The 114888-nt window shown below is 53.1% G+C and carries 108 protein-coding genes, 1 other RNA gene, 4 pseudogenes and 1 other annotated feature (2 of these 114 running past the window's edge); of the genes and pseudogenes, 61 read left to right on the top strand and 52 right to left on the bottom strand.

Annotated features, from left to right (window positions below; all coding sequences use genetic code 11):
* Positions 1-35: the final stretch of an HNH nuclease YajD gene (yajD, locus tag ACLJNW_RS12800; RefSeq protein WP_024154478.1), read on the top strand. Its footprint begins 313 nt before the window's first position; the window shows 35 of its 348 coding nt (coding positions 314-348); its start codon lies beyond the left edge, outside the window; it ends in the stop codon at positions 33-35.
* Positions 36-472: 437 nt separating this feature from the next.
* Entirely contained in the window at positions 473-580 is a 108-nt protein-coding gene (locus ACLJNW_RS12795) for a type I toxin-antitoxin system toxin Ldr family protein (protein ID WP_000176312.1), read from the top strand.
* An 83-nt stretch (positions 581-663) separates the two neighbouring features.
* Here ACLJNW_RS12795 and ACLJNW_RS12790 read toward each other — a convergent pair whose 3' ends face one another.
* Positions 664-1527 carry a nucleoside-specific channel-forming protein Tsx gene (locus ACLJNW_RS12790; protein WP_000752021.1) on the bottom strand — a complete coding sequence of 288 codons (864 nt, stop codon included), beginning with the start codon at positions 1525-1527 and terminating at the stop codon, positions 664-666.
* A gap of 299 nt (positions 1528-1826) precedes the next feature.
* The gene (locus ACLJNW_RS12785) at positions 1827-2366 is read right to left on the bottom strand and encodes a DUF3251 domain-containing protein (protein ID WP_000198484.1); all 540 of its coding nucleotides are present in this window, start codon (positions 2364-2366) and stop codon (positions 1827-1829) included.
* A gap of 151 nt (positions 2367-2517) precedes the next feature.
* On the opposite strand from ACLJNW_RS12785, the gene nrdR reads away from it, so the two are divergent.
* The 6 genes from nrdR to pgpA all read left to right on the top strand — a co-directional run bounded on the left by nrdR (position 2518) and on the right by pgpA (position 6625).
* On the top strand, positions 2518-2967 hold the full coding sequence (nrdR, locus tag ACLJNW_RS12780) for a transcriptional regulator NrdR (protein WP_000543533.1): 450 nt from the start codon (positions 2518-2520) through the stop codon (positions 2965-2967).
* A gap of 3 nt (positions 2968-2970) precedes the next feature.
* The gene (gene ribD / locus ACLJNW_RS12775; protein ID WP_001150216.1) at positions 2971-4074 is read left to right on the top strand and encodes a bifunctional diaminohydroxyphosphoribosylaminopyrimidine deaminase/5-amino-6-(5-phosphoribosylamino)uracil reductase RibD; all 1104 of its coding nucleotides are present in this window, start codon (positions 2971-2973) and stop codon (positions 4072-4074) included.
* An 88-nt stretch (positions 4075-4162) separates the two neighbouring features.
* Positions 4163-4633: a 6,7-dimethyl-8-ribityllumazine synthase gene (ribE, locus tag ACLJNW_RS12770; protein ID WP_001021372.1), complete on the top strand. Its 471-nt coding sequence runs from the start codon at positions 4163-4165 to the stop codon at positions 4631-4633.
* Between the two features lie 20 nt (positions 4634-4653).
* The gene (gene nusB, locus ACLJNW_RS12765; protein WP_000801129.1) at positions 4654-5073 is read left to right on the top strand and encodes a transcription antitermination factor NusB; all 420 of its coding nucleotides are present in this window, start codon (positions 4654-4656) and stop codon (positions 5071-5073) included.
* Positions 5074-5151: 78 nt separating this feature from the next.
* Positions 5152-6132: a thiamine-phosphate kinase gene (gene thiL / locus ACLJNW_RS12760; RefSeq protein ID WP_000752137.1), complete on the top strand. Its 981-nt coding sequence runs from the start codon at positions 5152-5154 to the stop codon at positions 6130-6132.
* Positions 6110-6625, top strand: a complete 516-nt coding sequence (gene pgpA / locus ACLJNW_RS12755) for a phosphatidylglycerophosphatase A (RefSeq protein WP_000154063.1) — start codon at positions 6110-6112, stop codon at positions 6623-6625. Before thiL ends, pgpA begins: the two co-directional genes overlap by 23 nt.
* Before the next feature lie 4 nt (positions 6626-6629).
* On the opposite strand, the pseudogene ACLJNW_RS12750 reads toward pgpA, so the two are convergent.
* The 5 genes and pseudogenes from ACLJNW_RS12750 to xseB all read right to left on the bottom strand — a co-directional run.
* A pseudogene (locus ACLJNW_RS12750) lies at positions 6630-6721 on the bottom strand (hypothetical protein); the annotation flags it as partial.
* Between the two features lie 7 nt (positions 6722-6728).
* Positions 6729-7703, bottom strand: coding sequence for an aldo/keto reductase (locus tag ACLJNW_RS12745; protein ID WP_001199870.1), 975 nt, complete (start codon positions 7701-7703; stop codon positions 6729-6731).
* Positions 7704-7759: 56 nt separating this feature from the next.
* Positions 7760-9622, bottom strand: a complete 1863-nt coding sequence (gene dxs / locus ACLJNW_RS12740; protein ID WP_000006777.1) for a 1-deoxy-D-xylulose-5-phosphate synthase — start codon at positions 9620-9622, stop codon at positions 7760-7762.
* Positions 9623-9645: 23 nt separating this feature from the next.
* Positions 9646-10545 carry a (2E,6E)-farnesyl diphosphate synthase gene (gene ispA, locus ACLJNW_RS12735; protein ID WP_000348076.1) on the bottom strand — a complete coding sequence of 300 codons (900 nt, stop codon included), beginning with the start codon at positions 10543-10545 and terminating at the stop codon, positions 9646-9648.
* Positions 10546-10788 (bottom strand): exodeoxyribonuclease VII small subunit, encoded by a 243-nt coding sequence (xseB, locus tag ACLJNW_RS12730; RefSeq protein ID WP_001124944.1) that lies wholly within the window; start codon positions 10786-10788, stop codon positions 10546-10548.
* A gap of 209 nt (positions 10789-10997) precedes the next feature.
* Between xseB and thiI the strand changes: the two genes are divergently transcribed.
* On the top strand, positions 10998-12446 hold the full coding sequence (gene thiI / locus ACLJNW_RS12725) for a tRNA uracil 4-sulfurtransferase ThiI (RefSeq protein WP_000668650.1): 1449 nt from the start codon (positions 10998-11000) through the stop codon (positions 12444-12446).
* Positions 12447-12489: 43 nt separating this feature from the next.
* On the opposite strand, the gene phnV is transcribed toward thiI, so the two are convergent.
* From phnV to phnR, 5 genes are all read right to left on the bottom strand, one after another.
* Positions 12490-13287: a 2-aminoethylphosphonate ABC transport system, membrane component PhnV gene (gene phnV / locus ACLJNW_RS12720; protein WP_000909793.1), complete on the bottom strand. Its 798-nt coding sequence runs from the start codon at positions 13285-13287 to the stop codon at positions 12490-12492.
* Positions 13281-14150 (bottom strand): 2-aminoethylphosphonate ABC transporter permease subunit, encoded by an 870-nt coding sequence (phnU, locus tag ACLJNW_RS12715; RefSeq protein WP_000052714.1) that lies wholly within the window; start codon positions 14148-14150, stop codon positions 13281-13283. The genes phnV and phnU overlap by 7 nt, the downstream gene beginning before the upstream one ends.
* Positions 14151-14152: 2 nt before the next feature.
* Positions 14153-15262, bottom strand: a complete 1110-nt coding sequence (gene phnT / locus ACLJNW_RS12710) for a 2-aminoethylphosphonate ABC transport system ATP-binding subunit PhnT (RefSeq protein WP_000928799.1) — start codon at positions 15260-15262, stop codon at positions 14153-14155.
* A gap of 5 nt (positions 15263-15267) precedes the next feature.
* Positions 15268-16281 carry a 2-aminoethylphosphonate ABC transporter substrate-binding protein gene (gene phnS / locus ACLJNW_RS12705; protein ID WP_000778011.1) on the bottom strand — a complete coding sequence of 338 codons (1014 nt, stop codon included), beginning with the start codon at positions 16279-16281 and terminating at the stop codon, positions 15268-15270.
* A 197-nt stretch (positions 16282-16478) separates the two neighbouring features.
* Positions 16479-17198: a phosphonate utilization transcriptional regulator PhnR gene (gene phnR, locus ACLJNW_RS12700; protein ID WP_000836268.1), complete on the bottom strand. Its 720-nt coding sequence runs from the start codon at positions 17196-17198 to the stop codon at positions 16479-16481.
* Positions 17199-17337: 139 nt separating this feature from the next.
* Here phnR and phnW point away from each other — a divergent pair, with 139 nt between their 5' ends.
* From phnW to ACLJNW_RS12685, 3 genes and pseudogenes are all read left to right on the top strand, one after another.
* Positions 17338-18441 carry a 2-aminoethylphosphonate--pyruvate transaminase gene (phnW, locus tag ACLJNW_RS12695; RefSeq protein ID WP_000203968.1) on the top strand — a complete coding sequence of 368 codons (1104 nt, stop codon included), beginning with the start codon at positions 17338-17340 and terminating at the stop codon, positions 18439-18441.
* A gap of 9 nt (positions 18442-18450) precedes the next feature.
* On the top strand, positions 18451-19260 hold the full coding sequence (gene phnX, locus ACLJNW_RS12690) for a phosphonoacetaldehyde hydrolase (protein ID WP_001530701.1): 810 nt from the start codon (positions 18451-18453) through the stop codon (positions 19258-19260).
* A gap of 5 nt (positions 19261-19265) precedes the next feature.
* Positions 19266-19348, top strand: a pseudogene (locus ACLJNW_RS12685) (hypothetical protein); the annotation flags it as partial.
* A gap of 8 nt (positions 19349-19356) precedes the next feature.
* On the opposite strand, the gene yajL reads toward ACLJNW_RS12685, so the two are convergent.
* Together yajL and panE are read right to left on the bottom strand one after the other, a co-directional pair.
* Entirely contained in the window at positions 19357-19947 is a 591-nt protein-coding gene (yajL, locus tag ACLJNW_RS12680; RefSeq protein ID WP_001275807.1) for a protein deglycase YajL, read from the bottom strand.
* Complete coding sequence (gene panE, locus ACLJNW_RS12675) at positions 19910-20821, bottom strand: 2-dehydropantoate 2-reductase (protein WP_000705816.1); 912 nt, start codon at positions 20819-20821, stop codon at positions 19910-19912. Before panE ends, yajL begins: the two co-directional genes overlap by 38 nt.
* Positions 20822-20946: 125 nt before the next feature.
* Between panE and ACLJNW_RS12670 the strand changes: the two genes are divergently transcribed.
* On the top strand, positions 20947-21438 hold the full coding sequence (locus ACLJNW_RS12670) for a YajQ family cyclic di-GMP-binding protein (RefSeq protein WP_001138913.1): 492 nt from the start codon (positions 20947-20949) through the stop codon (positions 21436-21438).
* Between the two features lie 46 nt (positions 21439-21484).
* On the opposite strand, the gene ACLJNW_RS12665 is transcribed toward ACLJNW_RS12670, so the two are convergent.
* Positions 21485-22849, bottom strand: a complete 1365-nt coding sequence (locus ACLJNW_RS12665) for an MFS transporter (protein WP_001000938.1) — start codon at positions 22847-22849, stop codon at positions 21485-21487.
* Between the two features lie 524 nt (positions 22850-23373).
* On the opposite strand from ACLJNW_RS12665, the pseudogene ACLJNW_RS12660 reads away from it, so the two are divergent.
* Both ACLJNW_RS12660 and ACLJNW_RS12655 read left to right on the top strand, forming a co-directional pair.
* A pseudogene (locus ACLJNW_RS12660) lies at positions 23374-24885 on the top strand (tetratricopeptide repeat protein).
* A gap of 11 nt (positions 24886-24896) precedes the next feature.
* Positions 24897-26390, top strand: a complete 1494-nt coding sequence (locus ACLJNW_RS12655) for a tetratricopeptide repeat protein (protein ID WP_000595930.1) — start codon at positions 24897-24899, stop codon at positions 26388-26390.
* 81 nt (positions 26391-26471) lie between these two features.
* Here ACLJNW_RS12655 and cyoE read toward each other — a convergent pair whose 3' ends face one another.
* The 7 genes from cyoE to ACLJNW_RS12620 form a co-directional block, all read right to left on the bottom strand.
* Positions 26472-27362 (bottom strand): heme o synthase, encoded by an 891-nt coding sequence (gene cyoE / locus ACLJNW_RS12650; protein WP_000971352.1) that lies wholly within the window; start codon positions 27360-27362, stop codon positions 26472-26474.
* 11 nt (positions 27363-27373) lie between these two features.
* Positions 27374-27703: a cytochrome o ubiquinol oxidase subunit IV gene (locus ACLJNW_RS12645; protein ID WP_000019878.1), complete on the bottom strand. Its 330-nt coding sequence runs from the start codon at positions 27701-27703 to the stop codon at positions 27374-27376.
* Positions 27703-28317 (bottom strand): cytochrome o ubiquinol oxidase subunit III, encoded by a 615-nt coding sequence (locus ACLJNW_RS12640; protein WP_000179833.1) that lies wholly within the window; start codon positions 28315-28317, stop codon positions 27703-27705. Before ACLJNW_RS12640 ends, ACLJNW_RS12645 begins: the two co-directional genes overlap by 1 nt.
* Entirely contained in the window at positions 28307-30298 is a 1992-nt protein-coding gene (gene cyoB / locus ACLJNW_RS12635) for a cytochrome o ubiquinol oxidase subunit I (protein ID WP_000467158.1), read from the bottom strand. Before cyoB ends, ACLJNW_RS12640 begins: the two co-directional genes overlap by 11 nt.
* A 10-nt stretch (positions 30299-30308) precedes the next feature.
* The gene (gene cyoA / locus ACLJNW_RS12630; RefSeq protein ID WP_001239448.1) at positions 30309-31265 is read right to left on the bottom strand and encodes a cytochrome o ubiquinol oxidase subunit II; all 957 of its coding nucleotides are present in this window, start codon (positions 31263-31265) and stop codon (positions 30309-30311) included.
* A gap of 452 nt (positions 31266-31717) precedes the next feature.
* A complete protein-coding gene (ampG, locus tag ACLJNW_RS12625; RefSeq protein ID WP_000098481.1) occupies positions 31718-33193 on the bottom strand; it encodes a muropeptide MFS transporter AmpG in 1476 nt (491 codons plus the stop codon).
* Between the two features lie 43 nt (positions 33194-33236).
* Complete coding sequence (locus ACLJNW_RS12620) at positions 33237-33815, bottom strand: lipoprotein (protein WP_024154479.1); 579 nt, start codon at positions 33813-33815, stop codon at positions 33237-33239.
* A 303-nt stretch (positions 33816-34118) separates the two neighbouring features.
* On the opposite strand from ACLJNW_RS12620, the gene bolA reads away from it, so the two are divergent.
* The 9 genes from bolA (at position 34119) to fadM (ending at position 44683) form a co-directional block, all read left to right on the top strand.
* Positions 34119-34436 carry a transcriptional regulator BolA gene (gene bolA / locus ACLJNW_RS12615; RefSeq protein ID WP_000973433.1) on the top strand — a complete coding sequence of 106 codons (318 nt, stop codon included), beginning with the start codon at positions 34119-34121 and terminating at the stop codon, positions 34434-34436.
* A 346-nt stretch (positions 34437-34782) separates the two neighbouring features.
* Positions 34783-36081: a trigger factor gene (gene tig, locus ACLJNW_RS12610; RefSeq protein ID WP_001198403.1), complete on the top strand. Its 1299-nt coding sequence runs from the start codon at positions 34783-34785 to the stop codon at positions 36079-36081.
* A 246-nt stretch (positions 36082-36327) separates the two neighbouring features.
* A complete protein-coding gene (gene clpP, locus ACLJNW_RS12605; protein ID WP_023203868.1) occupies positions 36328-36951 on the top strand; it encodes an ATP-dependent Clp endopeptidase proteolytic subunit ClpP in 624 nt (207 codons plus the stop codon).
* Positions 36952-37202: 251 nt separating this feature from the next.
* Positions 37203-38474 (top strand): ATP-dependent protease ATP-binding subunit ClpX, encoded by a 1272-nt coding sequence (clpX, locus tag ACLJNW_RS12600; RefSeq protein ID WP_000130314.1) that lies wholly within the window; start codon positions 37203-37205, stop codon positions 38472-38474.
* A 185-nt stretch (positions 38475-38659) separates the two neighbouring features.
* Positions 38660-41014: an endopeptidase La gene (gene lon, locus ACLJNW_RS12595; RefSeq protein WP_001067723.1), complete on the top strand. Its 2355-nt coding sequence runs from the start codon at positions 38660-38662 to the stop codon at positions 41012-41014.
* Positions 41015-41204: 190 nt separating this feature from the next.
* A complete protein-coding gene (gene hupB / locus ACLJNW_RS12590) occupies positions 41205-41495 on the top strand; it encodes a nucleoid-associated protein HU-beta (RefSeq protein WP_254888479.1) in 291 nt (96 codons plus the stop codon).
* A 290-nt stretch (positions 41496-41785) separates the two neighbouring features.
* On the top strand, positions 41786-43657 hold the full coding sequence (gene ppiD / locus ACLJNW_RS12585; RefSeq protein WP_023203865.1) for a peptidylprolyl isomerase: 1872 nt from the start codon (positions 41786-41788) through the stop codon (positions 43655-43657).
* Between the two features lie 149 nt (positions 43658-43806).
* On the top strand, positions 43807-44181 hold the full coding sequence (locus tag ACLJNW_RS12580) for a helix-hairpin-helix domain-containing protein (protein ID WP_000680322.1): 375 nt from the start codon (positions 43807-43809) through the stop codon (positions 44179-44181).
* Between the two features lie 103 nt (positions 44182-44284).
* Positions 44285-44683 carry a long-chain acyl-CoA thioesterase FadM gene (fadM, locus tag ACLJNW_RS12575; protein WP_001194543.1) on the top strand — a complete coding sequence of 133 codons (399 nt, stop codon included), beginning with the start codon at positions 44285-44287 and terminating at the stop codon, positions 44681-44683.
* Positions 44684-44788: 105 nt separating this feature from the next.
* On the opposite strand, the gene queC is transcribed toward fadM, so the two are convergent.
* Both queC and ACLJNW_RS12565 read right to left on the bottom strand, forming a co-directional pair.
* Positions 44789-45484 (bottom strand): 7-cyano-7-deazaguanine synthase QueC, encoded by a 696-nt coding sequence (gene queC, locus ACLJNW_RS12570; protein ID WP_000817201.1) that lies wholly within the window; start codon positions 45482-45484, stop codon positions 44789-44791.
* A gap of 64 nt (positions 45485-45548) precedes the next feature.
* Positions 45549-47249, bottom strand: a complete 1701-nt coding sequence (locus tag ACLJNW_RS12565; protein ID WP_024154480.1) for an SgrR family transcriptional regulator — start codon at positions 47247-47249, stop codon at positions 45549-45551.
* A 100-nt stretch (positions 47250-47349) separates the two neighbouring features.
* On the opposite strand from ACLJNW_RS12565, the gene cof reads away from it, so the two are divergent.
* Positions 47350-48168, top strand: coding sequence for an HMP-PP phosphatase (gene cof, locus ACLJNW_RS12560; protein WP_000113030.1), 819 nt, complete (start codon positions 47350-47352; stop codon positions 48166-48168).
* 49 nt (positions 48169-48217) lie between these two features.
* Here the strand turns inward: cof and cdsH are convergent, their stop codons facing one another.
* Positions 48218-49273 (bottom strand): cysteine desulfhydrase, encoded by a 1056-nt coding sequence (gene cdsH, locus ACLJNW_RS12555; protein ID WP_072209479.1) that lies wholly within the window; start codon positions 49271-49273, stop codon positions 48218-48220.
* A 112-nt stretch (positions 49274-49385) separates the two neighbouring features.
* On the opposite strand from cdsH, the gene decR reads away from it, so the two are divergent.
* The 3 genes from decR to ACLJNW_RS12540 are packed head-to-tail and all read left to right on the top strand — an operon-like array spanning position 49386 to position 53431.
* Positions 49386-49844, top strand: coding sequence for a DNA-binding transcriptional regulator DecR (gene decR / locus ACLJNW_RS12550; protein WP_000884593.1), 459 nt, complete (start codon positions 49386-49388; stop codon positions 49842-49844).
* 40 nt (positions 49845-49884) lie between these two features.
* Positions 49885-51657 (top strand): SmdA family multidrug ABC transporter permease/ATP-binding protein, encoded by a 1773-nt coding sequence (locus ACLJNW_RS12545; protein WP_024154481.1) that lies wholly within the window; start codon positions 49885-49887, stop codon positions 51655-51657.
* Positions 51650-53431 carry a SmdB family multidrug efflux ABC transporter permease/ATP-binding protein gene (locus ACLJNW_RS12540; RefSeq protein ID WP_001256076.1) on the top strand — a complete coding sequence of 594 codons (1782 nt, stop codon included), beginning with the start codon at positions 51650-51652 and terminating at the stop codon, positions 53429-53431. The genes ACLJNW_RS12545 and ACLJNW_RS12540 overlap by 8 nt, the downstream gene beginning before the upstream one ends.
* A 31-nt stretch (positions 53432-53462) precedes the next feature.
* Here ACLJNW_RS12540 and ACLJNW_RS12535 read toward each other — a convergent pair whose 3' ends face one another.
* Positions 53463-53588, bottom strand: a complete 126-nt coding sequence (locus ACLJNW_RS12535; RefSeq protein WP_016712120.1) for a hypothetical protein — start codon at positions 53586-53588, stop codon at positions 53463-53465.
* A 55-nt stretch (positions 53589-53643) separates the two neighbouring features.
* Here ACLJNW_RS12535 and glnK point away from each other — a divergent pair, with 55 nt between their 5' ends.
* Positions 53644-53982, top strand: coding sequence for a P-II family nitrogen regulator (gene glnK, locus ACLJNW_RS12530; protein ID WP_000780341.1), 339 nt, complete (start codon positions 53644-53646; stop codon positions 53980-53982).
* A gap of 31 nt (positions 53983-54013) precedes the next feature.
* Positions 54014-55300: an ammonium transporter AmtB gene (amtB, locus tag ACLJNW_RS12525; protein WP_023203862.1), complete on the top strand. Its 1287-nt coding sequence runs from the start codon at positions 54014-54016 to the stop codon at positions 55298-55300.
* Between the two features lie 99 nt (positions 55301-55399).
* On the opposite strand, the gene tesB is transcribed toward amtB, so the two are convergent.
* Complete coding sequence (gene tesB / locus ACLJNW_RS12520; protein ID WP_000084176.1) at positions 55400-56260, bottom strand: acyl-CoA thioesterase II; 861 nt, start codon at positions 56258-56260, stop codon at positions 55400-55402.
* A 214-nt stretch (positions 56261-56474) separates the two neighbouring features.
* Between tesB and ACLJNW_RS12515 the strand changes: the two genes are divergently transcribed.
* Complete coding sequence (locus ACLJNW_RS12515; RefSeq protein WP_000779802.1) at positions 56475-57044, top strand: YbaY family lipoprotein; 570 nt, start codon at positions 56475-56477, stop codon at positions 57042-57044.
* A gap of 32 nt (positions 57045-57076) precedes the next feature.
* Here the strand turns inward: ACLJNW_RS12515 and ACLJNW_RS12510 are convergent, their stop codons facing one another.
* Complete coding sequence (locus ACLJNW_RS12510) at positions 57077-57466, bottom strand: MGMT family protein (RefSeq protein WP_000961285.1); 390 nt, start codon at positions 57464-57466, stop codon at positions 57077-57079.
* 84 nt (positions 57467-57550) lie between these two features.
* On the opposite strand from ACLJNW_RS12510, the gene ffs reads away from it, so the two are divergent.
* Positions 57551-57647, top strand: an RNA gene (ffs, locus tag ACLJNW_RS12505) — signal recognition particle sRNA small type.
* Positions 57648-57696: 49 nt separating this feature from the next.
* Here the strand turns inward: ffs and ACLJNW_RS12500 are convergent.
* Entirely contained in the window at positions 57697-59247 is a 1551-nt protein-coding gene (locus ACLJNW_RS12500) for an EAL domain-containing protein (protein WP_023182328.1), read from the bottom strand.
* Positions 59248-59471: 224 nt separating this feature from the next.
* Between ACLJNW_RS12500 and ACLJNW_RS12495 the strand changes: the two genes are divergently transcribed.
* Both ACLJNW_RS12495 and ykgO read left to right on the top strand, forming a co-directional pair.
* Positions 59472-59732, top strand: a complete 261-nt coding sequence (locus ACLJNW_RS12495; protein WP_000801415.1) for a type B 50S ribosomal protein L31 — start codon at positions 59472-59474, stop codon at positions 59730-59732.
* A gap of 5 nt (positions 59733-59737) precedes the next feature.
* Entirely contained in the window at positions 59738-59878 is a 141-nt protein-coding gene (ykgO, locus tag ACLJNW_RS12490; RefSeq protein WP_001197749.1) for a type B 50S ribosomal protein L36, read from the top strand.
* Between the two features lie 55 nt (positions 59879-59933).
* On the opposite strand, the gene ACLJNW_RS12485 is transcribed toward ykgO, so the two are convergent.
* From ACLJNW_RS12485 to acrA, 6 genes are all read right to left on the bottom strand, one after another.
* Positions 59934-60404 carry a YlaC family protein gene (locus tag ACLJNW_RS12485; RefSeq protein ID WP_000136183.1) on the bottom strand — a complete coding sequence of 157 codons (471 nt, stop codon included), beginning with the start codon at positions 60402-60404 and terminating at the stop codon, positions 59934-59936.
* 117 nt (positions 60405-60521) lie between these two features.
* On the bottom strand, positions 60522-61073 hold the full coding sequence (maa, locus tag ACLJNW_RS12480; protein ID WP_001278791.1) for a maltose O-acetyltransferase: 552 nt from the start codon (positions 61071-61073) through the stop codon (positions 60522-60524).
* A gap of 178 nt (positions 61074-61251) precedes the next feature.
* A complete protein-coding gene (locus tag ACLJNW_RS12475; protein ID WP_001280991.1) occupies positions 61252-61470 on the bottom strand; it encodes an HHA domain-containing protein in 219 nt (72 codons plus the stop codon).
* A gap of 27 nt (positions 61471-61497) precedes the next feature.
* Positions 61498-61872 (bottom strand): Hha toxicity modulator TomB, encoded by a 375-nt coding sequence (gene tomB, locus ACLJNW_RS12470; RefSeq protein WP_000344807.1) that lies wholly within the window; start codon positions 61870-61872, stop codon positions 61498-61500.
* Between the two features lie 495 nt (positions 61873-62367).
* Positions 62368-65517, bottom strand: a complete 3150-nt coding sequence (acrB, locus tag ACLJNW_RS12465) for an efflux RND transporter permease AcrB (protein WP_001132508.1) — start codon at positions 65515-65517, stop codon at positions 62368-62370.
* Between the two features lie 22 nt (positions 65518-65539).
* A complete protein-coding gene (gene acrA / locus ACLJNW_RS12460; protein WP_024154482.1) occupies positions 65540-66733 on the bottom strand; it encodes a multidrug efflux RND transporter periplasmic adaptor subunit AcrA in 1194 nt (397 codons plus the stop codon).
* A gap of 141 nt (positions 66734-66874) precedes the next feature.
* Between acrA and acrR the strand changes: the two genes are divergently transcribed.
* On the top strand, positions 66875-67528 hold the full coding sequence (acrR, locus tag ACLJNW_RS12455) for a multidrug efflux transporter transcriptional repressor AcrR (protein ID WP_000101755.1): 654 nt from the start codon (positions 66875-66877) through the stop codon (positions 67526-67528).
* A gap of 118 nt (positions 67529-67646) precedes the next feature.
* Positions 67647-71009: a mechanosensitive channel MscK gene (mscK, locus tag ACLJNW_RS12450; protein WP_000178231.1), complete on the top strand. Its 3363-nt coding sequence runs from the start codon at positions 67647-67649 to the stop codon at positions 71007-71009.
* A 41-nt stretch (positions 71010-71050) separates the two neighbouring features.
* On the opposite strand, the gene ACLJNW_RS12445 is transcribed toward mscK, so the two are convergent.
* The 3 genes from ACLJNW_RS12445 to priC all read right to left on the bottom strand — a co-directional run bounded on the left by ACLJNW_RS12445 (position 71051) and on the right by priC (position 72764).
* Positions 71051-71986: an Rpn family recombination-promoting nuclease/putative transposase gene (locus tag ACLJNW_RS12445; protein WP_000440507.1), complete on the bottom strand. Its 936-nt coding sequence runs from the start codon at positions 71984-71986 to the stop codon at positions 71051-71053.
* Between the two features lie 69 nt (positions 71987-72055).
* On the bottom strand, positions 72056-72223 hold the full coding sequence (rsmS, locus tag ACLJNW_RS12440) for a pleiotropic regulatory protein RsmS (RefSeq protein ID WP_000051161.1): 168 nt from the start codon (positions 72221-72223) through the stop codon (positions 72056-72058).
* 13 nt (positions 72224-72236) lie between these two features.
* Complete coding sequence (gene priC / locus ACLJNW_RS12435; protein WP_001519637.1) at positions 72237-72764, bottom strand: primosomal replication protein N''; 528 nt, start codon at positions 72762-72764, stop codon at positions 72237-72239.
* Positions 72765-72832: 68 nt separating this feature from the next.
* Between priC and ACLJNW_RS12430 the strand changes: the two genes are divergently transcribed.
* The 8 genes from ACLJNW_RS12430 (at position 72833) to hemH (ending at position 80998) form a co-directional block, all read left to right on the top strand.
* Positions 72833-73210: a DUF454 family protein gene (locus tag ACLJNW_RS12430; RefSeq protein WP_001189860.1), complete on the top strand. Its 378-nt coding sequence runs from the start codon at positions 72833-72835 to the stop codon at positions 73208-73210.
* 152 nt (positions 73211-73362) lie between these two features.
* A complete protein-coding gene (gene apt / locus ACLJNW_RS12425; protein WP_000127350.1) occupies positions 73363-73914 on the top strand; it encodes an adenine phosphoribosyltransferase in 552 nt (183 codons plus the stop codon).
* A gap of 113 nt (positions 73915-74027) precedes the next feature.
* On the top strand, positions 74028-75956 hold the full coding sequence (dnaX, locus tag ACLJNW_RS12420) for a DNA polymerase III subunit gamma/tau (RefSeq protein ID WP_000121967.1): 1929 nt from the start codon (positions 74028-74030) through the stop codon (positions 75954-75956).
* Positions 75289-75353 (top strand) — a sequence feature (DnaX frameshifting element). (Overlaps the previous gene by 65 nt.)
* Positions 75957-76001: 45 nt before the next feature.
* Positions 76002-76331, top strand: a complete 330-nt coding sequence (locus tag ACLJNW_RS12415) for a YbaB/EbfC family nucleoid-associated protein (RefSeq protein ID WP_000467098.1) — start codon at positions 76002-76004, stop codon at positions 76329-76331.
* On the top strand, positions 76331-76936 hold the full coding sequence (gene recR, locus ACLJNW_RS12410; RefSeq protein ID WP_001195023.1) for a recombination mediator RecR: 606 nt from the start codon (positions 76331-76333) through the stop codon (positions 76934-76936). Before ACLJNW_RS12415 ends, recR begins: the two co-directional genes overlap by 1 nt.
* A 110-nt stretch (positions 76937-77046) precedes the next feature.
* The gene (gene htpG, locus ACLJNW_RS12405; RefSeq protein ID WP_023204354.1) at positions 77047-78921 is read left to right on the top strand and encodes a molecular chaperone HtpG; all 1875 of its coding nucleotides are present in this window, start codon (positions 77047-77049) and stop codon (positions 78919-78921) included.
* A gap of 241 nt (positions 78922-79162) precedes the next feature.
* Positions 79163-79807: an adenylate kinase gene (adk, locus tag ACLJNW_RS12400; protein ID WP_001220237.1), complete on the top strand. Its 645-nt coding sequence runs from the start codon at positions 79163-79165 to the stop codon at positions 79805-79807.
* A gap of 228 nt (positions 79808-80035) precedes the next feature.
* A complete protein-coding gene (gene hemH / locus ACLJNW_RS12395) occupies positions 80036-80998 on the top strand; it encodes a ferrochelatase (RefSeq protein ID WP_020839523.1) in 963 nt (320 codons plus the stop codon).
* Here hemH and aes read toward each other — a convergent pair.
* Positions 80995-81965: pseudogene (gene aes, locus ACLJNW_RS12390) on the bottom strand (acetyl esterase). The gene hemH and the pseudogene aes overlap by 4 nt on opposite strands.
* A gap of 152 nt (positions 81966-82117) precedes the next feature.
* On the opposite strand from aes, the gene gsk reads away from it, so the two are divergent.
* Entirely contained in the window at positions 82118-83422 is a 1305-nt protein-coding gene (gsk, locus tag ACLJNW_RS12385; protein WP_000671592.1) for an inosine/guanosine kinase, read from the top strand.
* Positions 83423-83470: 48 nt separating this feature from the next.
* Here the strand turns inward: gsk and ybaL are convergent, their stop codons facing one another.
* Complete coding sequence (gene ybaL, locus ACLJNW_RS12380) at positions 83471-85147, bottom strand: YbaL family putative K(+) efflux transporter (RefSeq protein WP_000546209.1); 1677 nt, start codon at positions 85145-85147, stop codon at positions 83471-83473.
* Between the two features lie 214 nt (positions 85148-85361).
* Positions 85362-86582: an MFS transporter gene (locus ACLJNW_RS12375; RefSeq protein WP_001251593.1), complete on the bottom strand. Its 1221-nt coding sequence runs from the start codon at positions 86580-86582 to the stop codon at positions 85362-85364.
* Positions 86583-86754: 172 nt separating this feature from the next.
* Between ACLJNW_RS12375 and ushA the strand changes: the two genes are divergently transcribed.
* A complete protein-coding gene (gene ushA / locus ACLJNW_RS12370) occupies positions 86755-88407 on the top strand; it encodes a bifunctional UDP-sugar hydrolase/5'-nucleotidase UshA (RefSeq protein ID WP_000670399.1) in 1653 nt (550 codons plus the stop codon).
* Between the two features lie 117 nt (positions 88408-88524).
* Here ushA and ybaK read toward each other — a convergent pair whose 3' ends face one another.
* The 4 genes from ybaK to copA all read right to left on the bottom strand — a co-directional run bounded on the left by ybaK (position 88525) and on the right by copA (position 93568).
* Positions 88525-89004 (bottom strand): Cys-tRNA(Pro)/Cys-tRNA(Cys) deacylase YbaK, encoded by a 480-nt coding sequence (gene ybaK / locus ACLJNW_RS12365; RefSeq protein WP_000186618.1) that lies wholly within the window; start codon positions 89002-89004, stop codon positions 88525-88527.
* A gap of 201 nt (positions 89005-89205) precedes the next feature.
* Complete coding sequence (locus ACLJNW_RS12360) at positions 89206-90000, bottom strand: TraB/GumN family protein (protein WP_000421864.1); 795 nt, start codon at positions 89998-90000, stop codon at positions 89206-89208.
* A gap of 85 nt (positions 90001-90085) precedes the next feature.
* Positions 90086-90913 carry a lysozyme inhibitor LprI family protein gene (locus ACLJNW_RS12355; RefSeq protein WP_000488552.1) on the bottom strand — a complete coding sequence of 276 codons (828 nt, stop codon included), beginning with the start codon at positions 90911-90913 and terminating at the stop codon, positions 90086-90088.
* A 153-nt stretch (positions 90914-91066) separates the two neighbouring features.
* Entirely contained in the window at positions 91067-93568 is a 2502-nt protein-coding gene (copA, locus tag ACLJNW_RS12350; protein WP_023203773.1) for a copper-exporting P-type ATPase CopA, read from the bottom strand.
* A gap of 109 nt (positions 93569-93677) precedes the next feature.
* On the opposite strand from copA, the gene cueR reads away from it, so the two are divergent.
* The gene (gene cueR, locus ACLJNW_RS12345; protein WP_001026760.1) at positions 93678-94094 is read left to right on the top strand and encodes a Cu(I)-responsive transcriptional regulator; all 417 of its coding nucleotides are present in this window, start codon (positions 93678-93680) and stop codon (positions 94092-94094) included.
* On the opposite strand, the gene ACLJNW_RS12340 is transcribed toward cueR, so the two are convergent.
* Together ACLJNW_RS12340 and ACLJNW_RS12335 are read right to left on the bottom strand one after the other, a co-directional pair.
* Positions 94095-94547 carry an NfeD family protein gene (locus tag ACLJNW_RS12340; protein WP_000561177.1) on the bottom strand — a complete coding sequence of 151 codons (453 nt, stop codon included), beginning with the start codon at positions 94545-94547 and terminating at the stop codon, positions 94095-94097. It lies immediately after the preceding gene.
* A complete protein-coding gene (locus ACLJNW_RS12335; RefSeq protein WP_000906146.1) occupies positions 94544-95461 on the bottom strand; it encodes an SPFH domain-containing protein in 918 nt (305 codons plus the stop codon). The genes ACLJNW_RS12340 and ACLJNW_RS12335 overlap by 4 nt, the downstream gene beginning before the upstream one ends.
* Positions 95462-95607: 146 nt before the next feature.
* Between ACLJNW_RS12335 and fetA the strand changes: the two genes are divergently transcribed.
* Together fetA and fetB are read left to right on the top strand one after the other, a co-directional pair.
* Positions 95608-96285 (top strand): iron efflux ABC transporter ATP-binding subunit FetA, encoded by a 678-nt coding sequence (gene fetA, locus ACLJNW_RS12330; RefSeq protein WP_000140186.1) that lies wholly within the window; start codon positions 95608-95610, stop codon positions 96283-96285.
* Positions 96272-97051 (top strand): iron efflux ABC transporter permease subunit FetB, encoded by a 780-nt coding sequence (gene fetB, locus ACLJNW_RS12325; protein WP_023203772.1) that lies wholly within the window; start codon positions 96272-96274, stop codon positions 97049-97051. Before fetA ends, fetB begins: the two co-directional genes overlap by 14 nt.
* 85 nt (positions 97052-97136) lie before the next feature.
* Here the strand turns inward: fetB and cnoX are convergent, their stop codons facing one another.
* From cnoX to tesA, 3 genes are all read right to left on the bottom strand, one after another.
* Complete coding sequence (gene cnoX, locus ACLJNW_RS12320; RefSeq protein ID WP_000116060.1) at positions 97137-97991, bottom strand: chaperedoxin; 855 nt, start codon at positions 97989-97991, stop codon at positions 97137-97139.
* Positions 97992-98050: 59 nt separating this feature from the next.
* The gene (locus tag ACLJNW_RS12315; RefSeq protein ID WP_001172804.1) at positions 98051-98821 is read right to left on the bottom strand and encodes an SDR family oxidoreductase; all 771 of its coding nucleotides are present in this window, start codon (positions 98819-98821) and stop codon (positions 98051-98053) included.
* A gap of 154 nt (positions 98822-98975) precedes the next feature.
* Positions 98976-99590, bottom strand: coding sequence for a multifunctional acyl-CoA thioesterase I/protease I/lysophospholipase L1 (gene tesA / locus ACLJNW_RS12310; protein WP_001010574.1), 615 nt, complete (start codon positions 99588-99590; stop codon positions 98976-98978).
* On the opposite strand from tesA, the gene ybbA reads away from it, so the two are divergent.
* From ybbA to ACLJNW_RS12280, 6 genes are all read left to right on the top strand, one after another.
* Positions 99561-100247, top strand: a complete 687-nt coding sequence (gene ybbA / locus ACLJNW_RS12305; RefSeq protein ID WP_001110598.1) for a putative ABC transporter ATP-binding protein YbbA — start codon at positions 99561-99563, stop codon at positions 100245-100247. The two genes, tesA and ybbA, sit on opposite strands and share 30 nt — an antisense overlap.
* Complete coding sequence (gene ybbP / locus ACLJNW_RS12300; RefSeq protein WP_023203771.1) at positions 100244-102658, top strand: putative ABC transporter permease subunit YbbP; 2415 nt, start codon at positions 100244-100246, stop codon at positions 102656-102658. The genes ybbA and ybbP overlap by 4 nt, the downstream gene beginning before the upstream one ends.
* Positions 102659-102844: 186 nt before the next feature.
* Positions 102845-103978, top strand: a complete 1134-nt coding sequence (locus ACLJNW_RS12295) for a porin (protein WP_000152862.1) — start codon at positions 102845-102847, stop codon at positions 103976-103978.
* A 256-nt stretch (positions 103979-104234) separates the two neighbouring features.
* Positions 104235-105065: a MetQ/NlpA family ABC transporter substrate-binding protein gene (locus ACLJNW_RS12290; protein ID WP_000524317.1), complete on the top strand. Its 831-nt coding sequence runs from the start codon at positions 104235-104237 to the stop codon at positions 105063-105065.
* A gap of 36 nt (positions 105066-105101) precedes the next feature.
* Entirely contained in the window at positions 105102-106118 is a 1017-nt protein-coding gene (sfbB, locus tag ACLJNW_RS12285; RefSeq protein ID WP_000569660.1) for a virulence-associated ABC transporter ATP-binding protein SfbB, read from the top strand.
* Complete coding sequence (locus ACLJNW_RS12280) at positions 106111-106770, top strand: methionine ABC transporter permease (RefSeq protein ID WP_000342247.1); 660 nt, start codon at positions 106111-106113, stop codon at positions 106768-106770. The genes sfbB and ACLJNW_RS12280 overlap by 8 nt, the downstream gene beginning before the upstream one ends.
* 28 nt (positions 106771-106798) lie before the next feature.
* On the opposite strand, the gene mnmH is transcribed toward ACLJNW_RS12280, so the two are convergent.
* Both mnmH and allS read right to left on the bottom strand, forming a co-directional pair.
* Positions 106799-107893: a tRNA 2-selenouridine(34) synthase MnmH gene (gene mnmH, locus ACLJNW_RS12275; RefSeq protein WP_001154067.1), complete on the bottom strand. Its 1095-nt coding sequence runs from the start codon at positions 107891-107893 to the stop codon at positions 106799-106801.
* A 69-nt stretch (positions 107894-107962) separates the two neighbouring features.
* Positions 107963-108889, bottom strand: coding sequence for an HTH-type transcriptional activator AllS (gene allS, locus ACLJNW_RS12270; protein WP_134938889.1), 927 nt, complete (start codon positions 108887-108889; stop codon positions 107963-107965).
* Positions 108890-109115: 226 nt separating this feature from the next.
* Here allS and allA point away from each other — a divergent pair, with 226 nt between their 5' ends.
* From allA to ACLJNW_RS12240, 6 genes are all read left to right on the top strand, one after another.
* Positions 109116-109598: an ureidoglycolate lyase gene (gene allA, locus ACLJNW_RS12265; RefSeq protein WP_000764659.1), complete on the top strand. Its 483-nt coding sequence runs from the start codon at positions 109116-109118 to the stop codon at positions 109596-109598.
* Positions 109599-109676: 78 nt separating this feature from the next.
* The gene (allR, locus tag ACLJNW_RS12260) at positions 109677-110495 is read left to right on the top strand and encodes an HTH-type transcriptional repressor AllR (RefSeq protein ID WP_000141265.1); all 819 of its coding nucleotides are present in this window, start codon (positions 109677-109679) and stop codon (positions 110493-110495) included.
* Positions 110496-110579: 84 nt separating this feature from the next.
* Positions 110580-112361 carry a glyoxylate carboligase gene (gcl, locus tag ACLJNW_RS12255; protein ID WP_001096865.1) on the top strand — a complete coding sequence of 594 codons (1782 nt, stop codon included), beginning with the start codon at positions 110580-110582 and terminating at the stop codon, positions 112359-112361.
* 12 nt (positions 112362-112373) lie between these two features.
* Positions 112374-113150, top strand: a complete 777-nt coding sequence (gip, locus tag ACLJNW_RS12250) for a hydroxypyruvate isomerase Gip (RefSeq protein ID WP_023203769.1) — start codon at positions 112374-112376, stop codon at positions 113148-113150.
* A gap of 100 nt (positions 113151-113250) precedes the next feature.
* Complete coding sequence (gene glxR, locus ACLJNW_RS12245) at positions 113251-114129, top strand: 2-hydroxy-3-oxopropionate reductase (protein ID WP_000765815.1); 879 nt, start codon at positions 113251-113253, stop codon at positions 114127-114129.
* Between the two features lie 65 nt (positions 114130-114194).
* A protein-coding gene (locus ACLJNW_RS12240) for an MFS transporter (RefSeq protein ID WP_024154514.1) crosses the window boundary here: on the top strand, positions 114195-114888 show its 5' portion. It continues 554 nt past the right edge of the window; only the first 694 of its 1248 coding nucleotides appear in the window; its start codon is at positions 114195-114197; its stop codon lies beyond the right edge, outside the window.

The following is a 114888-nucleotide window of genomic DNA, read 5'->3' as shown; positions in this document are numbered from 1 at the left end:
CCGATCTGAAAGCGATGATGAACAAAAAGAAATAAGCAGACTGCTGACAAAGCTGTTGGTGCTGTTGAATGTTAGGTTACGCTTCGCTCCACCCAACGGAATCCGCAATATAAATGAATTATTGGTTTTCGTAGGTCGGATGCAATCTGGCATTTTTTCAGCCCCGGAGTTTGTCGCCAGCCCCAAATGTCCTGTAACGCATACATTGTCACTGGAATCCCGATCGCAAGGTTGGGATTTTTTTGTTTTTAAGTCCTGCCGATACTGGCGAGCAGAGTAGAATCAGCGGTAAGCCGGGGCAACCCGGTGAGGCGCAATGTTGCGGGGGCTTGATCCCCGGTGGCCTTGTCGCTGGAAAGAGAAAACCCCCGCACATTGTTCGGTATTCACCGGCAACATTACGGGGGCTAACTTGACTCCAGACAAGTTGAGGATAGCCGCGAACCGTTGCCATTGCAACAAAGGCGGCAATATGACGCTCACAGAGTTGAGCATTACTATCTGGCACGATCTGGCGGCACCAACGCTGGTCGGGATTGCGACAGGTCTGTTTTTAGGCTGGTGGCATCGCCGGAAGTAATGTGAAGTGGGCGCGACTCGCCGCCGCATGGCAGCATGCGCCCGAAACGGGCCAGAGGACGACCTCTGGCCTTTTTTGCAGGTTTAGAAGTTGTAACCCACGACCAGGTAGCCGCCCCAGCCGGTAGATTTCGCGCTGAAATCGCCGTCGCCCCAGTTCAGTTTTGCGCCATTCTGCCACTGTCCGCCGTTATGGAAGTAACGCGCAACGACCGAGTAGTGCCAGTGATCGTAGTTCAGCGCCAGGATATGGCTGGAAGCGATGGAGTTGCTGGTACGGTTCGGATCGTCGCCTAAATCAGATCCCCAGTCAAAGTTGGTAAAGCCGATATAGCTCAGTTTACCGCCCCACAGATCGGTGATGGGGACGAAGTATTTCACTTTGAAACGGTAGCCGTCCCATTCGTTTTCATTGGACGCGCCGTAGTTTTGCCACTGATATTTCGCATACACGTTCAGCGACAGACCCATCGGCAGGCCTGTGTCGATATCGGTCCCCAGACCCATATACCACGTGCTCTGGCGGCTGGCTTTGTTATCGCCCATATCGTAGATGTAGTTGTTGGCGAAATACCACTCTTTAAACGGGCCGAAGCTCAGGTCTGCGCCGGTCAGCTTATCAATTGAGAAACGCGGTTCGATTTCCATGAACAGCGGAGAACCGTCGGACCAGATACCTTTATCGTTGCCGTTACCCCAATCAAAGGTTTTGGGAATATCGATATAGCCGTAGAAATCAAACCAGTCTTTTTTGGCAAATGCTTCATATTCCAGATAGACGTCGTTGTTCAATTTCGGCGAGAAACGGGTATGGTAGCTGCCTACCACGTTTACGCTCTGGTGCCACCAGTCGGACAAATACTGCGGCTGATCATTTTCTGCTGCGTTAGCAGTAAAAGATGAGGTGAGCGCCAGCGCTGCGCTGACTGCGAGTAAAGTTTTTTTCATATGTATGCCACTGTTTGAAATCCCTTGCGGGAGTGAAAAGAACGCAATTTGCGTTTCTAAATATTTCGTGTTTCTGCGGAGCCTATTATAAAAATCATTGCTCACAAAAATATGTCTTGTTTCACATATCTATCATTTACGTAATCGATTGCGTTCACGTTTGCGCATTTTAGACGCGGCGACAGTACTATCTTTCATGAATATTACCAATCCATGTCATAAATGACGGAAATGTCAGTAGGGCAACAAAAGTCGCGCGGGGGATGTTGCGGAACGCACAAAACGCTCCGCCAGAACGTTTATTGATTAACAGGCTGAATATCATGGATGCGAATGAAGCCTAACTGCGCCGGTGTGATCCCCTTCAACGGTAACGAAATATTGACATCACTGGGCGCCAGCAAGCTGGCAGGGGCATTTACCAGAAGGCTCTGTGCATTCACCTCCTGATAGTTCTCCGTAGTGCCCTGAAGTTGCCCGTACTCTACGGTAGCGCTGAATGCCGGCAGCGGATCGCGGGACTCGCCCTGAATGTGTAACGTTGCGTGAGCGCCGTCTGCGACAGGCGTAATTTCCAGCAATGTCATACGTAGCGTACCGATCTGGCTCTCCAGCCGGGCAGGCGTATTGGCGCCAGGCAACAAATAGACGCCGCGGGTTGACTCCGCATTCAGCTTATTTTGTTGGGTAATTTTTACCGTTTCCTGATTCAGTTGGGTCATCTCTTTATTCAGGGTGCTAATGCTTTGATGCATCTGGCGAACTTCGCTCTGCGGCGCGCAGGCGGTCAGGCTCAAGAGACTTCCCACCAGGAGAATTCTTAGGTAACGTCTTGTCATGTCGATCATTTCCTTCATGGTTCGATAGCGTAATGGTAGTGCGCTATACGCACAAAGGCACCGATCCTTTATCTCAAAAGCGCTCCGCCTTTGTTGTCGCGCCAGTTCAGGGTAAAATAGCATTTCCTAAATCATCTGGTCAGGACGCCGTATGCATTGCCCATTTTGTTTCGCCGTAGATACCAAAGTCATTGACTCTCGTCTTGTAGGCGAGGGCTCGTCCGTGCGCCGCCGTCGGCAGTGCCTGGTGTGTAATGAACGCTTTACGACCTTTGAAGTGGCTGAACTGGTCATGCCGCGCGTGATAAAAAGCAACGATGTGCGCGAACCCTTTAATGAGGATAAGCTGCGTAGCGGCATGTTGAGAGCGCTGGAAAAAAGACCCGTCAGCGCAGATGATGTTGAAATGGCATTGAACCATATTAAGTCACAATTACGTGCCACTGGGGAGCGTGAAGTTCCCAGCAAGATGATTGGCAACCTGGTCATGGAGCAGCTGAAAAAACTCGATAAAGTCGCGTATATTCGCTTTGCCTCCGTCTATCGCAGTTTCGAAGATATCAAAGACTTTGGCGAAGAAATCGCTCGCCTACAGGACTAAGCCATGCAGGATGAGTTTTACATGGCGCGAGCGCTCAAACTGGCGCAGCGTGGACGTTTCACCACTCACCCGAACCCTAATGTCGGCTGTGTCATTGTTAACAATGGCGACATCGTCGGCGAAGGTTATCACCATCGCGCCGGAGAGCCGCACGCCGAGGTTCATGCGCTGCGGATGGCGGGCGCAAAAGCCAAAGGCGCAACCGCCTATGTCACGCTTGAACCCTGTAGCCATCATGGGCGAACGCCGCCATGTTGCGATGCGCTGATTGCGGCCGGCGTCGCGCGCGTGGTCGCCGCGATGCAGGACCCGAACCCACAGGTCGCCGGGCGTGGGCTGTATCGCCTGCAACAGGCGGGTATTGCGGTCAGCCACGGGTTAATGATGAGTGAAGCGGAGGCGCTCAATAAAGGCTTCCTCAAGCGGATGCGTACCGGATTCCCTTATCTTCAGCTTAAACTGGGCGCCTCCGTCGACGGACGGACGGCGATGGCCAGCGGCGAAAGCCAGTGGATCACCTCGCCGCAGGCCCGGCGCGACGTTCAGCGCTTGCGTGCGCAAAGCCACGCTATCTTAACCAGTAGCGCGACGGTATTGGCTGACGATCCGGCCTTGACGGTGCGTTGGGCGGAGTTAGATGCCTCTACGCAGGCGTCTTACCCGCAGGAAAATCTGCGCCAGCCGGTGCGAATTGTTATCGACAGCCAAAACCGGGTAACGCCTGCGCATCGTATTGTGCAGCAGCCTGGCGAAACGTGGATCGCGCGTACCCAGGAAGATAGCCGCGCGTGGCCCGATGCGGTTCGTACTATCAGCGTGCCGGCGCACAACGGACATTTGGATCTGGTTGTACTGATGATGCAGTTAGGCAGGCAGCAGATTAATAGCATATGGGTTGAAGCCGGACCGGGACTGGCAGGCGCGTTGTTGCAAGCCGGGCTGGTGGATGAACTGATTGTCTATGTCGCGCCTAAATTGTTGGGAACCCAGGCGCGGGGATTATGCGAATTGCCGGGGCTTGAGAAGCTCGCCGACGCGCCGCAATTTACCTTCAGCGAAATACGCCATGTCGGCCCGGATGTTTGCCTGCATATGGTGAGCGCATGAGTTCTCCCGTCGAAAGGGGAGCAGCGCTCAAATTATTATGATAAAATCCGCCCCCCTGCGGGGCCAAATGAACCCTGGAAGAGAGAATATGAACATTATTAAAGCTAACGTTGCAGCCCCTGACGCTCGTGTCGCCATCACTATTGCGCGTTTCAATCAGTTTATCAACGACAGCCTGCTGGATGGCGCGGTTGATGCCCTGACGCGTATTGGTCAGGTAAAAGATGATAATATTACCGTAGTGTGGGTGCCTGGCGCTTATGAACTGCCGCTGGCGACCGAAGCGCTGGCGAAAAGCGGTAAATATGACGCCGTGGTTGCGCTGGGAACCGTGATTCGCGGGGGGACTGCGCACTTTGAATATGTGGCAGGCGGCGCCAGCAATGGCCTGGCAAGCGTTGCCCAGGACAGCGGCGTGCCGGTAGCCTTTGGTGTTCTGACCACCGAGAGTATTGAACAAGCCATCGAACGTGCTGGTACAAAAGCCGGTAATAAAGGCGCAGAAGCTGCGCTGACCGCGCTTGAAATGATTAATGTATTGAAAGCCATTAAGGCCTGATTTTTTGTAAGGGGAATTCCGTGAAACCTGCTGCTCGTCGCCGCGCCCGTGAGTGTGCCGTCCAGGCGCTTTACTCCTGGCAGTTGTCCCAGAACGACATCGCTGATGTTGAATACCAGTTCCTGGCGGAACAGGACGTAAAAGACGTCGACGTTCTCTATTTCCGTGAACTGCTATCCGGGGTGGCGACTAACAGCGCGTACCTGGATGGTTTAATGAAACCGTATCTGTCCCGCCTGCTTGAAGAGCTGGGACAGGTTGAAAAAGCCGTGCTGCGTATTGCGTTGTTTGAGCTGTCAAAACGCAGCGATGTGCCTTATAAAGTGGCCATCAACGAAGCGATTGAACTGGCGAAAACCTTTGGCGCTGAAGACAGCCACAAATTCGTCAACGGCGTACTGGATAAAGCAGCTCCGGTGATTCGTCCCAACAAAAAGTGATTCACAGGCCGGAAAGATAGCGGGCGATGGATACCCGCCGTCTCCGGCCTTTTCTTTTTTTCTGCTGAGGCATAACGTATGGCATGTGGCGAGTTTTCCCTGATTGCCCGTTATTTTGACCGTGTAAGAAGCTCTCGTCTTGATGTTGAAACCGGTATTGGCGACGATTGCGCGCTCCTGAATATTCCTGAAAAGCAGACCCTGGCGATCAGTACCGATACGCTGGTGGCGGGCATCCATTTCTTACCCAATATCGATCCTGCCGATCTAGCGTATAAAGCGCTGGCGGTGAATTTAAGCGATCTGGCGGCGATGGGCGCCGATCCGGCATGGTTAACGCTGGCGCTCACGCTTCCTGACGTCGATGAGGCGTGGCTTGCCGCGTTCAGCGACAGCCTGTTTGAACAACTGGATTACTACGACATGCAGCTCATTGGCGGCGATACCACGCGCGGCCCGCTGTCGATGACGCTCGGTATTCATGGCCTTGTGCCAGCCGGTCGGGCGCTGAAACGTTCTGGCGCAAAACCGGGCGACTGGATTTATGTTACTGGCACGTTGGGCGATAGCGCTGCCGGGCTGGCGATTCTACGGGGTGATTTTCGCGTGGGAAGCTGGGGGGATGCCGACTATCTGGTCAAACGCCATCTGCGCCCGACGCCGCGTATTTTACAAGGACAGGCGCTACGCGATCTCGCCAGTTCGGCGATCGATCTTTCCGACGGTTTGATCTCCGATCTTGGTCACATTCTGCAAGCCAGCAACTGCGGCGCGCGAATCGATTTGGAGGCGCTGCCTGACTCCGAAGAACTGTGGGGACATGCCAATGATCCCGAACAAAAGCTTCGCTGGATGTTATCCGGCGGCGAAGATTATGAACTGTGCTTTACCGTCCCGGAGCTGAACCGTGGCGCGCTGGATGTCGCGCTTGGTCATCTGGGCGTGCCGTTTACCTGTATCGGGCAAATGACGGCGGATATCGAAGGGATCGCCTTTGTGCGTGACGGAGAACCTGTCACTTTTGACTGGAAAGGATATGACCATTTTGCCACGCCATAAAGATGTTGCGAAAAGCCGCCTGAATTTGCGCAATCCGTGGCACCTGCTCGCTACCGGCTTTGGCAGCGGGCTGAGCCCTGTGGTGCCGGGCACGATGGGCTCGCTGGCGGCGATCCCCTTCTGGTATTTGATGACGTTTCTGCCGTGGCAGCTTTATTCGCTGGTCGTGATGTTTGGGATCTGCATTGGCGTTTATCTTTGCCATCAGACGGCGAAAGATATGGGCGTACACGACCACGGCAGTATTGTCTGGGATGAATTTATCGGTATGTGGATAACGCTAATGGCGTTGCCGACGACGGACTGGCAGTGGGTGGCTGCCGGGTTCGTTATTTTCCGCATTCTGGATATGTGGAAACCCTGGCCGATCCGTTGGTTTGATCGCAACGTGCACGGCGGCATGGGGATTATGATCGATGATATCGTCGCCGGCGTGATATCCGCCGGCATACTGTATTTTATCGGTCATCACTGGCCGCTCGGTATTATTTAAAGGGTTTGCCGGATGGCGGCGTAAACGCCTTATCCGGCCTACCCCCGAACAATATGTCGATTTCGCAGGCCCGATAAGCGCCGCGCCATCGGGCAATGGCAGATTATTTAAATCCCACCACCGGATGTTGTTTGTACGGCGTTTCGAGTTCGGCAATCTGCTCCGGTTTGAGCGTTAAATCAACGGCATTCAGCAACTCATCTAACTGCTCTTCACGCGAAGTGCCGATAATCGGCGCGGCGACGCCTCGTTTACTGAGTAGCCAGGCCAGCGCAACCTGCGCTCGCGTTGCGCCAAGCGCCTCGCTGACGCCAGCCAGCCGTTCCGCTATTTGCGCATCATTTTTATCGCTTTCAGCGTATAAATTTTTGCCCACGTCATCCGAGACCAGCCGGGCCGTGGTTTCTCCCCAGGGGCGAGTTAAGCGCCCGCGCGCCAGCGGACTCCACGGAATCACGGCGACGCCTTCCTGCCAGCACAGCGGTAGCATCTCACGCTCTTCCTCGCGGTAGATCAGGTTATAGTGATCCTGCATGGTGACAAACGGCGCCCAGCCGTGTTGTTTTTGTAGCGCCAGCGCCTGGGCAAATTGTGAGGCGTGCATTGAGGAAGCGCCGATATAGCGGGCTTTACCCGCCTTCACCACGTCGTTTAGCGCTTCCAGAGTTTCTTCTATCGGCGTGGTGTAATCCCAGCGGTGGATTTGCAGGATATCGACATACTCCATTCCCAGACGGGTGAGGCTATCGTCAATAGAGCGCAGGATTTGCGCACGGGACAATCCTTCCGGCAGATCGCCGACGCGATGGAAGACTTTCGTCGCTACCACCACCTCGTCGCGCCGGGCGAAATCACGCAGCGCGCGGCCGACAATCTCTTCGCTGCTGCCGTCGGAGTAGCTGTTGGCGGTATCAAAAAAGTTAATGCCGCCCTCAAGGGCGCGCTTGATGATGGGACGGCTGCTCTCTTCGGGAAGCGTCCAGGCGTGATTGCCGCGACTCGGCTCGCCGAATGTCATACAGCCCAGACAAAGGCGGGACACCCGAAGATCTGTATTTCCTAACGTGTTGTATTGCATGACTCCGCTCCTGTTATACCCGTCACTCTTCAAGCATAGCAGGAGCAAAGAGGGGATTATGCCAGCCAGGCCTTGATTTTGGCTTCAATGCCTGCGGCGTCAAGCCCCAGTTCCGCGCGGGCTTCTTCCTGCGTTCCTTGCGGGATAAAGAAATCCGGAAGACCGATATTCAGCACAGGTACAGGTTTACGATGGGCCATTAGCACTTCGTTTACGCCGCTGCCAGCGCCGCCCATAATGGCGTTTTCTTCCAGCGTCACTAGCGCGTCATGCTGCGCGGCCATCTCCAGAATTAGCGTGTCGTCCAGCGGCTTAACAAAGCGCATGTCGACCAGCGTGGCGTTAAGCGCTTCGGCGACTTTCGCCGCCTCAGGCATTAAGGTGCCAAAGTTCAGAATCGCCAGTTTTTCGCCATGACGCTTCACAAGGCCTTTACCAATAGGCAGTTTTTCCAGCGGGGTTAGCGCCACGCCCTGCGCATTACCGCGTGGATAACGTACTGCCGTCGGGCCGTCGTTATAGTGATACCCGGTAAATAACATCTGGCGACATTCGTTTTCGTCGCTTGGCGTCATGATCACCATATCCGGGATGCAGCGCAGATAGGAGAGATCGAATGCGCCCTGGTGTGTTTGCCCATCCGCGCCAACGATACCGGCGCGATCGATGGCGAACATGACCGGCAGTTTCTGGATAGCGACGTCATGGATGACCTGATCGTAGGCGCGTTGCAGGAAAGTAGAGTAGATCGCCACGACGGGCTTATAGCCGCCAATCGCCAGACCTGCGGCGAAGGTGACGGCATGCTGCTCGGCGATGGCGACGTCAAAATAGCGATCCGGGAATTTACGTGAAAATTCCACCATGCCGGAACCTTCGCGCATTGCCGGGGTGATCGCCATCAGCTTGCTGTCTTTGGCGGCAGTTTCACACAGCCAGTCACCGAAGATTTTTGAATAACCTGGCAGACCGCCGCTGCTTTTCGGCAAACATCCGCTGGAGGGATCAAATTTAGGCACCGCATGGAAAGTGATCGGATCTTTTTCCGCGGGCTCATAGCCGCGGCCTTTCTTGGTCATGATATGCAGGAACTGCGGGCCTTTCAGGTCGCGCATGTTCTTCAATGTGCTGATAAGCCCCATGACATCGTGACCATCGACCGGCCCGATGTAGTTAAAGCCCAGCTCTTCGAACAGTGTGCCCGGCACAACCATGCCTTTAATATGTTCTTCGGTACGCTTGAGCAGTTCTTTAATTGGCGGTACGCCGGAGAAGACCTTTTTTCCGCCTTCGCGCAGAGAAGAGTAAAGCTTACCGGAAAGTAGCTGCGCCAGATGGTTGTTGAGCGCGCCGACGTTTTCCGAAATCGACATTTCATTGTCGTTCAGAATGACCAGCATGTCGGGCCGGATATCGCCTGCGTGATTCATTGCTTCAAACGCCATACCGGCGGTGATGGCGCCGTCGCCAATCACACAGACGGTGCGGCGATCTTTGCCTTCTTTCTCCGCCGCCACGGCAATACCGATACCGGCGCTGATAGAGGTGGAGGAATGCCCAACGCTCAGCACATCGTATTCGCTTTCTCCGCGCCACGGGAACGGGTGCAGACCGCCTTTCTGGCGAATGGTGCCGATTTTGTCGCGACGACCGGTAAGGATTTTATGTGGATAAGCTTGGTGTCCAACATCCCAGATTAGCTGGTCAAACGGGGTGTTGTAGACATAATGCAGCGCCACGGTAAGTTCTACCGTGCCCAGCCCGGAAGCGAAATGCCCGCTGGAACGGCTTACGCTGTCGAGTAAGTAGCGGCGTAGCTCGTCGCAGAGTTTCGGCAGACTCTCTTTCGGTAACAGTCGTAACTCCTGGGTGGAGTCGACCAATGCCAGGGTAGGGTATTTGGCTATATCAAAACTCATCGCAAGCTCATTGGATATGGGGTTTATTTATCACGCTGGATTATGTAGTTCGCTAGCGCTTCCAGTGCCGAGGTGTCCAGTGATTGCGCGGCCAGCTGATGTAACGACTGACGGGCGTCCTCTATCAGGTCCCGGGCTTTATTCCGGGCTTGCTCAAGACCCAGAAGTGCAGGGTAGGTACTTTTGCCAAGCTGCTGGTCTGCGCCCTGACGTTTACCTAACGTTGCAGTATCGCCCACCACATCCAGAATGTCATCCTGAACCTGGAAGGCAAGGCCGATACTCTCTGCATAGCGGTCAAGTATCGGCAGAGTATTCCGTCCTTTATCGCCCGCGCTCAATGCGCCAAGTCTAACGGCGGCGCGAATGAGCGCGCCGGTCTTATGGCGATGAATGCGTTCCAGCGCGTCCAGAGTGATCCGCTGGCCTTCTGCCGCCAGATCCAATGCCTGACCGCCGCACATGCCGGCGATGCCGCTGGCGTTCGCCAGTTCGGCGATCATCGCGATACGATCGCGATCGGTGACTTCCGGCATCGGCGCGTCGCTGATAATGGCAAACGCCAGCGTTTGCAACGCGTCTCCCGCCAGGATTGCGTTGGCTTCGCCAAATTTAATATGGCAAGTCGGCAGGCCGCGACGCAAATCGTCATCGTCCATCGCTGGCAGGTCGTCATGGATCAGCGAATAGGCATGAATGCATTCGACCGCCGCAGCTGGCGCATCCAGCGTTGCCGTACTGACGCCAAACATTTGACCGGTGGCGTAAACCAGAAATGGCCGCAGGCGTTTACCGCCTAATAATGCGCCATACTGCATGGCTTCGACCACGGGAGTGTTCTGAAAGGGCAGTGGCGCGATAAAACGGCTCAGCGCCTGATTCGCTTGCGTTACGCAAGCCTGTAGCTGCTGCGTAAAGTCCATTTACTCATTATCCGCGATAAAAGGCTCAGGTGAAGCCTCTTCATTATCAGACAGCAAAATTTGCACGCGCTGTTCCGCCTGCTGCAGTTTTGCCTGCCCCTGACGCGCCAGTTGTACGCCGCGCTCGAATTCATTCAGCGCGTCTTCCAGCGGCAAATCGCCGCTTTCCAGGCGGGTAACAATATGTTCCAGCTCGCTCAGCGCAGTTTCAAAGCTGGCGGGCGCCTCATTTTTCTTCGGCATGATGACTGTTTGACTCTCTGTAATGGCAGCACAAGTCTATGGTAACGGACTCACACTGATAAGCAAATAACGCGCAATGGTAAGGGGAAATGCGCAAGATGTCCGTGATAGTGATATACTTCCGCGCCTGGATGCAGCCGTAGGTATGGGCTGCTGTACTATTTCTCCACGACAAGCCTTAGATAGCTTGCTAAAGAACCATTGCCGCCATGAAGTTTATCATTAAATTGTTCCCGGAAATCACTATCAAAAGCCAATCTGTGCGTTTGCGCTTTATAAAAATTTTAACCGGGAACATCCGTAACGTTTTAAAGCACTACGATGAGACCCTCGCGGTTGTCCGTCACTGGGATAACATTGAAGTTCGCGCCAAAGATGAAAACCAGCGTCTGGCGATTCGCGACGCGCTGACCCGCATTCCGGGGATCCACCATATTCTTGAAGTCGAAGATGTGCCGTTCACCGATATGCACGACATTTTCGAGAAAGCGTTGGCGCAGTATCGCGAGCAGCTTGAAGGCAAAACCTTCTGCGTGCGCGTAAAACGTCGCGGTAAGCATGAGTTTAGCTCCATTGAGGTGGAGCGCTATGTCGGCGGCGGATTAAATCAGCATATTGAATCGGCGCGCGTGAAGCTCACTAACCCGGATGTGACGGTGCATCTGGAAGTGGAAGATGATCGCCTGCTGCTGATCAAAGGGCGTTATGAAGGTATTGGCGGTTTCCCGATTGGCACCCAGGAAGATGTGCTGTCGCTGATCTCCGGCGGTTTTGACTCCGGCGTCTCCAGCTATATGCTGATGCGTCGCGGCTGTCGCGTACACTACTGCTTCTTTAACCTTGGCGGCGCGGCGCATGAAATCGGCGTTCGCCAGGTGGCGCATTACCTGTGGAACCGCTTTGGCAGCTCCCATCGCGTGCGTTTTGTGGCGATTAACTTTGAACCAGTGGTCGGCGAGATTCTGGAGAAAGTCGACGACGGCCAGATGGGCGTGGTGCTCAAACGTATGATGGTACGCGCGGCGTCGAAAGTGGCGGAACGTTACGGCGTACAGGCGCTGGTGACCGGCGAAGCGCTGGGCCAGGTGTCCAGCCAGACGCTAACCAACTTGCGCTTGATCGATAACGTGTCTGACACGCTGATCCTGCGCCCGCTGATCTCTTACGATAAAGAGCACATTATCAACCTGGCGCGCCAGATTGGTACGGAAGATTTTGCCCGTACGATGCCGGAATACTGTGGCGTGATTTCAAAAAGTCCGACGGTGAAAGCCATTAAAGCGAAAATTGAAGCCGAAGAAGAAAACTTCGACTTCAGTATTCTCGATAAGGTGGTAGAAGAAGCGAACAACGTCGATATTCGTGAAATCGCCCAGCAGACCCAGCAGGAGGTGGTGGAAGTAGAAACCGTGAGCGGTTTCGGCCCGAACGACGTGATTCTGGATATCCGTTCTGTCGATGAGCAGGATGACAAGCCGCTGAAAGTGGAAGGCGTCGACGTCGTTTCGCTGCCTTTCTACAAGCTGAGCACTAAATTTGGCGACCTCGATCAGAGCAAAACCTGGCTGCTATGGTGCGAACGCGGCGTAATGAGTCGCCTGCAGGCGCTCTATCTGCGCGAGCAGGGGTTTGCCAATGTGAAGGTGTATCGCCCGTAATTCCTTTGCCGGGTGGCGGCTATGTCCTACCCGGCTTACCGTTTTATTTCTGCCCCAACCGTTTTGCAATGCGCTCCAGCTTCATCATCAGCAGCAGCGTAATGGCCACCAGCACAATGGTCAGCGCCGCGCCGTCGGCAATATTTCCACGGTCGGTCAGGCTAAAGATAGCTACCGGCAGCGTCGTCCAGCCCGGCGGATAAATCATCATCGTCGCGCCCAACTCCCCCATGGAGAGCGATAAACTCAGCGCCAGCGCTGACACCATCCACGGCATCAATAACGGCAACGTCACGTGACGCAGACGATACCAGGGCGATGCCCCCAGACTCGACGCGACGTTTTCAATATCGGCGGAAATTCGCGCCAGTCCGGTCGACACGTTACTGAAGGTAAAGGCGGAAATCAGCACAAAGTGCGCTGTCAGCACAATCCATAGGGTGCCGTTCATTTGCAATGGCCCCTGGCTGAAAGCAACCAGAATGCCCAGGCCCACGGACACTGACGGAATCGCACTCGGCAGATAGAACACCATACTTAACCATTTCTGCGTTTTCACCCCATATTGACGCAGCGCCAGCGCCGCCCAAACGCCGCAAAGCAGCGCAAACAGGCTGGCGCAAAAGCCAATCGTGAGGCTGGCAAGTAGGGCATCCCATGCCGCACCGTGCAGAGCGTTAACAAAGTGGTTCAGCGTGAAGCCACTCGGCAGAATACCGTTCCACTGCTGGCTAAGGCTGGACATCAGAATCACCGCCAGCGGCAGGAAAAAGAACACGATAAACAGTACGCTAGCCACAACGCCCGCCGCTGCGCGTCCTTTAGGTGACCAAATTAGCATGGCTGGCTCCTTACGCCGGTACGCGATGCCGCCAGGCGATAGAGGGAGAACAGCCCCAGCGACAAGACAATGTTAATCAACGCAATCATGCAGGCGACCGTATAGTCGGACTCCAGAATCGCTTTGCTGTAAACCATCATCGGCAGGGTGTTAACCCCTTTCGCGCCAATAAACAGTACGATGCCGAACTCGTTAGTGGTCAACAGTAGGCACAGGCTGCCACCAGCCATCAGCGCCGGTAGCGCCGCCGGGAAAATCACCTGCCCAATCACCCGTAACGGGTGCGCCCCCAGAATACTGGCTGCCTCTAGCTGGCTTTTATCAATTTGCCGCAGCGCGGCCATCAGTGGCCGCATCACCAGCGGAGTGAACACCGTGATCTCCGCCAGAATGACGCCCTGCATCGAGTAGAGAAAATCCACCGGCGGTAGCTCAAAGGCAAACAGGCTCATCAGCGCACCGTTGAGCAGACCCGCTGACCCATAAATAAAGGTGAACGCCAGCGTAATCAGGAAGGTCGGCAGCGCAATAAAAGTATCGACGACCCGACCAATCAACTCGCTGCCGGGGAAAGGAATAAACACCAGAATCAGCGACATCACGCTGCCCAGCAGCAGGCAACCGGCGGTGGCGAAAAAGGCGATTTGCAACGTGTTCAGCAACGCGCCGACAAAGCGTTTCGAGTCGACCACCTGCCGGAAGGTCTCGAGCCCGATCTCGCCATTGGCACCGCGTAGCGCCTGTTCAACGATGAGCGACAGAGGCCAGAAAAACAGCGTCGCCAGCACCAGCAACGGGAGCAGCAGCCACAGCAGTGGGCGTAGGTTAAGCGCCGGTTTTTCCAGAGGTAAAATGAGTGACATGGTTATACCTCAATCAGGACCGCATCATCCGGTTCGAACCACAGCGCCAGCTTGTCGCCCACGCGCGGCAGCGGATTGACATGCGTCAACACCATCCGCACCGTTTCGCCAGCAACGTCACACAGCAGATGGGTTAAATCGCCCTGCCAGTGCACCGATTGCAGTGTGGCGTTGAAGCGGTTGCTGTAGGCCGAACGCGGCGTCAGGCTGAGGTGCTGAGGACGAATGCACAGCAGTTTGTTGTAACCGTGGTGGCTGCCCCGGCTGAACGCGCGAATCACCGCACCGCCGCAGCTGACGTCCACCAGCCCCGGAGCCTCCGTTATCCCCAGCGCGATGGCGGAGAGAATATTGGCGCGACCTAAGAATTCGGCGGCAAAACGATTGGGCGGATGCTGATATAGCGCGCGGGTTTCGCCGTGAGCAATCAGCGAGCCATCCTTCATAATGCCGATTTTATCGGCCAGGGTGAGCGCTTCCGTTTGATCGTGGGTGACGTAGAGAATAGTGAGTTCCGGCAGCTCACGGTGAAGACAGGCGATTTCTTCCACCATATTATGACGAATCTGTGCGTCCAGCGCTGACAGTGGTTCATCCAGCAACAGCACGCGCGGGCGCACGGCAATCGCGCGGGCGATGGCCACGCGTTGCTGCTGGCCGCCGGAAAGTTGATGCGGATAACGGGCGGCGTAATCACTCATGCCAACCGTTTTCAGCGCCTGCGTTACACGCTCATTAATTAGCGCCTTTGGCTGCTTCTGCGCACGCAGGCCAAAAGCGACGTTGTCTTCCACTTTCAGATGCGGGAACAAGGCGTAGTTCTGCACCACCATCGCCAACCCGCGTTTATAGGGTGGCAGATGGGTGACGTCCGTATCGCCAATCAGAATACGACCGCCTGCAGGTTGCACAAAGCCCGCAACCGCACGCAGCACCGTCGTTTTTCCAGATCCTGATGGGCCAATCAGCGCCAGCACTTCGCCAGGTTCAATCGTCAAAGAGAGCGGTTTAAGCACCACGTTGCCGTGATACGCAACGCGCAGCGAGTCGAGGACTATGCCCGATGTCCCCTGCGATGCAGGGACGTGAACGGCAGTCGTTTTCATCAGCATCAGGCTTACTCGCTTTCGGTCACTTTGTGCCAACGGCTAATATCTGCCGACAGCGAAACGGCTACGTCATCCCAATTTGGCTGCCAGCTCTGCACGCCTTCTAACGCGGCAGTGGCGGTCTTGTAATGTTCGTCGCTCGGCGTCACGTCGCTGCGTACCGGCATTCCCCAGGAGAGTTCGCTGACGCGAGTCTGCGCTTCTTTACTCAGCAGGAAGTTAATCAGCTTTTTACCATTTTCACTCTGCGGCGCCCCCTGGACCAGGCCAATGACATAAGGGATGGCCAGCGCGCTGCGCTCGCCTTTGTCGTTGGCCGGCCAGAAGATTTTCACGTTCGGGTTACGTTCCATCTGCGCGAGGTTCATTTGCAGGTCGCCGTTAGCGACGTAGATTTCACCTTTATTAACCAGCGCGGTTAGCTTGCCGGTAGAGGCAGATGGCCCGACGTTATTGGCCTGCAGCTTGCCGAGATACGCAAAACCGGCATCTTTACTGCCGAAGCTGTGGAAAGCCTGCAGCATCACCGCCGTGCCGTCAGCGGCCTGACCTGGCGTGGAATACTGGAGTTTATTTTTGAAGTTACCGTCAAGCAGATCCTGCCAGCTCGCCGGGGCAGTTTTCAGCAGCTTGCTGTTGTAGATAAAGCTCAGATAGTTCTTTACCAGCGGCGAATAAAGGTTGTTGGCATCGGGGATAGCCGATGCGGCGTCGGTGTTAAAGTTCGCCAGCAGCTTTTCGGCGGCGGCGCGCTGAATGAATGGCGGCGCGGTTACCAGCACGTCGGCCTGCGGATTCGTACGCTCTTTTGCCAGACGTTCCACTACCACGCCACCACCGCCTTCAACATAGCGTACGGTAATGCCGGTCGCTTTGGTGAACGCGTCAAACTGCACCTGGTACCAGCTGTTATCGCCATCGTGCAGCCCGTCGATGGAGTACACCGTGACCACCGATTCCGCCCATGACGGGGCGCTGGCGAGAGCGAAGACAGACAGCAGAGCAAGTCGGGAAAGTTTCATCGTAATAGCCTCATAGCGTACGTTGCATTTTCTGGCCTATACCAGGTTTGCTTTTTACGCTAAACGGCTTATATGACAAAACGATGAAAGAGAAATAAATCAGTCCACGCCGGAGGATGCTGCGCTTATCCGGATAGCCGTGAGACGATACGATTGACAGGCCGGATAAGGCCCGCAGCCAACATCCGGCGCACCCGCTAGTGGGTATCTACCTCAATGCGCAGGCTGTCGTGACGCCAGTATTCGATATCCAGATCCAGCACTCGCCCGTGTTGATCGTAGTTCAGACGGCGCAGCAACAGCGCCGGGCGCCCTTCCATAACGCCCAGCGCCTGTGCGGCCTGCGCAGGCATGGCGGTGGGGTAGAACGACAGATGCATGCTGGTATAGACGAGGTTGTAGTGCGACTCGTATACCTCGGTCAGGCTGCCGTTGAGATCGTACTGCAGCAGCTCAGGCACGCGGGCGGGCAAACAATGGTTTTCGCAGTAGCACACGGCGCGGCCATCGGCGTAACGCAGACGGGTCAGCAGATAGATTTGATCAAACGGCTGGAGCTGGAGGGGCTCCATGACCTCGACAGGCACGGTGGTTAACACGCCGCTCAGTAGCGCGGTTTTTGGCTCCCGCCCCTGCTCGCGGCAAAGCTTATGGAAGTTGGTGTTCTGGGTCGGATCCAGCCACAGGCGTTCCGGCGTAACGAACCAACCGCGACGATCGGCGCGCCAGATAAGCCCACTGGACTCCAGCTGTGCCAGACTTTCGCGAATAGTAATGCGCGTGGTGTTGAAGATCGCGCACAGTTCGCGTTCAGACGGCAGTTTATCACCGCTTTTCAACGCACCGCTCTGAATACGTGCCTGAAGCTGTGCCTTGATCAACAGGTACTGCGGGATATCGCCCGGGATAGATTTCATGCTTACTCGCTTCCGTTTTGCCTGCCGCCATTATACAAGCAGAGATGAATTTTTTGTTGCAGCGCGATTTTCTCTTTGACCCGTCGCGGCAAAGATCGTCATGATAAATGCAATCTGGTATAGACCAAAGGTAAATAACATGACTTCGCGTAACTATCTGTTGCTGACTCCTGGCCCGCTCACCACCTCTCGTACCGTGAAAGAAGCGATGTTGTTCGATAGCTGTACCTGGGATGATGATTACAATATCGGCGTGGTGGAACAGATCCGCCAGCAGCTGACCGAACTGGCAACGGCCTCCGAAGGCTACACCTCCGTACTACTGCAAGGCAGCGGTAGCTATGCTGTGGAAGCCGTACTGGGCAGCGCATTGGGGCCGCAGGATAAGGTGCTGATCGTCAGCAACGGTGCATACGGCGCACGAATGGTCGAGATGGCCGGCCTTATGGGTATCGCCCATCACGCTTACGACTGCGGCGAAGTTGCGCGCCCGGACGTGCAGGCGATCGACGCGATCCTCAACGCCGACCCGACGATCAGCCATATCGCCATGGTGCATAGCGAAACGACCACCGGGATGCTCAACCCCATTGATGAGGTGGGCGCTCTGGCGCATCGCTATGGCAAAACCTACATCGTTGACGCCATGAGCAGCTTCGGCGGCATCCCCATGGATATTGCAGCATTACACATCGACTATCTGATCAGCTCCGCCAATAAATGCATTCAGGGCGTGCCGGGTTTTGCCTTTGTGATTGCCCGCGAGCAAAAACTGGCCGCGTGCAAAGGGCATTCCCGCTCGCTGTCGTTAGATCTCTACGCCCAGTGGCGTTGCATGGAGGATAACCACGGCAAATGGCGTTTTACTTCGCCCACACATACCGTCCTGGCGTTTGCACAGGCGCTGAAAGAGCTGGCGAAAGAAGGTGGCGTGGCGGCACGTCATCAACGCTATCAGCAAAATCAGCGCAGCCTGGTGGCCGGAATGCGGGCGCTGGGCTTTAACACGCTGCTGGATGACGAACTTCACTCGCCCATTATCACCGCCTTTTATTCACCGGAAGACCCGCAGTATCGCTTTAGCGAATTTTATCGCCGCCTCAAAGAGCAGGGCTTTGTTATCTATCCAGGCAAAGTGTCGCAAAGCGACTGCTTCCGCATCGGCAACATTGGCGAAGTATATGCCGCCGATATCACGGCCCTGCTGACCGCCATTCGTACCGCCATGTACTGGATGAAATAAGGAACCATGATGAACCGTATTCACGCTGTTATTCTCGACTGGGCGGGCACCACCGTCGATTTTGGCTCCTTCGCGCCGACGCAAATTTTCGTCGAGGCGTTCCGTCAGGCATTTGATGTGGAGATCACCCTCGCCGAAGCACGCGTGCCAATGGGGCTGGGTAAATGGCAACACATTGAAGCGCTGGGAAAATTACCTGCTGTTGACGCGCGCTGGCAGGCAAAGTTTGGCCGCTCCATGAGCGCAGCAGATATTGATGCCATCTACGCCGCTTTCATGCCGTTACAGATTGCTAAAGTTGTCGATTTTTCTTCTCCTATTGCCGGAGTTATCGACACGATCGCGGCGCTACGAGCCGAGGGCATCAAGATAGGCTCCTGCTCCGGTTACCCACGAGCGGTGATGGAGCGCCTGGTTCCCGCCGCCGCCGAGCATGGCTATCGTCCGGATCATTGGGTAGCAACGGACGACCTGGCCGCGGGTGGTCGCCCGGGGCCGTGGATGGCGCTGCAAAACGTGATTGCGCTGGGCATTGATGCGGTCGCGCACTGCGTGAAGGTAGATGATGCCGCGCCGGGCATTAGCGAGGGGCTTAACGCGGGGATGTGGACGGTGGGGCTGGCGGTATCGGGTAACGAATTCGGCGCAACATGGGACGCCTATCAGACAATGTCGAAAGAGGACGTTGCGGTCCGCCGCGAGCACGCGGCCAGCAAGCTGTACGCCGCCGGGGCGCATTACGTGGTGGATTCACTGGCGGATTTACCTGGGGTGATTGCGCATATTAATGCGCGTCTGGCGCAGGGCGAACGCCCGTAAAATAACTGCCGGATGGCGCTGCCGCTTATCCGGCCTACAGACTGTACCGTTTTGTAGGCCGGATAAGGTGTTTACGCCGCCATCCGGCAATCATTCTTATTCGTAGTAGTTATAAATCCCCGCCGCCATCACCAGTTGCGAAGCCACTTCATGCGCTTTTTCACGACCAGCCAACAGGTCGATGATTTTCAAGCCAAAATCGATAGCGGTACCAGGTCCCTGGCTGGTTAATAATTTTACCCGCGCATCCCACACCACACGCTTATCCTGCCACTGTTCGGCGGGGATCTTATCTTTCAGCGCCGGAAAACCGGTCATATTGCCGATAGGGAAGATATCGTGCGGCACGAGCACTGTAGCGGCTGCGGCGCAAATGGCTGCGACAATGCGCCCGGAGCGGTGAAACTGTTTTACGGTTTCGACCAGCAGCGGGCTGTCGCGAAAGCACTCGGCGCCTTTAATTCCGCCGGGCAACACGATGATGTCATAATCGCCGTCGGCAACTTCAACCAGCGGCGCATCCGCCAGTAGCTTTACACCGCGCGAGCAGACAATCGTCAGGTTGCCATCGCTGGCGACGCTTGCAGTAGTGACGTGGATTCCGCCGCGAACCAGCAGATCGATAGTGGTGACCGCTTCGGTCTCTTCACTACCAGGGGCGAGGCATACCAGTGCCTGAGCGCTCATACTCACTCTCCTTTCGCTTTACCATTTCAAACAGGCGGCTATTTTCCGGAACGGCGAGACCGTGCACGCGGGCGCGCTTGAGTAAATAACCGGTAATGTAGTCAATTTCGGTATGGCGCATGGCACGCACGTCCTGCAACATGGATGAGATGTTTTCTGCCGTACTGTCAATCACTTGCTCAACATAATAGCGTAAATCGTCTGCCGATGTGTGGTAGCCTTCACGTTCAATCACGGCGGCGACCTCTTCGCAAATCGCGTTGATTTCATCAGTATGATGGCGCAGCTCGCCGTTCGGGCAGTTCCAAAGCGCGGTGAGCGGGTTGATAACACAGTTGACCGCCAGTTTGCGCCACATCTCTGCGCGGATATTGTTATGCCAGGCGACATCGGGCAGTACCCCCTGCAGGATATCGGCGAGATAACTGTAATCGCCGTCTTGCTCGCGCGCCGGGCCAATATGCGTAGTACCGTTAGCGACATGAATAATGATATTACCGTCGCGGCGCGCAGCATGGGTGATAGTCCCCATCAACATCGGCTGTTGGATATTTTGCAGTTCTTCTATGGTTCCCATTCCATTATGAATGAGCAGGATAGGCGACGTCACCGGTAGGGTTGACGCCAGGGTTCGTACTGCGTCGGAAACCTGCCACGCTTTCAGCGTGACTAATAACAGTTCGCTCTTCGCCAAAAAATCCGGATCGTTTGCCGTCAGTGATTCGTTGAAAAAGGAACCATCGGTATCGATCAGATTTACGCTGCAATAAGGTTGTGGCACCCGTAGCCAGCCCTGTACGTCATGTCCATGTTTGCACAGTGCCGAAAGCCAAAGTTGTCCTAAGGCTCCGCATCCCAGTACAGTAATTTTCATTGTTCCTCCTCACCTGCAACAGCGCCAGGTGTTATGGCGCTAATTATAGCGTCATCAGCTAAGCTTCTCGTTAAGCCTCGTTGCAGGTATTATGCAACGCAACGAAAATGAAGGGAGAAGAAAAGATGCCATCTTTCGATATTGTTTCTGAAGTTGATCTGCAGGAAGCGCGTAACGGCGTGGATAACGCGGTTCGCGAGGTTGAGTCTCGTTTTGACTTTCGTGGCGTAGAGGCGACTATTGAACTGAACGATGCCAATAAAACCATCAAGGTGCTGAGCGAGTCCGATTTCCAGGTCAATCAGTTGCTCGATATTCTGCGCGCCAAGCTGCTTAAACGCGGTATTGAAGGCGCTTCGCTGGATGTACCGGACGAGTTCGTGCATAGCGGTAAAACCTGGTATGTGGAAGCGAAGCTGAAGCAGGGCATTGAAAGCGCCGTGCAGAAGAAAATCGTCAAGCTGATTAAAGACAGCAAACTGAAGGTGCAGGCGCAAATTCAGGGGGAAGAGATTCGCGTGACGGGCAAATCACGTGACGATCTGCAATCGGTAATGGCGCTGGTTCGCGGCGGCGATTTGGGCCAGCCGTTCCAGTTCAAAAACTTCCGCGATTAAGTTGTTATGCCGGATAGAGCCTCGCCGCCATCCGGCAATGCAGCATTCATCCTTTGCTGATAAGCTGTTCAACTTCAAAGCGATTGGTCACTTTGCTGTCGATTTTGACGTAAGCGGAATGCTCTTCCGCCACGATCAGCGCTTCGCTTACGCCTTTCATTGCCAACAGTCGCTGTTTTAGCCTGTCGTCAGCAACAATATCCGCTGGAATTTCCACGCGCAGGCTGCTGACATAGGGCGGCTCTTTCATGGTACTTGCCACTGCCAGCCATACCATCGCCAGTACGGCCCCGGCAAGGAAAACGGTTTGCCCATCAAACGTGCCGTCTATCCAGCCGCCCAGCGAGCCGCCAAGCGCCACGCCAAGAAACTGACTGGTAGAATAGACGCCCATCGCCGTTCCTTTATACCCCGCGGGCGACTCTTTGCTAATAAGCGAAGGCAGCAGCGCCTCCATCAGATTAAAGGCGAGGAAAAAGAGTTGTACGCCAATCACCAGCTCCCAGAAATGTTGGCCCGCTCCCCACAACACGATTTCTGCGACGACAATGAGCCCCACGCAGAACAGGAATACCTGCTTCATCCGCCGTTTGACTTCAGCATAGATAATAAAAGGCACGACGGCGGCAAAGGCGATCACCATGGTTGCCAGATACACCTTCCAGTGTTCGGCGGCAGGGAAACCGGCATCGGCAAGCTGGCCGGGCAGGGCGACAAAGGTGGACATCAATAAAATATGCAGACACATAATGCCGAAATTGAGCTTGAGCAGCCTCGGCTCCGCCAGCACTTTACTGAAGCTGCCTTTGACCATCCCGGATTCGCGATTCAGCACATGGTTAGTACTGTTGGGAACCACCCAGATCGTCAGAAGAATGCCCAGAGTGGCGAGGGCGGCGATCATCCAGAACAACGCGTTCAATCCCAGACTATGGGTAACGATCGGCCCTAATACCATCGCAATCGCGAAGGTGATACCAAAGCTGACGCCGATAAACGCCATCGCTTTGGTACGGTTTTGCTCGCGGGTGAGGTCAGACAGGAGCGCCATGACGGCGGCGGCAATAGCGCCGGACCCCTGTAGCGCTCGCCCCAGAATAATGCCCCAGATAGAGTGGGAGAGCGCGGCAATGACGCTGCCCGCGACAAATACCGCCAGTCCGCCGACAATCAGCGGTTTACGGCCAATGCGGTCGGACAGCAGCCCAAAGGGAATTTGAAAGATAGCCTGCGCCAGCCCGTAAATACCGATCGCAATGCCGATTAATGCTTCGCTGGCGCCCTGTAGCGCCATACCGTATGTGGTCAGTACTGGTAGAACCATAAACATGCCCAGCATACGCAACGAAAAGACGGTCCCTAAACCCCATGTGGCGCGCAGCTCCCCTGGCGTCATTTTATAATCGTTCATTGCCACCTCTGTATAAAAGCTGGGAGTAGTGTAGTGCGGGGAGTGTGCCGGGTAAATAGAGGGTTAATTAGCAAATATTATGTTTTTGAAACAGTTGAGCTAAAAAAGAGATAAATTGTTAACACGATAGGGGCGATCGGGAGAGTCAGCATAGCCTTGTGCTCATTCATATTCCGATCTCCTTGAGCTGTAGTGGCTATCTGAGCCGTATCAGTATAGTGTAGCGGTTAGCCACGGCCTTCAGGCTGTGTACGCTGTTGCTCCATGTAGCAATAGCAGACTCGTCAAGTCAGACTGTCAGCGAACCGCGCTGCTGGCCGGTGGGTGACTTTAAACTTTTGCTTTGCCATAGGAACCCGATTCTGAAACGATGGCAATGATCAGAACCGTCCATCTCCTGAAAATTTGATTTATTCAACAACGCCGAGACTGATAGCAAACTTTCTGCGTGATGGCGCGCGTTTATCAGGCAGAAGGTTCGTCATCAGTCTTATTTATTATATTATTCAAGGAGTGAATTCGTTGTGAAAATTAAATTCTTATCATTATGTATTTTAGCGGGTGTTTTATTTGTTAGCCAGGTGAATGCTTCAGCGAACAACGGTAAAGATGATGTAAAATATGCTGCGCTTACCCAGAAGGATCTTGATGCTTTGCCTGTGGAAAAAAGAGCTTCGGTTCTGGATGAACTGGGGTTTATCCATGAATACGGTATTGGTGTACCGATGAATCGCGAACGGGCGTTGCAGTATTACAAGCAGGCCTGTGAACTTGGCGGTAACTATGGTTGCTATAATGTGAAGTATGCTTATCAGTATGGCGACGGAGTGGCGAAAGATAGCGCTCAGGCCAATAAGTATGCTAAGAAAATGAATCTGGATAATTTATTGATTGAGCAAGAATATATTGATAAGTTTTCGCAAGAAATTTACATGGCAAAAGCATTGGCCGATACGGATAAATCGCAGCGGGCGGCATTTATTAGTATACTAATTCATGCTCTAAATAATAGACCCGAGAGCGATGTGCTTTTTTTTAGCCGTATTGGATTTAACCAGGAAAAAACATTTCGGCTGGCTACGTTATGGTCGCAGGATGGCGACCCGCAAATGGATTATTAGATGGGGCGACTCACCCTTAATGACTTTTCCGGTCGCTATGCGGACGAGCCTTATCAAGCCAGACCTGCGTCATTGAAGTGGTTTCGCGCCGCCGCGGAAAAAGGCGTCGTTGAGGCCCAATCTCTCTTGGGGAGTATTTATTCGGGGGGAGAGGGCGATGAGTGGGGGATTAAGCCAGACATTCAGGAAGCACAAAAATGGTATGGACAGGCGGCTAAGCAGGGGGACAGCGATGCACAGATTGCGTTAGGTAAAATCTATTATTCTGGCGCAACAGGGCGCACTGATTACGCTAAAGCGCTGGCATTATTTACGCAGGTTGAAAATGATGGTACTAATTCGCGCTCAACGATGCCGTTGAGTTGGATGTATTATAACGGTTTAGGTACTGCACCTGATTGTGATAAAGCCTGGTCGTATTACAAGAAAGCATCTCGATATGTAGGTAAGATGGTTGAGGAAAAAATATTTTTAAGTAAGTGCGCAGCGGATATTCAGAGTCGAAAAAACAACGCGGATGCTTTACCTAAAGTAACGCTAAAAAAAGAGAGTGTTTTCTCTCGCGGGATAACGGCTAAACCGAAAGAATGCGCACTAATTTTTCAGATTGGCACAGATAAAATCCGTAACATGGCGAATTTGCATATTACGCTTGAGCTGAAAAATGATGATGGAATGGCAACTGAGGAAACGTTGATGATTCCGCCATTCGGTTTGAATACTCTGGGGATAGATATGCAAAATCATGATGTTGATCCTCTCATTACCACATACGATCTCCCGCTGTATACGCAAGATTTTTGTCACGGGATCGGCGATATCCATTTTACGCTGAAATCCGCTACGGCAACGATTAACGGTAAGAATGTCGATTTACTGAAAGCTGATAGTGTGCGCTTTTTAGATAAAGAATAAGGGAATGAAAAATGATAAAACGGAAATGGAGTATTTTGTTTCTGCTTGGGCTTTCTTTCGCATCGGTATGTCAGGCAGGTGATGATATTGACGCGTTGTATAGCCGTATTGCGCAGAAAGATATTCAGGCGCTAAATGAGCTAAAAGCGTTAGCCAAAGATAATAATGCTCAAGCGCTGGCGGAGTTGGGGTTTATTTATGAGTACGGTGTTTCAGTATCTGTGGATATTCCGCAAGCAATAAAGTACTACGAGCAGGCTTGTGATTTGGACGGTGATTATGGTTGCTTTAATGCAGCTTATTTCTATGAATATGGCATCGGTACCCAAAAGGACATTACGCAAGCGAAAACATTAGCAAAACAGCTTAGAGAAAAAATTAATCTATCCAATATCAATCTCGATAAAAAGGTGAGTGAACGTATAATTGGGAGTGTTTATAGTAATAAACTTGAGGCATATAGAGACCTTTCATTTCGTCCTCATTTTATTCAAGGCTTAAGTTTCTATTTTTATGCCCCGCAATCAGATGAGCGAAAACTGCTGAGTCGAATAGGTTTTGACTCATCACATCTTGCGCGGATAGCGATACTCTGGGCGAGAGAGGGTGATCCTGAGGTCGCGTATCAGACGGCAAAACTGGTCTCTACTTTGTATTTTAATAATGAAACGAAAACGATAGATATTGCTGAAGCGCTGAAATGGCTCCGAATTTCGGCCGAGAAGGGGGATGCCGACTCACAGACGCTGTTAGGTTTTCTTTATGAACACGCTGGATTGGGATTACAACCAGATGGAGAGAAAGCCAGGAAATGGTATGAAATGGCGGCGCAGCAAGGTAATGGAGAAGCATTGTATACGTTAGGTCGTATGTACTATTCTGGCGTAATGGTTAACGTTGATTACGATAAAGCGCTGTATTTTTTTAAAAAAGCTTATGAGAAAGAATTACAGGCGGCCGCTGATTATTTAGCACAGATGTATTTTAATGGCCAGAGTGTAGATGTCGATTGCCAACAATCCTGGCACTATTACGATAACAGCTATATAAAAAAGATGACACAACGCGATTATCTTGATTATTGTGAAAAAGATCGAAAGCGCCGTAATGATTTTAGTCAGCAACTTCCTGAGCTGACATTAGAAAAATATGCGGGATTATTTGGCAGGATTGATAATATTCCTCTGTGTCAGATTGGATTTGTTGTCAATACGAATAAGTTAATTCATGTTGCGAACTTACGTGTGGAATTGATATTAAAAAATGATGCTGGAGTTAGTGACGAAAGAATGGTCGCTTTTCCTCCTTTGGGTCTCAATACTCTGGGTGCTGAACAGGGTATGGGGGATTCTTTTAAGTCGATGGGATATCTCTTGATGAAAAACGGTGACTTGTGTGATTACCATAAACTTACTTTCACCGTGAAGTCAGCGACGGCAACAATCAATGGTAAAAAAGTTGATTTACTGAAAACGGATAATTTACATATTATTCAGAATCGATAACTCGTGGGGCGTTACTGCCTGATGAAATGGATAAAAAAACCGCCGTTTGTGACACGGCGGTTTTTTCAATAGCAACGCTTGTTACCAGACGTAAGTCAGCAGATTCTGCGAATTCGGCACCATAAAATCAACGGACATCATGATACTCAGCGCAGTAATCGCAATGATAGAGAAGCCGAACAGCTTACGCGCCCAGACCTTATCATCTTCCACTTTGTAACCGCGTAGCGCCATGCCGAGCCACCAAACGCTGACCGCCGCGGCGACCACCAGGTATTTGTAACCGGCATAACCGCCCAACGTTAGCATTAGCGTTGCAACGGCAAACGCAATGATGTACAGCGTTATGTGGTTTTTAGCGACTGAGATTCCTTTTACCACCGGCAGAACCGGGATATTGGCCGCCTGATAGTCCTTAAAGCGGAAAATGGCGATGGCGTAAGAGTGCGGCATCTGCCAGAGGCTGAAAATAGCCAACAGGATCGCCGCGCCGCTATCAAAGTCGCCCGTTACGGCGCAGTAGCCAATCACCGGCGGCGCTGCGCCGGAGAGAGAACCAATCAGCGTTCCGTAGACGGAGTGACGCTTCATGTACAAGCTGTACACGCCAACGTAGACCACGAAGCCCATCACCCCCAGCCAGCAGGCCAGAGGATTAGCGCCAAACCACAGCAGCATAAAGCCAGCAATACCCAGCAGGGTGGCGTATACCAGCGAGACGCCAGGAGAAATCAGGCCTTTGACCAGCACCCGATTCTTGGTCCTTTCCATCTTCCTGTCGATATCCCTGTCGATGTAGTTGTTAAATACACAACCCGACGCCACAACCAGTGACACCCCGACCAGCGTATAGATGAACAGGGGATAGTCAATGCTGCCCTTTGAGGCCAGCAGAAATCCCCCGATCACCGAGATCAGGTTGCCAAAGATGATGCCTGGTTTCGTTACTTGCAGGTATTGCTTAAACATCATACTCGCCGCTCTTAGTGCATCATCATGTTGTAGTTGAGGTTCCACATAATCCAGATGGAGCCCACAACCAGGATGGCGATGATCAGCACGGTAAAGATGAAGGCCGTCATGTTCCAGCCTTCATCAGATTTGGTGTTCATGTGCAGGAAACACACCAGATGCACCAAAATCTGCACCACTGCCATTGCCAGGATAGATCCCAGAATAACGGCCGGAGAGGCAGCGCCGGTCATCACCATCCAGAATGGAATAACCGTCAGGATGACCGACAGGATAAAGCCGGTCATGTACGTTTTTACGCTGCCGTGGGATGCGCCGCCGCTCTCGGTAGAATGACTCATTACATCGCCCCCATCAGATAAACAACAGTGAATACGCAAATCCAAATCACATCCAGGAAGTGCCAGAACAGGCTCAGACACATGATGCGGGTACGGTTAGTGCTGGTCAGACCGCGACGGGCAACTTGCACCATCAGCACCGCCATCCAGATCAAACCGGAAGTGACGTGCAGACCGTGCGTGCCGACCAGCGCGAAGAACGCAGACAGGAAGCCGCTGCGATCCGGGCCCATACCGTTAACAATCAGGTGATGGAATTCATAGAGTTCCATCCCGATAAATCCGGCACCGAACAAGAAGGTCAACGCCAGCCAGGAGATAACCTGGCTCTTGTTGTTCTTGTGCATAGCGATCGCCGCCATGCCGTAGGTAATGGAGCTAAATAACAGCAGGAAGGTTTCAACCAGAACGAACGGCAGTTCGAAAATGTCCTTACCTGTCGGGCCGCCAGCGGTGCCGTTCACCAGAACGGCATAGGTAGCAAACAGAATAGAGAACAGAATGCAGTCGCTCATCAGGTAGACCCAAAATCCGAAGATTTTGTTCTGGCCTGCGTCATGGTGCCCGTGTTCGTGCGCGTGGGCAGTCGCGTGCGTTAAAGTATCAGTTGCCATTTTTCAGCCCTGCCTTAGTAATCTCATCGAAATGCTGGTTTTCCAGTTTTTCGACTTCCGGGACCGGCACGTAGTAATCCACATCTTCATCAAAGCTTTTTACAATCCAGCTGATGATCATGCCTGCGAAACCCACTATCGCCAGCCACCAGATATGCCAGATCATGGCGAAGCCAAATACCGTTGCGAAGGCGGCGATAACAATACCGGCACCGCTATTTTTCGGCATATGAATCTCTTCATACTGTCCAGGCTGTTGGTACGCTTCGCCTTTTTCTTTCATTTCCCAGAAGGCGTCACGTTCGTGAACGTGCGGCACAACGGCAAAGTTATAGAACGGCGGCGGAGACGAGGTTGACCACTCCAGCGTACGGCCACCCCATGGGTCGCCGGTCAGATCGCGGTTCTGATCGCGGTCGCGAATAGAAACGAAGATCTGAATCAGTTGACACAGGATACCCAGCGCAATCAGCGCGGCGCCGGCGGCGGCAACCATCAGCATCGTATGGAACTGCGGATCAATTTGCTGGCTAAGGCGACGGGTCATGCCCATGAAGCCCAGTACATACAGCGGCATAAAGGCTACAAAGAAACCGATAATCCAGAACCAGAAGGCGCGTTTACCCCAGGTTTCGTTCAGCTTGAAGCCAAACGCCTTCGGCCACCAGTAGGTCATACCCGCGAAGCAGCCAAACACTACGCCGCCGATGATCACGTTATGGAAGTGCGCAATCAGGAACAGACTGTTGTGCAGGACGAAGTCCGCGCCCGGTACCGCCAGCAGCACGCCGGTCATACCGCCGACCGAGAAGGTCACGATAAAGCCGATGGTCCACATCATTGCGGAATGGAAGACGATACGGCCCTGATACATGGTGAACAACCAGTTGAAGATCTTCACCCCGGTCGGGATGGCGATAATCATGGTGGTGATACCGAAGAAGGCGTTAACGTTCGCGCCTGCGCCCATCGTGAAGAAGTGGTGCAGCCAAACGATAAACGACAGTACGGTAATACAGACGGTCGCCCAAACCAGCGAGGTATAGCCGAACAGACGCTTACGCGAGAAGGTCGCTGCGATTTCGGAGAATACCCCGAAGACCGGCAGAATCAGAATGTACACTTCCGGATGGCCCCAGGCCCAAATCAGGTTGATGTACATCATCATGTTGCCGCCCATATCGTTGGTAAAGAAATGGGTGCCCAGATAGCGATCCAGGGTCAGCAACGCGACGGTAACCGTCAGAATCGGGAAAGAGGCGATGATCAGTACGTTGGCGCACAAAGAGGCCCAGGTAAAGACCGGCATCTTGAACATCGTCATACCCGGCGCACGCATCTTCAGGATCGTCACGAAGAAGTTGATACCGGTTAACGTCGTACCAATACCCGAGAGTTGCAACGCCCATATCCAGTAATCGACCCCGACGCTGGGACTGTACTCTATTCCCGATAGCGGCGGATAAGCCAGCCACCCTGTCTGCGCGAATTCACCCACGCCCAGCGAGAGGTTAACCAGGATAACGCCGACAACGGTGAACCAGAAGCTCAGGTTGTTCAGGAAAGGGAACGCAACGTCGCGCGCGCCGATCTGCAGCGGAACCACCAGGTTCATCAGACCGATAACGAAGGGCATCGCCACGAAGAAGATCATGATTACGCCGTGAGCGGTAAAGATCTGATCGTAGTGGTGCGGCGGTAGAAAACCCGCTTCGCCTGCGGAGGCAAGTGCCTGCTGGCTACGCATCATGATGGCATCGGCGAAACCACGTAACAGCATCACAATCGCGACGATGATATACATGATGCCGAGGCGTTTATGGTCAACTGACGTTAACCACTCTTTCCATAGGTAGGTCCACTTACCGAAGTAAGTAATCGCTGCCAGTATCGCCAGTCCCCCGACGATAATTGCAGCGATCGTTACCATGACGATAGGTTCATGGAACGGTACTGCATCCAGTGATAATTTTCCGAACATCTTATCTTCCTCAACCCTTGGAGTTGGCGGATTCCGCGTGGCTCATGTCCATACCTTCCATTCCTTCATGCGAGCTGTGCTCACCTTCAGGTTGGGTCATGTCCATGCTCTTACCGTGGTCCATGAATTTGTTAATAACGTCCTTGAACAAATCTGGTTTCACGCTGGAGAAATATTCCACCTTGTTGTACTCGCTTGGCATAGCCACTTTCTCGAACGCCGCCATATCATTCATGGTGTTCGGAGACTGCTTCGCTTTTGCGACCCATTGGTCGAATTCTGCGCGGTCTTTGGTGGCGATAGCTTTAAACTTCATACCAGAGAAGCCCGGGCCGCTATAGCTGGCGGAGATGCCATCGTAGGTTCCGGGTTCGTTGGCGATCAGATGCAAACGTGTTTGCATACCGGCCATGGCATAAATCTGGCTACCCAGACGCGGGATAAAGAAGGAGTTCATCACGGAGTTGGAGGTCACTTTGAAATAAACCGGCGTGTTCGCCGGGAAGGCGATCTCGTTGACGGTGGCGATACCCTGCTCCGGATAGATGAAGAACCATTTCCAGTCCATGGAAACCACTTCGATGGTGATCGGTTTTTCGTCATGCGCCAGCGGCTTGCTTGGTTCAAGCGCGTGCGTGGTTTTCCAGGTCAGTACGGCAAGGAAAATGATGATTAAGATAGGCACCGTCCAGACCACGGCTTCCACTTTATTGGAGTGTGACCAGTTCGGGCTATACTTCGCATCCTTATTACTCGCACGATACTTCCAGGCGAAACCAACAGCCATCAAGATGGCGGGAATAACGACGATCAACATCAGGCCAAATGCCGTCAGTATCAGCGAACGTTGCTCCAGTCCAATCTGTCCTTTGGGATCCAGCAGCGCAGAATTACAGCCACTGAGTAATGCAGTGCCTGCAATTAATGACAACCATCCCAAACTTTTATTGTATTTCCTGAGTCTCATTTAACGACCTCAATTCCACGGGACCTGGTGGCGTTTAAAGTGTAGGGGCATTTTACGGTAAGGTTACATTACTGTAAACATGATTGGTTCTGTGTTACCAAGTTCTGCCGCGCATGTCACATATGTTGCCAAGTATGTCGAAATAACTTTAAGACACTGTTGAAACTTTGCGTTATAACGGATGAGGTCTGTAAGTGGGATGTTGAGGGATAATTGGTATAACCAATGTAAAAATAAAACAATTATTTAACAATTTATTATCAATAAAAGGACAATCAACGGCAGAAATTTAAATTTAATCGGCTGAATCGTGTAAAGAAAATAGGTAGCGTAGAAATTACCAATAATTTCCAAAATTCTGTTGCGCACAAAAAGACAAATATATTTTTTATCAATTGATGGTTATTTAGCCGTTATAATTCCGGGTCGTTATTACAACGGCAAATAATGTTTTACAGCAGGCGTGTTTTTCGTAGCGCCAGGTAGTCCAGCAACCCGCCAAAGACAATGCCGCACACGGCAACCACTACCGCAGTCTCAAGCAATTCGGGCAGGAATGAGAAGTTAGTGTAATCCACCGCGTTCATGGTCAGCAGGAGTACCCATACCGCCAGCAAAGCGACGCCCGCGAGCAGGATTGAAAGCGCGAAATTGTAGGCGCCACGGTATTGCGTGCGGGGAATGAAACGCTCGCTCTGCCAGCTATATTCCAGCGTTTGCCGACAGACCAGCAACAGTAACAGCCCGGGAACGGCGGCGACAACCGAGAAGAGGTAGAATGTCGGCCAGCCGTGCGCTTCAACGAACCAGCCCGCTACAGGACCAACATAAACGCGGCCTACTGCGGAGAGGGCCGACAGTAGGGCAAACTGTGTTGCGGAAAACGACTTATTACATAGCGTCATTAATAAGGCGACAAAGGCGGCAGTACCCATCCCGCCGCACAGATTTTCGAAAAAGACCGCCGCGCCCATGCTGAACATGTTTTTATCGGTAATGGAGAGCAACCAGTAACCGGCGTTGGACGCGCCTTGCAAAATGCCGAAAATCAGCAGCGCGCGAAACAGCGAAAGACGCTGCATTAATATGCCGCCGTATAACGCGCCGACGATCGTTGCCAACAGGCCCAGCGTTTTATTGACCACGCCAACTTCACCAGCGTCAAAGCCGACGCCGCGAATCAAAAAGGTGGTGGTCAGGCTCATAGCGAAGGCGTCCCCCAGTTTATAAAGCACAATGAGCAGTAAAATCAGCCAGGCGTTATTACGGCCAAAGAAATCGCGTAGCGGCGCGACGACGGCCTGTTCCAGCGATTTCGGGGACGGGATAGTATCGGTCGGTTCCGGCGCCAGTAAGGTGGCGATAATGCAGGGGATCAACAATGCCGCCATCAGCCAGTACATGCCCTGCCAGCCGAGCCAGCGATCGGCCAGCCATAGCGCCAGTCCGCCGGAAACCAGCATCCCCAACCGGTAGCCAAGCACGCTGATTGCCGCGCCAGCGCCGCGTTCTTCTGCGGGTAAAACATCGGTTTTCCAGGCGTCGAACACGATATCCTGCGAGGCGGAGCAAAAAGCAATCACCACCGCCAGCGCCGCCATCCAGCGTAGCTGCGTGCCGGGTTCAAGAAAGCCCATCGCCGCAATCGCCGCCAGTAACAACAGTTGGGTGGCGAGTAACCAACCGCGACGACGACCTAAAAAAGGCGGCGTGTAGCGGTCCATCAGCGGGGACCAGAGAAACTTAAACACATAGGCCTGACCAACCAGCGAGAAGAAGCCAATCGTTTTAAGATCGATATTCTCGACGGTCATCCACGCCTGTAGCGTACCGGAGGTGAGCGCCAGCGGGAGACCGGAGGCAAAACCCAATATCAGCAGAATGGCTGAGCGCGGTTGCTGGAAAATACGTAAATATTGACTTGACATAGGCATCTACAGACCCGGCTTTTGCCGGGTCTTGTTGTTGCTATTAACGGGCGTTTTGCTTGATAAAATCGTGAATACTGGTGTCCTGAGACATATCAACAATGGTATCGGTCAGAACGCTATTCACTGCGTCGGCAATATTCTGGTTAGAGGCCTGGAACGCCCCTTCAATAGAGTAGTTGGCGCGATAGTTTTTGGTCATCTTGCTGCCATTTGCCGCGGTCGCAATAATCGCGATATCCGCTTTGGTCGCGATGTTGTAGCGCACGCTGCCCTGGGAAACATCAGCATACAGTTGGTTAACAATTATCTGCAGATTAACCGCGCCGTTAGGCCCGATCATATAGCCCCGCGCCGTCATCTGTTTTTCCAGGACTTCTTGTAACAGGAAGCGTAAATCGCGGGAGGCGGTTAACGTTACCAGCTGGTTGTTACGCGTGACTTTCGCTAACGCTTGATCCTGGCGTTGGTCCGCGCCGGTAATGCTAACGGTGACGCCCATCAGGCTCGGGTCCTGCTGTGGCAAGGTGATCTTCGGCGCGACGTCAATGGTCGTCGGCGGTGTGGCGCATCCTGCCAGCATAAACAGAGCGACTAACGGAAAGAGAAGTTTTTTTAACATATTCAGGCTCTCAATGACGCTTAAAACGTGATAGGTAAAAATTCCCGCCATCATAACACCGCTAACGGCGAGGGGAAGTGGTCAACGCAGGTAAATTCGTCGTAATGTCCGATTTGGTATTGATAACGGCGCGAGCGGGGATTTTGAGCGCTAAAAGAATGATTAAGGCAGTAAACTTCATACGTTTGGCTGAAATAATCAGACGAAAGCTAAATTTTTGTTGTCATGCTGTAATGGAAACGGTAAAAGCGGCTAGTATTTAAAGGGATGGGTGACATCACAGCGTTGTCGGAGGAGATTTTCATGATGATACGTGAGCAAATAGAAGAAAAATTAAGGACAGCGTTCGACCCCGTGTTTCTCGAAGTTGTGGATGAAAGCTATCGTCACAATGTTCCAGCAGGATCGGAAAGCCATTTTAAGGTCGTGCTGGTGAGCGATCGCTTTACAGGCGAACGTTTTCTTAATCGTCATCGGATGATTTACGGTACGTTAACGGCGGAACTTTCCACAACCGTACATGCGCTGGCACTGCATACTTATACCCTCAAAGAGTGGGAAGGATTGCAGGATACTATCTTCGCGTCGCCTCCTTGTCGCGGCGCGGGAAGCATCGCGTAGCAAAACGGATTTGCAACTACCTCCGCTTTTCCAGTATGTTGCTACAGAATTATGTGAAAACGGCCTGCGGGCCGTTTTGTTTTGTCTGAATTTTGAGCGTGTCGTACAGTATTCAGACAAAAATTAGCCGAGAATTGTGAAAACCGCCGCAGCATCGCACAATCACCGTTCTCGACTCACAAAAGTGATGCCGCTATAATGCGCCGTCTTATATATGAACGTCTTCGGGATGATTCTGACGACAGGGAATGTGATTGATTACGAGAACATCCCGGTTCCGCGAAGCAAATAGCACGTGCTTGCGGAGTAGAGTTGACCGAGCACTGTGATTTTTTGAGGTAACAAGATGCAAGTTTCAGTTGAAACCACTCAGGGCCTTGGCCGCCGTGTAACGATTACAATCGCTGCTGACAGCATCGAGACCGCTGTAAAAAGCGAGCTGGTCAACGTAGCGAAAAAAGTACGTATTGACGGCTTCCGTAAAGGCAAAGTACCGATGAATATCGTCGCTCAGCGTTATGGCGCTTCTGTTCGCCAGGACGTGCTGGGCGATCTGATGAGCCGCAACTTCGTTGACGCGATCATCAAAGAAAAAATTAACCCGGCAGGCGCGCCGAACTATGTTCCGGGCGAATACAAAGTGGGTGAAGACTTCACTTACTCCGTCGAGTTTGAAGTCTATCCGGAAGTTGAGCTGACCGGCCTCGAGTCCATCGAAGTTGAAAAGCCGGTTGTTGAAGTCACCGACGCTGACGTTGATGTGATGCTGGACACCCTGCGTAAGCAGCAGGCGACCTGGAAAGAAAAAGACGGCGCTGCTGATGCGGAAGACCGCGTGACCATCGACTTCACCGGCTCTGTAGACGGCGAAGAGTTCGAAGGCGGCAAAGCGACCGATTTCGTTCTGGCGATGGGCCAGGGTCGTATGATTCCGGGCTTTGAAGACGGCGTTAAAGGCCACAAAGCTGGCGAAGAGTTCACTATCGACGTGACCTTCCCGGAAGAGTACCACGCTGAAAACCTGAAAGGTAAAGCGGCTAAGTTCGTTATCAACCTGAAGAAAGTTGAAGAACGCGAACTGCCGGAACTGACCGAAGAATTCATCAAACGTTTCGGCGTTGAAGATGGTTCCGTAGCCGGTCTGCGCGCTGAAGTACGTAAAAACATGGAACGCGAGCTGAAAGGCGCGGTGCGTAACCGCGTTAAGTCTCAGGCGATTGAAGGTCTGGTAAAAGCTAACGACATCGACGTACCGGCTGCGCTGATCGACAGCGAAATCGACGTTCTGCGTCGTCAGGCTGCGCAGCGTTTTGGTGGTAACGAGAAACAGGCTCTGGAGCTGCCGCGCGAACTGTTCGAAGAACAGGCTAAGCGTCGTGTAGTTGTCGGTCTGCTGCTCGGCGAAGTCATTCGTACCAACGAGCTGAAAGCGGACGAAGAACGCGTTAAAGGCCTGATCGAAGAGATGGCGTCTGCTTACGAAGATCCGAAAGAAGTGATTGAGTTCTACAGCAAAAATAAAGAGCTGATGGACAATATGCGTAACGTCGCTCTGGAAGAGCAGGCTGTTGAAGCGGTTCTGGCAAAAGCGAAAGTGTCTGAAAAAGCTACTTCCTTCAATGAGCTGATGAACCAGCAGGCATAATTTGTCGCGTTAAAAGCACGAAATTTGCACAAAAACCCGTCACCTTTCAGTGACGGGTTTTTTTTGTCACGCATTTTGCATGGTAAGGGTGCGAAAACTGCGTTTCAGTGTTAGCGTTAGAACAAAAGATTGTTATGCTTGAATTATGGCGATGCCGTACCCATTACAGAGGGACTGGCTGATAATCCGTCCATCAGGTTACAATCAGTACAGCAGGTTTTTTCAATTTTTATCCAGGAGACGGAAATGTCATACAGCGAAGAACGAGATAATTTGGCCCCTCATATGGCGCTGGTGCCGATGGTCATTGAACAGACCTCACGCGGTGAGCGCTCTTTTGATATCTATTCTCGTCTACTTAAGGAACGCGTCATATTTCTGACCGGCCAGGTCGAAGACCATATGGCTAACCTGATCGTGGCGCAGATGCTGTTCCTGGAAGCGGAAAACCCGGAAAAAGATATCTATCTGTACATTAATTCTCCTGGCGGCGTAATTACTGCGGGGATGTCCATCTATGACACCATGCAGTTTATTAAGCCAGACGTCAGCACCATTTGTATGGGACAGGCGGCCTCTATGGGGGCGTTTTTGCTGACTGCCGGGGCGAAAGGCAAACGTTTCTGCTTGCCGAACTCTCGCGTCATGATCCACCAGCCGCTGGGCGGCTATCAGGGCCAGGCGACGGATATTGAAATTCACGCCCGCGAAATTTTGAAAGTAAAAGGGCGCATGAATGAACTTATGGCGCATCATACGGGTCAATCTCTTGAGCAGATTGAACGTGATACTGAGCGCGATCGCTTCCTCTCCGCGCCTGAAGCGGTAGAGTACGGTTTGGTTGACTCAATTTTGACCCATCGTAATTGATGCCCTGGACGCAAGTGTGCCGCTATACACTTCATCCTTCACGCTACCTCGGTGTTGGTTGCCAGCGCGCCTCCCGGTGACTTACTTATGTAAGCGCCTGCGGAGTCGCTGAGTTGCCGCCTTGATGTAGCTCGAATGATTTTGTGTATATACTAATGAAGGGCGGCACAACGCTGATTAGCGGCTTGCGCCTGAGAATGGCATTTGCGTCGTCGTGTGCGGCACAAAGAACAAAGAAGAGGTTTTGACTCATGACAGATAAACGCAAAGATGGCTCGGGCAAATTGTTGTACTGCTCTTTTTGCGGCAAAAGCCAGCATGAAGTGCGCAAGCTGATTGCCGGTCCATCCGTGTATATCTGCGACGAATGCGTCGATTTATGTAACGACATTATTCGCGAAGAAATTAAAGAAGTTGCTCCGCACCGTGAACGTAGTGCGCTGCCGACGCCGCATGAAATTCGTACCCACCTGGACGATTACGTTATCGGCCAGGAGCAGGCGAAAAAAGTGCTGGCGGTGGCGGTCTATAACCACTACAAGCGTCTGCGTAACGGCGATACCAGCAATGGCGTCGAGTTAGGTAAAAGCAACATTCTGCTGATTGGACCGACCGGTTCCGGTAAAACGCTGCTGGCGGAAACGCTGGCGCGCTTGCTGGATGTGCCGTTCACTATGGCGGATGCGACCACGCTGACCGAAGCGGGTTACGTGGGGGAAGACGTCGAGAATATCATTCAGAAACTGTTGCAGAAATGCGACTACGACGTGCAAAAAGCGCAGCGTGGGATTGTCTACATTGATGAAATCGATAAGATTTCGCGTAAATCAGACAATCCGTCCATTACCCGCGATGTTTCCGGCGAAGGCGTACAGCAGGCGTTGCTGAAACTGATCGAAGGCACTGTCGCCGCGGTTCCACCGCAGGGCGGTCGCAAACATCCGCAGCAGGAGTTCTTACAGGTAGATACCTCTAAGATTCTGTTTATCTGCGGCGGCGCGTTTGCCGGTCTGGATAAAGTGATCGCTAACCGTGTTGAAACCGGCTCCGGCATTGGTTTTGGCGCGACGGTGAAAGCGAAGTCCGACAAAGCCAGCGAAGGCGAGCTGTTGTCGCAGGTTGAACCGGAAGATTTGATCAAATTTGGTCTGATTCCTGAGTTTATCGGTCGTCTGCCAGTGGTAGCGACGCTGAATGAACTCAGCGAAGAAGCGCTGATTCAAATCCTGAAAGAGCCGAAAAATGCGCTGACCAAGCAGTATCAGGCGCTGTTTAACCTGGAAGGCGTCGATCTGGAATTCCGTGACGAAGCGCTGGACGCTATCGCCAGGAAAGCAATGGCGCGTAAAACCGGCGCCCGTGGCCTGCGTTCTATCGTCGAAGCGGCGCTGCTGGATACCATGTACGATTTGCCATCTATGGAAGACGTCGAAAAAGTGGTGATCGACGAGTCCGTTATTGCCGGTCAGAGTAAGCCGTTGCTGATTTACGGCAAACCGGAAGCGCAGGCTTCTGGCGAATAATTAAACATTCATACAATCAGTTAGCCAAAAAAGGGGGGATTTTATCTCCCCTTTCGTTTTTCCTGTAAACACGCCGTTGAATGTGTGGGAAACATCCCCATATACTGACGTACATGTTATAGGTGGTATGGAGCACAGCTATACTATCTGATTACCTGGCGGACACTAAACTAAGAGAGAGCTCTATGAATCCTGAGCGTTCTGAACGCATTGAAATCCCCGTATTGCCCTTGCGCGATGTGGTGGTTTATCCGCACATGGTCATACCCTTATTTGTAGGGCGGGAAAAATCTATCCGTTGTCTGGAAGCGGCTATGGACCATGATAAAAAAATCATGCTGGTCGCCCAGAAGGAAGCATCGACGGATGAGCCGGGTGTAAACGATCTTTTCACCGTCGGGACCGTGGCCTCTATTTTGCAGATGCTGAAACTGCCTGACGGCACCGTAAAAGTGCTGGTCGAGGGGTTACAGCGCGCGCGTATTTCCGCGCTGTCTGACAACGGCGAACATTTCTCCGCGAAGGCGGAGTACCTTGATTCGCCAGCCATTGATGAGCGTGAACAAGAAGTGCTGGTGCGTACCGCTATCAGCCAGTTCGAAGGCTACATCAAGCTGAACAAAAAAATTCCGCCGGAAGTGCTGACGTCACTCAATAGCATTGACGACCCTGCACGTCTGGCTGACACCATCGCCGCGCATATGCCGCTGAAACTGGCGGATAAACAGTCCGTACTGGAGATGTCCGACGTTAACGAACGTCTGGAATATCTGATGGCGATGATGGAATCTGAAATCGATCTGCTGCAGGTTGAGAAACGCATTCGCAACCGCGTGAAAAAGCAGATGGAGAAATCCCAGCGCGAGTACTATCTGAACGAGCAAATGAAAGCGATTCAGAAAGAGCTTGGCGAGATGGACGACGCGCCGGACGAAAACGAAGCGCTGAAGCGTAAGATCGACGCGGCGAAAATGCCGAAAGAGGCGAAAGAGAAAGCGGAAGCGGAACTGCAGAAGCTGAAAATGATGTCTCCGATGTCGGCGGAAGCGACCGTGGTGCGCGGCTACATCGACTGGATGGTGCAGGTGCCGTGGAATGCGCGTAGCAAGGTCAAAAAAGACCTGCGTCAGGCGCAGGAAATCCTCGATACTGACCATTATGGTCTGGAGCGCGTGAAAGACCGCATCCTTGAGTATCTCGCGGTTCAAAGCCGTGTAAATAAAATCAAGGGGCCGATCCTGTGTCTGGTGGGGCCGCCGGGGGTAGGTAAAACCTCGTTGGGCCAGTCCATCGCTAAAGCAACAGGGCGTAAATACATCCGTATGGCGCTGGGCGGCGTGCGTGATGAAGCGGAAATCCGCGGTCATCGCCGGACTTACATTGGCTCTATGCCGGGTAAACTGATCCAAAAAATGGCCAAAGTGGGGGTTAAAAACCCACTGTTCCTGCTCGATGAGATCGACAAAATGTCTTCTGACATGCGCGGCGATCCGGCTTCCGCACTGCTGGAAGTGCTGGATCCGGAGCAGAACGTGGCGTTCAGCGATCATTACCTGGAAGTGGATTACGATCTCAGCGATGTGATGTTCGTCGCCACTTCCAACTCCATGAACATTCCGGCGCCGCTGCTGGATCGTATGGAAGTGATCCGTCTGTCCGGTTATACCGAAGACGAGAAGCTGAATATTGCTAAACGTCACCTGCTGCCGAAGCAGATCGAGCGTAACGCGCTGAAGAAAGGCGAACTGACGGTCGACGATAGCGCGATTATCGGTATTATCCGCTATTACACGCGTGAAGCGGGCGTTCGTAGTCTGGAGCGTGAAATCTCCAAACTGTGCCGCAAAGCGGTTAAACAACTGTTGCTCGATAAGTCGTTAAAACATATCGAAATTAACGGTGATAATCTGCACGACTACCTCGGTGTGCAGCGCTTTGACTATGGCCGCGCGGATAGCGAAAACCGCGTAGGTCAGGTGACGGGCCTGGCGTGGACGGAAGTGGGCGGCGATCTGTTGACCATCGAAACCGCCTGCGTCCCGGGCAAAGGCAAGTTGACCTACACCGGCTCGCTCGGTGAAGTGATGCAGGAATCCATTCAGGCGGCGCTGACCGTGGTGCGTGCGCGCGCGGAAAAACTGGGTATTAATCCGGACTTTTACGAAAAACGCGATATCCACGTTCACGTGCCGGAAGGCGCAACGCCGAAAGACGGTCCAAGCGCCGGTATCGCAATGTGTACCGCGCTGGTTTCCTGCCTGACCGGTAATCCGGTGCGCGCAGATGTGGCAATGACCGGTGAGATCACGCTGCGTGGTCAGGTGTTGCCGATCGGCGGCCTGAAAGAAAAACTGTTGGCGGCGCATCGCGGCGGGATTAAAACGGTCTTAATTCCATTCGAAAATAAACGTGATCTGGAGGAAATTCCGGACAACGTGATTGCCGATCTGGATATTCATCCTGTGAAGCGCATTGAGGAGGTTCTGACGCTTGCTCTGCAAAACGAACCGTCTGGAATGCAGGTTGTAACCGCAAAATAGTGACCTCGCGCAAATAGCGCTAATAAAAACAGGGCTGGCAGGCTATTTCGGACTTGCCAGCCTTTTTTTGTATAGCTAATTTAGATGGTTGATTGGGTCTGCCACCATTAACGGGTGTTGTAAGGGCGTGGCAGGCCTGATATAACTGCTGCGCGGTCGTACTTCGAAGGATTCAGGTGCGATATAAATTATAAAGAGGAAGAGAAGAGTGAATAAATCTCAACTGATCGAAAAAATTGCTGCAGGGGCTGATATCTCTAAGGCTGCGGCTGGACGTGCGCTAGATGCGATTATTGCTTCTGTTACCGAATCTCTGAAAGAAGGGGATGACGTTGCACTGGTAGGCTTTGGTACTTTTGCTGTTAAAGAGCGTGCTGCCCGTACTGGTCGCAACCCGCAAACAGGTAAAGAGATCACCATCGCCGCTGCCAAAGTGCCGAGTTTCCGTGCAGGTAAAGCGCTGAAAGACGCGGTAAACTAAGCGTGATCCCCTCGGGGGATGTGACAAAGTACAAGGGCGCATCAACTGATGTGCCTTTTTTATTGGCGATTCGGGACTTTCTGTGCGTTGCGGGCTGACAATTGCCCTCGTTTCTTGTCACAATAGGCTTTTGTGCGCCGCGTTCAGAAAATGCGATGCGCGTGAAGTCTCTATACGCAAATCATTCAGGTTGCGTCGACGCGGCTACTGAGCGAATCACTCGGTAGCCAGCAGAGAAGCCGCCTGAAAGATAAAGTGTAAAGTCACCTACAGCGGAGTGTGGTTACACCATGATGGACAGCTTACGCACGGCTGCAAACAGTCTCGTGCTCAAGATTATTTTCGTTATCATTATCGTGTCGTTCATTTTGACCGGCGTTAGTGGTTACCTGATTGGCGGAAGCAATAACTACGCCGCAAAAGTGAATGGCCAGGAAATCAGCCGGGCACAGTTTGAGAATGCGTTTAATAACGAACGTAACCGTATGCAGCAGCAGTTGGGCGACAGGTATTCTGAACTGGCGGCCAACGAAGGTTATATGAAAAGCCTGCGCCAGCAGGTGCTGAATCGTCTGATAGATGAAGCGCTGTTGGATCAATATTCCCGCGAACTGAAACTGGGCATCAGCGATGAGCAGGTAAAGCAGGCGATTTTCGCCACTCCCGCTTTTCAGGTGGACGGTAAGTTTGACAACAACCGCTATAACGCGATTGTGAATCAGATGGGAATGACCGCCGATCAGTACGCTCAGGCGCTGCGTAACCAGCTTACCACTCAGCAACTGATCAACGGCGTGGCCGGTACTGATTTTATGCTGAAAGGGGAAACCGACGAACTGGCGTCATTAGTCTCTCAACAGCGCGTGGTGCGTGAAGCCGTTATTGATGTCAACGCGCTGGCGGCGAAGCAGCAGGTGACCGATCAGGAAGTGTCCAGCTACTACGATCAGAATAAAGTCCGCTTTATGACGCCGGAACAGTTCCGCGTAAGCTATATCAAGCTGGATGCCGCGACGATGCAGGCACCGGTCAGCGATGCGGATATTCAGGCCTATTATGACCAGCATGTAGATCAGTTTACTCAGCCGGAGCGCATTCGTTACAGCATTATTCAGACCAAAACGGAAGATGATGCGAAAGCGGTACTGGATGCGCTGAACAAGGGCGAAGATTTCGCCACGCTGGCGAAAGAGAAATCTACCGATATCATCTCTGCGCGTAATGGCGGCGATATGGGCTGGCTGGAAGAGTCTGCCACGGTGCCGGAACTGAAAAACGCCGGATTAAAAGAAAAAGGCCAGATATCTGGCGTGATTAAGTCGTCTGTCGGTTTTCTGGTGGCGCGTCTGGATGATATTCAGCCTGCCAAAGTGAAACCGTTAAGCGAGGTTCGCGACGACATTGCCGCGAAAGTGAAACAGGAAAAAGCGCTGGATGCTTACTATGCGTTGCAGCAGAAGGTGAGCGATGCGGCAAGCAACGACAATGAGTCGTTAGCAGGCGCTGAACAGGTCGCTGGCGTAAAAGCAGTTGAAACCGGCTGGTTTAGCCGTGACACCTTACCGGAAGAGCTGAACTTCAAACCGGTAGCCGATGCTATCTTTAATGGCGGTCTGGTGGGCGAAAACGGTACGCCGGGGCCGAATTCAGACATTATCACCGTGGATGGTGACCGGGCTTTTGTCGTACGCGTGAGCGAACATAAACCTGAAGCCGTGAAGCCGTTGGCAGAAGTGAAAGAACAGGTCACTGCCCTGGTGAAGCATAATAAAGCGGAACAACAGGCGAAGCTGGATGCGGAAAAACTGCTGGTCGAGCTGAAAGCGGGCAAAGGCGCGGAAGCGATGAAAGCGGCGGGGCTGAGTTTTGGCGAGCCTAAAACGTTAAGTCGTACCAGTCAGGATCCGGTGAGTCAGGCGGCCTTTGCGTTAAGCCTTCCGACGAAAGATAAGCCAGTTTATGGCGTGGCGAACGATATGCAGGGTAACGTCGTTCTGCTGGCGTTTGACGAGGTGAAAGCGGGCGCCATGCCGGAAGCGCAGAAAAAAGCGATGGTGCAGGGCATCACGCAGAACAATGCGCAAATTGTCTTTGAGGCGCTGATGAGCAATCTGCGTAAAGAGGCGAAAATCAAAATCGGCGACGCTCTGGAACAGCAGTAATCGTCGAGGCGCTTCGCAAAAAATTGCAAAACGTTGTATCCCACAAAGGCCGCTTTCGCGGCCTTTTCCATTTCTGAGAATTGCCGTTTGTTCGTTTTTCTCCGCCCCGCTATCGTGGCTGCACTGTTAACAAACAAGGAGAAAACAGTATGAAACACGGAATTAAAGCACTGCTTATTACGCTTTCTTTAACCTGCGCGGGCATGGCCCATAGCGCGCTGGCGGCGACGCCTGTCGCAAAAAATGCAGCGGTGGAAACAAAAGCGGATACGCCTTCTTCATCCTCCGCCAAAGCGGCATTACCTGCTAAAGCCAGCGATGATGAAGGTACCAGGGTGAGCATTAATACCGCGTCTGCGGAGGATCTGGCGCGGGTGATGAACGGCGTTGGGCTGAAAAAAGCGCAGGCTATTGTGAGCTATCGGGAGGAGTATGGTCCTTTTAAAACGGTGGATGATTTAAAGCAGGTGCCGGGAATGGGAAGCGCGCTGGTGGAGCGTAATCTGGCAGTTTTAACATTGTAATCACTTGCACAGTGGCAAAAATTTGCCAGACTGTAGAGGTCATACCAGTTATGACCTCTGTACTTGTCGTTTACTTATAACAACAACGTAAGGTTATTGCGCTATGCAAACACAAATCAAAGTTCGTGGATATCATCTTGATGTTTATCAACATGTTAATAATGCCCGCTATCTGGAGTTTCTGGAAGAGGCCCGTTGGGATGGGCTGGAAAACAGCGACAGCTTTCAGTGGATGACGGCCCGCAATATTGCCTTTGTGGTGGTAAACATCAATATAAATTACCGTCGTCCGGCGGTATTGAGCGATCTACTGACCGTGACCAGCCAGGTACAACAGCTTAACGGTAAAAGCGGCGTATTAAGCCAGACGATTACGCTGGAGCCAGAAGGGCAGGTGGTGGCTGATGCGCTCATCACGTTTGTTTGTATTGATTTAAAAACGCAAAAAGCGCTGCCGCTGGAAGGCGAATTGCGTGAAAAGCTGGAACAGATGGTGCAATAACGCCTCGCTGTCTGATGGCGTTGAACTTGTCCGGCCTGGCGATATTGACCATGGTGCATATCGCCAGGCCGGATAAGGCGCGTGCGCCGCCATCCGGCAAAACAATCACCTTAACCCGGTTTTTTGCTTCATTGCCGCCATCACCGCCGCTTTATTCGACAGATAATGATTCAGGCCGTTAGCGCGCAGATTACAGGCCGCGCAATGACCACAGCCATCGCCTTTAATGCCGTTATAGCAGGTCAGCGTCTCTTCGCGAACCAAATCCAGTTGGCCCCAATAATCGGCCAGCGCCCAGGTTTCAGCTTTATCAATCCACATTAAGGGCGTTTCGAAACGGATATCTTTCGCCATGCCCAGATTCACCGCGTGATTCAGCGCTTTGACGAACTCATCGCGACAGTCTGGATAGCCGGAAAAATCGGTCTCGCAAACGCCAGTGATCACCGCTTCGGCTTTAACCTGATAAGCGTAAATCGCCGCCAGCGTCAGAAAGAGAATATTGCGTCCCGGTACGAAAGTATTGGGGATACCGTCAGCGTTCGGTTCATAGTCCGGCACCGGAATGCTATCCCGCGTCAGGCTGCTGACCGCCAGTTCGTTCAGCAAAGTGACATCCAGCACTTTATGCGCGCGTGCGCCAAGTTTTAACGCCAGCGCCCGCGCGACATCAATCTCTGCGCGGTGGCGCTGACCATAATCAAACGTGACACAATGCACTTCATCATACTGATGCCGCGCTTGCGCCAGACAAGTGGTGGAGTCCTGACCTCCACTAAATACAACAACGGCGCGTTTCATAGTTATCCTGATCAATGACGAAAGCCAATATGGTAACGCGTACGGATAATCCCGACCAGCTTCTTCACGGCGAAGGCGGCGGAAGCCAGGCTTCGCTAAATTCAAACCAGCCGCGAGGGGTGAGTCGAACGCCGTTAACGCCCGGTGGGGCGCTGATGCGATAGTGATAATTAAATAGTGGCGTAAGTGTGGCGTCATCCATCAGGTTAGCAAAAACTTGTTGTAGCGCGGCGCGGCGATCTTTTTCATTGGGCTGAATTTGCAGAGCGTCAAGCGTAGCCTGCAGATGGGAAAACGCAGGCGCGTCCAGGACATGCGGCCAGATCTGATCGCAACGTAGCCACTGCTCCAGCGTATATTCCGGCGCTTCGCCGATCAGCCTGTCGCCCATCATCAGATCCGCTTGCGCCAACGCAGGGCAGTTATCCCAGTTTTTGGCATTATGAAAAATCAACGTTAACTCACAGCCGAGCGTCGCCAGGTAATGTCGAAGCTGTTCCGCCATCGTATGCAGCTCTACGGGAAGGTGATACGCCAGGGTAAGTTTTTTCGGCAATGGCGTTTCATCAACGTCCTGCCATTGCGGGATTGTCCAGCCGGGTAGCAGCCCCTGACTTGGCATAATCAAGTTCTCATCTACCGGTAAGGTTTTCAGCAGCGAAGTATGATGGATAATATGTATCAGACGCCGCGCCTGCTGTACGTTGAGCCGTGAGCCCTTTTTGAGGGTTAAATAACAAAAGCCAAGACTGATACCACTACTTACCTGACTCAGCGTCGCCAGCTCTTCCGGTTTGCCGATGGCAATCTGCACCGGATGGCGGCAACTGGTGCCCAGATCCTGGGCAAACAGTTGCGGGGTGATCCAGAATTCAATCGCTTTCAGCAGCGGATGGCTGAGGTGATAATGGTCATGACTTTCCAGACGCACCAGTTCCGGCGTGAACAACGCCAGGCAAAAAGGACCGGTGCCGATAAGCGGCAGGTCAGGATGCGCCAGACCGCTACAATAGCTCGCCAGACGATGCGCCAGCCAGTAATCAGGTCGGTGAAGGAGAAAGGTCAGGCACTGAGGATGCGTTACTTCGATCCGTGCGACGCTAATAAACAATTTGCTTAGCGCCGGTAGGGTAAGCAGCCTTTCCAGGCGTTCGTGTAGCTGCGCGGTATCCACCGCATCGCCATTATGCCAGTGCAGCGTGGAGCGAATATAAAAATCCCAGCGTAAACCGTCGGCGGAAACCTCCCAGTGATGCGCCAAATCCCCGCAAGGATATTGACTGTCGCGGTCGAAGCGCGTTAACCCGGAAAAAACTTGCCCTGCGAGATGCTGTTCCGCGCGTCCTGGCAGAAAACCCGGCTGCAGCGGATCAAGCGGACGATAGTAGGGAATACGCAATGTCGGCGTATCGTTTTGCCATTGGCCGCCCATAAAAGGCTGGAGCATCGCCCGTAACTCGCCCGGCGCCAGCTGCGCCAGTTCCAGTACGTTGAGCTGCTGCCCTTTTTCCAGCGCCTGTTCCATCATGGCGGTGCGGAGCGATTCCGGCGTGACCAGAAACTGGAGCCGTCCACGTTTCCCGCGTCCGGACTGCGCCTCCCATCTTAGCCAACCCGCCTGCTGGGCCTGACGCAGCAGCGTTCGCAGATGGCGCTCGCTACAAAAACAGCGTTCGGCCAGTTCGCTAACGGTGACATGTTGCGTTTCCCCGGCGGAAGGCTGCCAGAGGCGTTGATATTGATTAAGCCGATTCAGTAGCCTCATAGAAACCCGGAACACTTCCTTTTATCTGTTCACTATTACTTCCGTATATCTCAGGTAATACTGAACAACAAGTTAACCGCGTCACAGTGTGGAGAAAGAGATGGCCCGTCTGGCAGCATTTGATATGGATGGCACGTTATTAATGCCCGATCACCATTTGGGTAGAGAAACGATCGCCACGCTGGCGCGTCTGCGCGAACGCGATATCACCCTGACATTCGCTACGGGTCGTCATGTGCTGGAGATGCGGCATATTCTGGGGACGCTTTCATTGGATGCTTATCTTATTACCGGTAACGGGACGCGAATTCACTCGCTGGAAGGCGACGTGCTGCATCGTCAGGATCTCGATCCTCAGGTTGCCGATACGGTGATGCACCATGCCTGGGATACCCGAGCCAGTATGCATGTGTTTAATGACAACGGCTGGTTTACAGGCCAGGAGATCCCCGCGCTACTCCAGGCGCACGTCTACAGCGGCTTTCGTTATCAGGTTATCGATATAAAAAGTATTCCGGCCCATCAGGTGACGAAGATCTGTTTTTGCGGCGATCATGACGATCTGATCCGTTTGCGCATTCAGCTCAATGAGGCGCTGGAAGAACGCGCGCACCTCTGTTTCTCTGCCGTCGACTGCCTGGAAGTGCTACCGCTGGGGTGCAATAAAGGATCGGCGCTGGCGGTATTGAGCAACCATTTAGGGCTTTCACTGGCAGATTGCATGGCGTTTGGCGACGCGATGAACGATCGGGAAATGCTGGGCAGCGTCGGGCGGGGGCTCATTATGGGCAATGCCATGCCGCAGCTTATCGCCGCGCTGCCACACCTTTCGGTTATCGGACATTGTGGTAATCAAGCGGTATCACACTTTTTGACGCATTGGCTGGACAATCCGCATCTACCTTATTCCCCCGAATGAGAGATCTCTTCCAGCAAGCCAGACATTCAGTCTGGCTTTTTTTTGGTTTCTAGTCGCCGGTAAGTAATTTTGCGATGGCCGCTGACCACGGCGTCAAATCGCCGATATGGTCGCTAACCCAGGCCGGATGGTAATAGGTATCCAGATAGCGATCGCCGCTATCGCACAATAACGTCACGATAGCGCCGGTTTCTCCAGCCTCGCGCATCCGGGCCGCTAGCTGCAGCGCTCCCCACATATTCGTGCCGGTAGAGGCGCCGACTTTACGGCCTAGCTGCGTTTCCAGCCAGTGTGCGGTGGCAACGCTGGCGGCGTCCGGCACGCGCAGCATCTCATCCACGACATCCGGAATAAAAGAAGGCTCTACTCGCGGACGACCAATTCCTTCAATTTTACTGCCTACCGGGCTGCGTAATGAAGCGTCGCGATCCTGCCAGTAAGGTAAAAAGACGGAATTTTCCGGATCCACCACCATGAGCTGAGTATCATAGCCCTGGCAGCGAATATAGCGCCCAATCGTCGCAGAGGTTCCGCCCGTTCCGGCGCTCATGACGATAAATCGCGGTACCGGATGGGGTTCGTTGCGCATCTGGCGGAAAATACTGTCGGCAATATTATTGTTGCCCCGCCAGTCGGTAGCTCGTTCTGCGTAGGTAAACTGGTCCATATAGTGACCGTTCAGTTCATGCGCCAGCCGCTCGGAGGCGGCATAAATTTCGCAGGCGCTCTCCACAAAATGACAGTGGCCGCCGTAAAATTGAATCTGTTCGATTTTACGTTTTGCGGTACAGGCGGGCATGACGGCGATGAACGGCAGTCCCAGTAAACGCGCGAACCAGGCTTCGGAAATCGCCGTTGAGCCTGATGACGCTTCAATAATCGGAGTGCCTTCTTTAATCCAGCCATTGCACAGCCCATAAAGGAACAGCGAGCGCGCCAGACGATGCTTGAGGCTACCGGTGGGATGCGTGCTTTCGTCTTTCAGGTAAAGCTGGATACCTGGAAATGCCGGCAGGGGCAAACGAATAAGATGCGTATCCGCCGAGCGCTGGTGGTCAGCGTTAATTTCATTAATGGCATTTTTAACCCAATTGCTACTCATCATTAATATCCATTTATCATTTTGTGCCAAGAGTAGCGAAAAGTACGGAAAAAATTGTTGCTATTTGACCTTTAAATTACAATGTAAGGAGAAAAATATTCTCTATGGAGTGGGTATGTTAGATAAAATTGACCGTAAACTGCTTTGCTTATTGCAGCAGGACTGTACCCTCTCTTTGCAGGCGCTGGCGGATGCCGTTAATCTGACGACAACGCCTTGCTGGAAGCGGCTTAAACGCCTGGAAGATGACGGTATCCTGCTTGGCAGGGTCGCGCTGCTGGACCCGGAAAAACTGGGTCTGGGATTAACCGCTTTTGTGTTGATAAAAACGCAGCACCACAGCAGTGAATGGTACTGTCGGTTCGTGACCGTCGTCTCTGAGATGCCGGAAGTGCTTGGCTTCTGGCGGATGGCGGGGGAATACGACTATCTGATGCGAGTTCAGGTGGCCGACATGAAGCGGTATGACGACTTCTATAAACGTCTGGTCAATAGCGTCCCAGGACTGTCAGACGTCACCTCCAGTTTTGCGATGGAACAGATTAAGTACACCACCTCTCTGCCCATTGAATAATTCTCCCGGTATTGCCGGAAATCATATCAGGAAATAACGCGTGCGATTATTTGCTCAATTAAGCTGGTACTTTCGCCGGGAATGGCGTCGCTATCTTGGCGCGGTGGCCCTGCTTATGCTTATTGCGATGCTTCAGCTGATCCCGCCCAAAGTGGTGGGGATTGTCGTGGATGGCGTAACCGCACAGCATTTTACTCTAGGCCGAATAGCGATGTGGATTGGCACCATTGCCCTGATCGCCGTAGTGGTCTATTTGTTGCGCTATGTCTGGCGCGTGCTGCTATTTGGCGCTTCTTATCAATTAGCCGTCGAACTGCGTGAAGATTATTATCGCCAGCTGAGTCGTCAGCATCCCGAATTTTATCAGCGCCATCGGACGGGCGATCTGATCGCGCGTGCGACGAATGATGTGGATCGCGTCGTATTTGCGGCGGGCGAGGGCGTTCTGACGCTGGTTGACTCGCTGGTAATGGGCTGCGCGGTACTGATTGTCATGTCGACGCAAATTAGCTGGCAGCTAACGCTATTAGCGCTGTTGCCGATGCCGATTATGGCGCTGATGATCAAACGTTACGGCGATCGGCTGCATGATTATTTCAAACTGGCGCAGGCCGCCTTCTCCAGCCTGAACGACCGCACGCAGGAGAGTCTGACCAGCATCCGCATGATCAAAGCGTTTGGTCTGGAGGACCGCCAGTCTTCGCTGTTTGCGGCGGATGCCGAAGATACCGGCAAGAAAAATATGCGCGTGGCGCGTATTGACGCGCGTTTTGATCCAACCATTTACATCGCCATTGGCATGGCGAACCTGCTCGCGATTAGCGGCGGAAGCTGGATGGTGGTTAACGGCAGCCTGACGCTGGGCGAACTCACCAGCTTTATGATGTATCTGGGGTTGATGATTTGGCCGATGCTGGCGCTGGCCTGGATGTTTAATATCGTGGAGCGGGGTAGCGCCGCTTACAGCCGCATCCGCGCCATGCTGGCGGAAGCGCCGGTAGTTAAGGATGGCGAAGAGCCGGTCCCGGCGGGGCGTGGCGAACTGACGGCGGCCATTCGTGAGTTTTGCTATCCGCAAACGACGCATCCGGCGCTGGAGAATGTGAACTTTCGTCTTAAACCGGGTCAGATGCTGGGGATATGCGGTCCGACCGGCGCGGGGAAAAGCACAATATTGTCGCTTATCCAGCGCCATTTTGATGTGACGCAGGGAGAAATCCGATTCCATGACGTGCCGTTGACGCATCTGCAACTGGATAGCTGGCGTAGCCGACTGGCGGTTGTCAGCCAGACGCCGTTTTTGTTCTCGGACTCTATTGCCAATAATATTGCGCTCGGACGCCCGGAGGCGACCCAGGAAGATATTGAACAGGTGGCGCGTTTAGCCAGCGTACATGAGGATATCCTCCGTTTGCCTCAGGGCTACGACACGCAGGTAGGTGAACGTGGCGTCATGTTATCGGGTGGGCAAAAACAGCGTATCTCGATTGCCAGAGCGCTGCTGTTGAATGCGGAAATTCTGCTTCTCGATGATGCGCTTTCAGCAGTAGATGGTCGTACAGAGCATCAGATTTTGCATAATTTGCGCCAGTGGGGCGAAGGGCGTACGGTCATCATCAGCGCGCATCGTTTATCCGCGTTGACCGACGCCAATGAAATTATCGTTATGCAACATGGTCATGTTGTTCAGCGCGGCGATCACAATCAACTGGCGCAGCAGATTGGCTGGTATCGCGATATGTATCGCTATCAGCAACTGGAGGCCGCTCTGGATGACGCGCCGGAACGCGGCGAGGAGGCGGTGAATGCGTAGTTTTGGACAGCTATGGCCGACGCTGAAACGGTTGCTGGCGTATGGCTCGCCATGGCGAAAACCGCTCTCTGTCGCGGTGATGATGCTGTGGATTGCGGCGGCGGCGGAGGTTAGCGGTCCGCTGCTGATCAGCTATTTCATTGATAACATGGTGGCCCGCCACCATTTACCGTTGGGCAAGGTCGCGGGGCTGGCGGCCGCCTATGTGGGGCTACAGTTTCTGGCGGCGGGTCTCCATTACGCCCAGTCTTTATTATTTAACCGGGCGGCCGTTGGCGTGGTTCAGTCCTTGCGCACGGACGTCATGGATGCCGCCTTGCGTCAGCCGCTAAGCGCCTTCGACACGCAGCCTGTCGGACAATTAATTTCACGCGTGACCAACGATACGGAAGTCATCCGCGATCTGTACGTCACGGTCGTCGCAACGGTATTACGTAGCGCGGCGTTGATCGGCGCCATGCTGGTCGCTATGTTCAGCCTTGACTGGCGGATGGCGCTGGTGGCGATTTTGATTTTTCCGGCGGTATTGACCGTGATGATCATTTATCAGCGCTACAGCACGCCGATTGTACGCCGCGTGCGGGCATACCTGGCGGATATTAACGACGGCTTTAACGAAATCATCAATGGGATGAGCGTAATCCAGCAGTTTCGCCAGCAGGCGCGCTTCGGCGAACGCATGGGCGAGGCCAGCCGCTCGCACTACATGGCGCGGATGCAGACGCTGCGCTTGGATGGCTTTTTATTGCGTCCGCTGCTTAGCCTCTTTTCCGCGCTCATTTTATGCGGTTTGTTGATGCTTTTCAGCTTTACGTCTGCCGGCACGATTGAGGTCGGGGTGCTGTATGCGTTCATTAGCTATTTGTCACGTCTGAACGAGCCGCTCATTGAACTGACCACCCAGCAATCCATGCTACAGCAGGCGGTTGTGGCGGGAGAACGTGTTTTTGAACTGATGGATCGCCCGCGCCAGCGCTATGGCAGCGATGACAGGCCGTTACAAAGCGGGGCGATTGATATTGATCATCTGTCGTTTGCTTACCGCGACGATAATCTTGTTTTACAGGACATTACGCTCTCAGTACCGTCCCGTAGCTTTGTGGCGCTGGTGGGGCACACCGGCAGCGGGAAGAGCACGCTCGCCAGCTTATTAATGGGGTATTACCCCCTGACACAAGGCGAAATTCGGCTGGATGGGCGAGAGATCTCCTCTCTTAATCATCGCGTTTTACGCCAGGGCGTGGCGATGGTTCAACAGGACCCGGTAGTGATGGCGGATACCTTTCTGGCTAATGTGACGCTGGGGCGCGATGTCTCCGAGGCGCAGGTGTGGCAGGCGCTGGAAACGGTACAACTGGCAGATCTGGCGCGCGGCTTGAGCGACGGGCTGCATACGCATCTCGGCGAGCAGGGAAATACGCTGTCCGTCGGGCAAAAACAGCTATTGGCGCTGGCGCGCGTGCTGGTTGACGCCCCGCAAATATTAATTCTTGATGAAGCGACGGCCAGCATCGATTCCGGCACTGAGCAGGCGATACAGCAGGCGCTGGCGGCGATTCGCGAGCGCACCACGCTGGTGGTTATTGCCCATCGTCTATCGACAATCGTGGAGGCGGATACCATTCTGGTTCTCCATCGCGGCCAGGCGGTGGAGCGCGGGACGCATCAACAATTGCTGGCGGCGCAAGGGCGCTACTGGCAAATGTATCAATTACAGTTAGTTGGCGAGGAGTTAGCCGCCAGCGTACACGAAGAATCCGGCCCTACGGCGTAAGGTTTGGCGCCACAGGGCAAAACCTCGCCCATTATGCACCGTCGTGGTGCGTTTTTCTTTCCCTGCTTCGATTTTGGGGCGCGTCAATATAAAGACGCGCCGCTAACTGCGCTTTTCCTCGCTCGCCAGCTTCTGGCACATCCTTTGCAATATCCATTCTGAAGAGTCCATGCGCGGCGGCAGCCGTTACCTAATTCTGACTGGAGGGTTCTATGAAGCTGGTTACCGTGATTATCAAACCGTTCAAGCTGGAGGACGTGCGGGAGGCGCTTTCTTCCATTGGCATTCAGGGACTGACCGTCACCGAAGTGAAAGGGTTTGGCCGTCAGAAAGGACACGCCGAACTGTATCGCGGCGCGGAGTACAGCGTGAATTTCCTGCCGAAGGTCAAAATTGATGTGGCTATCGCCGACGACCAACTGGAAGAGGTGATCGATATCATCAGTAAAGCGGCTTACACCGGAAAAATTGGCGACGGCAAAATTTTCGTCGCGGAGCTCATGCGCGTTATTCGGATTCGTACCGGCGAAGCTGACGAAGCAGCGCTGTAAGACCCGCCACACAGCAACAGGAAATGAAAAAATGAAGATAGCGATGATAAAAACCACACTGGCTTCACTGGCGCTGCTGCCTGGGCTAACGATAGCCGCGCCAGCGGCTGCCGATAAAGCGGATAGTGCTTTTATGATGATTTGCACCGCGCTGGTGCTGTTCATGACGATACCGGGTATCGCGCTGTTTTACGGCGGATTAATTCGCGCCAAGAATGTGCTGTCAATGTTAACGCAAGTGACCGTCACCTTTGCGCTGGTCTGTATTTTATGGGTGGTGTACGGCTATTCGCTGGCTTTTGGCGAAGGGAATCATTTCTTCGGTAATGCCGATGGGGCGATGTTGAAGAATATCGCGTTGACGGCGGTAACGGGTACGATTTATCAGTATATTCATGTCGCGTTTCAGGGATCTTTCGCCTGTATTACCGTCGGGCTGATTGTCGGCGCGCTGGCGGAGCGTATTCGTTTTTCGGCGGTACTGATTTTTGTCGTGGTGTGGTTCACGCTCTCTTATATCCCGATTGCGCACATGGTGTGGGGCGGCGGCCTGCTGGCTGCTCACGGCGCGCTGGATTTTGCCGGTGGTACGGTGGTGCATATTAACGCCGCTATCGCCGGGCTGGTGGGGGCTTATTTAATTGGCAAACGCGTCGGCTTTGGGAAAGAAGCATTTAAACCCCATAACCTGCCGATGGTCTTTACCGGTACTGCGATTCTGTATATCGGCTGGTTTGGATTTAACGCGGGTTCTGCGGGTAGCGCAAACGAGATAGCAGCGCTGGCCTTTGTGAACACCGTGGTGGCGACCGCCGCCGCGATTCTGGGGTGGATTATCGGCGAGTGGACGCTACGCGGTAAGCCTTCCCTGCTGGGGGCGTGTTCCGGCGCGATTGCCGGTCTGGTCGGCGTGACGCCAGCCTGTGGCTATGTTGGCGTTGGCGGCGCGCTGGTTATCGGCGTTATTGCGGGTCTGGCGGGATTGTGGGGAGTCACCATGCTTAAACGTCTGCTACGGGTAGATGATCCGTGCGACGTATTTGGCGTTCACGGCGTTTGCGGAATAATCGGCTGTATCCTGACCGGCGTTTTTGCCGCCAGTTCGCTGGGCGGCGTTGGCTTTGTCGACGGCGTTACGATGGGACATCAGGTGATGGTACAGCTGGAAAGTATTGCTATTACGGTCGTCTGGTCCGGCGTTGTCGCGTTTGTTGGTTACAAACTGGCGGATATCCTTGTTGGACTGCGTGTACCGGAAGAGCAGGAGCGCGAGGGGCTGGATGTGAACAGTCACGGCGAGAATGCGTATAACGCGTGATTGCGCAACATGCCTGATGGCGCTGCGCTTATCCAGTTTACCGTAGGCCGGATAAGCGCAGCGTCATCAGGCCATTAACGCCGCATAGCGGCATGTTTTTTAATTGTGATTACGCATTACCCCTTCCTGCACGGTTGAAGCGACCAGCGCGCCATCCTGAGTATAAAACTCGCCGCGAACAAAGCCCCGGGCGCTGGAGGCGGAAGTGCTCTCTACGCTATAAAGTAGCCATTCATTAAAATTGAACGGGCGATGGAACCACATAGAGTGATCGATAGTGGCGATCTGAATGCCCTTTTCCAGAAAACCGATGCCGTGAGGCTGAAGCGCGACGGGAAGGAAATTCAGATCCGAGGCATATCCCAGTAAATATTGATGGACGCGAATGTCATCCGGAACGGTGCCGTTGGCGCGAATCCATACCTGACGCACAGGCGCGGCGACGTGACCTTTCAACGGATTGTGAAATTCGACGGGACGAATTTCCAGCGGGCGATCGCAGAGAAACTTTTCTTTCAGAATCGGCGGCAGTAAATGCGCCAGCGATTGCGCGATTTCCGTTTCTGACGGTAGTCCTTCCGGCCCGACTGCCGTCGGCATGGTTTTTTGATGTTCAAAACCCGGTTCCGGTGCCTGGAATGAGGCGGTCATGTAAAAGATGGGTTTCCCGTTCTGAATAGCGGCAACGCGGCGGGCGCTGAAGCTATTCCCATCGCGCAGCACTTCTACGTCATAGATAATGGGTTTTTGGCTGTCGCCTGGCCGCAGAAAATAACTGTGGAATGAATGTACCAGTCGCGCTTCCGGCACCGTTTCTTTGGCGGCATAGAGCGCCTGGCCCACCACCTGACCGCCAAATACCTGGCGCAGCCCTAAGTCTTCACTTTGGCCCCGAAAGAGTCCTTCTTCAATTTTTTCCAGATTCAATAATGTCAGCAAATTATTCAGTGTCTGACTCATACATACTCTCCAGGTGACAACGATGCCGAAGCGAGGTAGGGCAGAGTATAACGCAATTTTGCAAGTGGTCCGATGGGTACAAAAGTCTGAATAACAGACCAATTCCAGGCAAAAATGAGTGACATGTGCCACACTTAATCACGTTATGTTTCTGTTAACCACTCTTCCGGCGGGGGGAAAGGCCTGCTGGTGCATTGATGATAAGGAGAATTGAATGAAACTCGTGCACATCGTAAGTGGTTTAGCGGTTGCGATATCTCTGGCGGCCTGCGCTGATAAAAGCGCTGATATCCAGACGCCTGCGCCAAACCCTAACATGTCGATTACAGCTAACCAGTCTACTATTCAGCAACCCAATGTTTCCGGTACCGTCTGGATCCGCCAGAAGGTCGCTCTGCCGCCAGATGCGGTGCTGACCGTGACGCTTTCAGATGCTTCGCTGGCTGATGCGCCGTCTAAGGTGCTGTCGCAAAAAGCGGTACGTACCGAAGGTAAACAGGCGCCTTTCAGTTTTGTGTTGCCGTTTAACCCATCAGATATTCAACCTAACGCGCGTATTCTCCTGAGCGCGGCCATCACCGTTGACAATAAGCTGGTATTTATTACCGATAGCGTGAAACCGGTGATTAATAATGGCGGCACTAAAGCGGATCTGACGCTGGTACCGGTACAGCAAACGGCGGTGCCTGTGCAGGCCAGCGGCGGTGCGACGACGACGGTTCCATCGACCTCACCGACCCAGGTCAATCCGTCTTCTGCCGTTCCTGCGCCTACCCAGTATTAATCCTGCGCCAACCCTCTCCGTTACGGAGAGGGTTAATACACCCAGCGATAGCGTTGTAAATCGATTTGTCCGCTTCCCGACACCACCACGCCTTCCGCCAGTAATGCCTGACGTTGCCGCTGTAGATCCGGCCCGGTAAGTGATATTGCGCCGTGGCGGTTCACCACCCGATGCCATGGTAAAGTGCTGCCTTCCGGCAGACGTTTTAAAACTCCGCCGACCTGACGCGCCGCCCGAGGCGAACCGGCAAGCCGGGCGACATCACCGTAGGTCGTGACAAATCCTTCCGGGATCGAGGCGACGATTTGCCAGACGCGTTGAGGAAAAGTGTCCTGAATATCCATAATAGAATCCTGCGTTAATGCTTCAGGATAATCTGGAATAAGGGGGGAGGAAAGCCCGGATGCGCAAGAAACCAGCATCCGATGCCTGATGGGTTGCAATTGCACGATATAGCAGTGATAATGCGCCTGCGCGTTGGTTCACAACGCTCTCAATGGGGGCTCTGTTGGTTCTCCCGCAACGCTACTCTGTTTACCAGGTCAGGTCCGGAAGGAAGCAGCCAAGGCAGATGACGCGTGTGCCGGGATGTAGCTGGCAGGGCCCCCACCCATTTGTGCCTCTCCACACTGTTCTTTTCTGCTGTGCGACGTTATAGCCGCTGTTCCGCCCAAAGAATAAATGCCGTAGCGGGTAGGGGCTTACTGTATAACCAGCCCTGACCATAATGTACGCCATGCTGGCGTAGCCACTGTTCTTGCCTGGTCGTTTCGATGCCTTCTGCGACCATCTTGAGTTTGAGCGTTTTCGCCATTTCAATAATATGCGGCGTGACGTTTTTATATTCCAGCGCATCGACAAAAGATTTATCAATTTTAAGGACATCCACATCCAGATTTTGTAAGTAGCTGAGGCTGGAATAGCCGGTGCCAAAGTCATCAATATAAATGGAATGTCCCGCGTTACGGTATCTGGCGACAATGGGCGCGCTGGTTTTCGGATCGGCGAACTCGCGTTCCGTTAATTCAAGCGCGATTTGCGACGGAGAAATTTGGCTACGGTTCAGCAGCGTGCTTAACAGCGTCGGCAACGTTTCCGACGCCAGATCGGATGCCTCAAGATTGATTGAAATATGTTGTTCGGGATGGGACTTTAACCAACTCCCCATGTCTTCAAAAACGGTTTCGATGATTAACCGGGTTAGCGGCTCCGTGAGCCCGGTTTGTTCAGCCAGCGCGATAAAAATTTCCGGCGAAAGGAAGGTGCCGTCCGCCTGTTGCCAGCGAGCTAAGGCTTCGGCACCGACAATTTTTCCGCTGCTCAGGGAGACAATAGGCTGATAGTGTACGTTAATTTCGCGATTGTCTATCGCATCCTGGAGACGGTGGCGGGGCGACTGTAGCCGACGCAAAATACGCAGAATAAAGGCCGCGGCCAGCAGACCCGTTACGATGCCCGCCGGTAGCCAGATAAACGCCTGTCGATACCAGCTCCTTTCCAGCGGAGCGGTCGGTGCCCAGCTTACGATAGTAATGCCCATTTCCGGAAAGGGGTGGATAGCATACTGAATGCCTCGGTTTTCCAGCCGCAGGGGCGTCTCATGGTGAATGAGCGGAAGAATAGCGGGGTCAAGGTTACCGCTGCTGGCAACCACAGTATTGCGTTCCCGGCCAATAATAGCGACGTCAATCGGCCATGCGCCAAACGGAATCACATCGATAAAGGACGCCGGGTCGATCATCACGATATAGCTGTCGCTCCCGAGTGCCGCCATATAGCGTTTTATACCCAGATCGTTTTGCGCCGTAAACCAGGCGTGATAACCGTCGCGAGTGATTTTCATGGGCGGAGGGAACGCGGGAATATGGCTCTCTTTTTCAAGTGAGGAGCAAACGGGAATCGAATTTTTAAGATACAGAACTTCCTGGACATACCGAAAGCTATAAGACACGCGGCGCATGGCGAGTAAATGGGCGCTGCTGCAGGGCTCGCCTTTAAAGGAGGCAATATGCGTTAACGCGGCTTTTGCCTGGTCACTGACCCTTTCTGTACGTAGCGCCACCCGGGACGAGAAGATATCCAGCTCTTCATTAAACCTTTTTTCAACTTGACGGTGCGCCAGCCACAGGCTCAATCCTATCGGGAAAAGGACAGACAGGATAAGCACTCCCGTTACCAGGCTGACCAGATGTCGTGTTGTCACAGTGATGTCCTTATAAACACAGCGTAGAGAAAGTATATCCGATCGTAAATCGCGCCCTTGAATGATAAAGCTATTTTATCGATTTTACAGATACAGGGGCCAGACTAACGCGTTACGCCACGTTGCTTTTGCCGCCAGGAAGAGATCGTGAATGTTTACCGGTTGAAAAAGGAGCGTTGATAGCGTATTTTATTGTTATGTTATAACATAATTGAGAGAGCGCAATGAAACCTGATATTCATCCTGTATACCGCACCGTCGTATTTCACGACACCAGCGCAAATGAATATGTGAAAGTGGGATCAACTATCAAAACTGAACGTGAAATCGAACTGGACGGCGTGACATATCCGTATGTCACTATTGATGTGTCATCAAAATCGCATCCTTTTTATACCGGTAGACAGAAAACGTTTGATAGCGAAAGTAGCGCCGCACGCTTCCAGAAACGTTTTGGTCATTTTATCGGCGCTAAACGGGGGTAAATGAAATGCAGGTGTTAAACTCACTTCGCAATGCAAAACAACGGCATCCGGACTGCCAGATAGTCAAACGCAAAGGACGCTTATACGTGATTTGTAAAACAAATCCGCGTTTTAAGGCGGTTCAGGGGCGTAAAAAAAGACGTTAAAAAACCAACAGTTCAGGGAAAGCAGTGCGTACCAGGGAGGGTGCGCACTTTTTTATTACCGGCTGGCTTCTGCGCGGGCCAGCGTAAAAATATCGTAGAAGGAAAGTTCGCCCTTACGGGCAACCATTTTTTGCAGCTGGACTTTATGTTCATTATCCACCTGTGGAGATTGAAGAATCGTCTCAATGAGCGTGGGGGGAACAAAGCGGGTGTTGTACCATTCGCCGTTGTAACAGACCCGGAGGTCCAGCACATCGATGTCGTTATAGTGATAACGCGGGGCGATGTCGAAAAAGAAGAAGCCATTAAATGCGATAAATAACACCACTAACAGCCACACTGACCCCACCAGCGTTTCTGATTGCAGCATGACCGCCAGCGTCGCAAACCAGGCCGCATACATCGCGATAAATAACCCAGGATGCTTGCGGATAAAACTGATACTAAAACGCGGCCTGTTATCGCGTTTTTCACGGACGTTTAAGTCATCAATAGTTTCGCTAAGCAGGCGCTGTATCTCTGTCATCTTTTGCCTTCATGATTTCTGCGACATAGGAGGTAATAACAGCCCATTTTAAAGGGAGGTGTAACGTGAAAAAAGTAACAGATTAGCCCCGAATTAGCATAACAGTTATCATTTTGGCTACAATTTTTTAATGATTCGCGCCGGGTTTCCGCCTACCACGACGTCTGGCGGTACGTTTTTTGTCACCACAGCGCCTGAAGCGACGACGACGTTATCGCCGATGGTTACGCCAGGATTAACGACGGCTCGTCCGCCTATCCAGACGTTATTTCCAATAGTGACGGGTTTACCGAATTCTCTGCCGCTGTTGCGTTCGACGGCGTCCAGCGGGTGCGTGGCGGTATAGATATGTACCCCTGGCGCGAGCATACAATTATCGCCAATATGAATTGGGCAAACATCAAGCATGACGCAGTCGAAGTTAGCGTAAAAGGAGTGACCAAGAAAAATATTATAGCCGTAGTCGCAACGAAAGGAAGGTTCAATATAGGCGTCTTCGCATCGACCCAACAGGTCGCGTAAAATCGCCTGACGCTTATTTATTTCATCAGGCGTAGTATAATTGTATTGATGGATGAGTTGACGCGCCCGCAGTCGATCCTGGCATAAAGTTTCATCGGTCGGGCAATACAGTGCCCCAGCGATCATTTTTTGTTTTTCGTCACTCATCGCGCGCTCCCCTTGGTGGATATTATCGCAATAGAAGCAATAATAAAGTATTAGAGGGAACGTTCCCTGCTATTGGTATGTGATCTATATCACTGTTCTATAATAGCCCGTTGTGTTATTAGCCAGAACGAGGAGGCAGATAACACCTGCGTGTTCTCTAAAAAGTAATGTAGCGTGATTAACGAATGAATTTCCATACTGAAGAGGGGATCTTGTCGTAGAGTTTGTTCATTGTCAATTCTGCAAGACGGTGATCCGCAGCTGAGTAAAATACAGCCAGCTCATTGTCGGACAATTCATATTTATTTTTCTCAATGACGCGCTCCAGAGTGTCAATTGTCTGACAGCGCCGTAAACGCATCAAATAATCAGTTTTAGTTAATGGTTTATCAGACATAAATTCTACCTATGATTGTAATAATTTTTAACAAGACAAACTAACAGGATTAGCCCTGGTGGCGTTGACGAAACAACGGAACAGGCGGTTGCCCGATTTACGCCATTTTTGCAAATCCTGCGTATTAATACCATAGCTGCTGAACAACATAAAGGTGTCGTCCAGGTATTCATCTATCTGCGCAATCAATTTATTGTCTTCATTGTACTTAATTTTATAATTAAGAGCGAAAGTTGCAATATGTTCTATCAGCTCATTGAGCTGCAGGTTGACTGCTGAGGTCGGGTCATTAACCCAGCCATGGTTGCTTTCTTCAAGGTTTGCAAGACAGTCATGATACAGGGTTTCGCAAAGAAATTTAAGCTGTGCTATATCATGTCTTTTGGGTGAGTATTCGTCCATAATGCATCCCCTTTTTAGTGGCTTAAACTAACCGAACACCTTCGGGATGGATACAACTAACTAACCTGGTACTTCCCACGTCACCTTATGATTTAACTATAATCTACTCTAAAAAACTTTTCATCGTCATATTACGAAAAATTACAATTGCGTGAAAGCCGCGTGTTGCCATACTTTTTCGAATTTTAACAGTGATCGTCGGTCGCCTAAAAAGGAACCAGTTTTATTGTTTGTGTAATCATTGGGTTAACGTTTTTTAGCTTTTCAGGCTAAAACAATAGACTCTGACAGGAGAAAATAGCCAGGAATATTCTTAATATTTCTTAATTAATGGCTGAATTAAGAAATGGCCAACTTTCCTAAGAAAAGCCTTTAACGCAGTAAGGATTATACATTTTATTAATATGGCAAAAAATAATCAATCTAACAATAAGCGTATTTTATGATTTTTGCGTAAAAAAGGCCGCTTGCGCGGCCTTATCTACAGTGAGCAAATCAGCGATGTTCTGTCGAATGACTATGCTCAATATCTTCGCTTTTACGGCTAAAGCGGCGGCGTACCACCACGAAGAAGACCGGTACGAAGAAAATAGCCAGTACGGTTGCCGTTACCATCCCGCCCAGTACGCCAGTACCTACCGCATTCTGCGCGCCGGAACCCGCGCCGGAACTGATAACCAGCGGCATAACCCCCAGCATGAACGCTAACGAGGTCATCAGAATCGGGCGCAAACGCATCCGGACGGCCTCCAGCGTCGCTTCTACCAGACCTTTCCCTTCTTTATCCATTAAGTCTTTGGCGAATTCGACGATAAGTATCGCGTTCTTCGCCGACAACCCAATGGTTGTGAGCAGGCCCACCTGGAAGTAAACGTCGTTAGTCAGTCCGCGGAAGGTCGCGGCCAGCAGCGCGCCGATAACCCCAAGCGGAACAACCAGCATTACGGAGAACGGGATAGACCAGCTCTCATACAATGCCGCCAGACACAGGAAGACGACGATCAGCGAGATAGCATACAGGGCAGGGGCCTGGTTGCCGGACAACCGCTCCTGGTAGGACATCCCGGTCCAGTCATACCCAATGCCTGACGGCAGCTTGCTGGCCAGTTCTTCCATCATCGCCATCGCTTCACCAGTACTCTTGCCTGGCGCCGCCTGACCCAGAATTTCCATCGAAGGCAGACCGTTATAGCGTTCCAGACGCGGCGAACCATATTCCCAGCGGGAAGAGGAGAATGCGGAGAACGGCACCATCTGACCATCGCTACCACGAACGTACCAGTCGTTAATATCATCCGGCAACATGCGGTATTTCGCTTCGGACATCACGTAAACTTTCTTCACACGACCGCGATCGATAAAGTCGTTTACATAGCTGCCGCCCCATGCTGCGCCCAGCGTGGTATTAATGTCGCTAATAGACACGCCCAGCGCCTGAGCTTTTTCCTGGTCGATATCGATTTTAAACTGCGGCGTATCTTCCAGACCGTTAGGTCGAACGCCGACCAGCAGATCAGGATATTTCGCCACCTCGCCGAACAACTGATTACGTGCCTGGGTGAGTTTTTCATGACCAAGTCCCGCCTGGTCAATCAACTCGAAGTCAAACCCGGTTGCGGTGCCCAGTTCAACAATCGCCGGCAGGTTAAAGGCGAAGACCATCGCATCTTTAATTTGTGAAAACGCTGCGGTTGCCCGCTGGGTAATCGCTTCAACCTTGTTTTTTTCGCCTGGACGATCGGCCCAGTCTTTCAACGACACGAATGCAATACCGGTATTCTGACCGCGCCCTGCAAAACCGAAGCCGTTGACGGCGAATACCGATTCAACGTTGGCTTTCTCTTTGTTCAGATAGTAATCCGTGACCTCATCCAGCACTTTTTGCGTGCGCTCTTGCGTCGCGCCGGCGGGGAGCTGGACCATTGTCAGGAATACGCCCTGGTCTTCATCCGGCAAGAAAGAGCTTGGCAGACGAACGAACAGATAAGCCATACCGACGACGATAATGAGATAGAGCAGCAGATAACGCCCGGTGCTGCGCAGAATATTGCCTACGCTATCGGTGTAGTGATGCGTGCTCTTATCAAACAGGCGGTTAAACCAGCCGAAAAAGCCTTTTTTCCCTTCGCCATGATCGCCTTTGGCGACGGGTTTGAGCATCGTCGCGCACAGCGCGGGCGTCAGGATCAGCGCGACCAGCACCGACAGCGCCATCGCCGATACGATGGTGATAGAGAACTGACGATAAATTGCCCCGGTTGAGCCGCCAAAGAAGGCCATCGGAATAAATACCGCCGACAGTACCATCGCGATACCCACCAATGCGCCCTGAATCTGGCCCATGGATTTGCGCGTCGCTTCCTTCGGCGGAAGGCCTTCTTCCGTCATAACACGTTCGACGTTCTCGACCACCACGATGGCGTCATCCACCAGCAAGCCGATGGCGAGCACCATCCCGAACATCGTCAGCGTGTTTATCGAGAAACCGAATGCCGCAAGCACGGCAAAGGTTCCCAACAACACCACCGGAACCGCAATAGTCGGAATCAACGTCGCGCGGAAGTTCTGCAGGAACAGGTACATCACCAGGAACACGAGGATAATCGCTTCGACCAGCGTTTTTACCACTTCATGAATAGAGATCTTCACGAACGGCGTGGTGTCATACGGGTAGACGATTTTCATCCCTGGCGGGAAGAACGGTTCCATTTTTTTCAGTTCGGCGCGAATAGCGGTAGCGGTATCCAGCGCGTTGGCGCCGGTAGCCAGTTTGATGCCAAGACCTGACGCTGGCTGACCGTTAAATTTCGCGATGACGTCGTAGTTTTCGCCGCCAAGCTCAATTTTCGCTACATCCCGCAGACGAACCTGAGAGCCATCCTGATTCACCTTCAGCAGGATTTTGCCAAACTCATCCGTTGAGGTCAGACGCGTTTGGGCAATAATCGATGCGTTAAGCTGCTGGCCTTTTACCGGCGGCGTACCACCGAGCTGACCTGCTGCGACCTGGGCGTTCTGCGCTTTGATCGCGTTAATCACGTCGACCGGCGTCAGTTGGTATTTGGTCAGCTCTGTCGGATTCATCCAGATACGCATCGCATATTGCGAACCAAACAGCTGGACGTCGCCCACCCCAGAGGTACGGCTGATCGGATCTTTCATATTGGCGGCAACGTAATCCGAAATATCCTCCTGGGTCATGGTGCCGTCGGTGTTAATGACGCCCACTACCATCAGGAAGCTACTTGAGGACTTCTCAACGCTCACGCCCTGTTGCTGTACTTCCTGGGGAAGTAACGGCATTGCCAGTTGCAACTTGTTCTGAACCTGAACCTGCGCGATGTCCGCATCGGTACCGGATTCAAAGGTCAGCGTGATCTGCACGGTCCCCGTGGAGTCACTGTTGGAGGACATATACATCAGGTTATCGATACCGTTCATATTCTGTTCGATAACCTGCGTGACGGTATCCTGTACCGTTTTCGCATCAGCGCCAGGGTAGGTTGCGGAGATCGTCACTGCTGGTGGCGCAATCGTCGGATATTGCGCTACCGGCAATTTGAGGATCGCGAGCCCCCCTGCCAACATGATGATGATGGCGATCACCCACGCAAATATAGGGCGATCGATAAAGAAATTAGGCATGTCTTAACGGCTCCTGTTTAAGTTAAGACCTGGGCTGAGCAGGTTGATCACCGCTTGCGGCTTGCTGTTTGTTATCCGCGGTAATTTCCTGCACTTTAACCTGTGCGCCAGGACGTACTTTTTGCAGCCCGCTGACGACTACGCGGTCGCCCGCTTTCAACCCGTCAGTCACCAGCCACTTATCGCCGATCGCCTGGCTTGCGACGATTTGGCGGGTTTCCACTTTGTTATCAGCGCCAACCACCAGCACCGTGGCATCGCCGCGTGGAGTACGGGTAACGCCCTGTTGTGGAACCAGTAATGCCGCCGGTTTTGTCCCTTCCTGCAGACGTGCGCGAACGAACATTCCTGGCAATAAGGTGTGATCCGGGTTAGGGAAGATGGCGCGCAAAGTAATAGATCCGGTGGTTTGGTCAACGGTCACGTCGGAGAACTCAAGCGTACCGGATTGCGGGAATTTGATACCGTCGCTGGTCACCAGATCGACCTTCGCTTTGCCGTTTTCCTGCTTCAGCGAACCATTTGCCAGCTCCTGCTTCAGGCGCAGGAAATCATTGCTGGACTGGGTCACATCGACATAAATAGGGTCCAGCTGCTGCACTGTCGCCAGCGCCGACGCCTGACCGTTCTGTACCAGCGCGCCTTCCGTTATGGACGACTTACCAATACGACCGCTAATCGGTGAGGTGACTTTGGTATACGCCAGGTTGATACGTGCGGTTTCAACGGCGGCTTTTGCTGCGACAACGGCGGCAGTCGCTTGTTGCGCATCAGCCAGCGCCTGATCGTATTCCTGCTTACTGATGTACTGCGTACCCAGCAGCTTTTGATAACGCTTCACCGTCAGTTCAGCGATATTCGCGGCGGCCTGCGCTTTTGCCAGATCGCCCTTAGCGCTGTCGTAAGTCGCCTGGTAGGTCGCAGGATCAATCTGATAGAGAGAGACTCCCGCTTCGATATCACTTCCCTCAACGAAATTACGCTTCAGGATAATGCCGCTTACCTGTGGGCGAACTTCGGCGATACGGTAAGCAACGGTACGACCCGGAAGTTCAGTTGTGATTTGCAGTGGTTCCGTTTTTAGTGTGACAACTCCAACTTCTGGCATCTGCTGGCCGCCTTGCTGGTCCTGTTTGTCGTCACATCCTGTTAGCGCTAAGCTGCCTGAGAGCATCAGAACGACCGCCAGAGGCGTTAACCCTCTGTTTTTGTTCATATGTAAACCTCGAGTGTCCGATTTCAAATTGGTCAATGGTCAAAGGTCCTTAAACCCATTGCTGCGTTTATATTATCGTCGTGCTATGGTACATACATCCATAAATGTATGTAAATCTAACGCCTGTAAATTCACCGACATATGGCACGAAAAACCAAACAACAAGCGCTGGAGACACGACAACACATCCTGGATGTGGCCCTGCGTTTGTTCTCGCAGCAAGGCGTATCGGCAACCTCGCTGGCGGAGATTGCGAACGCTGCTGGCGTGACGCGCGGCGCAATCTATTGGCATTTCAAAAATAAGTCGGATTTATTCAGTGAGATCTGGGAGCTATCAGAATCCAATATTGGTGAGCTTGAGATTGAGTATCAGGCAAAATTCCCCGACGATCCACTATCTGTATTAAGAGAAATTTTAGTTCATATTCTTGAAGCTACTGTAACAGAAGAACGACGCCGCTTATTGATGGAGATTATATTCCATAAATGTGAGTTTGTCGGAGAAATGGTTGTGGTTCAACAGGCGCAACGTAGCCTTTGTCTGGAAAGTTACGATCGGATTGAACAAACGTTAAAACATTGTATTAATGCTAAAATGCTGCCTGAAAATCTGCTGACCCGTCGTGCGGCGATACTGATGCGCAGCTTTATTTCAGGGCTCATGGAAAACTGGTTATTTGCTCCGCAATCGTTTGATTTAAAAAAAGAAGCTCGCGCCTACGTCACGATCCTGCTGGAGATGTATCAATTGTGTCCGACGCTGCGCGCGTCGACGGTCAACGGCTCCCCCTGATAATATTCCAGGAAAACTCCTGGACATTTTCTGTGTCGCTATTCTGTTTGTTACAGGCGTGATATTCTTGCGACTCAATTATTTCCGGTCTGCTTGCCGGTTCAGACACTTCATTCTCATGACTATGTTGCAGCTTTATAAACGTTCACAGCATTTTGTTTTTATTACAATTAGCGTCCTTATTATCCTGCTGTCCTGTCAGTCTCTGGCATTTGCCCGGGGGCAAACGAATGGCGACCTGCCGTCAAAAGCGGATGTGCAAAACCAGCTGGATACGCTGAATAAGCAAAAAGATCTCTCCGCCCAGGATAAGCTCGTCCAGCAGGACCTTATTGATACGTTAGCTACGCTGGATAAAATCGAGCGGGTGAAAGAGGAGACCGTACAGCTACGGCAGAAGGTGGCGCAGGCGCCTGAAAAAATGCGTCAGGCGACGGCTGCGTTGAATGCGCTGAGCGACGTCGATAATGATGATGAAATGCGAAAAACGCTGAGTGCGCTTTCGCTACGTCAGCTTGAGCTGCGCGTGGCGCAGGTACTGGATGATTTGCAAAATTCGCAAAACGATCTTGCCGCTTATAACAGCCAGCTTGTTTCGCTACAGACCCAGCCTGAGCGCGTGCAAAACGCCATGTATACCGCCTCACAGCAAATACAGCAAATCCGTAACCGTCTTGACGGCAATAACGTCGGCGAAGCTGCGCTTCGCCCCAGCCAACAGGTGTTATTACAGGCACAACAGGCGCTGCTTAATGCGCAGATCGACCAGCAACGCAAGAGTCTTGAAGGAAATACCGTTTTGCAGGACACCCTGCAAAAACAGCGGGATTACGTGACGGCCAACAGTAATCGCCTTGAACATCAGCTTCAACTTTTACAGGAGGCGGTCAACAGTAAACGACTTACGCTAACGGAAAAAACGGCCCAGGAGGCCATTTCGCCGGACGAAACGGCGCGTATCCAGGCAAACCCGCTGGTAAAACAGGAACTGGATATTAACCATCAACTCAGCCAGCGTCTGATTGTCGCGACCGAAAACGGCAATATGTTGATGCAGCAAAACATTAAAGTAAAAAACTGGCTCGATCGCGCGCTGCAGTCGGAAAGAAATATCAAAGAACAGATTGCCGTCTTAAAAGGCAGCCTGTTGCTGTCGCGTATTCTTTATCAACAGCAGCAAACTCTGCCCTCCGCCGACGAACTCGAAGATATGACCAACCGCATTGCGGATTTGCGTCTGGAGCAGTTTGAAATCAACCAGCAGCGTGATGCCTTATTCCAAAGCGATGCCTTTGTCGACAAGCTGGAGGAGGGGCATACCAGCGAGGTGAATGATGAAGTTCATGATGCGTTGCTTCAGGTGGTGGAGATGCGCCGTGAGCTATTGGATCAGCTAAATAAACAGTTGGGTAACCAGCTGATGATGGCGATTAACCTGCAAGTTAACCAGCAGCAGTTGATGAGCGTCTCGAAAAATCTGAAAGCCATTCTGACGCAGCAGATTTTTTGGGTGAACAGTAACCGCCCTATGGACTGGGACTGGCTTAAAGCGTTCCCCCAAACGTTAAAAGAGCAATTCAGCGCCATGAAAATCACGGTGAACTGGCAAAAAGCCTGGCCCGCGGTGTTTATTGCTTTTTTGGCCGGGTTGCCGCTCTTGCTCATCGCCGGTTTAATCCGCTGGCGTCTGAAATGGTTAAAAGCGTATCAACAGAAGCTGGCCGCCGCCGTGGGATCGTTGCGTAACGATAGTCAGCTCAATACGCCAAAAGCTATTCTGATCGATCTGATCCGCGCGCTGCCGGTGTGTCTGATTATCCTCGCGCTTGGACTGATCCTGCTGACCATGCAGCTAAATATCAGCGATCTGCTCTGGGCCTTTAGTAAAAAGCTCGCGATGTTCTGGCTGGTCTTTGGGCTGTGCTGGAAGGTGCTGGAAAAAGAGGGCGTGGCGATACGCCATTTTGGTATGCCGGCGCAGTTGACCAGCCACTGGCGTCGCCAGATTGTACGCATTAGCCTCGCATTGCTGCCGCTGCACTTTTGGTCTGTGGTGGCGGAGTTGTCGCCGCTGAATCTGATGGATGACGTGCTGGGGCAGGCGGTTATTTTCCTCAATCTGCTGGTCATAACATTACTGGTATGGCCACTGTGCCGGGAAAGCTGGCGCGATAAAGAATCTCACGGCATTCGACTGGTGACCGTGACGATTCTTTCCATCATTCCGGTGGCGTTAATGGTATTAACGGCGACCGGCTATTTCTATACCACGCTGCGCCTGGCGGGACGCTGGATTGAAACCGTCTATCTGGTCATTATCTGGAACCTGCTTTATCAAACGGTGCTGCGCGGGTTAAGCGTAGCGGCACGCCGGATTGCCTGGCGACGCGCGCTGGCTCGTCGTCAGAACCTGGTAAAAGAGGGAGCGGAAGGCGCGGAGCCACAGGAGGAACCCGCCATCGCGCTGGAGCAAATTAACCAGCAAACATTACGTATCACGATGCTGCTAATGCTTGCCCTGTTCGGCGTTATGTTCTGGGCGATTTGGTCCGATTTGATCACCGTATTCAGCTATCTTGATAGCATCACGCTGTGGCACTACAACGGCTCCGAAGCTGGCGCTGCGGTGGTGAAAAGCGTGACGATGGGTAGCTTGCTATTCGCCATTATTGCCGCGATGGTGGCCTGGGCGCTCATCCGCAACTTACCCGGCCTGTTGGAAGTGCTGGTGCTTTCACGCCTCAATATGCGCCAGGGGGCTTCGTATGCGATCACCACGATCCTTAACTACGTCATTATCGCTGTTGGCGCGATGACAGTATTCGGATCGCTCGGCGTCTCGTGGGATAAACTCCAGTGGCTGGCGGCGGCGTTGTCGGTGGGTCTCGGTTTTGGGCTACAGGAGATCTTCGGTAACTTTGTCTCGGGTTTAATCATCCTCTTCGAACGTCCGGTACGCATTGGCGATACGGTAACGATCGGCACCTACTCCGGCACGGTCAGTAAGATTCGTATTCGCGCTACCACTATTACCGATTTTGATCGTAAAGAAGTGATCATTCCGAACAAAGCGTTCGTGACGGAGCGGCTGATTAACTGGTCCCTCTCCGATACCACGACCCGTCTGGTGATCCGGCTTGGCGTGGCTTATGGCTCGGATCTGGAGAAAGTGAAAAGAGTCCTGCTACAGGCGGCGATGGAGCATCCGAAGGTGATGCACGATCCGGAACCTGCCGTATTCTTCACCACCTTTGGCGCCAGCACTCTGGATCATGAACTGCGTCTGTACGTGCGTGAATTGCGCGATCGTAGCCATACGGTGGATGAACTGAACCGCGCGATCGATCGACTGTGCCGTGAAAATGATATCAATATCGCCTTTAACCAGCTTGAGGTGCATCTGCATAACGCAAAGGGTGACGAAGTCACTGAAGTGAAGCGCGATCTCAACGGCGGCGATCTGGCGCCGGCGGCAAGCTAAAAGGCGGTGGGCCGCGCGCTTTATGAGTGCGCGCGGCGCCGCTAATGCGACAGCGTAGAAAGCTCTTCCGGCGTAATGCCGGTGACGCTGGCAATGAGCCCGGGTTCCAGCCCGTTGGCAAGCATTTTGCGGGCAATAGCGCGCGCTTCGGCCTCACGGCCTTGTGCTAACCCTTGCTCAAGGCCTTTTTGCAGGCCCTTTTGCAACCCTTCCGTTCGGCCTTTTTCTTCCAGCCATTCCGCTATTGTCATCAGTTGTTCCTTATACTGCGGCGCGCCCTGCGCCAGTTGACGAATCAGCGCCCCGGGTTCTGCGGCGTTTCCTGCTTTCAACATATAGTTGATCAGCACACTGAGCTGCGCGTCCGTCAAATGATCCTGCGTTAAAAGCGTGATAAGGGGGTCGAGCAGTTCGCTTAAATCGCGTTGACGAATATGTTTTTGCAGGAGCTCTAACATCGCTATCCGCCGATGCTGCAAAAGCTGATTATCCGGCATTGTCGTCAGGTCGACCAGCGCAAATTCGCGGCTGTATAAGGCCTTCGCCATATCCGGTTTCACAAACATATTATGCCAGTTAAGGCTATAGGGCCACGGGCTTTCCGGACCGTGATAAAAGAGGATTGGTACCACCAGCGGCAAGGTATCATGGCCGGCATCCAGATGACGCTGCATGGCGGCAATGGCGTAGCGCATCAGGCGAAAAGCCATCAGCCGGTCTGATTTGCTCTGATGTTCAATAAGCGCGTAAACATACCCGGGGCCGTGCTGGGTATGCAGAGAGTAGAGAATATCTGAATAGCGGCTGCGTAAATTGTCTTCAACAAAACTCCCTGACTCCAGCTTCAGTGAATCCAGATCGCAGATTGCAAGAAAGGCTTCTGGCAAGTGGATAGCCAGAAAGTCGCGGGCGACCTCTTTTTGCATCAGCATTTGTCGAAATACCGCATCGTGCGGCGTGGTGGGTAGACGTTCCATGACCTGTCCCTTGTTGCCTGACGGTAGCGACCACTCTGTCAGCGACAACGAGGACAAACCAGGGGGCAATTACTCTGTTTGCGAGTCGTCTTCCGTACTTTTTAACTTGTTTTCATAATCACGCATAACTATTTCCAGCGCGCGTAGCACCGTTCGTGCCGGTAAGCGATTCTCTTCAAGCAGCACAATTAAATCCACGGCCAGTTTGACTTCATCAGGGGCATTTTCAAGCGACATACTTTCTCCAGGATTAACGGGTTAAACGCGCCAGTACGTTTTCTATTTTCTCCAGCGCATGTCGGCAGCGCGCCAGCCGTCCTTCATAGATCTCGACTTCCTTTTGCAGCGTTTGTTGTTCGACAAGGCCGGTCGCCTGCGCCAGACGAATTTTGCGCTCCTGTGTCATCGCCAGTAGTCGACGTTCAAACTCCTGATGCTGTATTCGTCTGCGCTGCCAACGGCCAAGCCCTGGCGCGGCGGTGTCCCACTGGCGCAGCGACCAGGCGGCGGTTTCACGCGATATCGCCTCCAGTTGCGAAGCCAGATGTTCCGCCAGCCAGGCGACTTGCGGCAGTTGCTCATGTTTTACCGCCTGACGCAACGCGGCGAGATTGGCGTCAGCCTCTTCCAGATATCCCTGCAACAGAGTACTGCGGGTACGGAAAAGGTGTCGGTCAAAGCGCGCGCTTAACGTCGCATGTTGCGCCAGCGGCGCGCAGCGTTGGCGTAGCGTCGCCAGCCTCTCTTCCAGCGTCTGTAACAGCATAGCGGTTTTCAATTCAACACCCCGATGAAAATAAGACAGGCTGTGCTACAGTAGCCTTCTGTTTGATAACGATTCGCATTATGCAACGTACTATTTTAATCATCATTGGCTGGCTGGCGGTAGTATTAGGGACATTGGGCGTGGTTTTGCCCCTGTTGCCGACTACGCCGTTCATTTTACTGGCGGCCTGGTGTTTCGCCCGCTCGTCGCCTCGTTTCCATGCCTGGTTGTTATACCGCTCATGGTTTGGCGGTTATCTGCGCCACTGGCAGCGCTATCGGGCCATGCCGCCGGGCGCGAAACCGCGAGCGATCGCGTTGATATTGCTGACCTTTGGTATATCGCTGTGGCTGGTGAATATGATGTGGGTGCGGGTGCTGCTGTTGGTTATTTTGGCCTGTCTGCTGATTTTTATGTGGCGGATACCGGTGATTGATGAAAAGCAACAAAAGCGCTGAAGCACACGAATCGCTGTTGCAATTGTCGTTCACAGCCAGTAAATTCGACCGTTTTCGAGCACAGGCGCAGGCGGTCAAAGAGTAACCGAGCGTTACCCCTGACCGAAAAGTATTGCGCCGTGAGTAACACCGTACTTAGCAGGCATATATCCATGACCGCGACTGCACAGCAGCTTGAGTTTCTCAAAAACAGCATCAAAAGCATTCAGGATTACCCGAAACCGGGCATTCTTTTCCGTGATGTCACCAGCTTACTGGAAGACCCGAAAGCCTACGCGCTCAGTATTGAACTGTTGGTTGAGCGTTATAAAAATGCGGGTATCACCAAAGTGGTCGGCACCGAAGCGCGTGGCTTCCTGTTTGGCGCGCCGGTTGCGCTTGGGCTGGGCGTTGGTTTTGTTCCGGTACGTAAACCGCGCAAATTACCGCGTGAAACTATTGCCGAGACCTATGAATTAGAGTACGGCACCGATCAGCTGGAAATCCATGTCGACGCGATTAAACCTGGCGACAACGTGCTGGTCGTGGACGATCTGCTGGCGACTGGCGGCACCATTGAGGCGACCGTGAAACTGATCCGTCGTCTGGGCGGGAAAGTCACCGATGCGGCGTTCATCATTAATTTGTTCGATCTGGGCGGCGAGCAGCGTCTGGAAAAGCAGGGGATTACCTGTTATAGCCTGGTGCCGTTTCCAGGGCATTGATTCAGGCTATCCGCACTGCTATTTTAGCCAGAGAGACAACCTCGCTGTATCGGCGAGGTTGTGTTAGCATTACCCTTCTATGAATCCACCTTCCAGCGTTTCAGAGCCTGCCAATGAGTTATCAGGTCTTAGCCAGAAAATGGCGCCCACAAACCTTTGCTGACGTCGTCGGCCAGGAACATGTGCTGACCGCACTGGCGAACGGCTTGTCGTTAGGGCGCATTCATCACGCATATCTTTTTTCCGGCACGCGCGGCGTCGGTAAAACCTCTATCGCCCGACTGCTGGCGAAGGGGCTGAACTGCGAAACCGGTATTACCGCGACGCCGTGCGGCGTTTGCGATAACTGTCGGGAAATTGAGCAGGGGCGTTTTGTCGATCTCATTGAGATTGATGCCGCTTCGCGTACCAAAGTCGAAGACACCCGCGACCTGCTGGATAACGTCCAGTACGCGCCTGCGCGCGGTCGCTTTAAAGTCTATCTGATCGATGAAGTCCACATGCTGTCGCGCCACAGCTTTAATGCGCTACTTAAAACGCTTGAAGAACCGCCAGCGCATGTGAAATTTTTACTGGCGACCACCGATCCGCAGAAGCTGCCGGTGACCATTTTGTCGCGCTGCCTACAGTTTCATCTCAAAGCGCTGGATGTTGAACAGATTCGCCATCAGCTTGAGCATATTCTCAATGAGGAACATATCGCTCACGAACCCCGCGCGTTGCAGTTGTTATCACGTGCGGCTGACGGCAGCCTGCGCGATGCATTAAGTCTGACTGACCAGGCGATCGCCAGCGGCGACGGGCAGGTTTCGACGCAGGCGGTAAGCGCCATGCTCGGTACGCTGGACGACGACCAGGCTTTGTCATTAGTCGAGGCGGTGGTTGACGCTAACGGCGAACGCGTCATGTCGCTTATCAACGAGGCGGCGGCGCGCGGTATTGAATGGGAAGCGCTGCTGGTCGAAATGCTTAGCCTGCTGCACCGTATTGCGATGGTGCAACTTTCGCCTGCCGCGTTAGGCAGCGATATGGCGGCTATCGAGCAACGGATGCGCGAACTTGCCCGGACGGTGCCTCCCGGCGATCTTCAGCTCTATTATCAGACGTTGTTGATTGGCCGCAAAGAATTGCCCTGGGCGCCGGACCGGCGGATGGGCGTTGAAATGACGTTACTGCGTGCGCTGGCGTTTCACCCGCGTATGCCCTTGCCGGAGCCTGAAACGCCGCGGCAGTCTTTTGCGCCCGTGGCCCCAACGGCGGTAATGACGCCGCCGCAGGTGCAGCAGCCGTCGGCGCCCGCGCCGCAGACATCGCCAGCGCCGCTGCCGGCGTCTACCAGTCAGGTGCTGGCGGCGCGCAATCAGCTACAGCGCGCGCAGGGAGTAACCAAAACAAAAAAGAGTGAACCGGCAGCCGCATCCCGCGCGCGGCCGGTGAATAACTCTGCGCTGGAGCGGCTGGCCTCGGTTTCGGAGCGCGTACAGGCGCGCCCGGCGCCGTCTGCGCTGGAAACGGCGCCAGTAAAGAAAGAGGCTTATCGCTGGAAGGCCACCACGCCGGTAGTACAAACCAAAGAAGTGGTGGCTACGCCAAAAGCGCTTAAGAAAGCTCTGGAGCATGAAAAAACGCCGGAGCTGGCGGCTAAACTGGCGGCGGAAGCGATTGAGCGCGATCCGTGGGCGGCGCAGGTAAGTCAGCTTTCTTTGCCTAAGCTGGTGGAGCAGGTGGCGCTTAATGCCTGGAAGGAACAGAACGGCAACGCGGTTTGTCTGCATCTGCGCTCGACGCAGCGGCACCTCAATTCCAGCGGCGCGCAGCAAAAGCTGGCGCAAGCGCTCAGCGATCTGACGGGAACGACGGTTGAACTGACCATCGTTGAAGATGATAATCCCGCGGTGCGTACGCCGCTGGAATGGCGTCAGGCCATTTATGAAGAGAAACTCGCGCAAGCGCGTGAGTCAATTATTGCGGATAATAACATTCAGACGCTGCGTCGATTCTTCGACGCCGAGCTGGATGAAGAGAGTATCCGCCCCATTTGATCGTAAGCCTGGCTTGCGATTGTGAACCATCAAGAGAGAGAGCTTATGTTTGGAAAAGGCGGTCTGGGCAATCTGATGAAGCAGGCCCAGCAGATGCAGGAAAAAATGCAGAAAATGCAGGAAGAGATTGCGCAGCTGGAAGTGACCGGCGAATCCGGCGCGGGTCTGGTGAAGGTTACCATCAACGGCGCGCATAACTGCCGCCGCGTGGAAATTGACCCAAGCCTGCTGGAAGATGACAAAGAGATGCTGGAAGATCTGGTCGCTGCGGCCTTCAACGATGCGGCGCGCCGCATTGAAGAGACGCAAAAAGAGAAGATGGCTTCCGTCTCTTCCGGTATGCAACTGCCGCCAGGCTTTAAGATGCCATTCTGATGCAAACCAGTCCGCTGTTAACTCAGCTTATGGAAGCGTTGCGCTGCCTTCCGGGCGTTGGCCCTAAGTCGGCGCAGCGGATGGCGTTTACCCTGTTGCAGCGCGATCGCAGCGGCGGAATGCGCCTGGCGCAGGCGCTGACCCGGGCGATGTCGGAAATCGGCCACTGCGCCGACTGCCGCACCTTTACCGAGCAGGATGTTTGTAATATCTGCTCGAACCCGCGGCGTCAGGAAAACGGCCAGATTTGCGTGGTGGAGAGTCCTGCGGATATCTACGCCATTGAGCAGACCGGGCAATTTTCCGGGCGGTATTTCGTGCTGATGGGCCACCTGTCGCCTCTGGACGGCATCGGGCCGGATGATATCGGTCTCGATCGTCTGGAACAGCGGCTGGCGTCAGAAAAAATCAGTGAGCTGATCCTCGCGACCAACCCGACGGTTGAAGGAGAGGCTACCGCAAACTATATTGCCGAGCTGTGCGCGGAGGCCGGCGTCGAAGCCAGTCGTATCGCCCACGGCGTGCCGGTTGGCGGCGAACTGGAGATGGTCGACGGTACGACGCTGTCCCACTCGCTGGCGGGACGCCATAAGATTATTTTCTGAACAAACGGAGGCGGCATTCGCGGCCTCCGCTTGAAATCACACCCGCTTGTCCCCATCTCACCCTCAACGTATTTTTACCATTAAAAATGGCATTGTTGAGGTCTATCCACATGAAAGGACAAGAAACGCGTGGTTTTCAGTCAGAAGTTAAACAGCTTCTGCACCTGATGATCCATTCTCTTTATTCCAATAAAGAAATCTTCCTGCGTGAACTCATCTCTAACGCCTCAGATGCGGCGGACAAGCTGCGTTTCCGCGCTCTGTCAAACCCGGACCTGTATGAAGGAGATGGCGAGCTGCGTGTGCGCGTCTCTTTCGATAAAGATAAGCGTACGTTGACCATTGCCGATAACGGCGTGGGGATGAATCGTGATGAGGTGATTGACCACTTAGGCACCATTGCCAAGTCCGGCACCAAATCTTTCCTCGAATCAATGGGGTCCGATCAGGCGAAAGATAGCCAGCTCATTGGTCAGTTTGGCGTAGGCTTCTACTCCGCGTTTATTGTGGCCGATAAAGTGACCGTACGTACTCGTGCGGCAGGCGACAAGCCGGAAAATGGCGTGTTCTGGGAATCGGCAGGCGAAGGCGAATACACCGTTGCCGATATCACCAAAAATGACCGTGGTACGGAAATCACCTTACACCTGCGTGAAGGCGAAGATGAATTCCTCGATGACTGGCGCGTACGCTCGATTATCAGCAAATATTCCGATCACATCGCATTGCCGGTAGAGATTGAAAAACGGGAAGAAAAAGACGGCGAAACCGTGATTTCCTGGGAGAAAATCAACAAGGCCCAGGCGTTGTGGACCCGTAACAAGTCGGAAATTAAAGACGACGAGTACAACGAGTTTTACAAGCACATCGCGCATGATTTCACCGATCCGCTGACCTGGAGCCACAACCGCGTGGAAGGTAAGCAGGAGTACACCAGCCTGCTGTATATCCCGTCGCAGGCACCGTGGGATCTGTGGAACCGCGATCACAAACATGGTCTGAAGCTGTACGTACAGCGCGTGTTCATTATGGACGATGCCGAGCAGTTCATGCCGAACTATCTGCGTTTCGTGCGCGGCCTGATTGATTCTAACGACCTGCCGTTGAACGTCTCCCGTGAAATCCTGCAGGACAGCACGGTAACGCGTAATCTGCGCAGCGCCCTAACCAAACGCGTTCTGCAAATGTTGGAAAAACTGGCGAAAGACGACGCGGAAAAATACCAAACCTTCTGGAAACAGTTCGGTCTGGTGTTGAAAGAAGGCCCGGCGGAAGATCACGCCAACCAGGAAGCGATCGCTAAACTGTTGCGCTTTGCCTCCACCCATACCGACTCTTCCGCTCAGACCGTGTCGCTGGAAGATTACGTCTCCCGGATGAAAGAAGGGCAGGAAAAAATCTACTACATCACCGCAGACAGCTATGCGGCGGCGAAAAACAGCCCGCACCTGGAGCTGCTGCGTAAGAAAGGCATCGAAGTGCTGCTGCTCTCCGATCGCATCGACGAGTGGATGATGAACTACCTGACCGAGTTTGACGGTAAAGCATTCCAGTCGGTCGCTAAAGCCGATGAATCCATCGAAAAACTGGCGGATGAAGTCGACGAAAACGCGAAAGAAGCGGAAAAGGCGCTTGAGCCGTTCGTGGAGCGTGTCAAAACCCTGCTGGGCGATCGCGTGAAAGACGTGCGTCTGACGCACCGTTTAACCGACACGCCGGCGATTGTCACCACCGATGCGGATGAAATGAGCACCCAGATGGCGAAACTGTTCGCCGCGGCCGGTCAGTCCGTGCCGGAAGTGAAATACATCTTTGAGCTCAACCCGGATCATGTGCTGGTTAAACGCACTGCCGATACCGAGGATGAAGCGCAGTTTAAAGAGTGGGTCGAGCTGCTGCTGGATCAGGCGCTGTTCGCTGAACGCGGTACGCTGGAAGATCCGAACCAGTTTATCCGCCGTATGAACCAGTTGCTGGTGTCCTGATAACGCTCATCTGATTGCCGGATGGCGACGCGAAGCATCTTATCCGGCCTACGGGCGAGTACTGTTTGTAGGCCGGATAAGCGCCAGCGCCATCCGGCATTTTTTATAATACCTTCTCTTTTCTGGATTTCTCTTCGTTAACCGTTTCAGCATCAGGCGGCTTCCTTGAGCGAAATGCGTGATGGTGGTATCGTTTAGCGCTTTTTAAAAAATATCGACAACCTTTGAGGGGATTTTCGTAATGCGTATTATTCTGCTTGGCGCTCCGGGCGCGGGTAAAGGAACTCAGGCTCAGTTCATCATGGAGAAATATGGTATTCCGCAAATCTCCACTGGCGATATGCTGCGCGCCGCAGTGAAATCAGGCTCCGAGTTGGGCAAACAGGCGAAAGATATCATGGACGCCGGTAAACTGGTGACCGATGAACTGGTGATTGCGCTGGTTAAAGAGCGTATCGCCCAGGAAGACTGCCGTAACGGTTTTCTGCTGGACGGTTTCCCGCGCACGATCCCGCAGGCTGACGCGATGAAAGAAGCGGGTATTGTCGTGGATTACGTGCTGGAATTCGACGTACCGGACGAACTGATCGTTGACCGTATTGTGGGCCGTCGCGTACACGCCGCCTCTGGCCGCGTTTACCACGTAAAGTTTAATCCGCCGAAAGTGGAAGGCAAAGATGACGTCACCGGCGAAGATCTGACGACCCGTAAAGACGATCAGGAAGAGACCGTTCGCAAACGTCTGGTGGAATATCATCAGATGACCGCGCCGCTGATTGGCTACTACCAGAAAGAAGCGGAAGCGGGCAACACCAAATACGCTAAAGTTGACGGTACGCAGGCCGTTGCCGACGTGCGCGCAGCGCTGGAAAAAATCCTCGGTTAATTTTTTCGCGTAGTGAACCGCTTATCAGGCCTGCCATTATCCCGCAAGCCTGATAAGCGTAGCGCCATCAGGCAATCGGTGCCGGATGGCGGCCTGAACGCCTTATCCGGCCTACTGGCATCGTTAGCGCCATTCGGCAAATTCTCGTCTTACCTCTCGCAGCAATTAGTTCTTCTTTATCACTTTTCCGCTACAATTATCAACAATTTGAATAGATAAGAGGCGGCAATGCGTCAGACGAAAACCGGTATCCTGCTGGCTAACCTTGGCACGCCAGATGCCCCAACTCCTGAAGCGGTAAAGCGTTACCTGAAACAATTTTTAAGCGACAGACGCGTGGTGGATACTCCTCGTCTGCTGTGGTGGCCGCTGCTGCGTGGCGTTATTTTACCGCTGCGTTCGCCGCGCGTCGCGAAACTCTATCAATCTATCTGGATGGATGGCGGTTCGCCGCTCATGGTATATAGCCGCGAACAGCAACAGGTGCTGGCCGCGCGGTTGCCAGATACGCCCGTCGCGCTGGGGATGAGCTACGGCTCGCCCTCGCTGGAAAGCGCTGTCGATGAACTGTTAGCAAGCGACGTCGACCATATCGTCGTGCTGCCGTTGTACCCGCAATACTCTTGCTCAACGGTGGGCGCAGTCTGGGACGAACTGGGGCGGATACTGGCGCGTAAACGTCGTATTCCCGGTATCTCATTTATTCGCGATTACGCGGATGACGGCGCTTATATCGATGCGCTGGCGAAAAGCGCGCGTGAGTCGTTCGCCAGACACGGCGAGCCGGATGTGCTTCTGCTCTCTTATCACGGCATTCCACAACGTTATGCGGATGAAGGCGATGACTACCCGCAGCGCTGTCGCGATACCACGCGCGAACTGGTTTCCGCATTGGGACTGCCGCCGGAAAAGGTAATGATGACGTTCCAGTCGCGCTTTGGCCGTGAACCGTGGCTGACGCCGTACACCGATGAAACGCTAAAAATGTTGGGTGAAAAGGGGACTGGCCATATTCAGGTCATGTGTCCGGGATTTGCCGCGGATTGTCTGGAGACGCTGGAAGAGATAGCGGAACAGAACCGTGAGATTTTCCTTGAAGCGGGCGGTAAAAAATATGCGTACATTCCGGCGCTGAACGCGACGCCGGAACATATTGATATGATGCTGAAACTCACGGCGCCGTACCGTTAACGCGGCGTCTTCATCCTCGCCATAAAGAAGCGTGCGCCGTCCTGCAAGGCATCGTCGGCGATTGTCATCATTCGCGAATAGTGCAGAAAGGCGTGCAGCGTGCCGGGATACATTTTGTATTCGCAGGGCTGCTGGTGCGCCTGTAATGTCTGGTGCAGCAAGCGGCTGTCATCAATGAGCGGATCAAACTCCGCGCTGGCAATAAAGCAGGGCGGCACATCGCGCGTGAGATCGTTATTAAACAGACAATACCAGGGCGATTCCCGATCTTCATCGTTACGCAGATAGGCCTTTTCGTACATGTCCAGATCTTCACGCGTCAGGCCGTCCCACGCGCCGCCGAACAGACGGCGGCTTACCGAATCTTGCAACCCATACAGCCCATACCACAACAGAATCGCGATAACGTTACCGCAGCGAATGTGCTTATCACGTAGCCAGAGCGCGCTGGCAAGCGCCAGCATGGCGCCTGCGGAATCTCCGGCGAAACCGATTTTCTCCACGTTGAGCGAGTATTCATCGGCATGTTGAGAGAAGTAGCTGCATACCGCGACGGTTTCTTCAATGGCCTGTGGATAACGCGCTTGCGGCGACAGCGAATAATCAATGCCGATCACGGTGCAGCCGGTATAACGCGCCAGCAGACGCATTATCCGGTCATGCGTATCCAGATTACCGAGGATAAATCCGCCGCCGTGCAGATAGTATAAGGTGGCCTGACTGGTCGGCTGCGGCGAGTAGGCCGGGTTGTTACATCGCCATAAGGCGTAGGGACGGCGCAGGTGCGGGTGGTCATGGACGGCGCGTCGGCATTCCAGAAACGGCGCTCAAGAAGATAATACTGACGCTGGGTCTCAATATCGCCATCGGCAGGCCAGGGGGGAAGGCCTGGTTGCTGGAAGTTTACGACGGCTGTCATTTCGTCTGACAGTCGGGTGAGTACGGGAATTTTATTTTCCGGCTTCATAAAACGCTCCTTGTGAAAGTGAACCATTGTAAAAAACGCGGCTGGAGAAACTGCGATCTCGTCGTCCGATATTGAAACGCCATCGTCCGTCGCGCGCAGCAGGGGGAATGTGCTACCATGCAGCGCTCCGTTATTCATCCGTAAGCACAATCATGAAATTTCCCGGTAAACGTAAATCCAAACACTATTTTCCCGTCAATGCGCGTGACCCGTTGTTGCAACAAATTCAGCCAGAACAGGAAACCAACGCCTCCTGGGTCGTCGGTATCGACCAGACGTTGGTGGATATTGAGGCGAAAGTGGATGACGATTTTATTACACGCTATGGATTAAGCGCCGGGCATTCTCTGGTGATAGAAGACGAGGTGGCGGAGAAGCTGTATCAGGAACTGACGCGGGAAAATTTGATCACCCATCAGTTTGCTGGCGGCACTATAGGCAATACGATGCATAATTACTCGGTACTGGCGGATGACCGTTCGGTGTTACTGGGCGTGATGTGCAGCAACATTGAGATTGGCAGCTACGCTTATCGCTACCTGTGTAATACTTCCAGCCGTACCGACCTGAATTATCTGCAAGCGGTAGATGGCCCGATTGGCCGCTGTTTCACGCTGATTGGCGAATCCGGCGAGCGTACCTTCGCTATCAGCCCCGGCCATATGAATCAGTTACGGGCGGAAAGTATTCCGGAAGCGGTGATCGCTGGCGCTTCCGCGCTGGTGTTGACCTCATATCTGGTGCGCTGTAAGCCTGGCGAACCGATGCCTGACGCGACGATGAAAGCGATCGAATACGCGAAAAAGCATAACGTGCCGGTTGTCATGACGCTGGGCACCAAATTTGTGATCGCCGATAATCCGCAGTGGTGGCAGGCGTTTCTCAAAGAGAATGTCTCGATTCTGGCAATGAATGAAGAAGAAGCGGAAGCGCTGACCGGCGAAAACGACCCGCTGCTGGCGGCGGATAAGGCGCTGGACTGGGTCGACCTGGTGTTATGCACCGCCGGGCCGATAGGGTTATATATGGCGGGCTTCACCGAAGAGGAAGCAAAACGTAAAACCCAGCATCCGCTGCTACCGGGAGCTATTGCTGAATTTAACCAGTATGAATTTAGCCGGGCAATGCGCCATAAAGATTGTATTAATCCGCTGCGCGTTTATTCGCATATTGCGCCGTATATGGGCGGGCCGGAAAAAATCATGAACACCAACGGCGCGGGCGATGGCGCGCTGGCGGCGCTGCTGCACGATATTACGGCGAACAGTTACCATCGTAGCAACGTACCGAACTCCAGTAAGCACAAATTTACCTGGCTGACCTATTCGTCGCTGGCGCAGGTGTGTAAATATGCTAACCGTGTCAGTTATCAGGTACTGAACCAGCATTCTCCGCGTCTGACACGCGGGCTGCCGGAACGTGAGGACAGCCTGGAAGAGTCGTACTGGGATCGCTAATCTGGCTTGCCCGATGGCGCTGCGCGCATCGGGCCGTCCGGAAAACCCTTAACTGGCGACGACTTCACCTGCGGGCGGCGTTTCAAGCAGTTCCAACATCGCCCGGGCAATTTCTCGCTCGCCCATCACTACCTGATTGGCTCCCCGCTCGGTAATATATTTCACTTCATCATCATAGTGTGCGCGGGCGATTATCTCGATATCAGGGCTTTTTTCTCGCGCTGAGGCGACAATCTCACCGGCTTCGTAACCGTTGGGGATGGTCAATAACAGCCAGCGGGCGCAGTCCAGATGCGCCAGATTCATGATTTCTTCGTTAGCGGCGTTGCCCAGCACGGCGCGAATCCCGCGTTCGCGCAGTTCATCCACGCGGGTACGGGACGTTTCGATAACCACCAGCGGAATCCCCGCCGCCAGTAATTTTTCTCCCAGCAGACTGCCTACGCGGCCAAAACCCACCAGCAGGGCATGATTACAGATATCCACCGGAATTTGCTTCTCTTCTTCGATAGCCTCTTCCAGAGTTTGCTCTTCCAGCGTTTCGGTTTTCGCCAGATACTTCTCCAGCAGGGTAAACAGTACGGGATTAAGCATAATCGACAAAATAGCGCCTGCCAGCACCAGGTTCTGTCCCGCTTGCGGCAGCAGGTTGAGCGCCATGCCGAGTCCGGCGAGAATAAAGGCGAACTCGCCGATTTGCGCCAGGCTGGCGGCAATGGTCAGCGCGGTTCGCGGCGAGTGGCCGAACATACGCACCAGGAAAAACGCAGCGATCGATTTACCAAAGACGATAATGGCAAGCGTCGCCAGCACCGCCAGCGGCTGTTGGATCAAGACTAACGGATCGAACAACATGCCGACGGAAACAAAAAACAGGACGGCAAAGGCGTCGCGCAGCGGCAACGTATCGTGCGCCGCCCGGTGACTCAGTTCCGACTCATTAAGCACCATTCCAGCGAAGAACGCGCCCAGCGCAAAAGAGACGTCAAACAGTTCTACCGCGCCAAACGCAATGCCTAACGCCAGCGCCAGTACGGAAAGGGTAAATAATTCGCGCGAGCCGGTGGCGGCGCTGCGGGCCATAATCCACGGCACCAGGCGGCGTCCGACCAGCATCATGATGGCGATAAACGCCACCACTTTACCAATGGTTATCCCCATATCGACCGTCAGCGAGGCTATGCCGACATCGCCTTTTTCCACCATGCCGGCAACGGCGGGCAGCAAGACCAGCGTCAGCACCATCACCAGATCTTCGACAATCAGCCAGCCGATGGCGATTTGCCCGCGCTGGCTATCAAGGAGTTGTCGCTCCTCAAGCGCGCGCAGCAGGACGACGGTACTGGCGGTAGACAGACAGAGCCCAAAAACGATGCCGGTCATTAATGACCATCCCAGCACGGCGGAAAGCGCCATACCCAGCAGCGTCGCCACCGCTATCTGAGCGACAGCGCCGGGAATGGCGATAGACTTTACCGCCATCAAATCCTTCAGCGAAAAATGCAGCCCGACGCCGAACATCAATAGAATCACGCCGAGCTCCGCCAGCTCCGGCGCCAGTTTGGTATCCGCAACAAAACCCGGGGTAAAAGGTCCCGCCAGAACGCCCGCTAACAGATATCCCACCAGTGGAGAAATACGCAATTTGTTGGCAATCATGCCGAGAATAAAAGCGAGCACAAGGCCGCCGACAATGGTGGTGATAAGCGGGGTAGCGTGATGCATTCCGTCTCCTTTGGTTGCTGGACTCCAAAACTCCGGGTAATAGTTTATGACAATTTCAATCAGGATGTTTATAAAAAATGGTTGTGTTTTATAAAAAAATACAATCTGACGGTAAAAAGAGCACGGAACGGAAAAGTGATAAGTATCTGATGGGCAAAGCATGATGGCATCGGGATGTACAGGCGGTTAAAGCGTACCTTTAACCGCCATAAAATCACGCTTTATGTCGATTATCAGGTAAGAATATGGTCAGTATCCCCAGAAGCGGCAGGAAAGCACAGATTTTATAAACTAAATAGATACTGGTATGGTCGGCAATCAGCCCCAGCACCGCTGCGCCCAGGCCTCCCATCCCGAAGGCAAACCCGAAAAACAGGCCGGAAACCATACCGATGCGTCCTGGCAGCAGCTCCTGGGCATACACCAGAATGGCGGAAAACGCCGACGCGAGAATAAAGCCGATAATCACCGTTAAAATCCCCGTCCAGTACAGCGTGGCGTAGGGTAAAACAAGGGTAAACGGCGCGACGCCGAGAATAGAGCCCCAAATCACATATTTCCTGCCGATTTTATCGCCCACCGGCCCGCCGATTACCGTCCCGGCAGCCACCGCAAACAGGAAGGCAAACAGATGGAGCTGCGCGTTTTGTATTGATAATCCGAATTTTTGCATCAGATAAAAGGTGTAGTAGCTACTGATGCTCGCCATATAAAAATATTTCGAGAAAATGAGTAGCAATAACACGCTGACCGCCAGCACGACTTTATTGCGCGGCAGCGGGTTAGCGATTATCGCTTTTGGCTTGCCTTTCGCTATCCGGTGCTGGGCTGCATACCAGCGGCTGATCTGCGCCAGCACCACGATCGCCAGCAGCGCGGCCAGCACAAACCAGGCGACATTCCCTTTGCCATAGGGCGCGATAATCACGGCGGCCAGCAGCGGGCCCAATGAACTGCCGAAGTTACCGCCGACCTGGAAGATAGACTGCGCCAGACCATGACGTCCGCCGGAGGCCATGCGCGCCACGCGGGACGATTCCGGGTGAAAAACGGACGAGCCGGTACCCACCAGCGCCGCAGCGAGCAATACGCCGCCAAAACTTCCCGCCATTGCCAGCAGTACCAGCCCGCTCAGGGTAAAACACATGCCGACAGGCAGCGACCACGGCATGGGATATTTATCCGTCCAGTAGCCGACGACCGGTTGCAGCAGCGATGAGGCGAGCTGGAACGTCAGGGTGATCAAACCTATCTGGACGAAAGTCAGCGAAAACTCTGCCTGCAACAGGGGATAAATGGCTAAGATTAGCGACTGGATCATATCGTTCAGCAGATGGGAAAGACTGATCGCGCCCAAAATACCAAACGAAGTACGTGCTTTAGCGGCCGCTGCGGGCGCGCCGGCTAACGGCTGGGTTGGTTCACTCATGGCCATAGAAAGTCACTTAAATTTTATGCGATGTTGGAGATAGTAGGATGTGTAATTATTACTTGCCTAACATACCTGTGAAATGTGTTTGAAGGAAGTCTCAATTCTGAAAACATATTTGTCTATTATTGCAAGGAAAGGTAATTTCTGCGGTTGATATTGAGTCAGGGAGAGAAAGATGAAATTTTTGAAACGGGGTGTGGCGCTAGCGTTACTGGCGGCGTTCGCGCTGACGACTCAGCCTGCACAGGCTTACGAAAAAGATAAAACCTATAAAATTACTATCCTGCATACCAACGATCACCACGGTCACTTCTGGCGTAGCGAATATGGCGAATATGGTCTGGCGGCGCAAAAAACGCTGGTGGACAGTATCCGTAAAGAGGTGGCGCAAGAGGGGGGAAGCGTCCTGTTGTTATCCGGCGGCGACATTAATACCGGGGTGCCGGAATCCGATCTCCAGGATGCGGAGCCCGATTTCCGCGGGATGAATCTGATTGGCTACGACGCTATGGCCGTCGGTAATCATGAATTTGATAACCCGCTCACCGTATTGCGCCAGCAGGAAAAGTGGGCGAAGTTTCCCTTTCTTTCCGCCAATATTTATCAAAAAAGTACCGGCGAGCGTCTGTTTAAGCCGTGGGCTATTTTTACACGCCAGGATATAAAAATCGCGGTAATCGGCTTAACCACCGATGACACGGCGAAAATAGGCAACCCGGAATATTTCACCGATATTGAGTTTCGTAAACCTGCTGAAGAAGCAAAGGTGGTGATTCAGGAACTTAATATGAATGAAAAACCGGACGTGATTATCGCGACCACACATATGGGGCATTATGACAACGGCGATCACGGTTCGAACGCGCCGGGCGACGTTGAGATGGCGCGTAGCCTGCCTGCCGGTTCGCTGGCGATGATTGTGGGCGGTCACTCACAAGACCCGGTATGCATGGCGTCGGAAAATAAAAAACAGGTGAATTACGTACCGGGAACGCCCTGCGCGCCGGATAAGCAAAATGGCATCTGGATCGTGCAGGCGCATGAGTGGGGTAAATATGTGGGCCGCGCGGATTTCGAATTCCGTAACGGCGAGATGAAAATGGTTAACTACCAGCTTATTCCGGTAAATCTCAAGAAAAAAGTGACCTGGGATAACGGGAAAAGCGAGCGTGTACTTTACACGCCGGAAATCGCAGAAAATCCGCAAATGCTCTCGTTATTAACGCCGTTCCAGAATAAAGGTAAAGCGCAACTGGAGGTGAAAATTGGTAGCGTGAATGGCCTTCTTGAAGGCGATCGCAGTAAGGTCAGATTTGTCCAGACCAATATGGGACGGGTGATTCTGGCTGCGCAGATCGCGCGCACCGGCGCCGATTTTGGCGTGATGAGCGGCGGCGGTATTCGCGACTCGATTGAGGCGGGAGATATTACCTATAAAAGCGTGCTCAAGGTACAGCCGTTCGGCAACATTGTGGTGTATGCCGATATGAGCGGCAAAGAGGTGGTTGATTATCTCACCGCCGTAGCACAGATGAAACCGGACTCCGGCGCCTATCCACAGTTCGCCAATGTGAGCTTTGTCGCCAAAGAGGGCAAGCTCACCGATCTGAAAATCAAAGGCGAGCCTGTTGATCCGGCTAAAACCTATCGCATGGCGACGCTGAGTTTCAACGCCACGGGCGGCGATGGTTATCCGCGCATCGATAACAAACCGGGATACGTGAATACCGGGTTTATTGACGCGGAAGTGCTGAAAGAGTTTATTCAGCAAAATTCACCGCTGGATGCGGCGGCGTTTACGCCAAATGGTGAGGTGAGCTGGCTATAGCGGTACGGATAGCCATTTCCTGCCTGATGGCGCGCAGCCTTAAGGCCTACGGATTATGTCTGCTGTAGGCCGGATAAGGCGTTTGCGCCGCTATCCGGCAATGTATTTTACGCAGGCTTAATCCCGACGCGCGATATCAGCGAATTTAGCACCCAGGATGGCGGCCAAATCGTCAGCCGCCAGTTCAATATCCAGCCCGCGTTTACCACCGGAAACATAAATAGTGGCAAACGTGCGGGCAGGCGCGTCAATCAGCGTGGGCAGCCGTTTCTTCTGTCCCAGCGGACTGATCCCGCCGACCAGATATCCCGTGGTGCGTTGCGCCACCATCGGGTCGGCCATATCGACCTTTTTCGCGCCCAGAGCTTTGGCGACTTTTTTCAAATCCAGCTGTCCGGCTACAGGCGTCACGGCGACGGCCAGTTGCTTCATATCGCCATTCACGGCAACCAAAAGCGTTTTATACACCTGATCCGCGTTTAGCCCGAGCTTACGCACCACTTCATCGCCAAAGTTAGTTTCATTCGGATCGTGATCGTAGGTGTGAATGTTAAACGGAATCTTGTTTTTTTCGAGTAACTTAACTGCGGGTGTCATAACGTTCCTTCTTACTACAGACGTGATTTGCCATCAGCATACGCCCGAAAGCGGACTAAAAAATAGTATAATCTTGTGCATTAGGTCTTGGCAGTTGCGGCAACTTTGAGCGACAATCTGAAGATCCGAAGCGAAAGCGTCGGGATAATAATAACGATGAAATTCCTCTTTGACGGGCCAATAGCGATATTGGCCATTTTTTTATTTCAATATTTGCGGTAGGTTGCCTTCGCCGTACAGATGTAGCGCCCCTACGGCTACCACGTAGCGTCCCGGCGGCAGTGCCAGCAGCGCGTCGCGCCAGGCTTCATTGCGTTTTACCATCAGTACATCATACAGCGGCTGGCTAAACGTTCTGGGAAGCGAAGCGCCGACGCTGGTCGGCGGCTGCTCAAGCCACCAGCCGATCATCACCTGCAAAAGCCGTGCGTTGGTGTGCCAGTGCGTCAGCGTGTCGTCGAGCAGCGCCATCCCGCCATCGGGCAGATCGCAGAGTAGTTCGAGCTGGTGTTTCGCCCCTTCCAGCTCTTGCACCGGCAGCGACATTTCGCGGGCAGCCTGTAATAGCTGATAATCAATGCCATAGTCCGGGCGCAATCCCAGCCGTTGCGCCTGCGTGGCCTGTAGCACCATAGCTATCTGCCATAAAGGTTGATTATCAAAATGGATCTGCGGCATACCCAACTCGCTGACCCGTTTTTCCAGTGCGCTTAGCTGCCCGGCGCTGAGACGTTCGACCAACGGCGGGCATTTGGGGAGATTGCTGAATGGCGTTTCGTTACCAGAAATATCCGCTTCAACGACCAGCGCGTCGGCCTGGCGTAGTTTTTTCACCAGCTTTGCTGGAAGAGGAGCCATATCGCGTGTCCCCATATGAATACTGCCAACCAGATGCAGATGACGACCGCCGGGCAGGGAGAGATCGATAGCAGGCCAACTATTTGGGGTACCACGCAGCGCGCGCCATAAACGTTTAAGTTGATTTAATAACTCCATACGCGCTCCCTTTGAAAAAGCTCATGCTAGCGCGTTGGAGAAAAGGGCGCAATGCGCCCTGACGGGACGTCAACGATCGGTCGGGTTATTCGCTGCCGTCGAGATAGGCCGTTCTGGCGATGGTCATTTCAAGCTGGCATTTATAAATACTGATGCGCTTTTCAGCGGGTATGGCCTCGGATTTTGCATCGCTAAGTTTGCCGCACTGCTGCTCTTTTTTGGTCACCCAGACTCGCTGTTCTTGTTTTAATGCCGTTCGGGCAGAGGCGGGTAGCGATTTCCAGACCTGATTAAGCTCGCGATCTCTACTCTCAAATTTCTTTGCTGCGATTTCAATCAGTGAGTTATTTTTTTTCTTTATAATGCTATCACCAGATACCGTCATTCTTGCCATTACATAAATAGACCTCGCCAATTTATCGGTTTTTTGCACAGGGGTGACAACAATATCTTTGTTGTTGTCTGCTAGCTGAATATTGTAGTTAATCTGTTTCCAGGTCACCGTATTGTTTATTACCTGTCCATCCCCTTGTGAAATATAGAATAGAGTATTTGGTAAGTCTTTCATTAATTTAAATAATGGCTGAGGAATACCCATGGCGACGGTAGCCGAGCAAGTTCGTAGGTTGGCATTTTCTGGTTGAGGGTTCTGCGTGATTACATCACTGAATTGAACAGGAATAGCCCGGAGTTGTTGCTCGTATTGAGTCTGGGGGATATCGAAGAAAAGCGTGGAGGGCTCTTTAATATAGTCTTGCTGTAAACGACCTAATGCTTCATTGTAAATCCATTCTTTTGCCGCCGTGACTGCATTATCGTTGCCACATTTTAACTCTGGAGTGGAATCAAATAACCCTGCATAACTGACGGCGGGAGAAAGCAGGAAAAGAAGCGTAACTGCTTTTCTAAACATAAATAACACATCCTTATGATTCAAAAAAACATTATAAAATGTTGTTTTTTATTTTTCTACAGGATGTGCGGTTAAATTTTTATATATTGATACGGTAAATTACTGATGGCTTAATAATATATCAGGCAGCTGATGCTGCCTGATATAGCGTTTTTACGCTTTCGGTTTAAAACGCAATAGCCGGTTGGCATTGCTGACGACGGTAATGGAAGACAGCGCCATTGCCGCGCCTGCTACTACCGGGTTTAACAAGGTACCGGTAAACGGCCACAGAATACCGGCGGCCACCGGGATACCAATGCTGTTGTAGATAAATGCGCCAAGCAGGTTTTGTTTCATATTGCGCAACGTCGTGCGCGAAATGGCCAGCGCATCCGCCACGCCCATCAGACTATGGCGCATCAGCGTAATCGCCGCGGTTTCAATTGCCACATCGCTGCCGCCGCCCATCGCGATACCGACGTCCGCCTGCGCCAGCGCGGGCGCATCGTTGATACCATCGCCGACCATCGCAACCTGACGACCCTGGCTTTGCAGACGTTTAATCGCATCGGCTTTGCCATCCGGCAGAACGCCCGCAATCACTTCATCAATACCCGCTTCTTTGGCAATCGCGTTAGCCGTCGTTGGGTTATCCCCGGTGAGCATTACCAGACGGTATCCGGCGTTGTGCAGGCGTTCAAGCGCGGCAATACTATCGCTGCGCAATGGATCGCGTACCGCCAGTAACGCCGCCGCTTTACCGTCAATCGCCAGCAGGACCGGAGTCGAGCCTTGCGAGGCCTGCGCGGTGATTTCCGCCGTCATGTCATCCGTGGCGACGTGCTGTTCGTTCAGCAACGCCTGGTTCCCCAGAAGCAGTTGATGACCTTCCGCTTCACCGCTGACGCCCAGTCCGCGCAGCGTTCTGAAACCGTTCACCTGCGGCAGTTTATCATCGCCGGCTTTTTCCAGAATCGCATGGGCCAGCGGGTGGCTGGAGCCTTGTTCGAGCGCGGCAGCCAGACGTAATGCCTGAGCTTCCTCAACGCCGTTAAAGGTTTTTATCGCCACCACTTGCGGCTTGCCTTCCGTCAGCGTCCCGGTTTTATCAAAAACGAGGGTATCCAACGTACTGGCGCGTTGCAGGGCATCGGCGTCGCGTACCAGCACGCCGAATTCGGCAGCGCGGCCTACGCCGGAAATAATCGACATTGGCGTCGCCAGGCCTAATGCGCAAGGGCAGGCGATAATCAGTACGGTGGTGGCGATGACCAGCGTATAAACAATTTGCGGCGCCGGCCCGAAGAAATACCAGATAGCGGCGCTGAACAGCGCAATGGCCACGACGACGGGAACGAATACCGCGGAGATTTTATCGGCCAGTTGGCCAATTTCCGGTTTACTGCTTTGCGCCTGGCGTACCATGCGAATAATGCGTGACAGCGTGGTATGACTGCCCACCGCGCTGGCGCGGAACAGGACGCTGCCGTCCTGGACGACGGTGCCGGCATGAACGCTGTCGCCTTCGCCTTTTTGCTGCGGAATAGGTTCGCCGGTCAGCATGGCTTCATCAAGCCACGCTTCGCCCTGGGTAATTTCGCCATCCACCGGCACGCGATCGCCGGTAGTGAGCCGCAGCAGCATCCCTGGCTGAACGTCCGCCAGCGGGACGCTTTTTTCGCCGTCTTCTGTCACGACGCGTGCGGTGGGCGGGGTGAGATCGAGTAATTTTTCCAGCGCTTTTGAGGAACGCTGACGGGCGCGCGCTTCCAGCATGTGTCCGAGATTAATCAGACCGATAATCATCGCGCTGGCTTCGTAATAGAGGTGCCGTGCTTCCATCGGGAACCACTGCGGCCACAGGTTGACACTCATGGAGTAGAGCCAGGCGACCCCGGTGCCGAGCGCCACCAGCGTATCCATCGTCGCCGTGCCGTTCAGCAGGCTTTTCCACGCGTTACGGTAAAAGTGACCGCCCGCAAAGACCATCACCGCAAGCGTGATCAGGCCAATAGCCAGCCACAGGCTGCGGTTGTCGCCGGTCACCATCATGTTATCGCCGATCATCCCCCAGACCATGACCGGTATACCGACCGCCAGGGCAACGATGGCCTGCCAGCGAAAACGTTTCATGGTGGCGATGGCGGTTTCCTGCTGGCGCTCGCGGCGTTTGATGTCATCTTCAATCGCTTCTGCGCCGTAGCCGGCTTTTTCCACCGCCTGCACTAAATCAGCGGCGGACGCGCTGCCCATCACCAGCGCAGTGCGTTCCGCCAGGTTTACCCGTGCCTGCGTGACGCCCGGTACGCTTTGTAGCGCATGTTGTACGCGGGTGACACAACTGGCGCAGCTCATGCCGCTTAACAGCAACTGTTGGCTTTCTTCATCGGCCGTCGCTACCGGAAGCTCATGAGGAACCGCTGCCAGTGCTTCCGACGGGATTGATGACTCCGTCAGCGGTTTAGCCTTTGGGTGGCTTAACGTCGCGCCATACCCGGCTTGTTTGATGGTTTCAATTAACGCGTCCGCACTGGCGGTACCGGTAACGTGCGCTTCGGTTACGGTGACGTCCGCCAGCTCAACATCCGGACGTTGTTCAAGACTTTCTTTCACGCGTTTAACGCAATGACCGCAGGACAAACCGTCCAGGGTCAGGTCGATAGTTTGAGACATAGTAAAAACTCCTTTATGATTGGTCATCAATTCATTGACCTTAGTAATCGTAGTGACTCACTGTGATAAAGGTTAAACCTTCCAGCAAGGTTAAGGTCAAGGGGGAAATATGAATATTAGCGATGTGGCGAAAAAAACCGGTTTAACCAGCAAAGCCATTCGGTTTTATGAAGAGAAAGGGCTGGTGACGCCGCCATTACGTAGCGAAAATGGTTATCGCACCTACACGCAGAAGCATTTAAACGAGCTGACGTTGCTGCGACAGGCGAGGCAGGTGGGGTTTAATCTGGAAGAGTGTGGCGAACTGGTCAATCTGTTTAACGATCCGCGACGCCATAGCGCAGATGTGAAAAAGCGGACGCTGGAAAAGGTCGCAGAGATCGAGCGCCATATCAGCGAGCTGCAATCAATGCGCGATCAACTGCTGGCGCTGGCGGAGAGTTGTCCCGGCGATGACAGCGCCGACTGCCCGATTATTGATAATCTTTCCGGCTGCTGTCATCACAAGGCGCAAAAGCCACGTTGATTAAACGGCGCGAATGCGTAGGGTGATGCCTTCCACGGCGATCACTTCGACATGCGTACCTGCGCGCAGGTCTTCGTCAGCACATACCGGCCACGAGCTGTCGCCGACACGCATATGACCCCGTCCGTTCACTAACGCGGCATCAAGCATAAACCGGCGGCCTACCAGTTGTTGTCCGCGTTGGTTAAGGCGGCTGTCGGTCGGCTTTTGTTCCCGCACGCGACGCGCCAGCCAGCGCCACCAAAGCCAGGCCGCCAGTAACGTTAAGGCCGCAAACAGCACGCCCTGCCATTCCCAGCCGAGCGGTAAGAGCCAGACGGTTAAGCCGGTAATCACTGCCGCCACGCCGCTCCACAGCAAATAGCCGTTACCGCCGAGCATTTCCGCAGCCAACAACAGGCCGCCGAGGCTAAGCCAGAAGATATGCGGATGCACCAGAATCATCGCTATCATGCTTTTTTCCGTTCGCTGGCGCTGTCCTTAACCAGCTCGCTGATCCCGGCGATAGCGCCCATCAGACTGCTGGCATCCAGCGGCATCATGACCACTTTGCTGTTATTCGCCGAGCCGATTTGCTGTAACGCTTCGGTGTATTTCTGCGCCACGAAGTAGTTTATCGCCTGAATATCCCCGGCGGCGATGGCTTCAGATACCATCTGCGTAGCGCGGGCTTCCGCTTCGGCGGAACGTTCGCGCGCTTCCGCCTGCAGGAAAGCGGACTGACGTTCGCCTTCGGCTTTCAGAATCTGCGACTGTTTTTCCCCCTCGGCTTTCAGGATTTCCGCCTGACGTACCCCTTCGGCCTCAAGGATATAGGCGCGTTTGGTACGTTCCGCTTTCATCTGGGCGTTCATAGAGGAGATCAATTCCGCGGGCGGGCGGACATCGCGAATTTCGATACGGGTAACTTTAATTCCCCACGGGTTGGTGGCTTCATCGACAATATGCAGCAGCCGCGTGTTGATGCTGTCGCGCTGGGAGAGCATTTCATCCAGCTCCATCGAACCGAGCACCGTACGGATATTGGTCATGGTCAGGTTAATGATCGCCAGTTCCAGGTTACTGACTTCATAGGCGGCGCGCGGCGCATCGATAACCTGAATAAAACAGACCGCATCGATAGTGACGTTGGCGTTATCTTTTGAGATCACCTCCTGCGACGGAATATCCAGCACTTGTTCCATCATATTGATCTTGCGGCCAATTCTGTCCATAAACGGTACAACAAGGCTTAATCCCGGCTGCAGGGTTTTGGTGTAACGTCCAAAGCGCTCCACCGTCCACTGGTACCCCTGCGGAACGATTTTGACGCCCGCGCCGACGATCACCAGCGCGACGAAAATGAGAATAGGGATAAGAATGAGCATAGCTAAACCTCCTGTTGCGTTGTCCATAAACCGATTTTGCTGACGAATTAAGCGAATTATACCTGATTCAGTAAAGCATGTTCCCCCCTTATTAATTACAGGGATACACTATCGCTATAAAAATATGAACAACGGATGCGCAATAAATGACAGAACGTAGCATGTTGCTTGAGTTAAAGCAGGTCGGTTACCGGACTGCGACGACAAAAATAGTGAATAACATCAGTTTTACGCTGCAACGCGGCGAATTTAAGTTAATTACCGGTCCTTCTGGCTGCGGAAAAAGTACGTTGTTGAAAATGGTGGCCTCGCTAATAAGCCCTGATATCGGCATGATTCTTTTTGAGGGGCAGGATATTACTACTCTGAGTCCGGAAGCCTATCGCCAGCAGGTTTCTTATTGCGCTCAGACGCCAGCGCTATTTGGCGATACGGTTTACGATAACCTGATTTTTCCCTGGCAAATTCGCCATCAGCGCCCGCAGCCGACAGCCTTCGCAGACGATCTGGCGCGTTTTGAACTGCCGGAGACGATTCTGCAAAAACCGATTGCCGCGCTTTCCGGCGGGGAAAAACAGCGTATTGCTCTAATTCGTAATCTACAGTTTCTGCCGAAAATACTGTTACTCGACGAAATAACCAGCGCGCTGGATGAACATAACAAACGGAATGTGAATGATATTATTCATCGCTATGTTCGCGATAAGCAGGTCGCTGTCTTGTGGGTAACGCATGATAAAGATGAAATTCAACACGCGGATAAGGTGATAACGTTAACGCCATCTGCCGGAGAGATGCAGGAGGCGCGTTATGAACGAGCATAATATTACCAATATCTCGCTGGCGTTATCGATGCTGCTGGTGGTGGTCGCGATGCTCATCAGTCACAAGGAAAAGCTGGCGCTGGAAAAAGATATTCTGTGGAGCGTATGCCGGGCGGTGATACAGCTCATTATTGTCGGCTATGTACTGAAATACATCTTTGGCGTTAATCATGCCGCCCTGACGCTACTGATGGTGCTGTTCATCTGTTTTAACGCCGCATGGAACGCGCAAAAGCGCAGTAAATATATCGATAAGGCATTTCTCTCCTCGTTTATCGCCATCACCGTCGGCGCCGGGCTAACGCTGACGGTACTGGTGCTTACCGGTTCGATTGAATTTGCGCCGATGCAGGTGATTCCCATCGCTGGCATGGTCGCCGGTAATGCGATGGTAGCGGTAGGGCTGTGCTACAACCAACTGGGGCTGCGTTTTCATAGCGAGCAGCAGCAAATCCAGGAAAAGTTAAGTTTGGGCGCAACGCCGAAAATGGCCTCCGCCGGGCTTATCCGCGATAGCATCCGCGCATCGCTTATCCCGACGATCGACTCGGCAAAGACCGTTGGGCTGGTGAGCCTGCCGGGGATGATGTCCGGGCTGATTTTTGCCGGGATCGATCCGGTAAAAGCGATTAAATATCAAATTATGGTAACGTTTATGCTGTTGTCGACAGCCAGCCTGTCTACCATCATTGCCTGCTATTTAACCTACCGGAAGTTCTATAATTCGCGTCATCAGTTGGTAGTGATGCCGCTCAAGAAATCATGATAGTTGCCGGATGATGGCGCAAGCGCCTTATCTGGCCTGAGGACGACAGGTAGGCCAGATAAGCGCGCCATCAGGCAAGAGAGGATTAATACAGTAACGCGTACAACTGGCGGCGGTATTTCGATGCCAGCGCGTCGCCGGTGCCGAGCGCGGCAAGGATCTCCTGGAAGGTTTTGCGCGTTTGTCCCTCGGCGGCGGCAAGATCTTTTCTCAGATGGCTGAACAGCAATTCCAGCGCTTCTTCATTACGTCCGACCTGGTGCAACTGCAACGCCAGTTGCGTTGCCAAAGCCGCATCCTGCGGATTCTCCGCGACTTGCTGCTGAAGTTGCTGAATTTCCGGCGTATCCGCCGCCTGTTTAAGCAGTTCGATCTGCGCAACCAGCCCCTGATAACGGGTATCCTGATCCTGTAGCGGTATAGTTTTTAACACCGCTTCGGCCTCTTCAGAGCGGTTCAGCGCAATTTGCGCTTCCGCCAGTAACAGGCCAATCTCACTGTTCTGCGAAGAGAGCTGCCAGGCGTCTTTGAGCAACGGCAGCGCGTCAATGTAGTTGCCCTCCTGCATTAACTGCATCGCTTGTTGCGCTTTTAGCTCTTCTTCACGCGGCAGTACTTTATCCAGCAGAGCGCGGATCGCCTCTTCCGGCTGCGGCCCCTGGAAACCATCGACCGGTTGGCCATTCTGGAACAGATAGACTGTCGGGATGGCGCGCAGACCAAACTGAGCGGCGATCATCTGTTCGGCGTCGCAGTCCAGCTTTGCCAGAATAAACTGACCGTGGTACTGGGCAGCCAGACTTTCCAGCACTGGCGTTAATTGCAGACAGTGTTGGCTGCGTTCAGACCAGAAATAGAACAGTACCGGCGTGGTCATGGACTGTTCTAAGGTCTGCTGCAGGTTGGATTCATTAATATTGACAATGTTCTGTACGGACATGGCGTCGCTCTCTTTTGTCTGTGTCACGTTTACATGGGGGCTGACTGGCGCGCTTCAACTCAGCTTTGTAAAATTTTATCCAGCATCCGGCCCGGCAATAGGCGTTTCAGCGCCATCACCGCCCAGGTGACCAGCGTAACGGGATAGCGCAGCCTGGGTTTATCGCTTGCAAAAGCATGACGTACTTTCGCTACTACCGCGTCAGGATCGCGGGTGAAACGTGCGGCGATGCCGGGATTTTCTACCGGTTTATCACGCTGCGTCTGGTTAACGTTATCCGTAAAACGGGTACGAATCGGCCCCGGTTCTATCAGGCTCACTTTAATGCCTGTGTGCCGTAGCTCCATACGTAGCGCGTCAGACCAGGCTTCGAGCGCATATTTGCTGGCGGCGTAAGCGCCGCGCCCTGGGGTGGAAATCAGCCCCATCACCGATGAGGTCATCACAATGCGTCCTTCGCCATGCGGCAACATGGCGGGAAGTAAGCGCATAGTAAGCTGATGCGCACCGAAGAAATTACTGGAAAACTGTTGCTCCATCTGCTCACGGCTGATGGTGGAAAGGGGGCCATATACGCCGTAGCCGGCATTGTTAAAGATCCCATACAGACGATTATCGGTCAGGGCGATCACTTCATCGGCGGCACGATCCACGCTTTCAGGGGAGTCGAGATCGATCAACACGCCGGTAAATCCCATACTGTTCATCCGGGCGACATCATCAGGTTTGCGGCAGCCCGCCAGGATTTGAAAGCCCTGGCGTTTAAGCTCAAGCGCGCTGTCCAGACCGATTCCGCTGGAACATCCTGTTATTAAGACCGATTTTTGCATAACTTTACCTGTCAGGATCTCCGTTGATTTAAGAGTCGTGGTTAACTATATCCGTCATACTTCAAGTTGCCTGTGCGTTCGTTTACTCCAGTCACATAGGTATCTATGCTCCTGGAAATTCTCTTACGTGCCGCCTTCATGCAACTCGAATGATTCAGGAGAGAAAAGGGGTCAACTGCTTCGCCATCCAGTCGGCAATAAACGGCTGGGCGTCGCGGTTGGGATGAATGCCGTCATCCTGCATCCACTGCGGTTTCAGATATACCTCTTCCATAAAAAACGGTAACAGAGGAATATCGAACTCTTTGGCGAGCTTAGGATAAATGGCGCTAAAGGATTCATTATAACGGCGACCGTAGTTAGCGGGCAGATGAATTTGCATCAGTAACGGTTGGGCATCGGCGGCTTTCACCGTCTGAATGATTTTACGTAGCGTCTGTTCGGTTTGCGCAGGCGCAAAACCGCGTAGGCCATCGTTGCCGCCAAGTTCCACCACTACCCAGCGCGGGTGATGCTGTTGCAACAGCGCCGGCAAACGCGCCAGTCCCTGCTGCGAGGTATCACCGCTTATACTGGCATTAACGACCGACGTTTTGTTTTGCCATTTATCATTAAGGAGCGACGGCCATGCCGCGCTGGCGGCCATACGGTAACCGGCGCTGAGGCTATCGCCCAGAATTAATAAGGTGTCTGCGGCGGCGGCACGGAAAGTTAACAGGATCAAAAACAGGAAGGGCAAATGCCAGCGGAAAACAGTGTTGAAGTTCATCGTCTCAGGAAGTCCGTCGGTCAGGGTGAGCATGAGCTTTCCATCCTTACCGGAGTTGAACTGGTTGTCAAACGCGGCGAAACCATTGCGTTGATTGGCGAATCAGGATCGGGAAAATCTACGCTGCTGGCGATTCTCGCCGGACTGGATGACGGCAGTAGCGGAGAGGTCAGTCTGGTCGGGAAACCGCTTCACCAGATGGACGAAGAGGCGCGGGCGCAGCTTCGCGCTCAGCATGTCGGTTTTGTTTTTCAATCCTTCATGCTTATTCCTACGCTTAACGCGCTGGAAAACGTTGAGCTACCGGCCCTGCTACGCGGTGAAAACAGCGGTCAGAGTAAGGCGGGGGCGAAAGCGCTGCTCGAACAACTGGGACTGGGAAAACGGCTTGACCACCTTCCGGCACAGCTTTCCGGCGGCGAACAGCAGCGCGTAGCGCTGGCGCGCGCGTTTAACGGGCGTCCTGATGTGCTGTTTGCCGATGAGCCGACGGGCAACCTTGACCGTCAGACCGGAGATAAAATCGCCGACCTGCTATTTTCGCTTAACCGCGAGCACGGCACCACGCTGATTCTGGTGACGCACGACCCGGCGCTGGCGGCGCGCTGCGACCGGCGGCTGCGGTTGGTCAACGGTCAGTTACAGGAGGAGGCATGATAGCTCGCTGGTTCTGGCGCGAATGGCGCTCGCCGTCGCTGATTATTGTCTGGCTGGCGTTGAGTCTGGCGGTGGCCTGCGTACTGGCGCTCGGCAGTATCAGCGACCGGATGGAAAAAGGGTTAAGTCAGCAAAGCCGCGAGTTTATGGCAGGCGATCGGACGCTGCAAAGTTCGCGAGAGGTACCGAAAGCCTGGCTTGAAGAGGCGCGTAAACGCGGCCTTAACGTGGGCGAGCAGTTAACCTTTGCGACCATGACGTTTGCCGGCGATACGCCGCAACTGGCCAGCGTGAAAGCGGTAGATAGCGTTTATCCGATGTACGGCGAATTGCAAACCCGTCCTGACGGAGTGAAACCGCAGCCGGGTAGCGTACTGCTGGCGCCGCGTCTGATGGCGCTGCTTAATTTGAAAACGGGCGATACCATTGATGTCGGCGACGTGACCTTGCGTATTGCCGGTGAAGTGGTGCAGGAGCCGGATTCCGGGTTTAACCCTTTTCAGATGGCGCCGCGTCTGATGATGAATATGGCCGATGTGGCAAAAACCGGTGCGATACAGCCGGGGAGCCGCGTGATGTGGCGGTATAAATTCGGCGGAACGCCGCAACAGCTTGCTGGCTATGAAAGCTGGCTGTTACCGCAGCTTAAACCGGAACATCGCTGGTACGGACTGGAGGAGGATGACGGGGCATTGGGGAAATCGCTCGAACGTTCGCAGCAGTTTTTGCTGCTTTCGGCGTTATTAACGCTACTGCTGGCGGTAGCTGCCGTCGCGGTGGCGATGAGCCATTACTGCCGTAGCCGCTACGATCTGGTGGCGATTTTAAAAACGTTGGGCGCGGGCCGGGCCCAGTTGCGTAAACTTATCATCGGACAGTGGTTGATGGTGCTGGGGCTTTCCGCCGTCACGGGAGGCGCGATTGGGTTACTGTTTGAAAACATATTGCTGGTGCTGCTAAAACCGGTACTGCCCGCCGATTTGCCGCCCGCCAGCCTGTGGCCCTGGCTGTGGGCGCTGGGCGCGATGACGGTCATCTCTCTGCTGGTCGGTTTACGGCCTTATCGATTGTTGCTGGCGACCCAGCCGCTACGGGTGCTGCGCCGCGACGTTGTCGCTCGCGTCTGGCCGTTAAAAATTTATTTGCCTGTTGCCTGCGCCGTCGTGGTGGCGCTGCTCGCCGGATTGATGGGCGGAAGCATGCTGTTGTGGGCGGTTCTGGCGGGCGCCGTGATACTGGCGCTGCTGTGCGGTCTGGTGGGCTGGATGCTGCTTAACGTGCTGCGCGGCATGACGTTGACGTCGCTACCGCTGCGTCTGGCCGTCAGCCGACTTCTGCGTCAGCCGTGGTCAACGTTGAGTCAGCTTTCGGCGTTTTCGCTTTCGTTTATGCTGCTGGCGCTCTTGCTGGTGCTGCGCGGCGACCTCCTTGATCGCTGGCAACAGCAGCTCCCGCCGGAAAGTCCGAACTATTTCCTTATCAATATTGCTTCAGAACAGGTTGCGCCGCTGAAAGCCTTTTTGGCAGAACATCAGGTGATTCCGCAGACGTTTTATCCAATTGTGCGGGCGCGGTTAACCAGGATAAACGGTAATCCGACGGAAGGTCAGCAGGATGAGTCGCTCAACCGTGAACTGAATTTGACCTGGCAGGATACGCGCCCGGCGCATAATCCGCTGGTCGCCGGTCACTGGCCGCCAAAACCGGGCGAAGTCTCTATGGAAGAGGGGCTGGCGAAGCGGCTGAACGTCAAACTCGGCGATAGCGTAACCTTTATGGGCGATACCCAGGCATTTAGCGCTAAAGTCACCAGCCTGCGTCAAGTGGACTGGGAAAGCCTGCGGCCCAACTTTTTCTTCATTTTTCCTTCCGGGGCGCTGGACGGGCAACCACAAAGCTGGTTGACCAGTTTTCGCTGGGAGAATGGCAACGGCATGTTAACGCAGCTTAACCGCGAGTTTCCTACCGTCAGCCTGTTAGATATCGGGGCGATCCTGAAACAGGTGGGACAGGTGCTGGAGCAGGTCAGTCGGGCGCTGGAGGTGATGGTTGTGCTAGTCACCCTCTGCGGCATGTTGCTATTACTGGCTCAGGTACAGGTCGGGATGCGTCAGCGCCATCAGGAGCTGGTGGTGTGGCGCACGTTAGGAGCCGGAAAGAAACTGTTGCGTACCACACTCTGGTGCGAATTCGCCATGCTGGGGTTAGTTGCCGGGCTGGTCGCCGCGATTGGCGCGGAAACGGCGCTGGCGATCTTACAAATCAACGTTTTTGATTTCCCCTGGGAGCCGGACTGGCGTTTATGGGGCGCACTGCCGTTTTGCGGCGCGCTGCTGCTTTCCGTATGCGGCGGCTGGCTTGGCGTTCGTTTGCTGAAAGGCAAAGCGCTATTCCGACAGTTTAACGGATGATTCATGATGTGAATAATTTCGCGCCGGTTTTTAAAACGGCGCGTACTTTATTTAGTCGCACAAATTGCTAACTCCTTGATTTTTAGTAGCACAAATCATTAAAAAATACACAACACGTAAGGTTTTATAACAGTTATTATTTGCCTGCTAAATGATTTGGATTGGCTATCTATCAAGGAAAATATAATGACAATTAAAATAACAGCGTTGGCGGCATCGATCGGCGCGGCAATGGCTTTCATGCCTTTCGCCACTCAGGCGGAAATCACCGTTTTAAAACAAGATCCCCAGGCGGGTAATCCACTCAGCCGACTCAATTTCACCGTTGGCGGGAGTATTCGTCCGCAGTTCCAGAATATGACCGGCAATGACGGCGCGAACGGTTATAAACGTAATGGTTTTGATGGCGGGACGCGTTTCCGCTTCGCCGCGGATTATTATCTGTTTGATGATATCAGTTGGATTAGCTATTACGAGCTGGGCGTCAATATCCCTGCGGTATTTGACTGGGATAACCATTATGCGAAGGGCGCGACTGATACCACTCGCCGTATGCTGTATACCGGCTTCAAGAGCGCGACGTGGGGAACGCTGACCTTCGGTCAACAGAACAGCATTTATTACGATGTGGTGGGCGTAAAAACCGATATCTGGGATTACGACATGATAGGTCAGGCGCCGGGCAACGGGATTAACGGCGACTACGATGGTTCTTACCGCACGCGTAAGTCATTGAAGTATAAAAAAAGCATTGGCAATGTCGATCTCTACGCGTCTTATCTGTTCAGCGACGATTATAATGCCAATAACGGCCTGAATTACAAACGTAAAGGCGGCGGTTCTTTAGGCGCGGATTACCATCTCACCGACGATCTGACCTGGGGGACGGCATGGAACTATACCCGTGCGGAGATGCGCGGCAACGGCAATAAAACTTACGATCAAAATATTGTCGGTACCGCGTTAAGCTGGACGCCGGAAAACTGGACTATCGCCGCAGGCGGCGGTTGGTATCAGAACTTTATGACGACCAAAAAAGTATCTGTGAATGATTACTTTGCCGGCGATGCGTGGGGTCTGGAATATTTTGTCGGTTACGCTTTCCCGATTGGTCAGTATGCCGTGAAAGCTATTCAACCGTACTTTATGGGCGACCGCATTGAATATGTGAATGGCCGCGACTATCTGCGTACCGATAACGGCGTGGGGATCACCTTCCAACTGGATTATGGTTTCCGCGTTGATTATGAACATGTTTTCACCTCCAGCACTGACAATCTGGGCGATATGAACCTGGTGCGTCTGCGTTACGATTTCTAAAGCGTTTTCCTGTGCCGGATGTTGGCGTTAAGACCTCTTATCCGGCATTTCCCTTTACGCCATTCCCGCCTGACACACGCCTGAGCGCCTGCCTCGTACATTTAACGACACACCAGGAAACATCATGAAATAATTTCAAGGACAGCAGGCTGTGATCTGTGTCATGTTAAGAAATAGCCTTTCGTTTGGGTCAAAACAGACGATGCCGCATGAACGGCATCCGGCACAGCATCACACTATTTAAAATGGAGAAATTATGGGATTGCGTCAGAGTTTACGCATTGCGGCCAGCACGCTATTACTGGCCTGCGGATTACAGTTTGCCCATGCCGATAGTTCCCCGCAAACGATCGTATTTGGCGTCGCGCCAGGGCCGTATGGCGACATGGTGAAGCAGGCTATTGCGCCGACATTAAAAGAAAAAGGGTATAAGGTCGTGGTGCGCGAGTTTAGCGACTATGTCCAGCCCAATATGGCGTTAGCTAACGGCAGCATCGACGCCAACCTCTTTCAACATACCCTCTATTTTGACAAATTCACCGCTGACAAAGGGCTGAAGCTCAGCAAACTTATTGTGGTACCGACCGCCGGGATGGGCTTCTATTCACGTAAAATCAACAGTCTGGATGCGCTTAAAAAAGGGGACATTATTACCCTCTCCAACGATCCGACCAACCTGGCGCGCGGCCTTCGCTTCCTGCAATCGTTGGGGCTTATCACGATTAAGGACAATATCGATCCGACCAAAGCCTCTGAACGAGATATCGCCAGCAATCCAAAAGGACTGGTTTTCAAACCGCTGGAAGCCGCACAGCTACCGCGCACGCTGGATGGCGTGACCGGCGCGCTGGTTAACGGGAACTTTGCGGTGGCGGCAGGACTGGATCTCTCCAGCGCGATTAAGCAGGAACACCTGGATGAGAATCTGAAAAATATCATTGCGGTACGCAGTGAAGATGCCGATAAGCCGTTTGCCAAAGATATTGTCGAGGCGGTGAAATCGCCGGCTTATCGCGCGGTCATCGACGATCCAAAGAATATTTATAGCGCCTTCCAGAAACCGGAATGGATGACCGCGACACCCTGATCGCAGCGGTAGCCATCCCCAATTTCTGAGGTGAATATGATTGAAATAGAAAAAGTCTGCGTCGATTTTACCGCCGGTCGCGGTACCCCCACGCGCGCGGTGGATGATGTGAGCCTGCATATCGCCGCGGGCGAGATTTTTGGCATTGTCGGTACCAGCGGCGCAGGAAAAAGCACTCTGCTGCGTACCCTGAACGCCTTAACGCGTCCCAGCCAGGGGCGCGTCAACGTCAACGGCGTGGAAATTTCGGCGCTGGACGGAAAAGCGTTACGCCAGGCGCGGCAGCGTATTGGTATGATTTTCCAGCATTTTAACTTAATGCATACCCGGACAGTGGCGCAAAACGTTGCGTTTAGCCTGAAAGCGGCTGGCTGGGAACGCAGCAAAATCGCGCCGCGGGTGGCGGAAATTTTAACGCTGGTGGGCCTTGCCGATAAAGCGAACCGTTTCCCGGTACAGCTCAGCGGCGGGCAAAAACAGCGGGTGGGGATAGCCCGCGCCATCGCTAACCATCCGGATGTTTTGCTGTGTGATGAACCGACTTCCGCGCTGGATCTGGAAACTTCCGCCACGATTCTGGCCCTGCTCAGACAGATCAACGCACAGCTCGGGATTACTATTGTGCTGATCACCCATGAAATGAACGTGATCAAATCTATTTGCGATCGCGTGGCGGTGATGTCGGGCGGTAAGGTTGTGGAATCGGGCGAGGTGTTTGATGTGTTTGCCCACCCGCAACACGCTTTCACACAGCAACTGGTATCTCATACCCTTAATTTGACCCTGCCGGAACGTTTACGGGAACACCTGCCCGGGCAGCTGCTGAAAATTTTGTTTATCGGCGATTCGGCGGAGCAGCCGGTACTGTCGGAGGTGGCGATCAAGTTTGGCGTCGCGGTCAATATCCTGCATGGCAAGATTGAGTATATCGGCGAACGCGCGTTGGGCATTCTGGTGGTGCAATTAACCGCGCCGCATAATCCAACGGCGGTGGCCGCCGCCGTGGAGCATATCCGTCAACGTACTGCACAGGTGGAGGTGATCCGTGGATGATTTATTGCCGGATTTAACGCTGGCGTTCAATGAAACTTTCCAGATGTTGAGTATTTCAACGGTGCTGGCGATTCTTGGCGGTCTACCGCTCGGTTTTCTGATTTTTGTCACCGATCGTCATCTGTTCTGGCAGAACCGTTTTATTTATCTCGTCGCCTCGGTTCTGGTGAATATTATCCGCTCGGTGCCATTTGTTATTTTACTGGTGCTGTTACTGCCGCTAACGCAGCTTTTGCTGGGCAATACCATTGGCCCGATTGCAGCCTCCGTCCCGCTGTCGGTGGCCGCAATCGCGTTTTATGCACGCCTGGTAGATAGCGCGCTCCGTGAAGTCGATAAAGGGATTATTGAGGCGGCGCTGGCATTCGGCGCTAGTCCGATGCGTATTATCTGTACCGTACTGTTGCCGGAAGCCAGCGCAGGGCTGCTGCGCGGCCTGACGATTACATTGGTAAGCTTAATCGGCTACTCGGCGATGGCCGGGATTGTCGGCGGCGGCGGGGTAGGCGACCTGGCGATTCGCTATGGCTACTACCGTTACGAAACCGAAGTGATGGTTGTTACCGTGGTGGCGTTGATTGTGCTGGTTCAGGTCGTTCAGATGCTGGGCGACTGGCTGGCAAAACGTGCCGACAAGCGCGACAGACACTAAGCCGGCGTCAGCCGGCAATAAAAGTAAGCTATTGCGCTTTTAGCCAGTTGGCAACGTCTTGCCATGGGCCGCGAAAAACGATATTCGCGGCTTTTTTCTCCAGTTGATAGCGATACATTGGGTCGTAATATTCGTTAAGTAGCGGAACCAGCCATGCCATATGGCCGTCGGTGCTGCCGCTGGATAATTGCTCTGCCAGCGCCCTATCCAGCGTGTCCGTCAGTTCGGCAAAGCGTTGCAACCCCAGACGGCGGCGAATAGCGAACAGTCCATGATGAAGATATTCACTATACGCCTGCCAACCGGCCTCATCGCCGTAGGCGTGGGTGAAGTCGTGATGCATACGGATGAAATACTCTTCACGCAGTCGTTCCAGACGAAGCGCAAACGGATCTTCCACTACCGCAATGGGGGCCTGCGCCATTCTTTCGCGTAAACACTCAGGCAGATGGTTGGCGCCGATCGTTCGCCCTTCATCTTCCAGTACCCACCTTTTTAGCGTCTGACGCGCGTTAATTTTCAGCAATTCAACGGCAAGTTTGTTTTCAAAACTGGCCTGGCTGAGCTGGGGTTTCAGCGTGCGGCCAAAAGAGGAGCCGCGATGACGCGCGAGACCTTCCAGATCCACGCCGTTGGGCTGTTGTCGTACCAGTTGCGTTTTGCCGCTGCCCGTACAGCCGCCAATTAAAAGTATCGGTTTTTGCGCCAGTTGCCAGGTCGCCTGAATTGCTGTCTGGCGCAGCGCTTTATAGCCGCCTTCAATAAGCGGGCAGTCAATCCCTGTTTCTTGCAGCCAACGTTGTACGATATGTGACCGCTGACCGCCGCGCGCGCAGCACAGATACCCGTTGGGGAAACGTTGATACGCGGCTTTCCAGGCCTCAAGCCGCTGCTGGCGAATGTCGCCGCAAACCAGCCGATGCCCCAGCGCTAACGCCGCATCCGCGCCCTGACGTTTGTAGCAGGTGCCGACGGCGGCCCGCTCGTCGTCCATCATCAATGGCAGGTTGATAGCGCCCGGCATGGCGCCCTGTTCAAACTCAATCGGCGCGCGTACATCAATTAAAGGCGTATCGGCAAGGAGGAGCGCGCGATAGTCCTGTGCTTTTTGTCTGTCTTGCATAACGTAAAACGTAACCTTAAATCATCCTTTGCGCTATTTTACGCGCCAATTCGCAAAGTGGCTTGATTTTTAACAGCGTACCGTGTTGAAAATGGATAAAAAACCGGCTATTTCGGGTTGCCGTTGGGTAAATAATTTCACAATGTCTTCTACCGCTTTGCCTCCGCCAAATTTATGCCAGGCGAGGCTTAACGGTGAGGGGGAACGCATCGTCGGAATGGTACAGCTCACCAGTTCGTTTTTGTCGATCAGCGTTTGACAAAGCGGCTGCGGGACAAAACCGATACCGACGCCTGCCAGATGAGCGGCGATTTTGGTTTCCATATCAGGCACGATAATTTCCTTCTGCCCCGGAAGGCGCCAGGCTACCCGCTTGGTCAGCGTACGCGCGCTGTCTTCGATATTAATTGCCGGGAAACGGCGCAACTGCGCTTCTGTTAGAGGCCCGCTGACGTGAGCTAAAGGATGATCCGCGGACATCACAAAACGCCATTGTACGGAACCTAAAGGGTCGAGCATAAAGGTATTAGCCAACGGCTCGGTGCCAGTTACGCCAATCGCCAGCGAAAAACCTTCATACAGGAGCGAATCCCAGACGCCCATATAAATTTGCCGGGAAAAGTGAAACTGAGTGAAAGGGTAACGCGCATTAAGCCACGATAAGAGACTGGCGACCGCTTGCGGGCTATAGAGCAGGTTATTAACCACAATATTGACCTGACGCTCTACGCCGTCGTTAACCTGGCGTAGCTCGTCAGGCATGCTGTCCAGCCACGCAAGCCAGTCTTTTGCCTGAGAGAGAAGGTGAGAGCCCGCCGCCGTCAACGAGACGCTTCGCGTTGTGCGAAAGAACAGCCCTACGCCGGTATTTTCCTCCAGCAGTTTGATGCGGTAGCTAATGGTTGCCGTGGTTTTACACAGGCGCTCCGCCGCTTTGGAGAAACTCCCCGTTTCGGCAACGCTGATAAAGGTACGCAGTGTTTCCGGGTCAAACATCGTCAGACGCCTCCTTACGATCCTGATAAAACCAGAATTGTTTTCCTATGATTTTTAAGTAGTTTTACATAATAGCCATGTTTGATTTGTGGTCTAAATCTACTTTTGGAAAAATATTCCAACTTTTATGTTGATGTTAAATCCCGAAGGTTTTAGATTGCATGGTATTGAAACCGGACAGAGTCCAAACCGCGGTTAAACGGAATCGAGCTACAAGGGAAAAATAATGAAACTTGAGGTATTACCGTTAGATCAGAAGACGTTCAGCGCTTATGGCGATGTTATTGAGACGCAGGAACGTGACTTTTTTCATATAAACAACGGGTTAGTTGAGCGATATCACGACCTGGCGAAGGTTGAAGTTCTGGAGCAGGATCGCACGCTGATCAGTATTAACAGGGCGCAACCGGCCGCGATGCCTATTGTGGTACATGAACTGGAACGTCATCCTTTAGGTACGCAGGCGTTTGTGCCGATGAACGGCGAGGCTTTTGTCGTTATTGTCGCGCTCGGCGATGATAAACCCGATCTCTCCACGCTGCGGGCGTTTATTAGCAATGGACGGCAGGGCGTCAATTATCACCGTAATGTATGGCATCACCCGCTGTTTGCATGGCAGACGGTTACCGATTTTCTGACGGTGGATCGCGGTGGCAGCGATAACTGTGATGTTGAAAGTATCCCGACACATGAACTCTGTTTTGCGTGACGCTATTGGCCTTCTTGCATAAGATGAACATATTGTTCATTGTTTATGCTCATATTTTGGGCCGGAGTTAACGTAAATATGACGGAAGTAAGACGACGCGGCAGGCCAGGACAGGCAGAGCCGACTGCGCAGAAAGGCGCTCAGGCGCTGGAGAGGGGCATAGCGATATTGCAATATCTCGAAAGAAGCGGCGGCAGTTCATCAGTTAGCGATATTTCCGGCAGCCTGGATTTACCGCTTTCTACGACGTTTCGCCTGTTAAAGGTACTGCAAGCGGCTGATTTTGTGTACCAGGATAGCCAGCTTGGCTGGTGGCATATTGGTTTAGGCGTATTTAATGTGGGCTCTGCGTATATTCATAATCGCGATGTCCTCTCGGTGGCCGGGCCCTTTATGCACCGACTTATGCTGCTTTCTGGCGAGACGGTCAACGTAGCGATTCGCAACGGTAATGAAGCGGTGTTAATCGGTCAAAAGGAGTGCAAATCGATGGTCAGAATGTGCGCGCCCTTAGGGAGTCGTCTGCCGTTACATGCTTCCGGCGCCGGAAAAGCGCTGCTTTACCCGCTCACCGAAGAAGAGCTGGTGGGGATCGTCGTCAATACCGGTTTGCGGCGGTTTACGCCGACCACTCTGGTGGATTTACCTATCCTGCTTAAAAATCTGGAGCAGGCGCGTGAACAGGGCTACACCGTCGACCAGGAAGAACATGTTGTCGGGCTGAATTGTATCGCCTCCGCTATCTATGACGATGCGGGCAGCGTGGTCGCCGCTATCTCAATATCGGGACCGGCTTCCCGGCTGACGGAAGATCGCTTTATCAGCCAGGGGGAACTGGTACGGGATACCGCGAAAGACATCAGTACGGCGCTTGGGCTAAAACCCCCTGTAGCCTGAGCCGCATCCCGCTCGCTGGAGCGGGACTTTTTTAAAATTTTTAAAAGTTGGAAACTTTTTCCAATAAAAAGAGGTAGCAATAAAATGGCAAAAATGAGAGCCGTGGATGCGGCAATGTATGTGCTGGAAAAAGAAGGTATCACCACAGCATTCGGCGTTCCTGGGGCTGCAATCAACCCCTTCTATTCTGCAATGCGTAAGCATGGAGGCATTCGCCATATACTGGCGCGTCATGTGGAAGGCGCTTCACATATGGCTGAGGGCTACACACGTGCGGCGGCAGGTAATATTGGGGTTTGCCTGGGCACTTCCGGCCCGGCGGGAACCGACATGATCACCGCGCTCTATTCCGCTTCTGCCGACTCTATCCCGATTTTATGCATTACTGGTCAGGCGCCACGAGCGCGTCTGCACAAGGAAGATTTCCAGGCAGTCGATATTGAAGCGATTGCAAAACCAGTCAGCAAGATGGCAGTGACGGTTCGTGAGGCGGCGCTGGTGCCGCGCGTATTACAGCAGGCTTTTCATCTGATGCGCTCAGGCCGCCCAGGTCCTGTGCTGGTTGATTTACCGTTTGATGTCCAGGTTGCGGAAATCGAATTCGATCCGGATATGTATGAGCCGCTGCCGGTATATAAGCCAGCCGCCAGCCGCGTACAGATTGAAAAGGCGCTGGAGATGCTGATTCAGTCCGAGCGTCCGGTAATTGTCGCGGGCGGCGGGGTTATTAACGCCGACGCCGCGCCACTGCTGCAGCAGTTTGCCGAACTGACCAATGTACCGGTGATCCCTACCCTGATGGGCTGGGGCTGTATCCCGGACGATCACCCCCTAATGGCGGGGATGGTCGGCCTGCAAACGGCGCACCGCTACGGCAACGCCACTCTGCTGGCATCCGATATGGTTTTTGGCATCGGTAACCGTTTCGCCAACCGTCATACGGGGTCCGTTGAGAAATATACTCAGGGTCGAAAAATCATCCATATCGATATTGAACCGACGCAAATTGGCCGCGTGTTGTGCCCGGATCTGGGCATCGTTTCTGACGCCAAAGCGGCGCTAACGTTGCTGATCGATGTCGCGCAGGAGATGCAAAAAGCGGGGCGTTTGCCATGCCGGAAGACCTGGGTGGACGAATGCCAGCAGCGTAAACGGACTTTGCTGCGTAAAACCCACTTTGACAACGTGCCAGTGAAGCCGCAGCGCGTCTATGAAGAGATGAACAAAGCCTTTGGTCGCGATGTGTGCTATGTCACCACCATTGGATTGTCGCAAATCGCGGCAGCGCAGATGCTGCATGTGTTTAAAGACAGACACTGGATCAACTGCGGCCAGGCGGGGCCTCTTGGCTGGACAATCCCGGCGGCATTAGGGGTATGTGCTGCCGATCCGCAACGCAATGTGGTGGCGATTTCCGGCGATTTCGACTTCCAGTTCCTGATTGAAGAGTTAGCCGTCGGCGCGCAGTTTAACATTCCGTATATCCATGTGCTGGTTAACAACGCTTATCTTGGTCTGATTCGCCAGTCGCAACGCGCATTTGACATGGACTACTGCGTACAGCTCGCCTTTGAAAATATCAACTCCAGCGAAGTGAATGGCTATGGCGTTGACCATGTAAAAGTGGCGGAAGGGTTAGGCTGTAAAGCAATTCGTGTCTTTAAACCGGAAGATATTGCGCCTGCATTTGAACAAGCCAAAGCGCTAATGGCGCAATATCGCGTTCCGGTGGTGGTGGAAGTCATTCTGGAACGCGTAACCAATATTTCCATGGGCAGCGAACTGGATAACGTAACCGAGTTTGAAGAGGTTGCGGATAGTGCGAAAGATGCGCCAACAGAAACCTGTTTTATGAAATATGAGTAAGGGAGGTAATCGATGTTACGTTTCTCTGCCAATCTTTCTATGCTGTTTACGGAATATGATTTCCTGGAACGCTTTGATAAAGCGGCGTTGTCGGGATTTCGCGGCGTGGAATTCATGTTTCCCTACGATAACGACATCGAAGTGTTAAAACGTAAGCTCAGGGATAATAATCTGGAACATACGTTACATAATTTACCGGCTGGCGACTGGGCGGCTGGCGAACGTGGAATTGCCTGTATTCCTGGGCGCGAAGAAGAATTTCGCGATGGCGTAGCGGCCGCAATCCGTTATGCACGTGCGTTAGGCAATAAGAAAATAAATTGTCTGGTGGGTAAAACGCCGTCAGGATTCTCCGCAACGGAGATCCACGACACGTTGGTCGAAAACCTGCGCTATGCGGCAAATATGCTGGCGAAAGAAGACATTTTATTACTTATCGAACCTATTAATCACTTTGATATGCCGGGGTTCCATCTCACCGGCACTCAACAGGCGTTAGCATTAATTAAGGATATCGGCAGCGATAATATCAAAATTCAGTATGATATTTATCACATGCAACGCATGGAAGGGGAATTAACGCAAACCATGACGGCATGGGCCGATAAAATAGGCCATTTACAGATTGCTGATAACCCGCGTCGCGGCGAGCCGGGGACCGGGGAAATTAATTATGACTTTATTTTTAATGCCATTAAACAGTCTGGTTATGATGGCTGGGTTGGCTGTGAATATAAACCACTGACTACCACGGAAGCGGGATTATCGTGGATTAATCAGTACCGTTAAAACGCAGAATAATTCGGGCAGCGCTTTTTTTTCCACTGTGTTGGAAGGGGATTGTGTTGCCTGAATCTGGAAACACCGAAAGCAATAAAAGAGGTTGTATATGAAACTGGGATTTATTGGCCTGGGAATTATGGGCTCGCCAATGGCTATCAATTTGGCACGCGCCGGTCATCAATTACACGTTACGACTATTGGTCCGGTCGCGGACGAACTGCTCTCGCTGGGGGCGGTAAATGTTGAGACTGCACGTCAGGTAACTGAATTTGCAGACATTATCTTCATAATGGTGCCGGATACGCCGCAGGTTGAAGAGGTGTTATTTGGCGAACACGGTTGCGCCAAAACATCGCTTCAGGGAAAAACCATCGTCGATATGAGTTCTATTTCTCCTATCGAAACCAAACGTTTTGCCCAGCGCGTTAATGAAATGGGCGCTGATTACCTGGATGCCCCGGTTTCCGGGGGAGAAATCGGGGCGCGTGAAGGCACTCTGTCGATTATGGTCGGCGGCGAGCAGAAAGTCTTTGACCGCGTTAAACCGCTCTTTGACATCCTAGGAAAAAATATCACCCTGGTGGGCGGCAATGGGGATGGGCAAACCTGTAAGGTGGCTAACCAAATTATTGTTGCGCTGAATATTGAAGCGGTTTCTGAAGCCTTAGTGTTTGCTTCAAAAGCAGGCGCCGATCCGGTACGCGTGCGCCAGGCGTTAATGGGCGGGTTCGCCTCTTCACGCATTCTGGAAGTTCACGGCGAGCGCATGATCAACCGGACGTTCGAGCCTGGTTTCAAAATCGCGCTTCATCAGAAAGACCTTAATCTTGCATTGCAAAGCGCAAAAGCGCTGGCGCTGAATTTACCGAATACGGCGACCTGCCAGGAATTATTCAATACCTGTGCGGCAAATGGCGGGAGCCAGCTTGATCATTCGGCAATGGTACAGGCGCTGGAATTAATGGCCAATCATAAATTGTCCTAATTATGTGTATCGCTGCGGCTGCAGCGATACCTGTTCACAAGGAACACTCTGTAAAGGTGAAGAACATGAGTGAAACTAAAAAATCCGGGATTGATTACTGGAAACAAATTGTTGTCGTAATGAGTCTGGGCTGGGTAGCGATTTGGATCTATCGCACCGTGCTTACGCCAATTTATCCAGAAATTCAGGCATCTTTAGACAATGTAAGTAATGCAGAAATAGGCGCCATTGCAAGTTTTTACTTTTTTGCTTACTGCAGTATGCAAATCCCTTGCGGAATATTGGTCGATAAATTCGGTCAAAAAATCATGCTGATGGCCGGATTTACGCTTTTTATTATTGGTACACTCTGTATCGCGAAAGCCAATGGCCTGGCCATGATCTATATAGGGTCGCTAATGGCAGGTGGCGGATGCGCTTCTTTCTTTAGCTCGGCTTATTCACTCTCTTCGGCAAACGTGCCGCAGGCCCGTCGGGCATTAGCCAACGCGATTATCAACAGCGGGTCGGCTATAGGGATGGGGATTGGCTTAATCGGTTCCAGCGTATTAGTAAAAAACATGAGCATGGCCTGGCAAAATGTACTGTATATCGTGGCCGCGATATTAGTAATCATGCTGTGCGTCTTTACGCTGATCATTCGCGGTAAAGCCAAAAGCGACTCTGCGCAAGCGGAAAAGCAAACCCAAACCGTTACGGAAGATGAGAAACGTGCGCCTTTATTCTCTGGTTTATTGTGTAGCGTTTACTTCCTCTATT

The organism is Salmonella sp. SAL4457 (assembly GCF_046548235.1).
In the GTDB taxonomy this organism is placed as follows: Bacteria; Pseudomonadota; Gammaproteobacteria; order Enterobacterales; family Enterobacteriaceae; genus Salmonella; species Salmonella enterica.
Note: the sequence above shows the minus strand (reverse complement) of the source record. Positions and strands in the feature narration are given on the sequence as shown.

Bases quoted from the DNA above. Each gene is read 5' to 3' on its own strand.
- hemH (WP_020839523.1), top strand. From the start codon at position 80,036: ATGCGTCAGACGAAAACCGGTATCCTGCTGGCTAACCTTGGCACGCCA.
- htpG (WP_023204354.1), top strand. From the start codon at position 77,047: ATGAAAGGACAAGAAACGCGTGGTTTTCAGTCAGAAGTTAAACAGCTT.
- ACLJNW_RS12540 (WP_001256076.1), top strand. From the start codon at position 51,650: ATGCGTAGTTTTGGACAGCTATGGCCGACGCTGAAACGGTTGCTGGCG.
- adk (WP_001220237.1), top strand. From the start codon at position 79,163: ATGCGTATTATTCTGCTTGGCGCTCCGGGCGCGGGTAAAGGAACTCAG.
- ACLJNW_RS12290 (WP_000524317.1), top strand. From the start codon at position 104,235: ATGGGATTGCGTCAGAGTTTACGCATTGCGGCCAGCACGCTATTACTG.
- ACLJNW_RS12340 (WP_000561177.1), bottom strand. From the start codon at position 94,547: ATGATAGCGATGATTCTGGTGCATCCGCATATCTTCTGGCTTAGCCTC.
- pgpA (WP_000154063.1), top strand. From the start codon at position 6,110: ATGACCATTTTGCCACGCCATAAAGATGTTGCGAAAAGCCGCCTGAAT.
- cyoE (WP_000971352.1), bottom strand. From the start codon at position 27,362: ATGATGTTTAAGCAATACCTGCAAGTAACGAAACCAGGCATCATCTTT.
- yajL (WP_001275807.1), bottom strand. From the start codon at position 19,947: ATGAGCGCTCAGGCACTGGTATGCCTCGCCCCTGGTAGTGAAGAGACC.
- glxR (WP_000765815.1), top strand. From the start codon at position 113,251: ATGAAACTGGGATTTATTGGCCTGGGAATTATGGGCTCGCCAATGGCT.
- thiI (WP_000668650.1), top strand. From the start codon at position 10,998: ATGAAGTTTATCATTAAATTGTTCCCGGAAATCACTATCAAAAGCCAA.
- queC (WP_000817201.1), bottom strand. From the start codon at position 45,484: ATGAAACGCGCCGTTGTTGTATTTAGTGGAGGTCAGGACTCCACCACT.
- ACLJNW_RS12295 (WP_000152862.1), top strand. From the start codon at position 102,845: ATGACAATTAAAATAACAGCGTTGGCGGCATCGATCGGCGCGGCAATG.
- ispA (WP_000348076.1), bottom strand. From the start codon at position 10,545: ATGGACTTTACGCAGCAGCTACAGGCTTGCGTAACGCAAGCGAATCAG.
- ACLJNW_RS12430 (WP_001189860.1), top strand. From the start codon at position 72,833: ATGCAACGTACTATTTTAATCATCATTGGCTGGCTGGCGGTAGTATTA.
- tomB (WP_000344807.1), bottom strand. From the start codon at position 61,872: ATGGACGAATACTCACCCAAAAGACATGATATAGCACAGCTTAAATTT.
- ACLJNW_RS12510 (WP_000961285.1), bottom strand. From the start codon at position 57,466: ATGCTGGTTTCTTGCGCATCCGGGCTTTCCTCCCCCCTTATTCCAGAT.
- phnU (WP_000052714.1), bottom strand. From the start codon at position 14,150: ATGTCACTCATTTTACCTCTGGAAAAACCGGCGCTTAACCTACGCCCA.
- ACLJNW_RS12790 (WP_000752021.1), bottom strand. From the start codon at position 1,527: ATGAAAAAAACTTTACTCGCAGTCAGCGCAGCGCTGGCGCTCACCTCA.
- acrB (WP_001132508.1), bottom strand. From the start codon at position 65,517: ATGCCTAATTTCTTTATCGATCGCCCTATATTTGCGTGGGTGATCGCC.
- gsk (WP_000671592.1), top strand. From the start codon at position 82,118: ATGAAATTTCCCGGTAAACGTAAATCCAAACACTATTTTCCCGTCAAT.
- cyoB (WP_000467158.1), bottom strand. From the start codon at position 30,298: ATGTTCGGAAAATTATCACTGGATGCAGTACCGTTCCATGAACCTATC.
- cdsH (WP_072209479.1), bottom strand. From the start codon at position 49,273: ATGATGAGTAGCAATTGGGTTAAAAATGCCATTAATGAAATTAACGCT.
- ACLJNW_RS12515 (WP_000779802.1), top strand. From the start codon at position 56,475: ATGAAACTCGTGCACATCGTAAGTGGTTTAGCGGTTGCGATATCTCTG.
- ACLJNW_RS12785 (WP_000198484.1), bottom strand. From the start codon at position 2,366: ATGACAAGACGTTACCTAAGAATTCTCCTGGTGGGAAGTCTCTTGAGC.
- ACLJNW_RS12535 (WP_016712120.1), bottom strand. From the start codon at position 53,588: ATGGATATTGCAAAGGATGTGCCAGAAGCTGGCGAGCGAGGAAAAGCG.
- ybaL (WP_000546209.1), bottom strand. From the start codon at position 85,147: ATGCATCACGCTACCCCGCTTATCACCACCATTGTCGGCGGCCTTGTG.
- tesB (WP_000084176.1), bottom strand. From the start codon at position 56,260: ATGAGTCAGACACTGAATAATTTGCTGACATTATTGAATCTGGAAAAA.
- gcl (WP_001096865.1), top strand. From the start codon at position 110,580: ATGGCAAAAATGAGAGCCGTGGATGCGGCAATGTATGTGCTGGAAAAA.
- phnW (WP_000203968.1), top strand. From the start codon at position 17,338: ATGACTTCGCGTAACTATCTGTTGCTGACTCCTGGCCCGCTCACCACC.
- decR (WP_000884593.1), top strand. From the start codon at position 49,386: ATGTTAGATAAAATTGACCGTAAACTGCTTTGCTTATTGCAGCAGGAC.
- ACLJNW_RS12360 (WP_000421864.1), bottom strand. From the start codon at position 90,000: ATGGAGTTATTAAATCAACTTAAACGTTTATGGCGCGCGCTGCGTGGT.
- ACLJNW_RS12745 (WP_001199870.1), bottom strand. From the start codon at position 7,703: ATGCAATACAACACGTTAGGAAATACAGATCTTCGGGTGTCCCGCCTT.
- sfbB (WP_000569660.1), top strand. From the start codon at position 105,102: ATGATTGAAATAGAAAAAGTCTGCGTCGATTTTACCGCCGGTCGCGGT.
- ACLJNW_RS12335 (WP_000906146.1), bottom strand. From the start codon at position 95,461: ATGCTCATTCTTATCCCTATTCTCATTTTCGTCGCGCTGGTGATCGTC.
- cueR (WP_001026760.1), top strand. From the start codon at position 93,678: ATGAATATTAGCGATGTGGCGAAAAAAACCGGTTTAACCAGCAAAGCC.
- phnT (WP_000928799.1), bottom strand. From the start codon at position 15,262: ATGCTGATGAAAACGACTGCCGTTCACGTCCCTGCATCGCAGGGGACA.
- ACLJNW_RS12565 (WP_024154480.1), bottom strand. From the start codon at position 47,249: ATGAGGCTACTGAATCGGCTTAATCAATATCAACGCCTCTGGCAGCCT.
- ybbP (WP_023203771.1), top strand. From the start codon at position 100,244: ATGATAGCTCGCTGGTTCTGGCGCGAATGGCGCTCGCCGTCGCTGATT.
- cnoX (WP_000116060.1), bottom strand. From the start codon at position 97,991: ATGTCCGTACAGAACATTGTCAATATTAATGAATCCAACCTGCAGCAG.
- dnaX (WP_000121967.1), top strand. From the start codon at position 74,028: ATGAGTTATCAGGTCTTAGCCAGAAAATGGCGCCCACAAACCTTTGCT.
- fetB (WP_023203772.1), top strand. From the start codon at position 96,272: ATGAACGAGCATAATATTACCAATATCTCGCTGGCGTTATCGATGCTG.
- allS (WP_134938889.1), bottom strand. From the start codon at position 108,889: ATGTTTGACCCGGAAACACTGCGTACCTTTATCAGCGTTGCCGAAACG.
- panE (WP_000705816.1), bottom strand. From the start codon at position 20,821: ATGAAAATTACTGTACTGGGATGCGGAGCCTTAGGACAACTTTGGCTT.
- ACLJNW_RS12665 (WP_001000938.1), bottom strand. From the start codon at position 22,849: ATGAACGATTATAAAATGACGCCAGGGGAGCTGCGCGCCACATGGGGT.
- ACLJNW_RS12355 (WP_000488552.1), bottom strand. From the start codon at position 90,913: ATGTTTAGAAAAGCAGTTACGCTTCTTTTCCTGCTTTCTCCCGCCGTC.
- clpX (WP_000130314.1), top strand. From the start codon at position 37,203: ATGACAGATAAACGCAAAGATGGCTCGGGCAAATTGTTGTACTGCTCT.
- gip (WP_023203769.1), top strand. From the start codon at position 112,374: ATGTTACGTTTCTCTGCCAATCTTTCTATGCTGTTTACGGAATATGAT.
- cyoA (WP_001239448.1), bottom strand. From the start codon at position 31,265: ATGAGACTCAGGAAATACAATAAAAGTTTGGGATGGTTGTCATTAATT.
- ACLJNW_RS12795 (WP_000176312.1), top strand. From the start codon at position 473: ATGACGCTCACAGAGTTGAGCATTACTATCTGGCACGATCTGGCGGCA.
- ribD (WP_001150216.1), top strand. From the start codon at position 2,971: ATGCAGGATGAGTTTTACATGGCGCGAGCGCTCAAACTGGCGCAGCGT.
- ACLJNW_RS12315 (WP_001172804.1), bottom strand. From the start codon at position 98,821: ATGCAAAAATCGGTCTTAATAACAGGATGTTCCAGCGGAATCGGTCTG.
- tesA (WP_001010574.1), bottom strand. From the start codon at position 99,590: ATGAACTTCAACACTGTTTTCCGCTGGCATTTGCCCTTCCTGTTTTTG.
- ybbA (WP_001110598.1), top strand. From the start codon at position 99,561: ATGCCAGCGGAAAACAGTGTTGAAGTTCATCGTCTCAGGAAGTCCGTC.
- thiL (WP_000752137.1), top strand. From the start codon at position 5,152: ATGGCATGTGGCGAGTTTTCCCTGATTGCCCGTTATTTTGACCGTGTA.
- nrdR (WP_000543533.1), top strand. From the start codon at position 2,518: ATGCATTGCCCATTTTGTTTCGCCGTAGATACCAAAGTCATTGACTCT.
- mscK (WP_000178231.1), top strand. From the start codon at position 67,647: ATGACTATGTTGCAGCTTTATAAACGTTCACAGCATTTTGTTTTTATT.
- ACLJNW_RS12655 (WP_000595930.1), top strand. From the start codon at position 24,897: ATGATAAAACGGAAATGGAGTATTTTGTTTCTGCTTGGGCTTTCTTTC.
- ACLJNW_RS12645 (WP_000019878.1), bottom strand. From the start codon at position 27,703: ATGAGTCATTCTACCGAGAGCGGCGGCGCATCCCACGGCAGCGTAAAA.
- allR (WP_000141265.1), top strand. From the start codon at position 109,677: ATGACGGAAGTAAGACGACGCGGCAGGCCAGGACAGGCAGAGCCGACT.
- amtB (WP_023203862.1), top strand. From the start codon at position 54,014: ATGAAGATAGCGATGATAAAAACCACACTGGCTTCACTGGCGCTGCTG.
- ACLJNW_RS12670 (WP_001138913.1), top strand. From the start codon at position 20,947: ATGCCATCTTTCGATATTGTTTCTGAAGTTGATCTGCAGGAAGCGCGT.
- ybaK (WP_000186618.1), bottom strand. From the start codon at position 89,004: ATGACACCCGCAGTTAAGTTACTCGAAAAAAACAAGATTCCGTTTAAC.
- clpP (WP_023203868.1), top strand. From the start codon at position 36,328: ATGTCATACAGCGAAGAACGAGATAATTTGGCCCCTCATATGGCGCTG.
- ACLJNW_RS12375 (WP_001251593.1), bottom strand. From the start codon at position 86,582: ATGGCCATGAGTGAACCAACCCAGCCGTTAGCCGGCGCGCCCGCAGCG.
- phnR (WP_000836268.1), bottom strand. From the start codon at position 17,198: ATGAAATCTATCCCGGGCGATATCCCGCAGTACCTGTTGATCAAGGCA.
- ACLJNW_RS12640 (WP_000179833.1), bottom strand. From the start codon at position 28,317: ATGGCAACTGATACTTTAACGCACGCGACTGCCCACGCGCACGAACAC.
- ACLJNW_RS12415 (WP_000467098.1), top strand. From the start codon at position 76,002: ATGTTTGGAAAAGGCGGTCTGGGCAATCTGATGAAGCAGGCCCAGCAG.
- ykgO (WP_001197749.1), top strand. From the start codon at position 59,738: ATGCAGGTGTTAAACTCACTTCGCAATGCAAAACAACGGCATCCGGAC.
- ACLJNW_RS12620 (WP_024154479.1), bottom strand. From the start codon at position 33,815: ATGTTAAAAAAACTTCTCTTTCCGTTAGTCGCTCTGTTTATGCTGGCA.
- ushA (WP_000670399.1), top strand. From the start codon at position 86,755: ATGAAATTTTTGAAACGGGGTGTGGCGCTAGCGTTACTGGCGGCGTTC.
- dxs (WP_000006777.1), bottom strand. From the start codon at position 9,622: ATGAGTTTTGATATAGCCAAATACCCTACCCTGGCATTGGTCGACTCC.
- xseB (WP_001124944.1), bottom strand. From the start codon at position 10,788: ATGCCGAAGAAAAATGAGGCGCCCGCCAGCTTTGAAACTGCGCTGAGC.
- copA (WP_023203773.1), bottom strand. From the start codon at position 93,568: ATGTCTCAAACTATCGACCTGACCCTGGACGGTTTGTCCTGCGGTCAT.
- ACLJNW_RS12580 (WP_000680322.1), top strand. From the start codon at position 43,807: ATGAAACACGGAATTAAAGCACTGCTTATTACGCTTTCTTTAACCTGC.
- tig (WP_001198403.1), top strand. From the start codon at position 34,783: ATGCAAGTTTCAGTTGAAACCACTCAGGGCCTTGGCCGCCGTGTAACG.
- ACLJNW_RS12495 (WP_000801415.1), top strand. From the start codon at position 59,472: ATGAAACCTGATATTCATCCTGTATACCGCACCGTCGTATTTCACGAC.
- rsmS (WP_000051161.1), bottom strand. From the start codon at position 72,223: ATGTCGCTTGAAAATGCCCCTGATGAAGTCAAACTGGCCGTGGATTTA.
- ACLJNW_RS12445 (WP_000440507.1), bottom strand. From the start codon at position 71,986: ATGGAACGTCTACCCACCACGCCGCACGATGCGGTATTTCGACAAATG.
- fetA (WP_000140186.1), top strand. From the start codon at position 95,608: ATGACAGAACGTAGCATGTTGCTTGAGTTAAAGCAGGTCGGTTACCGG.
- allA (WP_000764659.1), top strand. From the start codon at position 109,116: ATGAAACTTGAGGTATTACCGTTAGATCAGAAGACGTTCAGCGCTTAT.
- lon (WP_001067723.1), top strand. From the start codon at position 38,660: ATGAATCCTGAGCGTTCTGAACGCATTGAAATCCCCGTATTGCCCTTG.
- ppiD (WP_023203865.1), top strand. From the start codon at position 41,786: ATGATGGACAGCTTACGCACGGCTGCAAACAGTCTCGTGCTCAAGATT.
- recR (WP_001195023.1), top strand. From the start codon at position 76,331: ATGCAAACCAGTCCGCTGTTAACTCAGCTTATGGAAGCGTTGCGCTGC.
- ampG (WP_000098481.1), bottom strand. From the start codon at position 33,193: ATGTCAAGTCAATATTTACGTATTTTCCAGCAACCGCGCTCAGCCATT.
- mnmH (WP_001154067.1), bottom strand. From the start codon at position 107,893: ATGCAAGACAGACAAAAAGCACAGGACTATCGCGCGCTCCTCCTTGCC.
- ACLJNW_RS12475 (WP_001280991.1), bottom strand. From the start codon at position 61,470: ATGTCTGATAAACCATTAACTAAAACTGATTATTTGATGCGTTTACGG.
- acrA (WP_024154482.1), bottom strand. From the start codon at position 66,733: ATGAACAAAAACAGAGGGTTAACGCCTCTGGCGGTCGTTCTGATGCTC.
- ACLJNW_RS12485 (WP_000136183.1), bottom strand. From the start codon at position 60,404: ATGACAGAGATACAGCGCCTGCTTAGCGAAACTATTGATGACTTAAAC.
- glnK (WP_000780341.1), top strand. From the start codon at position 53,644: ATGAAGCTGGTTACCGTGATTATCAAACCGTTCAAGCTGGAGGACGTG.
- maa (WP_001278791.1), bottom strand. From the start codon at position 61,073: ATGAGTGACGAAAAACAAAAAATGATCGCTGGGGCACTGTATTGCCCG.
- fadM (WP_001194543.1), top strand. From the start codon at position 44,285: ATGCAAACACAAATCAAAGTTCGTGGATATCATCTTGATGTTTATCAA.
- ribE (WP_001021372.1), top strand. From the start codon at position 4,163: ATGAACATTATTAAAGCTAACGTTGCAGCCCCTGACGCTCGTGTCGCC.
- phnX (WP_001530701.1), top strand. From the start codon at position 18,451: ATGAACCGTATTCACGCTGTTATTCTCGACTGGGCGGGCACCACCGTC.
- bolA (WP_000973433.1), top strand. From the start codon at position 34,119: ATGATGATACGTGAGCAAATAGAAGAAAAATTAAGGACAGCGTTCGAC.
- cof (WP_000113030.1), top strand. From the start codon at position 47,350: ATGGCCCGTCTGGCAGCATTTGATATGGATGGCACGTTATTAATGCCC.
- apt (WP_000127350.1), top strand. From the start codon at position 73,363: ATGACCGCGACTGCACAGCAGCTTGAGTTTCTCAAAAACAGCATCAAA.
- phnS (WP_000778011.1), bottom strand. From the start codon at position 16,281: ATGAAACTTTCCCGACTTGCTCTGCTGTCTGTCTTCGCTCTCGCCAGC.
- acrR (WP_000101755.1), top strand. From the start codon at position 66,875: ATGGCACGAAAAACCAAACAACAAGCGCTGGAGACACGACAACACATC.
- phnV (WP_000909793.1), bottom strand. From the start codon at position 13,287: ATGCTAATTTGGTCACCTAAAGGACGCGCAGCGGCGGGCGTTGTGGCT.